Raw genomic sequence first — 110,975 nt, 5'->3', positions numbered from 1 at the left:
GTTGGTGGTGCCGGGAATGCCGAGCGGCACGCCGGCGACGATGATCACGCGCTGGCCCGCGCGGACGAAGCCATCGCGGAACGCAATCTGGCCGGCGCGGCCCACCATGTCGTCCTGGTCGCGCGCGTCCTCCGCCACGACGCAATGCACGCCCCACACCACCGCGAGGCGGCGCCCCGCCGTGATGTTCGGCGTGATCGCCACGATCGGCGGCTTGGGCCGCTCGCGTGCGACCCGCACGGCGGTCGAGCCCGATGAGGTCCAGCAGATCAAAGCGGGCAGGTCCAGGGTTTCCGCCATCACGCGCGCGGCGTCTGCGATGGCATCGCCGACGGTCGATTCGGGGTCCGGCCGCTGGGCCATGATCACCGAGCGGTAGGTCGGGTCGCGCTCGACCTCCTCGCCGATGCGGTTCATGGTCGAGACCGCCTCGACCGGGAATTTGCCGGCCGCCGATTCCGCCGACAGCATGATGGCGTCGGCGCCCTCATAGACGGCGGTGGCGACGTCCGAGACCTCGGCGCGGGTCGGCACCGGCGACTGAATCATCGATTCCAGCATCTGGGTCGCGATCACCACCGGCTTGCCGGCGCGGCGCGCCATCCGCGTCATCTGCTTCTGCAGGCTCGGCACGCGCTCGAGCGGCAGCTCGACGCCGAGGTCGCCGCGCGCCACCATCAGCGCATCCGATGCCTCGATGATGTCGGCGAGGCGGTCGATCGCCTGCGGCTTCTCGATCTTGGCCATGACCGCGGCGCGGCCGCGGATCATCCTCTTGGCCTCGAGCACGTCCTCGGCGCGCTGCACGAAGGACAGCGCGATCCAGTCGACGCCGGTGACGAGGGCCGCCTCGAGGTCGGCGCGGTCCTTCGGCGTCATCGCCGAGACCGGCAGGTCGGTGTCGGGCAGGCTGACGCCCTTGCGGTCGCTCATCTTGCCGCCGACCACGACGCGGGTCACCGCATGCTCTTTCGAGGTCTCCTCCGCGATCAGCCGCACCTTGCCGTCGTCGAGCAGCAGCGCATGGCCCGGCCGCAGTGCGGCCAGGATCTCCGGATGCGGGAGGTGGACGCGCGTGGCATCGCCGGGCGTCTTGTCGGAATCCAGCGTGAAGGTCTGCCCGTTCTGGAGCTGGACCGCGCCGTCGGCGAAGGCGCCCAGTCTCAGCTTCGGTCCCTGAAGATCGACCAGGATGCCGATCGGCCGGCCATAGCTGCTCTCGACGTTGCGGATCGTCGCCACCAGCTCCCGCATCTTGTCATGCGGGGTGTGGCTCATGTTGATGCGGAACAGGTCGGCGCCGGCCTCGAACAGGCGGCGGATCATCGCGAGGTCTGAAGAGGCGGGGCCCAGGGTCGCGAGAATCTTGATACGGCGAAGACGCCTCATGGCTTATTTCCAGACGGGGGCGGGGGCGCCGGCGGAAGGCCGGGCGCGGCGGGGGGCGTACCACCGGGCGGACTATTGGGCAAACCCGGAACGCCGCCCGGGCCCACCGGCCCGGGCAGGCCAGGTACGCGTTGCTGCGCCGGCTGTTCGTTGGCGTCGGTCAGCTGCACCGTCCAGGCCCGCTGCTCACCGGTGTCGACCTCGAAATAGCCGGTTCGGTCATAGCCGCGCGCCAGGCAGTCCTCGGTGCCGCGGATGGTGAACTCCTTGTCGCGCGAGCACATGAAGGCCTGGCCGGACCACTCGCCGCCGCGGTCATAATCGACGGCGTAGATGTAGTAGTAGCGAGCGACCAGCGTGCCTCGCAGCAGCGTCTCACAGGAACGCGACGAGATGTTCCACCAGCCCTCGGTGGTCCAGCCCTCGGCGTCCTTGTAGCCGAGCGCAATGCCAACCCGGCTCGAAGTGTTGTTGCAGAGGCGGAAATCGGCGGAGGCCGGTCTGGCCCAGAGGCACAGCAGGGCAACCATCAGCACCGGGACCAACCGGGCGAGCAGGCGAAGCGGGAAGCGGGGAGATTCGGCAATCATTGTCGCGGAAGCTATACCAGATCATTGACGATTTGGCGTAGGGCCGGGGAACTGCCCCATAGCCGGGCTGTGGCCCGTTTGCGCCGCGATATGGCAAAATCTGTGACAGGACCCACCTGATCCCGTAAGGGTGACCGCCATCGGGACGGGCCTTAGGGAAGACAGCCATGGCAATCGACGACAAAACCAGAACGGAGCTCGAGGCGGCCGCTTTCCGGCGCCTGGTCGAGCATTTGCGGAGCCGGACGGACGTCCAGAACATCGACCTGATGAATCTGGCCGGCTTCTGCCGCAACTGCCTCTCCAACTGGCTCAAGGATGCCGCGGACGCCCAGGGCGTGCCCCTGAGCAAGGACGAGAGCCGGGAGGCCATCTACGGCATGCCCTACGAGACCTGGAAGGCAAAGTACCAGGGCACGGCCACGCCCGAGCAGCTCGAGGCGATGAAGAAGGTCCATCCCAACGGGCACTGACGCCTCGTCCCGCCGCTCTGAGTCGCACCACACAACAGCTTTCTTCGCGTCGGCGCAGGAAGGTGTGGGCGCGCTGTGGACGAGCGCGATGCTTGCTTGAACGCTGGGAGCGCCGACCCTAAGGGTCTACCCAGCACGCGCGGTGAGGGATGCCGGCGTCACCTCGTTTTGCCAGTTCCATTGGGAGTACCAAGATGGCCACCTCCGCCGCCGTCCGCGACGACGAGCCCGCGACGAAATTTGCCAAGGACCAGCTCAAATCCATCATCGAGCGCATCGAGCGGCTGGAGGAAGAGAAGAAGGCGATCTCCGACGACATCCGCGACGTCTATGCCGAGAGCAAGGGCAACGGCTACGACGTCAAGGCGCTGCGCACCATCGTGCGCCTGCGCAAGCAGGACCCCAACGAGCGCGCGGAGGCCGAGACCATTCTCGAGACCTACATGCAGGCGCTGGGGATGCTCTGAGGCGTTTTGCCTAGAGGCGTTGCAGCGCACCAAGCTTGGGCGAAATCTCGTCATCTGCTAGAGTGCTCGGTGAAGGGACCGAGCGATGGATGTGCCGGGACCAGAGCGCAGGCTTGCCGCAGTTCTCGCCGCAGACATGGTCGGCTTCAGCCGACTGATGGAGGTCGACGAGGCCGGCACACTTGCGCGCCTCAAGACCCATCGGGTCGAACTCATCGATCCCGCTATTACCAAGAATCGCGGTCGTATCATCAAGACGACCGGCGACGGGTTGCTGGTCGAATTCCACAGCGTCGTCGATGCCGTGCTGTGTGCCGCTGAGGTTCAGCATCGCATGGCGCGGCGCAACGCGGATGTGCCGCCGCCGCGGTGGATACAATTCCGCATCGGCATCAATCTCGGCGATGTCATCGTCGATCAGAACGACATTTTCGGCGATGGCGTCAACGTCGCGGCGCGGCTGGAGACGCTCGCCGAGCCCGGAGGCATCTGCGTCTCCAGCGCGGTTCGCGACCAGCTCGGCGAGCGCCTCGATGGCGTCGCATTCGAAGACATCGGCGAGCAGAACGTCAAGAACATCGCGCGCGCCATCCGCGTCTACCGGATCCGATTGGAGGATGTGCCGGCAAGCACGCCAGCCGGTGCGACGGCCGCCGCAAAGCCGACTGGCAAGTCGAAGAAGCCTTCGATCGCCGTGCTGCCGTTCGCCAATATGAGCGGCGATCCGGAGCAGGAGTTCTTCGCCGACGGTCTCACCGAGGACATCATCACCGAGCTTTCACGCTTCCACGATCTGCTGGTGATCTCGCGCAACTCGACCTTCGTGTACAAGGGAAAGTCGGTCAAGGTACAGGATGTTGGCCGCGAATTCGGTGTCGACTACGTCATCGAGGGAAGCGTGCGAAAGGCCGGGGATCGCGTCCGCGTCACCGTGCAGCTGATCGATGCGGAGACGGATCGGCACATCTGGGCCGAGCGTTACGATGGCGAGCTCAAGGACATCTTCGCCATCCAGGACGAGATGACCCGGGCGATCGCCGCCACGTTGCCCGGCCGCGTCGAGGCGGCGACGCACGATCGCGCGAACCGCAAGCCGACGGACAACATGGCGGCCTACGAATGCGTGCTGGCCGCGAAGGTCTTGCATCATCGCTCCAATCGCGAAGACAATGCGCGGGCGCAACTTCTGCTCGACCGGGCGCTCGAACTCGACGCGAGCTATGCGCACGCGCATGCGTGGAAGGCGTGCGTTCTGGGCCAGACCTGGGTCTATAATTGGTGCGCGGATCGCGACGCCACCTTCCAGCAGGTGGCTTCAGAGCTGGAAACCGCGCTGGTTCTCGACGACAATGACGCCGACGTCCACCGCATCCTCGCGGCACTCAATCTGAATCGCGACGACCATGATAAGGCCACTTACCATCAGGAACGCGCGCTCGCGCTCAACCCGAATTATGACCTCGTAGTGGTGCAGCAGGGCGAACTGCTGACCTGGCTGGGAAGACCGGAGGAGGGGATCGACTGGATCAAGAAGGCGATGCGGCTCAACCCGTATCACCCGGAACGATTCTGGAGCCATCTCGGGCGCGCCTATTACTGTGCCGAGAAATACGCCGAAGCCGCCGAAGCCCTCTCGCGGATCTCACGCCCCGATCACACCCATCATGCGTTCCTCGCCGGGATCTTCGCGCAGATGGGCAATGCCGTGGCTGCCGGCGCGCACGCGGCCGAAGTTCTCAAGCGTGAGCCGGCATTTTCCGTCGCCAATCATCTTTCCACCCAGCATTATAAGCGGGAGGTCGATCGTCAGCGCTATGAGGCAGGCCTCCTCCGGGCAGGCCTGCCTCCCTGATCTGGCGCACGGCGGAGACCGATTGCCGATCCATCGAGAGTGAGACTGTGACCGAGCCGATATTGCGGCGCGAGGTGAGCCGCGCCTTCGATGCCTTTCCGGCGCCAATGCGCCGGCGGCTCCTTCAGGTGCGCGATCTGATCTTTGCGACCGCCGCGGCGCATGAGGAGGTCGGCCGGCTCAGCGAAACGCTGAAATGGGGCGAGCCCGCCTATCTGACCGAAGAGACAGGCAGCGGCTCAACGATCAGGCTCGGCCGCCTGAAGGATTCCGATCACGCCGCCATTCTGTTCAACTGCAAGACGACACTGGTCGACACCTTTCGCGAGCGCTTTCCAGATCAGTTCGAGTACCGGCAGACCAGGGCGTTGCTGCTGCCGGTTGCGGGCAAATTGCCGAAGCGGGAGCTCGCCGTCTGCTTGTCGCTGGCGCTGACCTATCATCTGGATCGGCGGGGCAAAAAAGCGCGATAAGGCGGACTTGTAGCCCTGGTGGAGCGCAGCGAAATCCGGGGTCTCGCGCAGCACGCGCCGCTTTCCCGGGTTGCGCTTCGCTCCATCCGGGCTACGAGATTGATTTCTTGAAAATAGTAAGGGCTATCAGCGCAGCGCGGCGGTGCGCACGACGAACGAGGTCGTCTCGAGCTTTGCGGTCGCGCTGCCGGAGAAATTGTCGCAGGACAGGCCCTGCATCGGGTCGTCGGAGAAGCCCATCGCGATCACGGCCTTCGGCTTGACGAAATAGCCGCGCAGCGCAGCCAAATCGAGTTCGCCCATCAGCGTCACCGACATGGCGCGGCTGGCGCTCGGCGATAGCATCAGGATCTTGAGCCAGACGCTCTCGCCCTTGGCTGCGGAGAGGCGGGTCGCGGTTGCGATCCTGCCGTCGATGCTCTTGCCGACCACCGTGTTGATCTCCGTCGCCTGAGCCACGCTGCGGGACGTCGCGGCGGGGCGGGCCGTGCGCGGGATCGGCGCGGAGGCGGCGACGACATTGGCGCGATCGACGGGGGAGGCCGCGGGCGCGTAAGCCAGGGCCTGGAAGGCTGCGTTGGACACGCTCGCGGTTGGTTGCGGATCGGTGGTGGCGGCGAGTGCCTGGCGAGCCTTCAGTGCTGCGACCTGCACTGGCGTGGCCTGCTGCGGCGCAGCCGGGACATCATCCCAGAAGCCGCGGGCATTGATGATGTCGGCCGGGGTCTCCGGCTTTCCGTCAACAGGCTTGCCAGTCGGCGGCTTGTCAGCCACGGGCCCGGCCTTCGGCTTGGGCGGCGCAACGATCTGCGCATCGGCCGAAGCAAGCTGGAGGGTTGCGCCGATCTGCGGCTTGGCGCGCGGCGTCGGCACCGGCTCGGCGGGCTTAGCGGCGGCTGCGATGACGGTCGGCACCGCCGGCTTCGCGGCCGGGGCGGGCGCGCCCTCGTCATCCTCGTCGCTGGCGGCTGGAGCTGCCGACTTGCCCTTGAACAAGGCGGCGAAGAAATTCGGTTTGCTGCCGGCATCGTCGCCGCTGCCGCGCCGCTCGATCTCGGCCTTGGCGAGCTCATAGCCCTTGAGCGGCGTGCCGTCGGTTGGCAGATGCACCGTCTTGCCGTCCGGGAACACGCGCGCGAGCTGGTCATGCGTCATGCGCGGCCAGTGCCGGATGCTGCCGGTGTCGAGGTGCACGAAAGGCGAGCCGGAGGTCGGGTAGAAGCCGACGCCGCCGCGCTGCAGGCGCAGGCCGGCGAAGCGGATCTGCTCCAGCGGCACGCCCGGGATGTAGAAGTCCATCGCATGTCCCAGCATGTGCTGGCTGAAGCGCGCCACACCGGATGAGCGGCGGCGGAGCATGGCGTTGGTGGCGGGAGAGCGATAGGAGGAGATGATCTGGATCGGCTGCTTGCCGTCGACGTCGCGATAGACTTCCCAGAGGATGTCGAAGAGGCGACGGTCCATCACCGTCTCCTCCTGGGTGCGCCAGTCGCGCAGGAAGTGGTTGAGCTGCTTCAGCGCCGCTTCGTCGTAGCGCCCGTCGCGCTTGAAGGTGACGGTGAGATCTTCGCCGGAATGGGTATGGTGGAAGGAGAGCGTCTTGGTCTCGTTCAGCGCGGCGGCATCATGAACCGAACCGGCGGCCGCAAGCAGCAATGCAGCCGCGAGGCCGATCCGGGATCCGGCCTTCACGCCCGCATGGGACAACGACAGCACAGCGAATTGGCGTGCGAAACCAGTCAGCACGTATGAGCCCACCCAGTCGACGAGCGTTCAAATGGACTCTCCCGCCAACCCCGTTAGCAGCGCGAAAGAGGATGAACGCTTTCTTAAAGCGAGAAGGTTAATTCGAGGTTGACCTTCCCGCCCCCAAACCAAGTCAGACTACGATCCTAAACGGTTGACTGTGGCAAAAAAACGCCCGCTGCCCGAACGCAGGTTGGAGAATGGTTAACGTTAAACGGCCCCATCCAGAGGACAGGGCCGCTGATTTCATTGCAGAATTCTTGTGAACCAGGCGCTGAGCCGGGCTCAGCGGGTAAACACCCGCTGCGGACGACGGCCGACTGGCGCTGGCGGTTGGGTCGAGGCCGGCGCTCCGAACAGCCGCTCGAAGAAGTTTGGTCCAGACGAGCCGAAGCCGCCGCCATTGTTGGCCACCGCGACCCCTGATGGCAGCGTCGTCGCCGGGCGGGAATAGCTCGGCTGAGAATGGGCCACGACGGCCTCGAGGTCCTTGCCGCGGTTGTTCTTCAGGATGTTGAGCATGGTCGCGTCGCGGCCGTAAACGTCCTTGCGGAATTGCAGCTTGCCGGCATCGTCCACGAACGCGGTCTGATAGGTGATGTTGACCGGGATCGGCGTCGGGAATTTCAGGTCGATCTCGCTCTTGCCATACATGCTGCGCACGCGCTCGGGCGTGTACTTCTCGCTCGGCATGGTGATGTTGAGCAGCACGGACGCGTATTGATCCGGATTCTGCACTCGCATGCAGCCATGGCTGAAGGCGCGGTCTTCCTTGGCGAACAGGTTCTTGTCCGGCGTGTCGTGCTGATAGACCAGGAACTTGTTCGGGAAGTTGAAGCGGATGCGGCCGAGCGCGTTGGCTTCACCCGGCGGCTGCGAGATGTGCACCGAGCCGTCGCGGTTCTGTTCGAGCTTGAGGCCCATGCGCTGGAGCACGGTCGGGTCCTGCTGAAGCGCCGGCAGATATTCGTTGTAGACGATCGACGGCGGCACGTTCCAGGTCGGGTTGACCGTGATGTACTTCATCGTCTCGGTCAGCAGCGGGGTGGCGTGCTGCCCCGGCTTGCCGGTGACGACGCGGGTGGTCCAGACCTGCTGGCCGTGCTGCATCACTTTCAGCGTGTAGTCGGGAATGTTGAGGATGACATAGGCATCGCCCAGTGAAGGCGCGCCGAGATCGCGCGGCAGCCAGCGCCAGCGCTCCATGTTCACCAGCACGGTGTCGATCTGCTTATCGCGCTTCGGGGTGTTGAGCGCCTTGACCGTCTTGTCGTCGAGAATGCCGGTCGGCTTCATCTCGGCGCCGCTCTGGAATTTGCGCACGGCGTCTGCGACCGCTGCGTCATAGCGGGTGTCGCTGGCGTTCTCGGTGATACCGAGCTTGGCGCGGAGCTGCGGCACGCGCGGATCTTCCACCACCACCTCAGCCTGCTTCTTGCCGGCCGGGGTGTATTTCAGCGAAGGGCCCTCGGCGATCTCGATCACCGGGCCATTGCCCTGGCCGCGCAGCTCGGCGAGCTTGGCCTTCAGCGCCTTGTAGAGCTTGTGCGGCGGGTTGTAGCTGTCGAGCGCCGCGGAGGCATCCGCCGCGGTCGTGACCTTGGTCAGCACCTCGCTCGGATCGACCGGATGCTCGGGATAGAGGATGTCGGCGCTGACTTGCGACCAGTGCATGCGGCCGCTCTGGGCATGGCGCGCATAGTCGAACATGCTGGCGGTGAGCTTGAGCTCGGCATCCGCCAGCGCATCGGGGGTGGTGGCGGCGGCGAAATCCGGCACCGGATAGTCGGCGGGATTGAGGCCGTCGGACGCCGCGTCCTTCAGCCGCGCGATCACGCCCTTGGCCGCGGCGGTCAGGGCGCCGCCTTGGGTCCAGACCGGCGCGAAATCGCGGGCGCCGTAAAACTTCTCGACCGCCGCGCGCTCGTTCTTGCGGTCGAAATAGCGCGAGGCCTTGGCGCCGATGACGTCCTTGAGCTTGTCCGCGACCGGCTGGTCGGCGGCGGGCACGTTGCTCGCTGCCTTCACGGGCTCAGCGGCGGGAGCCGCTGCGGCAGCAGGTGCCGTGGGAGCGGCCGGCGTGACGGTGGCGGTGTCAGCCTTGGCGGGCTCGGTCTTGGCAGGCTCGGTCTTGGCGGGCTCGGTCTTCGCCGTCTCGCTCTTCGGCGCTTCGGGCGCGGGCGTGGTGGCGACGTCGGACGGCTTGGTCTCGACCTTGTCCGGTGCCGGCGCGGCGTCCGCCTTAATCGACTCCCTCGCAGTTTCCTTGCTGGAGTCCTGCACTGTGGCGGTGGTGTCGAGCTTGATGTCGGCCGCAGTCGGAGGCGGGACGTTGGCCGGCTCGGGGCGCGGGATCGCAGCTTCGATCGCAAGCTCTGCTGCGCTGCTGCGCGCCTGATCCTGCGCCAGGGCCGAGCTGGCCGACACCGTGAGGAAGGTCGCCGCGACCGTCATCAAGACACGGTCAAAGCCCGCACGGTGGTTCAAACAGTCACGCATTGTGTCGCACCCCTCGGGTGAGCTGTCCCCTCGTGGAACAGCTTCGTTATCGCCTATTGGTGAGTTTCGGCTAAACCGCGCCGGCCTCTCGAAAGTTGCACACCTGCACGCAACGATTCCTACGCAGACGATATACAGGCCCCGATTTTGCAGCCAGCGCTACCGGGAACAACTCACGACAAACTGACTTCAACGGAGCCTCTTGGCAACGGATTGTGCGCTTCTGCCACGCGCTTTTCCCTCTGTCTGTCACTTCCAAGTCACGGTTCAAATCGCAGTCGAATTCTGTCGTCATGCGAACGGCTTACGGGCGTCTCGCGCCGTTGCGCGAACCGCCGTTCGCACTGGGCTCAGTGCGTCTCCTCACCGCTTTTGCCGCCATGTCCGGGAACCCCCGCCTCGTCGAGTTTGCGGTACAGCGTTGACCGGCCGATTTTGAGCCGGCGAGCCACTTCGGACATCTGGCCGCGATAGTGCGAGATCGCGAAGCGGATGATCTCGTTCTCCATGTCTTCCAGCGAGCGGACATCCCCCGTCGCGGTGAGCAGGGCGAGAGTTCCTACGGCGGGGAGCGGAGCGATTGGTATTTCACTACCTGAGACCACAGAAGGCATTGGGGGCTCGAGCATCAGCGGCGCGGTCGGAATATCCGTGATGGGATGCGCCTGGGAGGCGAGCAGGGGGAAATCGCCGAGGCCGAGCTGGTCGGCGTCGCTCATCACCACCGCGCGGTAGACCGCGTTCTCGAGCTGGCGGATGTTGCCGGGCCAGTCGAGCTGGGCAAGCTGAGCCACGGCCTCGCCGCTGATGCCGGTGATGGGGCGGTTCTCCTCGGCGGCAAAGCGCGCGATGAAATGTCTGAGCAGATGCGGGATATCCTCACGGCGGGCGCGCAGCGAAGGGATCGTCAGCGGCAGCACGTGCAGGCGATAGAACAGGTCTTCCCGGAAATGTCCCTGCTTCACCCGCTCCAGCAGCTTGCGATTGGTGGCCGAGATGATGCGGACGTCGACCTTGACCGGCTTGCGGCCGCCGACTGCCTCCACGGCTCCTTCCTGGAGCGCGCGCAGCAGCTTCACTTGCGCGGTCAGCGGCAGCTCACTGACTTCATCCAGAAACAGCGTGCCGCCATGGGCCTCGACAAACTTGCCCATGTGCCGCTCGGTGGCGCCGGTGAAGGCGCCCTTCTCGTGGCCGAACAGGATGGACTCGACGAGATTGTCGGGAATCGCGCCGCAATTGACCGCGACGAACGGCTTGGCCTTGCGCTCGCCGCTGCCATGGATAGCGCGCGCAAACATCTCCTTGCCCACGCCGGACTCGCCCTCGATCAGCACGGGGATCGCGGAGTTTGCCGCCTTCTGTGCGGCTCGCATCACGCCCGTCATGGCCTCCGAGCGCGTGATGATGTCCGAGAAGGTCAGCCGGCCTTCGCGGCTGTGACGGATACGCTGCAATTCGCCTTTGAGCGCCGACGTGTTGAGCGCGTTGCGCAAGGACACCTGGAGCCGCTCCACGCCGACCGGCTTGACGACGAAATCGGCCGCGCCCGCCCGCATCGCCGAGATCACGTTGTCGATGCCGCCATGGGCGGTCTGCACGATGACGGGGATGCTCAGGCCCGCTTCGCGGATCTTCGCCAATACGCCCATGCCGTCGAGGCCGGGCATCACGAGATCGAGGATGACGGCGTCGATGGCCGGTGCGTCGGGCGCGGTGAGGGCGGCGATTGCGGCGTCGCCGGAGTCCACGACGACCGTCTCGTAGCCGCATTTCTGCACCATGTTCTCGACCAGCCGGCGGGCTACAGCGTCGTCGTCGGCGATCAAAATACTGGCAGCCATGGTGTTCCCCGCACGCTACTACTATCTGTCTCGAATCGGGGCACTCTGGCCGAAGCCGATTAACGCACGCTTAAACCTTGATGCCCCCGCCCGCCGCCGCGATTGTTGAACACAGGTTTCCCACACAATGAATTCGCGCTCCAAGACCGCTCTCACGAAGACCGCTCTCACAAAGTCTGCCCTCCGCAAGCCCGCCACCAAGACCACCGCCGCCAAGACATCTGCCGCCAAGACATCTGCCGCTAAGACATCTGCCGCTAAGACATCTGCCGCCAAGACATCTGTCGCCAAGACATCTGCCGCCAAGACAAAACCCTCCAAGGCTGCGAGCAAGACCGGCAAGCTTCCGGAGTGGAACCTGGCCGATCTCTATTCCGGGATCGATGCGCCGGAAGTGGCGCGCGATCTCGAAACGTTGGACGCCGACTGCGTTGCCTTCGAGACGGACTACAAGGGCAAGCTGGCGACAGGGACAGCAAACGAAAATGGCGGAAAATGGCTCGCCGAGGCGGTGCGACGCTATGAGGCGATCGACGATCTCGCCGGCCGTCTCGGTTCCTATGCCGGCCTCGTGCATGCCGGCGACAGCGTGGACCCTGCGATTTCAAAGTTTTACGGCGACGTGTCCGAGCGCCTGACGGCGGCGTCCACGCATCTGTTGTTCTTCGCGCTCGAGCTCAATCGGATCGATGACGATATTTTGAATCGCGCGATGCAGGCCACCGAGCTCGCGCACTATCGTCCCTGGATCGACGATCTGCGCAAGGAAAAGCCCTACCAGCTCGATGACAAGCTCGAGCAGCTCTTCCTGGAGAAGGCACAGACCGGCTATTCCGCCTTCAACCGGCTGTTCGATCAGACCATCTCGGGCCTGCGCTTCAAGGTCGGCTCCAAGGAGCTCGCGATCGAGCCGACGCTCAATCTGCTGCAGGACCGCGACGGCTTAAAGCGCAAGAGCGCGGCGGAGGCGCTGGCGAAAACCTTCAAGGCCAATGAACGCACCTTTGCGCTGATCACCAACACGCTGGCCAAGGACAAGGACATCTCCGACCGCTGGCGCGGTTTCAAGGACGTCGCGGATTCCCGCCATCTGAACAACCGCGTCGAGCGCGAGGTCGTCGACGCGCTGGTCGCCTCGGTGCGCGCAGCCTATCCAAAGCTGTCGCATCGCTATTACGCGCTCAAGGCGAAGTGGTTCGGCAAGAAGCGGCTGGCCTATTGGGACCGCAACGCGCCGCTGCCGTTCGCGGCGACCGACGTTATCGCCTGGCCGGAGGCGCGAAGCATGGTGCTGACGGCCTATCGCGGCTTCTCGTCTGAGATGGCCGATATCGCCGAGCGCTTCTTCACGGACCGCTGGATTGACGCGCCGGTGCGGCCGGGCAAGGTGCCGGGGGCGTTCTCGCATCCCACCACGCCGTCGGCACACCCCTACGTGCTGATGAACTACCAGGGCAAGCCGCGCGACGTGATGACGCTCGCCCACGAGCTCGGCCATGGCGTCCATCAGGTGCTGGCGGCAAAGAACGGCGCGCTGATGGCGCCGACGCCACTGACGCTGGCCGAAACTGCGAGCGTGTTCGGCGAGATGCTCACCTTCAAGCGTCTCCTTGCCCAGACCAGGAACGCAAAGCAGCGACAGGCGCTGCTCGCCGGCAAGGTCGAGGACATGATCAACACCGTGGTGCGGCAGATCGCGTTCTATTCCTTCGAGCGTGCGGTCCACACCGAGCGCAAGAACGGCGAGCTCACCGCGACCCGGCTCGGCGAGATCTGGCTGTCGGTGCAGGGGGAGAGCCTCGGTCCGGCGATCGAGATCAAGGCGGGCTACGAGAACTACTGGATGTACATCCCACACTTCATCCACTCACCATTCTACGTCTACGCCTACGCCTTCGGCGACTGTCTCGTGAACTCGCTTTATGCGGTCCACGAGAACGCGGCCGAAGGCTTTGCGGAGCGCTATCTCGACATGCTCGCCGCCGGCGGCACCAAGCACTATTCCGAGCTGCTGCGCCCGTTCGGGTTGGACGCCAAGGACCCCAAGTTCTGGGATGGCGGTCTCTCGGTCATCGCCGGCATGATCGACGAGCTGGAGGCAATGGGCTGAGGAGAGGGTGCCCGAATTCAGGGCAGGGGCGGCGCCGGGTATCCGTTGAACCGCGGTTCAGCAAAGGCAAGCGAGCGCTTTGGATCCGCGATAATCGGGATTCCAAATGAGCCTATTTGCTGGAAAACCGCCCCTCCGTGCCGTTGCCCTGTCCGACGGTTTAAGGTATCCCAGCCGAAGAATTCGACTTTCGACTGGGGACATCCATGGCAGATCATAGCGAAGTTGCGTACAGCACCGCCGACGGCAACGACTACGTTTCGCACGAGCAGACCTATGAGGGCTTCATCAAGCTGGTGAAGTACGGCACGGCTTCGGTCGCGCTCATCGTGATCCTGATGGCGATCTTCCTCACCTGACCCGTCTTCGGCAGCTGCACACGCCAACGGCAGCTGCTGCTCAGAAAACTTGCATACAAACCGGTCCCAGAACCGGTATCGAACGCCGCGGGAGTAACGCTTAGTTTGCGCGTGCGCTGTCCCGCGCCGCCGGAGGAGCTATGAAGATCGCCGTTGCCAAGGAAATCGATCCGCTCGAGCCGCGGGTCGCTGCTTCGCCCGATACGGTGAAGAAGTTCAAGGCGCTGGGCGCCGAGGTTGCTGTCGAGCCGGGTGCCGGTATCAAGTCGGGCCTGCCGGATTCCGAGTTCACCGCCGCCGGTGCCACCGTCAGCGCCGATGCGCTCAAGGACGCGGATATCATCATCAAGGTGAAACGCCCGGAGGCGTCCGAGCTTTCGCAGTACAAGCGCGGCGCGCTCGTCATCGCCATCATGGATCCCTATGGCAACGAGGCTGCGCTGAGGGCTATGGCCGATGCCGGCGTTGCTGCCTTCGCGATGGAATTGATGCCGCGCATCACCCGCGCGCAGGTGATGGACGTGCTGTCCTCGCAGGCCAACCTTGCGGGCTACCGCGCCGTGATCGAGGGCGCCGAGGCGTTCGGCCGCGCCTTCCCGATGATGATGACCGCGGCCGGCACCGTGCCCGCGGCGAAGGTGTTCGTGATGGGCGTCGGCGTCGCCGGCCTCCAGGCGATCGCGACCGCGCGCCGCCTCGGCGCGGTGGTCACCGCAACCGACGTCCGGCCCGCGACCAAGGAGCAGGTGGAATCGCTCGGTGCGAAATTCCTCGCCGTCGAGGACGAGGAGTTCAAGAACGCGCAGACGGCCGGCGGCTACGCCAAGGAAATGTCCAGGGAATACCAGGCCAAGCAGGCCGCGCTCACCGCCGAGCACATCAAGAAGCAGGACATCGTGATCACCACCGCGCTGATCCCGGGCCGCCCGGCGCCGAAGCTCGTCAGTGCCGACATGGTCAGGTCGATGAAGCCGGGCTCGGTGCTGGTCGATCTCGCCGTCGAGCGCGGCGGCAATGTCGAAGGCGCCAAGGCCGGCGAGGTCGTCGATCTCGATGGCATCAAGATCGTCGGCTACACCAACGTCGCCGGCCGCGTCGCGGCCTCGGCTTCCAGCCTCTATGCCCGCAATCTGTTCTCCTTCATCGAGACCATGGTCGACAAGAAGGAGAAGCAGCTCGCCGTGAACTGGGACGACGAGCTCGTCAAGGCGACCGCGCTGACGAAAGACGGTGCCGTGATCCACCCGAACTTCCAGCCGAAGGTTTAAGGAGACCCGTCATGGAGCATGTTGCACAGGTCGTCGATCCCTTCATCTTCCGGCTGTCGATCTTCGTCCTCGCCGTCTTCGTCGGCTATTTCGTGGTGTGGTCGGTGACGCCGGCGCTGCACACGCCGCTGATGAGCGTGACCAACGCGATCTCCTCGGTGATTGTGGTCGGCGCGCTGCTCGCGGTCGGCGTCGGCATGGTTTCGAGCGGCTCGGGCTGGGCGCGCGGCTTCGGCTTCGTCGCGCTCATCTTCGCCTGCGTGAACATTTTTGGCGGCTTCCTTGTCACCCAGCGCATGCTGGCGATGTACAAGAAGAAGTCGAAGTAAGCGGCCACCTCGGGCTGAAGGGATCAATGGGGACCTGAGATGAGCGCCAATCTCTCTGCATTCTTGTATCTCGTGGCGGGGGTGCTGTTCATCCTGTCGCTGCGCGGGCTGTCGAGCCCGGCATCGTCGCGCCAGGGCAATCTGTTCGGCATGATCGGCATGGCGATCGCGGTCGCCACCACGCTGGCCAATCATCCGCCGGCGGATGGCCTCGCCTGGGTGCTGGTCATCCTCGCTGTCGCGATCGGCGGGGGCATCGGCGCGGTGATCGCGCGGCGCGTGCCGATGACCTCGATGCCGGAGCTGGTCGCCGCCTTCCACTCGCTGGTCGGCATGGCCGCGGTGCTGGTCGCGGCGGGAGCATATTATGCGCCCGAAGCCTTCGACATCGGTACGCCCGGGCACATCCACACCCAGAGCCTGGTCGAGATGTCGCTCGGCGTCGCCATCGGCGCGCTGACCTTCACCGGCTCGGTGATCGCCTTCCTGAAGCTGTCTGCCCGCATGAGCGGTGCGCCGATCATCCTGCCGGCGCGGCACCTCATCAACATCGCGCTCGCGATTGCGCTCGTCGTGTGCATCGTCGGCCTCGTGATGACCGGCAGCCCGGTGTTCTTCTGGCTGAACGTCATCCTGGCACTCTTGCTCGGCGTGCTCATGATCATCCCGATCGGCGGCGCCGACATGCCGGTCGTGATCTCGATGCTGAACTCCTACTCCGGCTGGGCCGCGGCCGGCATCGGCTTCACGCTCGGCAACTCCGCGCTGATCATCACCGGCGCGCTGGTCGGCTCGTCGGGCGCGATCCTGTCCTACATCATGTGCCACGCGATGAACCGGTCGTTCATCTCGGTCATCCTCGGCGGCTTCGGCGGCGAGACCGCTGCCGCCGGCGGCGGTACGGGCGAGCAGAAGCCGGCCAAGCTCGGTTCGGCGGACGACGCCGCCTTCATCATGAAGAACGCCTCCAAGGTCATCATCGTGCCCGGCTACGGCATGGCGGTGGCGCAGGCTCAGCACGCGCTGCGCGAAATGGCCGATATCTTGAAGAAGGAAGGCGTCGAGGTGAAATACGCCATTCACCCGGTCGCCGGCCGCATGCCGGGCCACATGAACGTGCTGCTCGCCGAAGCCAACGTGCCCTATGACGAGGTGTTCGAGCTCGAGGACATCAACTCCGAGTTCGCGCAGGCCGACATTGCCTTCGTGATCGGCGCCAACGATGTCACCAATCCGGCTGCCGAAGAGGATAAGTCCTCTCCGATCTACGGCATGCCGGTGCTCCAGGTCTGGAAGGCCGGTACTGTGATGTTCATCAAGCGCTCGCTGGCCTCCGGCTATGCCGGCATCGACAACCCGCTATTCTATCGCGACAACACCATGATGCTGCTCGGCGACGCCAAGAAGGTCACCGAGAACATCGTCAAGGCGATGTAATCGCGGAAGGGACCGTCCCATCCGGGGCGGCCCAAAGCCATGCGCGAGCGGCGCGTCAAATGGCGCTGCCCACAAGGTGGCGTGCAGCTGCCTTGCTGCGGAGCCGTCGCAAGCCCTGGTCTCAACCCGAGGGCGGGCCGTGCAATGATGACCATCGTCAAGTGGATCGCCATTGTGCTCGTGACCGTCTATTGCGCCTGTCTCCTCGTGCTGTATGTCCGCCAGCGCGAGATGCTGTTTCCGATCCCGCCCGTCGGCCGCACCGCTCCCGATGCCGCCGGCCTTCCCGAGGCGGAAGAGCATGTCCTGACCACGTCGGACGGTGAGAGAGTCATCCTCTGGCACGTGCCCGCCAAGCCCGGCCATTCCGTGATCCTGTACTTCCCGGGTAATGGCGATTTTCTCGCCGGCCGCATCAGCCGTTTCAAGGCGATGACCGCCGACGGCACCGGCCTCGTTGCCCTGTCCTATCGCGGCTATGCGGGCTCGAGCGGGATGCCGAGCGAGCAGGGGCTGCTGTACGACGCTGCGGCCGCTTACGCCTTCACCGCTGCGCGCTATGCAGCGGAACGAATCGTCGCGTGGGGCTTCTCTCTGGGGACGGGCGTGGCGGTTGCCATCGCCTCGGAACATCGCGTTGGAAAGCTCATCCTGGAGGCGCCTTATACATCGACCGTCGACGTTGCGGCTTCGTCGTTCTGGTTCGTGCCGGTCCGCCTTCTGATGCGCGATCCGTTCCATTCGGACCGGCGCATGGCGCGCGTCACGGTGCCGCTGCTTGTCATGCATGGCACTAACGACCTTGCCATTTCGATCATCTTCGGAGAGCGTCTGTTCGCACTCGCCCATGAGCCCAAGCGGTTCGTTCGCATGGTGGGCGGCGGGCACGACAATCTCGATCAATATGGCGCGATCGAAACGGCGAGAGGGTTCATTGGCGGCTGACAGCTTGGTGCAACGTTGCGTTCTCGTACTCGCTGTCTTCTGCTTGACGCTTCTGCCGCAGAATGCGCTGGCGGCGACGGGGCTCGATGGTGCGGCGATGCGCTGGCCCTATGCGCTGCCCTTTGCCGGCTTGCTGCTGTCGATCGCCTTGGGGCCGCTGCTTTTTGCGAAATTCTGGCACCATCATTACGGCAAGATCGCCGCGGCTTGGGCGCTGCTGGCGCTCGCCTCGCTCGTCTTCTTTGCCGGCGGCATGGCGACGCTGGCGGCGCTCGTTCACGCCATGCTCGCCGAATATCTCGGCTTCATCGTGCTGCTGTTCTCGCTCTACGTCGTGGCCGGTGGCATCCTCATCACAGGGGACATCAAGGCGACGCCGGCGAGCAATTTGGGCATTCTTGCACTCGGCACGTTCGGGGCGAGCGTCGTCGGCACCACGGGTGCCGCGATGATTCTGATTCGCCCCTTGCTCCGCGCCAACCGGCTGCGGCGCCACAACACCCACGTCGTCATCTTGTTCATCATCCTCGTTGCCAATGTCGGCGGCGCGCTGAGCCCGCTTGGCGATCCCCCGCTCTTCGTCGGCTTCCTGCACGGCGTCGACTTCTTCTGGACCACGCGGACCATCTGGTTGCAGACCGTGATCGTGGCCGGGCTGCTGCTCGCGATCTTCGTCGCTGTCGACGTCTGGCGCTTCCGGAGCGAGCCGCCGCTCGATGACACCGGCCCGGCACAGCCGGTCCGCGTCCGCGGGCTGGTCAATTTGCTGCTGATCGCGGCCATCGTCGCCAGCCTGCTCGCATCGGCGCTCTGGAAGCCGGCCATCGCCTTCGACATTCTTGGCACCAAGCTGGAGCTGGAGGATGTCGTCCGCAATCTGGTGCTGCTGGTGATCGCGGCGCTCTCGGTGTGGCTGACGCCCGACGAGCACAGGCAAGCCAACGGCTTCACCTGGGAGCCGATCCGCGAGGTCGCCAAGCTGTTCGCAGGGATCTTCGTCGCCATCATCCCGGTCATTGCCATGCTCAATGCCGGCCATGACGGTGCGTTCGCCTGGCTGCTGTCGGCCGTGACGGAGCCGAACGGCGCACCACGCGAGGCCGCCTATTTCTGGTTCACCGGCCTGATGTCCGCGTTCCTCGACAATGCGCCGACATATCTGTTGTTCTTCGAGCTCGCCGGTGGCGACCCGCGGGTGCTGATGCATGAGCTCTCGGGCACGCTCGCGTCGATCTCCATGGGGGCGGTCTACATGGGTGCGCTCACCTATATCGGCAACGCGCCTAACTTCATGGTGAGCAGCATTGCCAGCGAGAATGGCGTCGAGATGCCGAGCTTCTTCGGCTATCTCCTGCGCGCGGGCGCCGTGCTGGTCCCGCTGTTCCTGCTGCTGACGTTCCTGCCGGTCGCCCCGATCCTGCAGTGGCATTGAATCTCGCGCCTGATTTGATACTGCTCATTCAAGCAACTGGAAGCGGTGGATGAGCGCATATAGTCCGATGCCCCGGTCGGCCTGGATCTTCCCCGCGCTCGCCGTGCTGTTGTTCGCAGCCGTCAGCGCGACCGGTTATGTGTTCACGCTGTCGTTTGGCGGGCTTCTCTTCGCCATCGTCCTTCTGGTTATCCTGTTCGGCACGGTGTTCGCCGCTGTTCATCATGCCGAAGTGATCGCGGAGCGGGTCGGCGAACCCTATGGCACGCTGGTGCTGACGCTCTCGGTGACCATCATCGAGGTGGTGCTGATCACCACGATCATGCTGGGCGACAAGCCTGCGCCGGAACTGGCCCGCGACACCGTGTTCGCCGTGGTCATGATCGTCTGCAACGGCCTCGTCGGCCTCTGCATTTTGATCGGCGGCCTGCGCTATCGCGAGCAGGGTTTTCAGCTCTCCGGCGCCAACGTCTATCTCAGCGTGCTGTTCGCGCTCGCGACCATCACGTTGATCCTGCCGAACTACACCATCACCACACCTGGCCCGGTCTATTCCTCGGTCCAGCTCGGCTTCGTCGATGTCGTCACACTCGCGCTGTATGGGGTCTTTCTCTACACCCAGATCGTCCTGCACAAGGATTACTTCGTTCATGAACGGCCGGAGGGCGAGGGCGGGGAGGGGCACCTGTCGGCCGGGATGCTCGCGCTCACCGTGGCGCTGCTCCTGGTCTCGCTGCTGGCAGTCGTGCTGCTGGCCAAGAAATTCTCGCTGGTGGTTGATGCGGTCGGCGCCAGGATCGGCGCGCCGCCGGCCTTCGCCGGCCTTCTGGTCGCGCTGCTGATCCTGATGCCCGAGGGTGTCGCGGCCATTGCGGCGGCCCGCAAGAACGACCTCCAGAAGAGCATCAATCTCGCGCTCGGCTCGTCGCTGGCGACCATCGGCCTGACCATCCCCGCCGTCGGCGTCGCCACCTACGCGCTCGACAAGGAGCTCGAACTCGGCCTCAGCGCCCAGGGCAGCGTGCTTTTGCTGCTGACCTTCTTCCTGAGCATGCTGACCTTCGGCACGGGCAGGACCAATGTCCTGTTCGGCCTGGTCCATATGGTGGTATTTGCCGTCTACGTGTTCATGGTTTTCGTGCCGTAGAAGGAACTCCAGATGCTTGCCGCCAGGTCCGAGGTTCAGGTCGACAACGAAGAGGTCCGGGTCACGGAATGGCGCCTTCCGCCTGGCAGCGCGACCGGCCATCACACCCACGGCATGGACTATGTGATCGTGCCCGTGCTCGCCGGCGAGATGACCATCGTGGCGCCCAATGGCGAACGGTCCAAGGCGCAACTCGCCGCCGGAAAATCCTACTTCCGCAAGGCGGGCGTCCAACATGACGTACTTAACGAAACCTCAACTGAGATCGTGTTCGTTGAAGTCGAGCTAAAACGTTGAGTTGGCGCGACCGTTTGCCATCGATCCGTCGCAGTTGATCCCTCACAATGCCCTAAAGTTCCCGCATCAGATCGCGCGGGGAGTGGTCGGAATGCTGAAATACCTCGCAAAAATTTCGATGGATATTTTCCCCTCGGTGCTCGCGACGATCATCGGGGCCTACATCGTTAATCATTACATCAACGCCAAGCCGACGGCCGACACTCCAGCCGCCGCGGTCGCGCCTGCCAAGACCGGCAGTGACAAGCCCACCGATACCGCCAACCTTCCTGCCCCCGGCGTCAAAGCCAAGGGCATCTCCGAGAAGAACGTCACGGACAAGGCGGCGGCCGAGAAGCCTGCCGATCATCAGGCGCCTGTCGAGACCAAGGCCGCAGACGTGGCTCCCGCCGAAATCAGCCCGCGCGGCCGTCCGCGCGACAAGGCCGCGGCCAAGTCCGCTCCGGCTGCCTCTGCTCCCGTGGTTGAGGCCAATTCGGCCGCGACCGCGGCTTCTCCAGCCGCCACCCCCGACGCCAACGATCTCGCGCGTGCCGCGATCGAGCGCCTGCGCAAGTCGCCTGAGGGCAAGGCTGCTGAGGCCAGATCTTCCGAAACCAGGCCCGCCGAGGTTCGCTCGTCGGAGACCAAGCAAGCCGAGCGGCCGGCAGAGCCCGTGGTGCGGGAAGCCACCCGCACGCCGGAGGCTCCGCGGGTCGTCAGCATGGAGCCGGCCCCGGTTCGTCCGCTGCCGCCCCCGATCACTGTATCGACGCCCTCATCTGAGGCCTATGGCAATGGTGGCTCCAATCCGCCCTACACGGCCTCGGTCAGCAACGACGATCCGAATCGGGTGAGGCCGCCGGCTGACATTCCCGTGCCGGTCATCGCGCCACCGCTCGATCTGCGTGCCGACGCTGGCGCCTCCATGCCGCGGCCGAAGAAGACCAATGTCGCCGACGAGATGCTGTCGGGCATGAAGTCGATGTTCAACGCGGTTCTGCCGAAGAGCGCTACCCCCGACTGAGCTGCGCTCCGCGTTGCGCCAAACCGTCAGCCGCCGACGCGGGCGAGGCCGCTGCGGGCGGCGTCATCGCGTGGACGCAGCGCGACCGCCTTGGTGTAGGACGCCGCCGCCTTGGCTCTGTCGCCCAGCCGCTCATAGGCCTGTCCACGCGTGGTCCAGACCTGGGCGTTGTGCGGATCGGCCTCGGAGGCTTCATCGAGATCGGCTGCGGCCTCCTTGTTCTTGCCGAGCGCAAGATAGCTGTTGGCGCGACCGAGCAGCGGCTCGGCCTTTTGCGGGTTGAGCCCGCTCGCAGCGCTGAAATCGGCGATCGCGAAGTCGTGCTGGTTCTTGCCCTGGTAGATCAGCGCGCGGCCATAAAGCGCCTGCGCATTGTAGGGGTCGAGCCCGACCGCGCGATTGAACTCGTCGAGCGCTGCCGCGGTCTCGCCTGACTTCGCCAGCGACTGGGCCTTTGCGGTGTGGGCCTGAGCTTCGGCGATGTTGCCGGCGCTCACCGCGCTCTCGGTGGGCGCGGCCGTCTTGGGTGCTTCTTGCGGCTTGTCCTTCTCGGGGAGTAGCGATCCGAGATCGAATGAGCAGCCGCAGAGCGCAATCCCCATCACGGCCAGCGCGAACGGCTGCCGCCAGATCTGGCGTAGCCGCGGCAAGCCACGCTCGGGGAAGGGAGAGGCCATCCACGGTTCGCTCGCGCTAGAGCATGCTCCGGAAGTCTGAAGCGGTTTTCCGAAGAGATCATGCTCGAACAAAACCAAAGCGCGATGATAATTCGTCCCAGTCTCATTCGCGCTTTAGCGCCGCATCGGTAGTGCCCGTCCCGGAAAGGCACCGCTCACAAACAATGACGCGGGCCAAGGGCCCGCGTCATCGAAAACTGAGGTCTTACAGGTTCGGCAAATCAGCGCGGGCCGCGCGGGCCTGCACCGGCGCCGCCACGAGCGCCGCGATCACCGCCCGGGCCGGCGCCGAACACCGGCTTCGGCTTCATCGGCAGCAGGCCTTCGCGCTGCAGCTTCTTGCGGGCCAGCTTGCGCGCACGGCGCACGGCTTCGGCCTTTTCGCGGGCCTTCTTCTCGGAGGGCTTCTCGTAATGACCGCGGAGCTTCATCTCGCGGAAAATTCCCTCGCGCTGCATCTTCTTCTTCAGCGCCTTGAGGGCTTGATCAACATTGTTATCGCGAACGAGAACCTGCACGCGGCATCCTCTTCAGGTGGATCGGATTTGAATTCTGGTAAGTCAAAGGGGATGGCAAAAGCCCGGCGCCCTTAACCTTGAGCGCGGGGATGTATCAGACAAAACCAGAGATGTCCACCGGCCAAGCGGGTTTTCGGGCCAAGTTCGGCCATTAAATGCGGCGAAAATACCTCCATGCGGCCCCGATTTTGGAGATTTGGCGCCATTTGGGGGGCCGTGACCGGGGCTTTGTTCCGGCCTCTTTGAAATGAGGGGACTGTCCATGGACATGAAAAAATACGCCGCCGAGGCCATCGGCACCTTCTGGCTCACTTTCGCAGGCTGCGGGAGCGCGGTCATCGCCGCCGGCTTCCCCCAGGTCGGCATCGGCCTGGTCGGTGTCTCCCTCGCGTTCGGCCTGAGCGTCGTCACCATGGCTTATGCGATCGGCCACATCTCGGGCTGCCATCTCAACCCGGCTGTCACGGTCGGTCTCGCCGCCGGTGGCCGCTTTCCGGCAGGTCAGATCCTGCCCTACGTGATCGCCCAGGTGGCGGGTGCGATCGTCGCCGCGTGGCTGCTGTACGTCATCGCGAGCGGAGCGCCCGGATTCGATGTCGGCAAGGGCTTCGCCTCCAACGGCTATGATGCGCATTCGCCCGGCCAGTACAGCATGATCGCGTGCTTCCTCACCGAGGCGGTGATGACCATGATGTTCCTGTTCATCATCATGGGTGCCACCCACGGCCGCGCGCCGGCGGGTTTCGCACCGCTCGCGATCGGGCTCGCGCTGGTGATGATCCATCTCGTCAGCATTCCCGTCACCAACACGTCGGTGAACCCGGCGCGCAGCACCGGCCCGGCACTGTTCGTCGGCGGCTGGGCGCTGTCGCAACTCTGGCTGTTCTGGGTTGCACCGCTGATCGGCGGCGCTCTGGGTGGGGTGATCTATCGCTGGCTCAGCGAGGAGCCTACCGGCGTCGTCGCGGGCGTGAAGACCGCGTGATCGCAAAGAGCGGGATCGCAGGTCGAAGCTGCGGTCCCGTTAATTGCCGATGGTGGGGCGCACTTCGGTGACGTGGCCCATCTTGCGGCCGGGACGCGGCGCCCCCTTGCCGTAGATGTGGACGGTGGCGCCCGGCACGGTGAGCCACTTCTCGTAATCGTTGATCTCGTCCCCAATCAGGTTGGTCATGGTGACGACCTCGCCATGGCGCACCGGCTTGCCGAGCGGCCAGCCGGCGATCGCGCGGATGTGCTGCTCGAATTGCGAGACCGAAGCGCCGTCGAGCGTCCAGTGTCCGGAATTGTGCACGCGCGGGGCGATCTCGTTGACCAGTACCTTCGGTCCGGTGCCATTGGCGAGCACGAACATCTCGACGGCGAGCACGCCGACATAATCGAGCGCGTTTGCGATCTTGGTCGCGACGCTGCGCGCTTCATCGGCGAGAGCGTCCGGGATCGGTGCCGGTGCGCGGGAGATTTTCAGAATGTGGTCGCGGTGTTCGTTCTCGGTGACGTCGAAGCACTCGACCTGGCCTGTGGCCGAGCGTGCAGCGATCACGGAGATCTCGCGCTCGAACGGCACGAAGGCCTCCAGGATCGCCGATTTGGTGCCGAGACTGGTCCACACCTTGGCGATGTCGTCGCCCTCGCGGATGATGGCCTGGCCCTTGCCGTCATAGCCGAAGCGGCGGGTTTTCACCACGGCCGGGAGGCCGATCCTCAGGATCGCCTCGCGTAGCGAGGAGACGGAGGTGACGTCGGCATAGGCCGCAGTGCCGATGCCGAGCTTCGTCACGAAATCCTTCTCGGCGAGCCGGTCCTGGGTGGTCTCGAGGATCCTGCGATTGGGCAGCACCGGGCGGCGCGCGTCCAGCACCATCGCGGCGGCGGCCGGCACGTTCTCGAATTCGTAGGTGATGACATCGACGTCGCTCGCGAACAGCTCGAGCGCTTCGACATCGGCGTATTCGGCGCAGGTCGCGTTCAGCACGACGTCGAAGGCCGGCGAATCCGGATCGGGCGAGAACACCTGACAGCGCAGGCCGAGCCGGGCCGCGGCCATGGCCAGCATCCGGCCCAATTGTCCGCCGCCGAGGATTCCGATGGTGTCACCGGGCTTCAGCTTCACGTGCCTGGTGTCGGTCACGCCTTGTCCTCCGGGCGCTCGGCGACCGCCTCAGTTTGAGCCTTGCGCCAGGCGGCGAGGCGATCGGACAAGGCCGGGTCGGACAATGCCAGCACGGCGGCTGCCAGCAGCGCGGCGTTGATCGCGCCAGCCTTGCCGATGGCGAGGGTGCCGACCGGGATGCCCGCTGGCATCTGGACGATCGAATAGAGCGAATCGACGCCCTTCAGCGTCTTGGATTCGACGGGAACGCCGAATACCGGGAGTTCCGTCAGCGCCGCCGCCATGCCGGGCAGATGTGCGGCGCCACCGGCGCCGGCGATGATGACCTTGTAACCCGCGGCCTTGGCGCCCTTGGCGAAAGCAAACAGCCGGTCGGGAGTGCGGTGGGCCGAGACGACGCGGCTGTCGGCGGCAATGCCGAGCGCGTCAAGCGTGTCGGCGGCATGCCGCATCGTGTCCCAGTCCGACTGACTTCCCATGATGATGGCGATCGGCGCGGTCATGACATCAAATGTGCCCGGAAAAACAGAAAGATAGGCCAGATTAAAGGTTCCGGCCGGCGGCTCGCAAGGCGGTGGCAAGGAGAAGGGAATCCACTATCCTGTCTTGGTGAATCCCCGCAAGCCTTCATTGAGCAGGATGCCCATGAAGAAACCAAAAAGGGCTAGCGCCGCGAAGGCCAAAGAGGGCCGGAAGACCAGCGCCGGCCGATCCAATGCCGCCCCCAAACGGCCGACCAAGCGTCGGGCGAAGCCGTCGCGGCGCGCCGCGTTGGATGATGACGGAGCCAGAGACAACGTCAGGGCGACGATCCGGGGCTTGCGGGCCAAGCTCAAGGAAGCGCAGCGCCGGGTCGCGGAGCTGGAAGCTGCGGCCGACACCGATTTCCTGCTCGAAATTCACAACCGGCGCGGCTTCGAGCGCGAGCTCGCGCGCGCCATCGCCTATATGAAGCGCTACCGCGCCAGCGGGGCGCTGATCGTGCTCGACGTCGACCGGCTGAAGCCGATCAACGATTCCTTCGGCCATGCCGCCGGCGACGAGGTGCTCAAGGCGATTGTCGCCACGCTGACGCGACAGGTGCGCGCCTCCGACGTGGTCGGCCGGCTCGGGGGCGACGAGTTCGCGCTGCTGCTCTGGAATCTCAGCGAGACCGATGCCAAGGCGAAGGCCACGGCCTTGGAGCAGGCGATCGACGAATTGTCCTTCGTCTTCCGCGGGCAGCACGTGACCGCAGGCGCCTCTGCCGGCGTCGCGTTGCTCGGTCCCCACTCCGACGCAGGCCGCGCCCTGGAGGAGGCCGATGCCGCCATGTACGTCCGCAAGGCGCACCGCCGGCACGAGCCGCGGATCAGGCTGGCCAGCGGCGAGCGCTAGAGGGTCGCAAGATCTTCGGGCACGTTGCCGAATTTGCGCAGCAGCGTCGCGTCACCGAACTCGCCGGTCATGGGATCGCCGCTGCGGCTGAACGCGATCGCGCCGACATGGCCGGCGCCGCGCGCGAGAATCTCTGCGCGTCGTAGCGCCGCCGTCGAGGACTGACACTCCTCCGCGGCGCCCGCGACCGGCGAGCCGTCGGCATCGATCAAGAAGGGCATTGCAACGTAGTAGGTCACATCTGACATGGCGTTGCTCCAATGATGAACTCAGGCGGCGCTGCTCTTGCTCCGCGAGGTTTCCGGAATGCAGCCGGCCGAAATCGCCGCCTGCAATTCCTCCAGCTCGGCTTCCAGATATTCGTTGGCCATGATCAGCGCCTTGATGGTGCTGCGCAGATTGCCGTCGCACATCGCGATCGCCTGATCGCAGGCCTGTTCATAATGGCTGTTGTCGAGAAGAGGCGTTGCCGACATCTGAGTTGTCCTTGTGCCTTGTCTTTGCATTTTCCTGGGGCCGCTGGGATCCTTCGAATGTTCCTATTTTGTTCTTTTTGAGTCAAGTGGATTCAGCTGCGGCGAGCGCCGCGAAAGACCGGCTCAGGCTCAGGCGATGATGTCGGGGGTAATCTGGTCTTCGATGAACGCGATGCGGTCGCGCAACAACAGCTTGCGCTTCTTGAGCCGCTGTAACCGCAATAGGTCGGGCGCGGGCGATTGATGCAACGCATCGATCGCCGCATCGAGATCTCGGTGTTCCTGCTGCAACCGGGTGAGCTCGGCTTCGAGCTCACGCTCATCTTCATTGGTCATGTCTGCGGTGGCCGAAAACCGATAGGCGTGAAATCTGGGCTGTGGATGCCCTGTGGAAATTATCGTCCTTGCGCGGCGTGATCGCAAGCGATCTGCGACCCTCGCTCGCCGATCTCCCGCAACATATTTCTGCGAGGAGCTGTGGCCTTGCGCAGCTGCATTGATATCATGGATTTTTCCCGCGTGGTTCCCTTGGTCACGCTTCCTTACATATGAACTTTCAAAAATGACGGCGCGACAACGGATACCCATCGACAGGACGAATCGGTGATGTAGACTTGGCTGTCCGGATCGAATCCTGAGGTTCAACCCTACCGAGGAGGTTTCGAATGACAATTCAGGCACATCTTGTTGAATTGGAACGGAAGCACAAACTTCTCGAAAACGAATTGCACGAAGCTCTTGTGCACCTTTCAACAGACGACCTGCAAATTGTTGAGTTGAAGCGCCGGAAGTTGATGGTCAAGGACCAGATCGAGCGTCTGAAGCAAGGCGACACGCTCCACTAGTAACCCCGTAACACCGCAGAGTTGATCACATCCTTCGCAGGGGTGAGAGCATTCGTGCTCATCCCTGCTGCAGGGTGCACGCCGTGCAAGATCTTTGCACGGCGCTGGTCTTTGTTTGGACGCGTTGCCCTGACGCGAACTGGTATCCACTTCGCACGAAGACGCTCTAGATGCCTGCGAGCTCGGCGACGTGATCGGCGATCGCGAGCGACGACGTCAATCCCGGCGATTCGATGCCGAACAGATTGATCAACCCTGCGACGCCATGATCGTGCGGGCCTTGCATCAAAAAATCCTGCGTGGCCACGGCCGGCGGCACGATCTTCGGGCGGATGCCCGAATAGCTCGGCATCAGCGCGCCATCGGGCAGTGTCGGCCAGTATTTGCGGATCGCCGGGTAGAAGCGCTCGGCGCGTGAAGGATCGACCTCGTAATTGATCGTTTCGATCCACTCGACGTCAGGCCCGAAGCGGGCCTGCCCTGCCATATCCAGCGTCAGGTGCACGCCCAATCCGCCGGGTTCGGGCACCGGATAGATCAGGCGCGAGAACGGCGCCTTGGCGTTGCAGCTGAAGTAGTTTCCCTTGGCGAGGTAGGCCGGCGGAATCCGGTCCAGCGGCATGCCGTCGATGTTGCGCGCCACATTCGTCGCCGAGAGGCCGGCAGCGTTGACGAGAAGGTCGCATTGCAGAGTCATCGGTGCCTCGCCGCCGGCATCGATCTCGATGACACCGGCCGCCGCCTTGGCGCGGATCAGCGGGGTGTGAAACGCGAAGGCGGCGCCGGCGTCCTCGGCCTCGCCGCGCAGCGAGAGCATGTAGGCGTGGCTGTCGATGATGCCGGTTGACGGCGACAGCAGCGCAGCGTCGCAGGCGAGCGCCGGCTCCAGCGCGCGTGCGGCCTCGCCCGAAAGCAGCTGCATGTCGAGCACGCCGTTGGCTTCGGCATGCGCCTTGATCGATTGCAGCTTCTCGGTCTCCTTCGGGCTGGTCGCGACGATCAGCTTGCCGCAATTCTTGTGAGGGATGCCGCGGTCGGCGCAGTAGCGGTAGAGCGCGTGCTTGCCGGCAACGCACATGCGCGCCATCCAGCTTCCGGCGCGGTAGTAGATGCCGGCATGGATCACCTCGCTGTTGCGCGAGGAGGTGATGGTCCCAATGGCCTCGGCTTCCTCGAGCACGATCACCTCGCGCCCGGTCTGCGCGAGCTTTCGGGCCACCGCGAGACCGATCACGCCGGCTCCGATGACGACGCAGTCGACCCTATCCATGGTTGCGCAGGATGTCCGCTGGAAGCGCCGGTGGCGTCAGGCCTGGAAGCGGCTGCGCAGGGGAATTTTCCGTTAAGAAAGCATTTATCATGTCAGGGCAATTGCCGTATTTCGCGTCACATTTTTCTATTGTGGGTACAAGCGTTTACCCGATCCAAACCCGCGAGGCCAGACAATCCACGTTGAAATCGCGGGTGGCTGATGGCTGAGAAGAACTGGCACGTGGGCAGCACGCTTCCGATTGCTGTGCAGGCCGTCATGTGCCTAGCCGGCGCGGCCGCGCCTGTGCGCGCCTTTGCGGCTTCGGACGGGTTCACCGTTCCGGGCGATCTCACCAAGCTTGATCCCAACGTGATCTGGGAAGCCCTGATCGCGGGCATCGTCATCTGCGCGTTCCTCGGCGCGATCGCGCTGTGGATCCATTCCTCGCTGCGTCAGACCCGGCGTTTGCAGTTGCGGCGCAATGCCTTCATCTCGTCCGCCCTGAACAATCTCAACCAGGGCGTGGTGATGACGGATGCGCAGCGGCGCATCATCTTCTGCAACGACCGCTATCTCGATATTTACGGCCTGACCCGCTCCGACCTTTGGACCGGCATGACCGCCCATGATATCCTCGAGCTGAGGCGCAAGCGGGGCGTCCTCGGCGGCGTCTCTGACAACGAGTTCTACGAGAAGGCGGCAAGCCCTAATGGTCTGATCACCGAGCTGCCCGACGGGCGGGCCATCCTGGTGAAATATTTCGTGCTGCCCAATGGCGGCTCGGTTGCGACGCATCTGGACGTCAGCGAGCAGCGCAGGCTGTCACGGCAGCTCGCCTCGACCAAGCAGTTCCTGGAGACGGTGCTGGACAACGTGCCGGCCTGCGTCGCGGCGAAGAACATCGAGGACGGCCGCTACATTTTCGCCAACAGCGCCTGCGAGCGGTTCTGGGGGTTCTCGCGGGATCATGTCGTCGGCAAGAATGCGCGCGAGTTGTTTGCGCCGGTCTCGGCAGCCACGATCGAGGCGACCGACCGGGCGGCGCTCAATTCGCCGGACGGCGAGTTCCGCAACGAATTCGAGCTCGAGCGGGGCGAAGAACGGCGCATGGTCGCTTCGATCCGGATCGTGGTCCGCAACGAGAGCGACAAGCCCGAATTCCTGCTCATCGTGTTCGAGGACATCACCGACCGCCGCTCGCTGTCGAAGGAGCTGGAGAGCACCAAGAAGTTCCTCGAGCTCGTGGTCGACAATATTCCGGTCGCGCTGATCGTGGAGCAGGTCAAGGACGGGCGCTATCTGCTCGCCAACCGCAGCGCGGAGACGATCCTCAACCGTAGGCGCGAGGAAGCCACCGGCCTGACCGCCTCCGACATCTTCAACGCCAAGGAAGCGAAGCTGATCATTGCGCGCGACGAGGCCGCGATCAAGAAACGCGGGATGATCACCGAGGAGCATCCGATCTCCACCAAGGACGGTCTGCGGCTGTTCCTGACCCGCCGCGCCACCGTGCTCAGCGACGCCGGCGAACCGCAATATCTGATCAAGACCCACGAGGACGTCACGGATCGCCGACAGACCGAGTCGCGCATGGCACACATGGCCTATCACGACGGTCTCACCGATCTGCCGAACCGCGCCGCCTTCCTGCAGGCGCTGACTCAGATGATCGAGGCCTGCGAAGGCACCGGCGAGGAGTTCGCCGTGCTCTGCGTCGACCTCGACGGGCTCAAGGAGGTCAACGACGTCTTCGGCCATGCGCTCGGCGACAAGCTCCTGATCGAGGTGGCCCAGCGGCTCCAGGACTCCGCCCGCGGCGGCGTGGTGGCGCGCCTGTCCGGCGACGAGTTCGGTCTCATCATCGACGGCAAGCAGCCGCAAGCGGGGCTCGCGCTGGCGCAGCAGATCGGCGAAGCCGTCGCCGAGGAGTTCCAGATCGATGGCCGGCCGGTCCGTGCCGGCGTCACCACCGGCATGTCGATCTTCCCGCACAACGGCACGGATGGCGCCTCGCTGCTCGCCAACGCCGGCGCCGCGCTGTTCCGCGCCAAGCAGAAGTCGCGCGGCACGATCAGCCTCTACCAGCCGGAGATGGACCAGCAGATCCGCAATCGCCGCGTGCTGCACCAGGATCTTTCGATGGCGATCAAGAACGGCGAGCTCTCGCTCGCCTTCCAGCCGCAGGGGGCCGCCCGCCACAGCGTCGCCGAGAGCGAGATCATCGGCTTCGAGGCGCTGGCGCGCTGGCAGCATCCGGTCCGCGGTCAGGTCTCGCCGGCCGAATTCATCCCGATCGCTGAGGAGAGCGGCCTGATCGTCGAGATGGGCGAGTGGATCCTGCGCGAGGCCTGTCGCGAGGCGGCGTCCTGGCCGAAGCCGCTGCAGGTCGCGGTCAATTTGTCGCCGGCGCAGTTCATGCATGGTGACGTGGTTGGCCTCGTCCATTCGATCCTGATCGAGACGGGCCTTGCACCGGGCCGGCTCGAACTCGAGATCACCGAGGGTGTGCTGATCGAGGATTTCGATCGGGGCCTCGCGCTGCTGCGCCGACTCAAGGCGCTCGGCGTGCGCATCTCCATGGACGATTTCGGCAGCGGTTACTCCTCGCTGAGCTACCTCCAGGCGTTCCCGTTCGACAAGATCAAGATCGACCGCGCCTTCATCATCAATCTCGGCCGCAACCCCCAATCAGCGGCGATCGTGCGTGCCGTGATCGACCTCGGCCACGGCCTCGAAATGTCGATCATCGCCGAGGGCGTCGAGACGGTGGAGCAACTCGCCTTCCTCGCCAAGGAGGGCTGCGACGGCGTGCAGGGCTATCTGCTCGGCAAGCCGCTGCCGATCGGGAAATATGCCGATCTCGTCGGCCGTGCCGAGGTCATGGAGCTCGCGCTCAAGACCGGCTAGTGATGCTGAGCGCTACCAACGCTCCCATTCGACGGCCTCATGGCGGACTACGATCTTGCGATCATCGGCGGCGGCCTGAACGGTGTCAGCCTCGCGCGCGATGCGGCCGGCCGCGGCCTGCGCGTGATTCTGTTCGAGCAGGGTGATCTCGCCGGCGCCGCGTCGTCGGCGACACCGCGGCTGATCCATGGCGATCTCGCGGTGCTGGAGCGCCGTGGCTTCTGGCGGGTGCGCCGAGCGCTCGCCGAGCGCCGGATCTGGCTCGCCATCGCGCCGCACCTGGTCCGGCCGATGCGCTTCGTGATTCCGGCCCATGCGGACGAGCGTCCACCGTGGCTGCTGCGCGCTGGCCTGTTCCTCTATGACAGCCTCGCCAGCCGGAACGGCCTGCCCGGATCGACGACCCTCGACATCACGCATCATCCGGTGGGCAACGCGCTGAAACGTCCGTTCGGCACGGCGTTCGAATATTCGGACTGCGTGGTCGACGATTCCCGTCTTGTCGTGCTCACGGCCCTGGATGCCGCCGAGCGTGGTGCTGTGATCCGGACCGGGGCGCGCTGCGTCCGTGCCGACCGAACCGAGATCTGGCGCCTCGCGGTGGTCGATCGCGGACACCGCCGTACCGTCACGGCGCGGGCGCTGGCCAACGCGACCGGCGGCTGGACCTCGATGGTCGCGGAGACCGTGCTGCGGCAGCCGCAGCCGGTGATGGCGGCCACTCAGATGAGCCAGATCATCGTGCCCAGGCTGTTCGATTCTGAAAACGTCTACGTCTTCCAGAACAATGATGGACAGCTGATCTTCGCCCGGCCCTTCGAGCGCGATTTCACGCTGATCGGCACGGTCACGCACGCCTTCACGGGCGATCCCGCCATCGTTGCGATGCGAGGAGCCGACATCAGCTATCTCTGCGAGGCCGTCAGCCGCTATTTCCGCGAGCGCGTCGCCCCGATCGACGTGGTCCGCACGGTGTCGGGCGTCAACCTGACGCTGGCGTCCGCGCGCGGCCGCGACGAGACGACGCTGTTCCACGCGCGCCGGGGCAAGGCGCCGCTGCTCACGATCTTCGGCGGCGACGTCACCACCTCGCGCTTGCGCGCGGAGTGGGCGGTGACGAAGCTGACCCCGTTCTATCCGATGTCGCCGCCCTGGACCGCGGGTGCGGCGTTGCCCGGCGGAGATTTCGCCTGGGATCGTTTTGACACCGAGGTCGACCTTGCGCGCGACCGCTGGCGCTTTCTGCCGGAGTCGGAAGCCCAGCGCCTGGTTGCGGCCTACGGCTCGGGATTGTCGGCCGTGCTCGGCGAAGCAAGGACACGCGAAGAGCTTGGTCCGGCTTTCGGTCCCCGACTGACCGGCGCCGAGGTGCGCTATCTCGTGACCCGCGAATGGGCGCGTTTTCCGGATGACGTTCTGTGGCGCCGTTCCAAGCTGGGCCTGACAATGCCTGCGGCGGACTGTGAGGCGCTGGCGGCGTTCATGGCGGATTTGACTTAGGCGGGACCTCGCGCACCCGGCATCCCTCCGGGATCGCGAGCCCCCTGGCGGATGGCATATGCGGCAATTGCCGTTCTCTCGTCATCCGACAGGATGACAGGAGGCGCTGCATCGGTACCGGCAAGCTGGAGTACGATGCGGGCAATATCGTCCTGCGCGTCTGCGGGCAGACCGCGTGCGATCTCCAGGGCCTGATCCGGCAACTTGGTCATGTCCTGATCATACGCCCTTTGACGCGCGTCGCATGAAGGCCAATTTCCGGTCATCCGCCCTGAACCGGTTGAGCTAAACACGATCGACCGCTAGCGTGCGGCGGAATCGGGGTTGGCAGGGATCATGGCGGAAGAGCTGCCCGGAAGGGATGTTCAAGCGGATGTGACTGGCGGAGATGCGCTTCCCGCGGCGGGCCAGCCGTTGCTGCGCATCGAGGGCGTGGCCAAGCGCTTTGGAACGTTCCGGGCCGTGGACGGCGTGTCGCTCGACATCAAGTCCGGCGAGTTCTTCGCGCTGCTGGGGCCGAGCGGCTGCGGCAAGACCACGCTGCTGCGCATGCTGGCGGGCTTCGAGGCGCCGGACGAGGGACACATCCTGCTCGGCGGCAAGGATATCGCGCAGGCGCTACCCCACGAGCGTCCGATCAACATGATGTTCCAGAACTATGCGCTGTTTCCGCATCTGTCGGTGCGCGACAACATCGCCTTCGGCCTCAAGCGTGCCGGCATGGCGCGCGCCGAGATCGCCACCCGCGTCGCGGAAATGGTCGCTCTGGTGAAGCTCGAGGGCCTGGAGAAACGCAAGCCGGACCAGCTCTCCGGCGGCCAGCGCCAGCGCGTGGCGCTCGCCCGCGCGCTGGCGCGCCGGCCGCAACTCCTGCTGCTCGACGAGCCGCTTGCGGCCCTCGACAAGAAGCTGCGCGAGAGCACGCAAGGTGAGCTGATGGAGCTGCAGCGCCGGCTCGGCATGACCTTCATCATCGTTACCCACGACCAGGAAGAAGCGATGACGATGGCGAGCCGGATCGGCGTGATGAAGGCCGGCAAGCTCGCGCAGGTGGCTAGTCCTCGCGAGCTCTACGAGGCACCACGCTCGCGCTGGATCGCCGAGTTCGTCGGCGACATCAATCTGTTCGACGGTGAGACAAAATTGCGCGACGGTCATCGTCTGGTCATCGGCACGCGTGATGCGGGTGCGCTGGTGGTCGCCGAGCCGCGCGAACCGCTCGGCACGGGAAAATTCGCGGTCGCGATCCGCCCCGAGAAGGTCAAGCTGTCGCGTCGCGCCCCAGTGAGCGAGGTAGGCCGTGAGACGGCGATCAACCTGCTGGACGGCGTCATCGCCGACATCTGCTATCTCGGCGGCACCACCACCTACAAGGTGAAGCTCGATTCCGGCGGGATGCTGCAGGCTTCGGTCGTCAACAGCGCGCGCCTCGACGTCGATGCCTACAGCCTCAACCAGCATGTCGTCGCCTGGTTCACGCCCGACGATTGCGTGGTGCTGGCGTCATGAGCTCCCGCCGCATCTTCGCGCGGCCGGCGCGCTTCGCTGCGATCGCACCCTATGTCTGGATGGCGCTGTTCTTCCTGGTGCCGTTCGCCTTCGTCCTCAAGATCAGCCTGTCGCAGACCGCGATCGCGCAGCCGCCCTATGAGCCCGTGTTCGACCTGACGGCGGGATGGGAAGCGCTCAAGGCCGCCTTAGCCGCGCTGTCGATCGACAATTTCAGGCTGCTCGGTTCCGACGACATCTATGTCTTTGCTTATGTCCGCAGCCTCACCGTCGCCGTGACCGCGACTGCACTGTTGCTGCTGTTCGGCTATCCCATCGCCTATGGCATGGCGCGATTGCCAAAACGCTGGCAGGCGGTGGCGATGGTGCTGGTGATCGTGCCGTTCTGGACCTCGTTCCTGATCCGCATCTATGCCTGGATCAACATCCTCCAGCATGATGGCCTGCTCAACCAGATCCTGCTGGCGCTGCATCTGGTCAGCCAGCCCGTAGTGTGGCTCTCCACCGACACCGCGATGTATATCGGCATCGTCTATTCCTATCTGCCGTTCATGATCCTGCCGCTCTACGCCACGCTCGCCAAGATGGAGCCGGCGCTGGAGGAGGCGGCCTCCGATCTCGGCGCGCCGCCCTGGCAGGTGTTCTGGCTCGTCACCTTTCCGCTGTCGCTGCCCGGCGTCGGGGCCGGCGTGCTGCTGTGCTTCATCCCGATCGTCGGCGAGTTCGTGATCCCTGATCTCCTGGCCGGCTCCAATGCGCTGATGATCGGCCAGACCCTGTGGCTCGAATTCTTCACCAACAAGGACTGGCCGGTCGCCTCCGCCGCGGCCATCGTGCTGCTGGTTGTGCTGCTGCTGCCGCTGCTGCTGTACGAGCGGCTGCAGAAGCGGCAGCTGGAACAGGGGCGCTGAGACGATGCGCAGGGTTTCGCGCCTATCCCGCTTCAACATCGCGTCGCTGGCGCTGGGCCTGGCGTTTCTCTATTTGCCGATTCTCATCCTCGTTCTCTATTCCTTCAACGCCTCCCGGCTGGTGACGGTGTGGGGCGGGTGGTCGCTGCGCTGGTACCGCGAGTTCTTCAACGACCACGCCATGATCGAGGCGGCCTGGATGAGCCTGCGGGTCGCGGTCTCCTCCGCGACGATCGCCACGCTGCTCGGCACGCTCGCGGCGGTGGCGCTGTCGCGCGGTGAACGCTTCCGCGGCCGCACGCTGTTTTCCGGCATGCTCTATGCGCCGCTGGTGATGCCGGAGGTGATCACCGGATTGTCGCTGCTCTTGCTGTTCGTCGCGCTGAACGCCGAGCGCGGCTTCTGGACGGTGACGATCGCCCACACCACGCTGACGATGTGCTTTGTCGCGGTGGTTGTGCAGTCCCGACTCGGCTCGCTCGATCGTTCGTTGGAGGAGGCCGCGATGGACCTCGGCTGCGACCCGGTTCGGGCGTTTATGGCCGTCACCCTGCCGCTGATCGCGCCTGCGATCGTCGCAGGCTGGATGCTCGCCTTCACGCTCTCGCTGGACGATCTCGTCATCGCGAGCTTCACCACCGGCCCCGGCTCGGCGACGCTGCCGATCCGCATCTATTCGGAGGTGCGGCTCGGTGTGAAGCCTGAGATCAACGCGATCTGCACGCTGGTGATCGCCCTGATCGCGGTCGTCATCGTCATTGCCTCGCTCGCCTCGAAGCTGTCGAGCTCGCAGGGCGAGAGCGCGGCACCGCTTTAGAGCAGGATGAGTTTTTGCTTGAAACGATGCGAGCCCAGAAGGCAGATCACCTCTCCCGAAGGGAGAGGTCGGATCGCATCAAAGATGCGATCCGGGTGAGGGCTTGAGGTCTCGCTGATCGCTGCGGCCCCTCACCCGGATTGCTCAGGCGCGCAATTGCGCGCCGAAGCAATCCGACCTCTCCCCGTCGGGGAGAGGTGAACCGAAGCCGCCTCGATACGCACTCAGGACTTCACCGCACCCGCCGTGAGCCCGCCCACCATGTAGCGGCGGAAGGCGTAGTAGACCGCGGCCGGCGGCAGCGCGTAGATGAAGCCGGTCGTCATCAACAGCTCCCACGGCGAGTCGTCCGCGGCGAGGAAGTTGCCGAGCGCGACGGGGAGCGTGATCTCGCGATCGTTCGAGAGCAGCAGGAACGCGTAGAGATATTCGTTCCAGGCCAGCAGCACCGCATAGGTGCCGATCGCGACCAGCGAGGGCATCATCAGCGGCAGATAGACCAGTCGGAAGATCTGCAGCGTCGTGGCACCGTCCATCACCGCGGCCTCGTCCAGCTCCACCGGCAGCTTGTCGGAGGCCTGCTTGAGCACCCAGATCGCGTAAGGCGAGGCGATCGTCACCATGGCCAGGATCAGCGACCAGTGATTGTTGAGCAGGCCGTAATTGCCCATGGTGCGATACATCGGCACCGCGAGGAACGCCGCCGGGATGAAGTAGGTGAAGAGCGCGAGGTTCAGCACCATGCGTCCGCCCGGCACCTTCAGCCGAGAGATCGAGAACGCCGCGGCCGTGGCGATGAACAGCGTCAGCACGCCGACGGATGCCGCGATCAGCGTCGAATTCCAGAACTGGACGTAGAAGTCGCGCAGGAAATAGTGCTGCTGCTTGAACACGATCTCGAAGTTGTGCAGCGTCGGATGGTCCGGCCACAGCTTGCCCGAGAACGCGTCCTCCTTCGGGGAGATCGCGAACAGGAACATGTGATAGATCGGAATCATCGTCCACAGGAAGACGGGAATGCCGATCAGCAGCAGCCGCGCTTCCGTCGCGACGTCACGGAGAGAGGGAAGCTTCATCGCGACAACCGTTTCATCATGAAGTACACGAGCGGCAGGACGAACGGCATCGCGCAGACGATGGAGGCCATCGCGAGCGAGAGCTGGTCGAGCCGGAGATAGCGGATGCCGAGCGTCGACAGCACGTGCGTGAGGTCGGCCGGGCCACCGCCGGTGAGCAGGTAGACGCTGTTGAAATCGCCCAGCGTCCAGATCATCGAGAGCAGCGTGCAGGTCACGTACAGCGTCTGCATCGACGGCCAGGTGATGTAGCGGAACTTCTGCCACCAGCTGGCGCCGTCCACTTCGGCGGCCTCGAACAGATCGTGCGAGATCGCAAGGCGTCCGGTGATCAGGATCAACGTCCAGAACGGCAGCGATTTCCAGATGTGCACGGCGATCGCCATGCTCAGCGCCACGGTCGGATCGTTCAGCCAGTTCGGGCCGTCATCGCCGGTGAGAGAGAAGATGAAATGGTTGATCATGCCCCACTCGGGATTGAGCATGAAGCGCACCGACAAAATGGTGGGGATCGACGGCACCGCCCAGGGCAGGATGAAGATCACCGAGAGCCATTTGATCCAGGTGCGCTGCTGCGCGAAGAAGCCGGACAAGAACAGCGCGATCAGCATCTTGATGTTGATGCCGATGACCAGGAAGATCAGCGTGTTGACCGCGGCGCGCGCGAAGATCGGATCGTTGTAGAGCGCGACGTAGTTTTCCGGCGCGCGTGCCAGCCACAAGCCGTAGCCGACGGGATAGACGACGAAGGCCAGGAAAACGAGCAGATAGGGCGCGAGCAGGATGATGCCCCAGACCTGCGCCGGGCTCAGCCGCGACGACAGGGGCGGGCCGGGAATTGCCTGATCGCCAGAGAGCGTGATTGCCATTCTTTTCGGACTCTTCAAAGAGAAGCCGGCCGCGAAACGCGGCCGGTATTGTTCTTATACCTCTCCCTGCAACGCGGGGAGAGGGGCCGATGACTAACCTGCAACCTGCTTGATGCGGGCGATCAGTTCGTCGACAGCCTTGTCGACCGGAACCTTCTCGCTGACGACGCGGTTCATCGCCTTCGCCCACACGTTCTCGTTGTTGAGAATCGTGAACTTCCAGTTCTTGGTGAAGTCGAACGCCGCGGTGCCGCCCTTGAACTGCGTGTAGACGGCCTTGCGGTGCTTGTCAGCCTGCCAGAACGGGCTTTCCTGGCTTTCCTTCGTCACCGGGAACCAGCGGCCGAGCGCACCCTCGATATAGGGACGGACGTTCTCTTCCTGGAGCAGGAAGCTGATGAACTGCTTGGCCTCGGCTTTGTTCTTGGCCGCGGTGAAGATCAGACCGGTCTTGACGTCGGAGCGGTACTTGATGGTCGAACCATCCGGCGCCTTCGGGAAGGACGCCGTGATGATGTCCTGCTCATAAGCCTTCTTGCCGGCCTCGCGCTGTTCCGGCGTGAGGTTCTGATTCTGGGAATCTTCATACCATTTCGCAGCGATCGAGATCGTGAAGTTGTGGGTCATCACGATCGTCTTGTTGTGGAAGGCGACGTTGTTGTCGGGATCCTTCCAGGTGGTCGAGGACGGCGGGGTGCAGCCCTTGATGTAGGTGTCGGTATAGTCCTTCATCGCCTTGATCAGGCCGTCGCGGACCTTGGGATCATCGACCAGCAGCTTGCCGTCGTCGTCGACCAGCTTGACGTGGTAGGCATCCATGAAGGTGTAGAAGGACTGGAAGGCGTCGGTGGATTCCACGCCCATCGGCTGGCCCACGGCGTAGATGCGCTGGCCGGTGGCCTTGCGGATCGCCGGCTGCACCTTGTCGCACCAGAACGTCCAATAACCCGTCCAGTCGTTCGGGATATCGCTCTGCTTGAAGCCGGCCTTCTCCAGCATGTCGTTCCAGATCTGGACGTGCATGCTCTGCTGCTTCAGCGGGAAGCCATAATAGGCCTTCTTCTTGGTGACATCATTGTAGAGGATCGACGCATCGAGCGTGTTCTGCACGAACCGGTCTTTGATCGGCTCCATGATGTCCGTGAGGTCCTCGAGCTTGCCCTCATAGGCCCACTTGCCCTGCGCCTGCACGTCATAGGAATCGGAATAAGCCACATCGGGAACGGTGCCGGCATCGAGCGCTGCGACCGTCTTCGGGATCATGTCCTGGATCGCGTATTGCGACAATTCGACCTTGATGCCGGTCTTGGCTTCGAATTTCTTGATCGTCTCCAGCAGCGCGTCGTCTTCGGAACGATAGAAGCCCTTGCCCCACCAGACCGTGATCGTCTTCTGCTGCGCAAAGGCGGGTGCAGTGGCGGCAAACAGCCCAACCGCAGCGACCGCCAATGATACTGCGCCAATAACCTTGGATTTCACGTTTTTCTCCCTCAAACGGCCGGTGTTTTAACCGGTCGTATAAAACACTAGCGCATGGCCGTCCTCCGATCTAGCGACTTCTTGTCAGACCAATGTCTTGGGGGTGGAGGGGCTGTGGCGAATTCGCGCATTGATCCAAAGCTCGCATCAATGCATGCCAATCAATTCGCCTCGTGGCCTTGTCATCGTTTCCCTTTGAGGCCGGTCAAAGCGGCATTCGGGCTCGTGTCAGCGGATCGGGATCGTGGCCTGCCTTGTCCGCTCGTCCGGGAAGGCGAGCGCCATGCCTCGAGCAGCATCTTGAGAAATTGGCTGGCATGAGGAGATAGTGTCGCCCCATGCCTGCGCACGATTCCGATCGTCCGCGACACCTCCGGCTCGACCAACCGAACCGTGTGAATGATGGGGTGGCCGGCCGCCGGCGTCGCGAGCCTCGGCAGCACGGCGATGCCAAGTCCCGCTTCGACCAGGCCGAGCGAACCGGAGAGGTGGGCGACTTCATAGGACCAGTTCAGCTGCAGGCCATGTCGCGCCAGCGCATTGTCGATCAGCGCGCGATTGCCGCTGTTGCGACCGACCGTGATGACCCGGTGCGACACGATTTCCGACCAGCTGACCTGTTTGCGCGACGCCAGCGGATGGTCATGGCGGCAGGCCAGGACGAAAGGATCCTCGACCAGTTTCTCGAATTCGATTTCCGCATGCGAAGCGCCGATGAAGTTGATGCCGAAATCGGCTTCTCCGCGTGCGACCGCTTCCAATCCCTCGTTGGCACCGATGTCCAGAATCCGGATGCGAATGCGCGGATACGCTTCGGCAAATCGGCCGATCGCACGCGGCAGGAAGTAGAACACCGCCGTCGGCACCGCAGCCACCGAGACGAGGCCTGAACTTCGCGCGCCGATATCGTGGATGGCGAGCACCGAGGTCTCGAACTCGTCGATGAGGCGGCGCACCTTCGGCAGGAAGTCGCGGCCGGTCATGGTGAGATTGACGTGGCGCGTCGACCGTTCGAGCAATGGCGCACCGAGGCCTTCTTCCAGTTTCTGAATGCGTCGGCTCAGCGCCGGCTGCGACAGGTTCAGCGCCCTCGCGGTGCGGACGAAGCTTCCCGTCTCCGCCACGGTGATGAACGCCTTGAGGTCGAGCAGTTCTGCGTTCATCGCGGCAGCCTCCAATTATATCGATAACCGGAATAATACCTCAGATATTTGCATTTCACAAAAGAGTTCTGCCGGAGGATGCTCTGGCTCGCGCGAAGATGTCGCCGAACGGAAGAGCTCCATGAACGATCAGATTGCCATTCCCTGTGTGGTCATGCGTGGGGGAACCTCACGCGGGCCGTTTTTCCTGGCCCGTGATCTTCCGGCCGACCCCAAACTGCGCGACGCGGTCCTGCTGTCCGTGATGGGAGGAGGACACGATCTTGGAATCGATGGGATCGGCGGCGGCAATGCCGTCATCAACAAGGTCGCGATCGTCGGACCGGCAACGGTGGCCGGCGCCGATGTCGATTACCTGTTTGCCCAGGTGCGGGTTCGAGAGGGGATCGTCGATACCTCGCCGAATTGCGGGAACATGCTGGCGGCTGTGGGGCCGTTCGCAATTGAAGCCGGACTGGTCGCCGCCGCGGCAGATCGCACCCATGTGCGCATCCACAACGTCAATACCGGCAAGTTGATTGACGCGACCGTTCCGACACCCGCAGGACGCGTGACCTACGACGGCGAGGCGCGGATCGACGGTGTTCCGGGGACGGCCGCGCCGATCGAACTGTCGTTCCCCAATGCGGCCGGTGCACGCACTGGCCGCCTGCTGCCGACGGGACGTCCGGCCGACCGCATCGAAGGGATCGATGTGACCTGCCTCGACGCGGCGATGCCCGTCATGTTGGTCCGCGCGGCGGATCTGGGATGGACCGGCAGTGAGGCGCCCTCTGACTTCATCGACGGCCGCTTTCGCGCGCGTCTCGAAGACTTGCGCATCGAGGCGGGGCGCCGGATGGGCTTTCCGGATCCCGCAACGATGGTGATCCCGAAACCGGTTCTGATTGCGCCCGCGAGGGAGGCGACGTTGAACGTCAGGTACTTCATGCCGCATGACTGTCACAACGCGCTGGCGGTGACCGGCGCCGTCGCGATCGCGACGGCGTGCGTCACGCCTGGAACGATCGCGGCAGAGATGGTCGGACCACTGGCGCCGCCGGTGCCGATCACGCTTGCCCATCCTTCCGGCCAGCTCGTGGTCAGGCTGGAGCCCGGCCCGGTTGCACGGGTGCTGCGAACAGCTCGGCGAATCTTTGAGGGCCACGTCTTTGCCCGTCGATCGCACGTGACTCATTCGGTGCTGGCGGCCTGAAGCCCGCCGCCTCCGAAACCATCAAGAACAATCAGAGCCATGGGAGAAACGAGAATGCAAAAGGAAGCACCGGTTGGGCATCCGAGCACCGAGGCGGGAAAGCCATTCTACCGGATTCTCTATGTCCAGGTGCTGATCGGCCTCATGCTGGGTGTCCTCACGGGCCATTTCTGGCCTGAATTTGGCGCCGCGCTGAAGCCCTTTGGCGACGGCTTCGTCAAGCTCGTCAAGATGATGATCGCGCCGATCGTGTTCTGCACCATCGTCAGCGGCATCAACAGCATCAGCGATTCCCGCGAGGTCGGCCGCACGTTGGTGAAATCCATGGCGCTGTTCTACCTGCTGACCGGGCTCGCTTTGCTGGCCGGGCTGATCGCAGTGTCCCTGATCCAACCGGGCGCCGGCATGCATGTTGCGGTCAATACGCTGGACCCATCGGTGGCCGCGAAATTCACCAAGCAGGCCGGTGCGACCGGATTAGCGGACTTCATGCTGCACATCATTCCGCATTCGTTCTTTGGAGCGTTCGCCGATGGTGAGGTGCTGCCGGTCCTGCTGATCTCCATCCTGATCGCCTTTGGCCTCAGCCGTGCCGGCGATGGGGGTGTCGTGGTGACGAAGGCAGTCGCCTCGTTCTCACAGGTGCTGTTTGTGTCTTTCGGCTTCATCATGAAGCTCGCCCCGCTCGGCGCCTTCGGCGCCATGGCGTTCACGGTGGGCCGCTACGGCATCCGTTCGATCGGCTCGCTCGGACTGCTGATCCTGACCTTCTATATCGCTTGCTCCGTCTTCGTGGTGGTCGTGCTGGGTGCGCTGGCGCGGCTGAACGGCTTCAGCCTGTGGAAGACGATCCGCTACTTCAAGGAAGAGCTGCTGATCGTGCTCGGCACGTCGTCGTCGGAGCCGGCGCTGCCTGGCGCGCTGCGCAAGCTGGAGCAGCTTGGATGCCGGAAAGGCGTGTCGGGGCTCGTGTTGCCGATGGGCTATTCCTTCAATTTGGACGGCAGCGCCATTTATCTCACCCTGGCGTCCATCTTCATCGCGCAAGCCTGTGACATTCACCTGTCGTGGGGACAGATCGCAGCAATGCTCGGACTGATGCTGCTGACGTCCAAAGGGGCGGCCGGCGTCACCGGCAGCGGCTTCGTCGCGCTTGTCGCCACCCTCTCTGTCATGCCGGATCTGCCCGTGACCGGCGTGGCGCTGCTCGTCGGCATCGACCGCTTCATGTCGGAGGCGCGGGCGCTGACCAGCATGATCAGCAACTGTGTCGCATCCATCACCATTTCGCTGTGGGAGGACGCCTGTGATCGCGAGGTGTTGGCCCGTGAGCTGGGACAGGGCAGCACTCTCACGCCCGCGGCAGGAACGAAGACCGGCGAGGCAACGGCGGTGCGGGAGGATAAAAGCTGGATCGCGACCACGCAATCGGCCGCTTGACGGCACGTTGCGATCGAGCCGCTCGCAATGTCCAATCAAGCAATCGAGCCCGTGGCGCTGAAGTGCCGAATCCGACAGTGCGCGTTAGTTGGACTTGGCGCTCTCTTTGGCGTTCTCCGCCGTCGGCGATTCCGCCGGTGCGGGACGCTTTCCGGTGCCGGTGATGCGCTCGATTGCGGAGCGCACGGCGTCACCCCCCTTGCGGTCCTTCAGCATGTCGAGCAGCGGCGCGGAGGCCGGCGAGCGGCGGATCAGGCTTTCCGGATCCGGGAAGATCAGCGGATCGTCCCAGGGGCCCTGCACCACGAAGGGCAGTTCGAACCCCGACGCGCCGTTGAGGCTCGCCACGCCCTTCATGTCGTATTCGCGTGCCGGCACCGAGGCGGTGCCGGTGAGCGTGATCTTCGTCGCCGGCCCCTCGACGCGGATGTCCTCGGCGGTGGCGATCCCGTCGGAGAATTTCACGGCGATGGTGAGATTGTCGTAGGGCGTCGAGCCGCTGCGGAAATTGCCGCCGCCCGACAGCGGCCGCCGCTCCAGCCGCTTCAGGAGCTGCTCGGCGTTGAAGCCCGAGATCGCACCGTCATGCCCGGTCACGCTGGCGCTTCCGTCGAGTGACTGCACGAGACCGAACGGGCTCGATCCGGAGGCGAGCAGCGAGACGTTGATGTTGCCGCGGCCTGACAGCTTGTTGAGACCGAACAGTTCGGTGGCGCAGGCCTGGAGATCGACGTCGGTGAACTGGAATTGCGCCTTGATGTCGGCGACGGTGTCGGACCGCGCGATACCGAACGAGCCCTTTGCGATCCCGCCATAGACCTGCGCCTCGCCGACGGAGAGCGCCAGCGTGCCGTTGCGCAAATTGGCGCCGATCGCGGTGCGGCCGAGCTTCGTCGGCCCGACCGTCAGCCTTGCAGCCGACAGGCGCATGTCGAGGTCGGTGGTCGACAATCCATTGAGATCGAACAGCTGCCTGTTCCAGTCGCGCGCGCCGCTCGCGAGCAGGCGGAACGTCGAGATATAGGGCGTGAAGTCGAGCGCGTCGGCGGCGAGCGTCGCCTGCAGCGTCTGCCGGCCGTTGTTGGCGTAGGTCATGACGCCCTCGGCGGCATTGCCGTCGAGCTCGACATTGACATTGGTGAGCGCGATCGAGGCGCCGACGACGTTGGCGCGCGCCTTCAGCGCGAAGCGGCCGAAGCCGCCGCTGCCGGGCTGCGGCTGCCCGGTCCAGCGCAGCGCGTTGCGCAAGGACGGGCTGTCGACCGTGAGCGTGCCTTCCATCATCGGGCTGGTGCGATTGGCGACGCTGCCGTCGAAGGCGAGCTTGACCGGCGCGCTGGCGATTCGCGCCTTCAGGCCGGACCGGTCGCCGGAGAGGGCGGCAACGAAATCGGAGAAGCTGATCGAGCCGTCGACGCGCTCGCCGCGCCAGTCGAACTGTCCGGTCGCAGCAAAGGAGCGCGAGATCGAAGGCCAGGCCAGCGACAGGTCGATGTCCTCGAGCTTCTCGGTGGCATGCGTGGCGGGGTCCTCGTAGTCGAGCACGCCGTCCTGGATGCGGATTTCGGAGAACGAGACCTGGTTCTCCGCCCCGGGCTTCATGGTGCGTGCGATGGTCTGGATGAAGGGCGTCCAGTTGCTTTCGCCGTCCGGTTTGAGGCTGACATGGATGCGTGGCCGCAGGAGCATCAGGTCGGCGATCTCGAATCGTTGCAGCAGCAGCGGCAGCAGCCGCAAATTCGCGGTGAGCACCTCGACCTGGAGCGCGGGAGCGCTGGTGCCGCCGCCCTTGAGGCCGACGTCGTGGAAGGAGATGTAGCTCGCCGGCAGCACCGAGATGTCGATGCTGCCCGCGACGCTGAGCTCGAGCCCGGTGACGTCGCGGATCTGCGCTTCGACCGCCCTGCGCAGCGCGTCGCGGTTGATGAGCCAGGAGGTCGCGATCAGGGCGATCAGCGCGACGCCGAGCAGCGCCGCGATCGGCGTCCCGAGGCGCTTCATTCCTTGGGCCATGGTCAATGGCATGTCCTGATCGGGTTGGTCGTTGGAGCCAGAAGGGCGGGCCGGGAAACCTGCGCGCCCACGCCCAACCCCCGCAACTTGATGGGTTTTCTTGACGCTTTCAAGGCCGCGGCACGGTTATGCCCACGGCGTGGGCAGCTTCTATCACCCAGCGGCGGAGCGGAGAACCCCGTATCATTGACGGCTTCGGACGATTTCGCCTAATAATCGCCGCCAATAAGGCGCGACGCCTGCAAGCCGAAGGTTCAGTCGAGGTTTTTTGCATGAATAAGGTCTATCCCGACGCCAAGTCGGCGCTGTCAGGCATTCTAAAAGACAACATGATGATCATGTCGGGCGGCTTCGGCCTCTGCGGCATCGCCGAGGAGCTGTCGGACGCGATCCGGGAGTCCGGCGTCAAGGGCCTGACGGTGGTCTCCAACAATGCCGGCGTCGACGGCATCGGCCTCAGCCGCCTTCTCGAAACCCGCCAGATCAAGAAGATGATCTCGTCCTATGTCGGCGAGAACAAGCTGTTCGCCCAGCAATTCCTCGCCGGCGAGCTGGAGCTCGAATTCAACCCGCAGGGCACGCTGGCCGAGCGCATCCGCGCCGGCGGCGCCGGCATCCCGGCCTTCTACACCAAGACCGGCGTCGGCACGCTGATCGCCGAAGGCAAGGAAGTGAAGGAGTTCGACGGCGAGAAATATCTGATGGAGCGCGGTCTGTTCGCCGACCTCGCCATCGTGCACGCCTGGAAGGGCGACACCGCCGGCAACCTCATCTACCGCAAGACCGCGCGCAATTTTAACCCGATGATGGCGACCGCCGCCAAGATCACTGTGGCCGAGGTCGAGCATCTGGTTCCGGCCGGTGAACTCAATCCCGACCACATCCATACGCCCGGCATCTTCGTGAAGCGCATCGTCGAGGTCGGTACGGCCAAGAAGCGCATCGAATTCCGCAACACCCGCCCGCGCCCCAGCGCATGATCCGGAAAAGTGGAAGCCGCTTTTCCGATCAGATCATGCGCCACTAAAGAATCGACAGGAGACCAAGATGGCCTGGACCCGTGAACAGATGGCTGCGCGCGCCGCGAAGGAATTGCGTGACGGTTACTACGTCAATCTCGGCATCGGCATCCCGACGCTGGTCTCGAACTACATCCCTGACGGCATGGACGTCTCCTTGCAGAGCGAGAACGGCATGCTCGGCATGGGCCCGTTCCCCTATGAGGGCGAGGAAGACGCCGATCTCATCAATGCCGGCAAGCAGACCGTGAGCGAGCTGCCCTCGACGTCCTATTTCTCCAGCGCGGATTCCTTCGGCATGATCCGCGGCGGCCACATGGATCTCTCGATCCTCGGCGCCATGCAGGTGGCTCAGAACGGCGATCTCGCCAACTGGATGATCCCGGGCAAGATGGTCAAAGGCATGGGCGGCGCGATGGATCTCGTCGCCGGCGTCAAGCGCGTCGTCGTGGTGATGGAGCATTCGGCCAAGGATGGTCCGAAGCTGCTGAAGAAGTGCAACTTGCCGCTGACCGGCGAACGCGTGGTCGACATGGTCGTCACGGATCTTGCCGTCTTCACCATCGACAAGCACGGCGACGGCGGCATGGCGCTGATCGAACTTGCCGACGGCGTCTCGCTCGACGAGGTCAAGGCCAAGACCGAAGCCGAATTCCGCATCGCGCTGAAGAACACCTGAGGCTTCAGAACACCTGAGGCTTCGCGAAGGGGGCGCGCATGACGATACGGTCTGCGCGTCCCGAAGAGATTCAGGGGCGGCGCTGATCAATGCGGCTCTGCGGGTCAACGTCGGAAGCATCCTTCATCTGAAAAGGTTTCGATGACGGGTGCAGTGTGCGCCTATCACGGCAAGAGTGTTTGCGCTGCGACAAGTTTTTGCCGGATTCACGCTGGGGCGCCGTCGCCACGATGGGCGTGCCGGCGCCGGCTCGCTGAACTCAAGCTGCAGTCGCCGAGGGCGGCACGGTGAGAGGCCGCACGCCCTTGCGCCAGTCGGTGATGGTGCAGCCGAACCGGCCGCGGAACCAGCGCGCCATGGCGCTCTGCGCGGAGAAGCCAAGCTGCACCGCGATGTCGGTCAGCGGCCGGCCGGGGTCGTCGATCAGCCGGGTCACGAGATCGGCGCGTTGCGCATCCAGGATGGCCGAGAAGCTGGTGCCCGATGCGGCGAGGCGGCGGTGGATGGTGCGGCGGGTGCAGGCAAGATGCTCGGCGACGCGCTCGACCGTGCAGTCGCCGCCGGCGAGCAGGAGGCGTACGACCTCGTCGACCTTCTGCTCCCAGCTTGCGGGCCGTGTTTCGATCGCCTCGATCCGCTTGCGTAGGTAATTCGCGATCAGCGGATGCGCGCTAGGGATCCGGCGTCCCAGATCGTGCGCCGACAACAGGATCGCGTCATGCTTCGCGTTGAAGATCACGCGGCAGCCGAAGAATTCGCGGTAGCGCTTGCGGTCGTGCGGCGGTGGATAATGCAGGTGCACCTCCTGCGGCCGCCAGTCGTGACCGAACAGCGACTGGATGATGCGGTGGACGCTGCCGAGCGCCATGTCGATCGACTGGCGCGAGGCGCTCGGGTGCCGGCCACGCAGATGCATCGCGACGGTCACGGTCTGCTTGCCGCGCGCAACGTCCAGTCGCATGCCATCGTGATGGATATGGATGAAGCGCGAGAACGCATCGATGGCCTCACCGACGGTCGCTTGTTCGCGCACGATCAGGCTGACCGCGCCGAAATTGATCAGGCCGCCGCGCTCGGCGAGACGCAAGCCGAAATCTTCGGAGCCGGACGCCTCCGCCGACAATTCGAGCAGACGGCGCAGGGCGGCGACGGCAATGGGCGTGTCGGGCTTGTCGAGGCAGGCTGGCGGCAGCCTCGCCTTGCGCATCATCTGCATGGGGTCGAGACCGACTGACCGGGCAACCTCCGGATAATAACTCAGGCTTGAGCTGCGAATGAGGTCGGTCATGCGAACCGTTCCTGCCAGCCATTCCCAAGGATGTCCCGAAATGTAAAATTTCTGTCCCGGTCAGTCAAATCCAGGAACGGGACGGAACATACATAGGGGAGACCGAAGCACGGGCGTGAATGCCGTGTTGACGACGGCGCGGCAGGGCGATGGAGCCGGCTACCGTCTCGGGCCATTTGACCAGGACATTGCTGGATCGGGATCGTGCCGGGAAACATGCTTTCCAAGGGTGAGATATTCGTCGTCGACACCGACGCTGCCTCCCGCGAACAACTTTCGACCGCGCTCCAACAGAACGCCTATGAGGTGATCTGTTTCGCCGACGGTGCGTCTCTCTTGTCTGCAGCAAAGGCGCGGATGCCGGCCTGCGTGCTGCTGGAGCTGCCGTCCGATCACTCTGGCCTCGAGGTGCTCAAGCGGCTGCGCGGCGAGAACTGCATGGCGCCGGTACTGGTGACCTCCGCGAACGGCAGCATTGCCATGGCGGTCGACGCCATCAAGAGCGGCGCGGCCGACTTCATCGAAAAGCCGTTCCGCACCCACGACGTCGTCGGCCGGATTGATGCCGCCATCGATGAGTTCGCCCAGCCCGCAGCGATCCGGCAATGCTGGCTGCCCGGTTGCGAGCCCCTGACCGAGCGCGAAGGCGACGTGCTCGAGCATCTCGCCGTTGGTCTCACCAACAAGGAGATCGCCCGGCGGATGCATCTGAGCGCCCGGACGGTCGAAGGTTATCGCGCCAGCATCCTGAAGAAGGCCGGCGCCCGCAACGTGACCGATCTGCTCCGGCGCATCTTCGGCCAGGGCGCGCCGACCCAGGCCTAAAGGGACTTCAAAGCGTTCAGCGGCCATGGTGCCGCCGCGTCGGCGCCCCGCGGAAACCCCAATCGAACCGGTTCCTTCCCTGCCGCGTCCAACCACGATGGCGAGGCATTTCATCGCGCGCGTCCGGCTGGCGGCGCGGCGATAGGCAGGAGGGACTTCATGCGCATCACCGCAAGAGACTTGGCAACCACGGGCCTGGTCCTGGTGACCACGGCCATTGCGTCGCCGTCATGGGCGGCCAACGTGGACGCCACGTCGACGATCGAGACGGTCACCGTCTATCCGGACGGCGCCACCGTCACCCGTGTCATTTCGTTGGACCTCGCCTCCGGTGATTCGACGCTGGTCGCCAAGGACTTTCCGCTCTCGCTCGATCCGTCTTCCCTCCGCGTTGAGGGCGAGGCGGGCGCCAAGCTCACCATCGGCGCGATCGATGCGCGGCCGCCGAAGGCCGCACCGCCCGCGAACCTCTCCGGGCTGGACAAGCGCATCGAAGCACTGAGGGATCAACGGGCCGACCTGCAGGGTGCGATCGACTCGGCCAACGCGCGGCGCAAGTTTGCGCAGCACTTTGCCGAAGCCTCGCCGGCCGGCCTCGGCGAGAAGGGCGAGGCGCGCCCGATTACCGAATGGCGCGCGGCCTTTGCGGCGGTTGCCGAGGAGATCGCGACCGCGGACACCGCAATTCGCGATGCCACGCGAAAACAGCGCGAGATCGATCGCCAGATCGCCGAATTGGAAGCCGAGCGCTCGGCCAAGCCGCCCAGCATGCTGGAGGTGCGGATCGACGTGGCATCGGCCGCCGCGACCAAGGCGATGCTGCGCGTGACCTACACCGTGCGCAACGCGCGCTGGGTGCCGCTCTACGATGCCCGGCTCGACACCGGCGCTAGGGATCGCAAGCCGCAACTCGAACTCGTCCGTCGCGCCGAGGTCACGCAGTCGACCGGCGAGGACTGGTCGAACGTGACGCTCGGCGTCTCCACCGTGCGTCTCGGCCGCGGCGGCAGCGCGCCGGAGCTGAGCTCGCTGGTGGCGCAATATCCGCAAGTGCCGAAGCCGCTGGCGCTCGGCACGGCCTCGGATCTGGCGCGGCCTGCACCGATGACGCGTCAGGCGCAATCACCGGCCATGGCCAAGATCGCAGAAGCGGCCGAGCCGCGCGAGCGCGCCGACGAGCAGCAGGCCGTCGCCGAGATCGGCGACTTTCAGGCCACCTTCAAAATTCCCGGCCGCGTCAGCCTCGGCGCTGCCGAGGGCGCCAAGAGCTTGCGTATCGCTTCGGTGAATGTGCCCGCCGATCTCGCCGTACGCGCGGCGCCGGTGATCGATCCCACCGCCTTCCTCGAAGCCAGCTTCAAGCAGACGGACGACACGACGCTTCTGCCCGGCAAGGTCGCGATCTATCGCGACGGCGTCTTCGTCGGCCGTGGCAAGATCACGGCGTCCGCCAAGGACGACATCGTGCGGCTCGGCTTCGGCGCCGACGACAAGGTGAGAATCGAGCGCACGGTGCTCAAGCGCAACGAGGGCTCGGCCGGCTTGCTCGTGACGACGTCGAAGACCGACGAGCGCGCGTTCAAGACCACGATCCGCAACGGTCACGACTTCCCGATCAAGGTCGCGATCGAGGACCAGTTGCCGGTCAGCGAGAACGAGGACATCATCGTCGAGATGCTGCCCTCGAGCACGCAGCCGACCGCAACCAACATCCGCGACAAGCGCGGCGTGCTGGAATGGTCGTTCGACGCCAAGCCCGGCGAAGTCAAGGACATCAACTTCGCCTGGCGCGTCCGCTGGCCGAAGGACCAGAGCATGGTGATCGTGCCGGCGGGGTAGATTGCCAGCCGCGAACGAAGTGCGCTCCCTCTCCCGCTTGCGGGAGAGGACTGGGGTGAGGGCTCTCGGGGAGAGGGAGAGAGCTTTACTTCGCCTTCAGGAAATCCGCGACCTCGAGCAGCACGAACTCGTTGTCGTCGGCCTTGTTGGGATCGCGGCTGGAGGAGAACGGCAGGTTATTGTCGTTGCCGACAATGATGTGCGTGTCGTCGACGCGATCGACGTTCTCGATGGTGAAGAACGGGAAGGTGTAGACGCCGTCGTTGAGCGGCTTCCTCGCCTTCTTGTCGGGATCCCTGATCTTCATCAGGTCGATATAGCCGATCTTGCGCACGGGCTTGCCGACATTGGAGTCGGTGAGCTCGATCTTGTAGATGCGCTTGAACTTGGCAAGATCCGGGAAGCAATTCTCGCCGCGCGTACCCTGCGGGCACGCCTTGTCGGCGGTGCCTTCGCCGTTGTCGCGCTCGATGACGAGGCCGGAGGCCTGATCGATCATGTTGAAGTCGCCGATGGCGTTGCCGTTCTGCTCGAACACGTACTGCCAGTAGCGGCCGGTGAATTTCTCCGCGGCGACGTCGAATTCGAGGATCCGCGAGGCTTCCTTGCCGTCGACCTTCTCCCAGTCCTTCTTCTCCGCATCCCACAGCGGTCCTTCGAGCAAGCCGTAGATGAACTTGCCGTCCTTCGACGAGGCGAAGCCCTCAAAACCCTTGGAGCGGCGGAGATTGACGTTGGTGTAGGTTGCGCCGGGTGCGCCGGGCGTCGCGACGGCCCAGTTGTCCGGCGAGCGCACCGGCTTGCCGTCGGCGAGGGTCTCGAAAACCCCGAGGATCTTGCCCGATTTATCGGCCTTCAGGACGTAGGGGCCGAACTCGTCGCCGATCCAGAAAGTGTCGCCGATGATCTGGAAACCCTCGGTATCGAAATCGGAGCCGGTGAGATAGCGCTTCTCGGTGTCCTCATGGACGATGCGGAACGGCACCTTCTTGTCGGGATCATGCAGGAAGATGGTCTCCAGCCGCTCGATCTTGCCGTTCGCCCAATCCATCTTGTGGCGGTTGAGGTACAGCATCGAATCCGGCGAGTTGGCGCGCGCACCCATACCGTTATCGGTGATGACCCAGAAGCTGCCGTCGGGCATGGTCTTGATGCCGGAATGGCCCTGGAGTGGCTGGCTCTTGAACGGCAACGACACGCCGGTCGGTCGCTCATAGGACTTGCCCATGACAGTGCCAAGCGCGTCGACCCGCTTGCCAGTGGTGTATTTGCCGGAGGTCTTGAGATCGGTGGGGGCATCGGCCGGAGCATCGATGAAGGTGGCGGCCGGCATCACCACGTGGCCGGCGAGCTTGGCCGGGAATTCGCCCTCGCTCTGCGCGAGCGCGGTGCTTACGGTGAGAATGATCGTTGCGACGGAGCTGAGAAAAGTCGCGCGCATGTGCGTCTCCTGTTGGCGGACGCACGCCTTATGCGGATCGCATGTTGCAGTATTGTGAAGCCGGGCCAAAGGCCGCAGCCCTCTTCGCCTCTCCCCACGACAACGGGGAGAGGCAGGGCGAGCGAGCGAGGCTACTCCTTCACCGCGCCGGTCAGCGACGACACGTAATAGTCCACGAACAACGAGTAGAAGATCGCAACCGGCAGCGAGCCGAGCAGTGATCCCGCCATCAGCGCGCCCCATTGGTAGACGTCGCCGGTGACGAGCTCGGTCAAGATCGCGACCGGTACGGTCTTGTTGGCGCCGCTCTGGATGAAGGCGAGTGCGTAGATGAACTCGTTCCAGGACAGCGTGAAGGAGAAGATGCCGGCCGAGATCAGCCCGGGCACCGCAAGCGGCAGCGTGATCCGGCGCAGGATCTGCAGCCGCGTGGCGCCGTCCACCAGCGCACACTCCTCGAGCTCATAAGGGATCGACTTGAAATAGCCGATCAGGAGCCAAGTGCAGAACGGCACCAGGAAGGTCGGATAGACCAGGATCAGGGCCAGCGGCGAATCGAACAGGCCGAACTGCACCACCACGGTGGCGAGCGGAATGAACAGGATCGACGGCGGCACGAGATAGGCGAGATAGATGCCGAGGCCGACATAAGGACTGCTGCGGAAACGCAGGCGTTCGATGGCGTAGGCCGCCAGCGTGCTCGCGATCAGCGACAGCGTGGTCGCCCCGATCGCGACCAGCATCGTCGTCCACAGCCAATGCGGATAAGCGGTGTTGAACAGCAGGTGCTTGATGTGCGCCAGCGTCGGCGAGGAAATCCAGAACGGATTGTGCTCCTTGTAATTCATCAACTCCGCGTTCGGCTTGAACGAGGTGATCGCCATCCAGTAGAACGGGAACAGCAGGATCAGCACGAAGCAGCCGAGCGGCAGATAGATCATCATCAGCCGCCGCAGCCCGGAATCCCAGGCCATCGTGTCGGGCGCTGCCTTCGCGTCGGCGACAGCGGCTTGCGCGACAGTATCAGTCATTGCTCTCTCCCTGCTGCCACTTGCGGCGGGCCAGGCCGAAATAGGAGAACAGCGTCGCGAACACCAGGAACGGGATCATCGACACCGCGATCGCGGCACCTTCACCGAGCTCGCCGCCGGCGATGCCGCGCTGGAACGCCAGCGTCGCCAGCAGGTGAGTCGAGTTGCCGGGCCCGCCACGGGTGATGGCGTAGACCAGCTGGAAGTCGGTGAATGTGAAGATGATCGAGAAAGTCATGACGATGGCGAGGATCGGCATCATCATCGGAAAGGTGATGTAGCGGAATCGCTGCCAGGCGCTGGCGCCGTCGAGCATCGCAGCCTCGTAGAGCGAGGGCGAGATGGTCTGCAGCCCCGCCAGCAGCGAGATCGCGACGAAGGGAATGCCGCGCCAGATATTGGCGGCGATCAGCGAGAAGCGCGCCGGCCAGGGCGAGCCGAGGAAGTCGATGTTGTCGCTGCGCCAATGCAGCACGTCGACCAGCAGGTAGGAGATGATCGAGAATTGCGGATCGTAGATCCACCAGAACGCCAGCGCCGACAGCACGGTCGGTACGATCCACGGCAGCAGGATGATCGCGCGCAGCACGCTCTTGAACGGAAAATGGTTGTTGAGCAGCAGCGCGAGCCAGAAGCCGAGTGCGAATTTCCCGAACGTCGCGATGGCCGTGTAGACCACGCTGTAGAACACCGCGTTCCACCACAGGGAATCGGTGAGCAGATACTGGAAGTTCTCGAGTCCGACGTAGCTGCCACGCTGGCCGATCGTGGTGTCGGTGAAGGCGAGCCAGATACCGAGGCCGAGTGGATAGGTGAGGAAGACCGTAAGCAGCCCGATCGCAGGTGCCAGACACATCATGATCAGGAACGGCTTGTAGTCGAACAATCGCACCAGCCAGTTCGGTTGCCGCTGGGCCAGCGCGGGAGAGGGGAGGGTGGTCACGGACATCAGCTTTTTGTCCTGTCGTTGAACGTCATCCCACCGCCATTGCGAGGAGCGAAGCGACGAAGCAAATCCAGACTGTCTCCGCGGACGCGCTCCGGATTGCTTCGCTTCGCTCGCAATGACGATCGCTCAGCTGCCTAACGGTTTTGCCGCCGGAAGTACCGCTTGCAGCGCTGCTCGGCTTCCGCGGCCGCGGCCTCTGGCGTGGCCGCGCCGGTCGCGACCGACGAGAACATCTGAATCAGCACGTAGTCTGCGCTGACCGCCCCCGTCGCCGTCGAGATCGGGCCCTTGTAGCCGTCGTAATAGGTGCTGTTCATCGTGTCCTTGAACAGCTTCACTTTGGGATCCTGCGACCAAACGGCGGCCTCGGCATAGGCCGCGAGCGGCTGGGCCCAGTAGCCGGAATTGGCATTGAGCCACGGCTCGTACTGGTCCTTTTCCAGCATGTATTGCAGGAAGGCCTTGGCGGCGTTGGGGTACTGGCTGTGCTTGAACACCATCGCGTTCAGGGTCAGGCCCGCCATCGGCGAGACCTTGGCCAGGCCCTTCGGCAGCAGCTGATGTTCGCTGTCCTCGGCGATCGCCTTGGTGGCAGGATCGTTCTTCAATGAGAAGTACAGCGACACGCCGTTGGCGGTCAGGGAAATCTCCTGCGAGGAGTAGGCGCGGTTGTTGCTGACGTCGTTCCACGACGTCGTGCCGGCGATGAAGGTCGGGTACAACTGCTTGACCCAGTTCAGCGCGGCGATCGTCTCCTTGCTGTTGATGGTGAGGTTGCCCTCTTCGTCGAGCAGGGCGGCATTGTGTGACCACAGCGCCCAGTTCGCAAAACCGTTGCCGTCACCCTTGGCGTTGCCGAGCGCGAAACCGGCCGGCTTGCCGGCCTTGTGCAGCTTTTGGCACAGGTCGACGATTCCGGCATGGTCTTCCGGCACCTTGTCGAAGCCGACCGATTGCAGGACCGACTTGCGGTAGATCAGGGGCCCCGCGGTGGCGCCGAACGGCAGCCCGATCCAGGTCTCGCTCTTGTTCTTCTTGCCGTAGCGTTGCGCCAGCGGCAGCCAGCCGCCATACTTCTTGCCGACATAGTCCGCGACGTCGGTCAGCTCGATCAGCTTGTCGATATAGATGTGCGGCGCATCGGAGAAGCCGATGATGATGTCAGGACCGGCGCCGGAATTGGCGGTCACCGCGGTCTGCTGGTTGATGTCTTCCCAGCCGACGAAGTCGACCTTCACCTCAACGCCGGTCTCCTTGGTGAACTTCGCTGCATTCGCGCGGAATACATCCTCATCCGCCTGGACGAAACGTACGGGCCGCAGCATGCGTAAGGATGCGCCCTTCTCGATCGGCAGCTTGGGCGCCGGAACGTCGGCGGCCTTGATCGTTGATGGTGGTGTTTGCGCTGCAGCACCGGTGGCCGCGAGCGTTGCAGCGGACAGGCCCAGCGCCAAGGCATCACGACGTGTGATGTCGTTCCTCATCAGTACCTCCCTATGATGTTCCCTTCCCGGCGTTGATCGCCGGTGAAGGGCCGTTTCGGTCGTCGGCGCGTTTTACGCCGGCCCGTCTAGCTGTTCGGTCCGCGGTCCATGCTGACGGGCTGCCAGCGGCGGAGTGCGGTGTTCTGCAGCACCGACGGATTGACGCAGCTTACCGGCCACATGCCCTGAAGCACCAGTGACAATTCGTAGCCCACCCGGCGCTTGCGCGCTTCGTCAAACCGTGCCGAGGCCGAGGCGACGTGGGCTGTCAGCGTCACGTTCTCCATGCCGAGCAGGGGATTGTTGTGCGAGGGGGGCTCCTTCTCCAGCACGTCGAGGGCGGCATGCGCGATCCAGCCCTCTTGCAGCGCCTTGATCAGGCTCTCCTCGTCCACGGTGGCACCGCGCCCGGTGTTGATGAAGATCGAGCCCTTCTTCATCTGCCGGAAGTGCTTTTCGGTCAGCATGTGATGCACCTCGGGCCTCGCCGGCGCGTGCATCGAGACGAAGTCGGATTGCGACAGCACCTCGTTCAGCGTCGCCGGCATCACGCCGTGGTCGTACATCAGCGTTTCCTGGATGAAGGGATCATAGGCCATCATGCGCAGGCCGAACGGCGCGGCGCGTTTCGCAACCGCACGCGCCACGCGGCCGAACGAGATGAAGCCGAGCGTCTGGCCCATCAGCCGCGGGATCTTGAGCAGTGCCGGCCGGCCCTCGGCCCAGCGGCCGTCGCGCACCATGCGGTCCTGCTCGACCAGGCGGCGGAAGCCCGCGAGCAGCAGCATCATGGCGTGGTCGGCGACCTCCTCGATGAAGGTGTCGGGGATGTTGGTGACGGGAATTCCGCGGGCGGTGGCGGCCTTGACGTCGACACTGTCGACACCGACCGAGCCGAGCGTGATGACCTTGCAGCTCTCCAGCGCGTCGATGATCGATTTGGTGATCGGGATGCCCTTGGCATAGATGGCGTCGGCATTCTTGGCGGCGGCGATGAACCCGGCCTCGTCGGCCGGCGCCTCGACGATCTCGGCATCGATCGGATCGAGTGCCTCGCGCTCATAGGAATAATCGCTGCCCGCAACGGTGAAGCTCGCACCCTTCGGCGTCACCACCCTGTATTTCGGCATGTCCTGCTCCCGATTTGGTTTCTTGTTGTGACCCGCCTTCGTGGCGGGCCTTTGCGTCTTTTACGCGAAATCGCGGCCGGTGCGTACAATTCGCGGTTGTCGTGAGCGAGGTATATTTCCGATTTTCCGCGCGCGGTCCGGGCTTCTACGGAGGCACGTAAGTAACTTGCTAAGGGCTCGGCCACTAAAAATTGATTCGATTATGATCGATCTGGTCGCGTGTCCGTGTCCCACTTTTGCCGGAGCTAACCTGTGAAGTTGAGCAATCTGAAGATCGCCCCCAAGCTGGGCATTCTTGTCGGCGTCACCTTGTTCGGCCTTTGCGCCTCCGGTGTTCTCGCCGGCTATCTGATGAAGCGCGAGATGGTGAATGCGCGCGTCGACCAGACCAAGGCAATCGTCGAGCTGGCCCGCAACTACGCCGCGACGCTGATGAAGCGGGTCAATGCCGGCGAGATGACCAAGGATGCCGCGCTCGCGGACCTGCGCCGCTACGGCAACGCGATGACTTACGACAAGGGGTCCGGCTATCTGTTCGGCACCACCTATGACGGCATCACGCAGCTCGCGCCGGATCCGAAGCAGATCGGCCAGAACCGCATGGACGTGGAAACGAATGGCCGCAAGCTGTCCCGCGAGATCATGGACGGCGTCAAGGCCAACGGCGAACTCCTGCTCTTCTATGAGTATGTGAAACCCGGACAGCCAAAGCCGATCCGCAAGCTCGGTTACGCGGTCGCCATCCCCGGCTTCGACATGTATCTGGGCACGGGTGCCTATCTCGATGACATCGACGAGAAGATGGGGCCGGCCTACTGGCTGCTCGGCCTTGCCATGCTCGGCATCGTCATCGTTGCCGGCAGCGTCGCCTGGATGATCGGACGCAGCATCAGCCGTCCGCTGGCGCTGCTCGGCATGCGCATGAAGGATCTCGCCGAGGGCAAGCTCGAAGGCGACATCCCCGGTGTCGGTCGCGGCGATGAGGTCGGTGAGATGGCTTCGACCGTACAGATCTTCAAGGACAATGCAGTCCGCATCCGCGAGATCGAGCGAGCCGAGGCCGATGCCAAGGAGCGCGCCGCGGCGGAACGTCGCAGCGCGATGGAGGACATCGCCAACGACTTCGAACGCAGCGTCAACGGCATCGTCCGCTCGGTCTCCTCGGCCGCGGCGGGCATGCAGACGACGGCGCAATCGATGACTGCCACTGCCAGCGACGCCTCCTCGCGTGCGGCAACGGTCGGCGCTGCCTCGCAAAAGGCTTCCGGCAATGTCGGGACGGTCGCGGCGGCCGCCGAAGAGCTGTCGAGCTCGGTTGCGGAAATCTCCCGCCAGGTCACGCGCTCGACCGAAGTGGCGAGCCGTGCCGTCAATGACGCCGAGCGTACCAACGCCACCGTTCAGGTGCTCTCCTCCGGCGCCGAGAAGATCGGCGAGGTCGTCAAGCTGATCCACTCGATCGCGGCGCAGACCAACCTGCTCGCGCTCAACGCTACCATCGAGGCCGCCCGAGCCGGCGAGTCCGGCCGCGGCTTCGCCGTGGTCGCCTCCGAGGTCAAGGCGCTCGCCAATCAGACCGCGAAGGCGACCGAGGAGATTTCCGCCCAGGTCGCTGCGATGCAGACCTCGACCAGCGACGCGGTCGCGGCCATCTCCGGCATCACCCAGACGATCGCCGAGATGAGCGAGATCACGGCCGGCATTTCCGCATCGATCGAGCAGCAGGGCGAGGCGACCCGCGAGATCGCGCGCAACATCCAGTCGGTCGCGGCCGGTTCGAGCGAAATCAACGCCCATATTGGCAGTGTCACCTCGGCCGCGGAAGCGACCGGCAGTGCCGCCACCGACGTGCTCTCCAATGCCCGCGAACTGGACAACCAATCCGGCGCGCTGCGCACCGCCGTCGACAACTTCCTCGCCAAGGTGCGCGCGGCGTAGTTTTCGCGCGTGCACCGACGCTTCGATCTGCTCCGCCGTCTGCCCGGGACAAGCCCGGCCATGACGGAGAATGCGGAGGTCTCGTGCTCCGGACGCAGCGCAGCGCTCCTTCAGCGATGCGCTGCTGAGCCGGGGGCATGCGGCGGTCGGGGTCCCGGCTCTGCGATGCATCGCGGACGCGCTGCATCTTGTCCGGAACACGGGGACTGATCCTACTGCTTTTCGATCTTCGCGTTGGTGATCAGCTTCTCCCACAGCACGAGCTGCTCATTGACGAAGGTGCCGAGCTCCTCCGGCGTGCCGGAGAAGGCGTCCATGCCGAGTGTGGCGAGCTGCGCCTTGATTTCCGGCTTCTCGACGATCTTGCGGATCTCGGTGTTGAGCCGCGTCACGATCTCCTTCGGCATGCCGGCGGGGCCGAAATAGCCCTGCCAGGACGAGATGTCGAAATCCGGCACGCCCGCCTCCTGCATCGAGGGCAGGTGTGGCACCAGCGGCGAGCGCTCCTTGGTGGTGACGGCGAGCGCGCGCAGGGCGTTGCCGTTGACATGGGGCAGGCCGGTCAGGATGTCCACGAACATCATCGAGACGCGGCCGCCAATGACGTCGTTGAGCGCCGGCGGCGAGCTCTTGTAGGGCACGTGCAAGAGGTCGAGCCCGGCATTGTGCGCGAAGGTCGCACCCGACACGATCGCCGACGACGAGCCCGAGGCGTAGCTCAGCTTCCCGGGATTGGCCTTGCCATAAGCGATGAGCTCGGCGACGGACTTGGCCGGCACTTCCGGATTGATGACCAGCATAAAGGGCAGATCGCCGGTACGGGCGATCGGGGTAAAATCCTTGACCGGATCGTAAGTGAGACTCTTGAGCAGATAGGGGTTGGCCGAATGCGTGGTGTTGGTCGTCACCAGCAGCGTGTATCCGTCGGGGGCGGCTTTCGCGACGTAGGTCGCGGCGAGCATGCCGTTGGCACCCGCCTTGTTCTCGATGACGATGCCGACGCCGAGCGCCTGCGACAGATGCTGCGAGATCAGGCGCGTCGTGGTGTCGGTGCCGCTGCCGGCCGCGAACGGCAAGACCAGCGTGATGTTGCGGCTGGGATAAGTGTCGGCCTGAGCCGTGGAAGCTGCGGCGAGGCAAAGTGCGGCCGCGCCGATGGTGCGCAGGTTTCGAATCAGCCCTGAAAGCATATGTGGTCGTTCCCTCTTTTTCGTTGGCGGGAAACTAGCGTCTGTTCGCTGAAATCGGAAGACGGGAGTTGCGTGCCCCGGGCGCACTGCAGCGCGCCGCTTTCGCGGCGTGATGCGCTGCCGAACCGGGGCCCACATTCGCGGCACACTGGATCCCGGCTCCGCGATGCAGCGCTTAGGCGCTGCATCTTGTCCGGACACGAGATCGCACGCGCCCGTCCGTCACACGGAATTACTTCGCCGCCGAGCCCTGGCGCGATGCGAGCACGACGCCGGCGAGCACCAGCGCATAGCCGATCAGGTGGAACGGCTGGAGCTTTTCGCCCAGCAGCAGGATCGCCATCGCCGAGCCGAACACCGGCACGAGATGGAAGAACGGCGAGGCGCGGTTCGGGCCGATCAGCGCCACGCCGCGATTGAAGAAGAGGTAGGCGAGGGTGGAGGGAAAGATCAGGATGTAGCCCAGCGTCGCCAGCGTCATCCCGTCGAAGTGCAGCACGCGGCCGCTCGCCGCCTCCCAGATCGCGGTGGGAAGCAGCATGGTCGCGCCGCAGCAGGTGGTGAAGGCCAGGAAGGAGAGCTGATGGATCTTCGGCCGCCGCGGGATGAAGGCGGAGTAGAGGCCGAACGCCACCAGCGAGGAGGCGAACATGATGTCGCCCCTGTTGAAGCTGATGCTCGCGAGCGCGGCGAGGTCGCCGCGCAGGATGATGATCAGCACGCCGGCCAGGGAGATTGCGATGCCGCCGAGCTGCGCTCCGGTCAGCCGCACGCCGAACAGCACCAGCGACCACAGTGCCACGAACAGCGGCCCTGCCGATTGGATCAGCAGCGCGTTCAGCGCCTCTGTGTATTGCATCGCCCAGTACGAGATCGCATTGTTGAAGGCAAAGCCGACCAGCGACAGGAACAGCATCAAGGGCAGGCTCTTGCGCAAGGCAGGCCAGTCGCGCTTCAGATGCGGCCAGGCGAACGGCAACAGGATCAGGAACACGCCGAACCAGCGGATCGTGGTCATCGTCAGCGGCGGCACATGCGCGCCGACATGGCGGGCGAGCACGATGTTGCCGGCCCAGAACAGCGAGCTCAGACTGAGCAGCAGATAAGGCTGGTTGTTGAGCCGGCTGGCCGGACTGGCGGTCGGTGTTGCGGGCGAAGCGATCGTCATGGGCGTTGCATGCAAGCTTGCGCCGGATCGCCGAGATGACACAAGTCACAGGGCCGCAATGCTACAATGCGCGCATGAGCTGAGGAGGTGCCGTTGGCGGTTAATATGTTGAACATCGAGGGCCTGGAGAAGCTCGAACCGAATGCGCCGGTGGTGATGCTGAACCTGATGCGCTTCCACGCGCGCTCGCGCGACGGCGATGGGTCCGGATGGGACGCGTATCTGCGCTACAGCGCGATCACGGTGCCGATGATCAGGGCGCGCGGCGGCACTCTGCTTTGGACCGGTGAAGCGAAGGCGGTCGCGCTCGGCCCGCATCAGGGTAACCAGTGGGACTTCGTCGCGCTGGTCTATTACCCGTCCGTCGCGGCCTTTCTCGACATGATGACGTCGGAAGCCTACGAGCGTGAAGCCGATCCCCATCGCGTCAACGCCTGCGCCGAGCACGTCATCATCGCGACAAGCGAAGCGTACAGCAAGTTCAGGCCCAAATAGGCATACCTGTCACGCGGCGTGCACTTTTCCCCTCTCCCACAACAAGGGGAGAAGGAAGTGCAGAGCCGCGCTCCTGGTGGCGCCTACGCCGCCTGCTTCCTCGAGGCCGCGAACACGCCCGCCAGCACCAGCGCGAAGCCGATGAAGTGGAACGCCTGCGGGTGTTCGCCCAGAAATGCCATCGCCATGATCGAACCGAACACCGGCACGACGTGGAAGAACGGCGCGGCGCGATTGGCGCCGATCAGCCGCACGCCGCGATTGAAGCAGAGATAGGCGAGCGCCGAGGGGAAAACGGCGACGTAGAACAGGGTCAAGAGGTTCGGCCCGTCGAGCTTCATGACCGGACGCGCGGACAGTTCCCAGATCTCCAGCGGAACGAGACAGGCGGCGCCGCAGCCGAAGGTGAAGGCGAGGAACGAGAGGCCGTGCATCGGCGGCCGCTTCAGTGACAGCACCGAATAGAGCGCGAAGATCAGGAGCGCGAGGAGGAAGATCAGGTCGCCCTTGTTGAAGTCGATGCTCGACAGCGTGGTGAAATCGCCGTGCAGCAGGATGGTCAGCACGCCGCACATCGACAGCAGCACGCCGAAAGCCTGTGCCGCGGTGAGCCGGATGCCGAGGATGACCAGCGACCACAGCGCCACCAGCAGTGGCGCGGCCGACTGCAGCAGCAGCGTGTTGAGCGCCTGGGTATGCTCCAGCGCCCAATATTGCAGCGTGTTGAAGGCGCCGATGCCGGTGATCGAGAGGGTGACCATCAGGCCGAGCTTGCCGCGGATGGCCGGCCAGTCCTGCACGAGGTGCTTCCAGGCGAACGGCAGCACCAGCAGGAAGGCGAAGGACCAGCGCAGGAACGACAGCGTGACCGGCGGAATGTGGCCGGCGGCGAGCCGCCCGACGATGGCGTTGCCGGCCCAGCACAGCGCCGTGATGCTGAGCAGCAGATAAGGCTGGTTGGCGACCCAGCTGTGGCCGGATGTTTCCGCGCTCGTGGTCTGGCCGGTGGCGGACATTGTGATGATGCGGGCCCCGCGTGGAGTACGCCGAGCCCTCCGGCCCGGCGGGATCCGGGCCGGCTGATCACCCGGCAGCATCCAAAGACACGGAAAACGAGGTTGCATCAACGGGGGCGGACGCATCGCGACCATGCTGGCGGCGGAGGCGGCCTCTCAGGCTTTGGTCGAAGCCAGCGCGCCGGCTGCGAAGGTTTCTGGATTTTTCGGCGATATCAAAGGCTTGGAGCGCGCGCTGGGCCCGAAAAAAGCCCCGTTCTTGCTTGCCTAGAGGGGCCGCTTCCTTTATCCGGTTGGGCAGCCTCGCGTGCGACCGGCCTCGGCCGGGAATTGGGCTGGGCGCAGGCATGATCCCGGAAGAGTGGGTCCCGGTTTTCCGTTCGGATCATGCCACTTACAGAGAAATCTTCGAAGGATTACCCGCGCATGGCCAATGTTGTCGTCGTCGGCGCCCAGTGGGGCGACGAAGGAAAGGGCAAGATCGTCGACTGGTTGTCGGAGCAGGCGGATATCGTCGTGCGCTTCCAGGGCGGTCATAACGCCGGCCACACGCTGGTGATCAACGGCAAGACCTACAAGCTCGCGCTCCTGCCCTCCGGCGTCCTGCGCGAGGGCAAGCTGTCGGTGATCGGCAATGGCGTCGTGTTCGATCCTGCCGCGTTCCTCGACGAGGTCACCAAGCTCAGGGCCCAGGGCGTGGCGGTCTCTCCGGACAATTTGCGCATCGCCGAGAACGTCACGCTGATCCTGCCGCTGCACCGCGAGCTCGATGCGCACCGCGAATCCGCCAGCGCCGCGACCGCGATCGGCACCACCCGCCGCGGCATTGGCCCGGCCTATGAAGACAAGGTCGGCCGCCGCGCCATCCGCCTGATGGATCTCGCCGACCTCGATACGCTCCCGCACAAGATCGACCGGCTCCTGGCTCACCACAATGCACTGCGCCGTGGCCTCAATCTGCCGGAGTTCGACGGCAAGGAGATCCTGAAGGAGCTGACCGCGCTTGCGCCGCAGCTGCTGCCCTATGCCGAGACGGTGTGGCGGCTGCTCGACATCGAGAGGCGCGCCGGCAAACGCATGCTGTTCGAGGGCGCGCAAGGCGCGCTGCTCGATGTCGATCACGGCACCTATCCTTACGTCACCTCGTCCAACACGGTGGCGGCGCAGGCCGCGACCGGCGCCGGCCTCGGGCCTGGCGCGGTCGGCTACGTGCTCGGCCTGTGCAAGGCCTATACGACCCGCGTCGGCCAGGGCCCGTTCCCGACCGAGCAGGACAACGACATCGGCCGTAAGATCGGCGAGCGCGGCCGCGAGTTCGGAACCAATACCGGCCGTCCGCGCCGCTGCGGCTGGTTCGACGCCGTGCTGGTCCGCCAGGCGGTCCGGACCTGCGGCATCAATGGCCTCGCGCTGACCAAGCTCGACATCCTCGACGGCTTCGATTCGATCGAGGTCTGTACCGGCTACAAGCTCGACGGCAAGGAGATCGACCATTTCCCGGCCGGCGAGGGCGCGCAAAGCCGGGTCGAGCCGATCTACGAGACCATCGAGGGCTGGAAGGAGCCGACCGCCAGTGCGCGGTCCTGGGCCGACCTCCCGGCCCAGGCCATCAAATATGTCCGGCGGATCGAGGAATTGGTTGGGTGCCCGGTCGCGCTGCTTTCCACCAGCCCCGAACGCGAAGATACTATCCTGGTGCAAAATCCGTTTGAGGCTTAACGATATCTTACCGGGACGCGCGTATAGTTGAGTAGAAATGGCTGATTACTACCCGCTGATCGCCCGCGCTATTGCCGCCCTGGACCCCAACGCTCCCGGCGAAAGCCGTCGCGCGCTCTATGAACGGGCGCGCACGGCCCTGATCGCGCAGCTGCGCAGCGTGCAGCCGCCGCTTTCCGAATCCGAGATCACGCGCGAACGGCTGTCGCTGGAAGAGGCCGTCCGCAAGGTCGAATCGGAGGCCGCCCAGCGTGCCCGCGAGGCCTCGCGCCCAGGTGCGGCAGGTGGGGCAGGTGGGGCGGGGCGCCCTGGCGGCAGTGGCGATGCCTTCCGCCGCGCCAGCACCCGTGCCACCGAGGGCAACCCGGCTGCGGCTCCGCCGCGCACGCGTCCGGCCCCGACGCCGCCGCGGGCCGACCGCCCGTCCTTCAACGTCGATGATCAGGGGGAGGCCCCGCGTCCGCCGCGCGCTCCCCGTTTCGACGCGCCGCGCCAGGGAGGACCCGCCGCCCCGCCGCCGACGCCGGAGCCGCCGGCCGGGCGCGATCGCCAAGGTGCGCGCCGTCCGCCCGACGCGGGACCGCCACCGCCGCTGCCGCCGTCGCCCGGCGTGCGCGGCTTCCGCGACATCACGGCCGATGCCAATGATCTCGGCGGCGCTGCCGCGCAGGCCAGCCGCGCCGCGCGGCGCACCTATGCCAACGTGCCCTCGCCCTCGCCGGAATTCGACCGGCTGGAGCCGAGCCTGGAAAACCGCGCCGGCGAGTCCGAGGCGCCCTATTCCTACGACGAATCGATCGAGGAGGCCGAGCGCTACGCGCCGCCGTCGCCGCGTCCGCGTATCGCGCCCGACCGCGACGCCAAGAAGCGCGCCCGCACCCGCTCGGGCTTTCCGTTCAAGAGCGCGATCGCCGTCGGCATCGTGCTGATTCTGGTCGGGGCCGGCATTCTCTGGGGCAAGCAGCTGGTGCAGACCGCCACCAATCTGTTCAAGCCGTCGGCGACGCAGGTGGTGGAGGCGCCAAAGGATGCCTCGCAGCCGCAGAGCAAGCCAAAGATTCCCGATCGCGTCGGCCAGCCCAGCGACCAGCCGGTCGCACCGGTGGCGCAGAGGGCCGTGCTCTATGACGCGGATCCGTCCGACCCGAAGGGCAAGCAGTATGTCGGCTCGGTGGTGTGGCGGCTCGAGCCGATCAAGGCCTCCGGCAACCAGAAGGCCGACGTTGCCGTGCGCGCCGACATCGAGATCCCCGACCGCAAGTTCAAGATGACGATGTCGTTCCGCCGCAACACCGACTCCTCGCTGCCGGCGAGCCACACCGCGGAGCTGACCTTCATCCTGCCGCAGGATTTTCCCGGCGGCAGCGTCTCCAACGTGCCGGGCATCCTGATGAAGTCGAACGAGCAGGCGCGCGGCACGCCTCTCGCTGGCCTCGCGGTCAAGGTCACCGACGGCTTCTTCCTGGTCGGCCTCTCCAACGTCGACGCCGACCGCAGCCGCAACGTGCAGCTCCTGAAGGAGCGCTCCTGGTTCGACGTGCCCTTGGTCTACGCCGACCAGCGCCGCGCCATCATCGCCATCGAGAAGGGCGCCCCCGGCGAGCGCGCCTTCAACGACGCCTTCGCCCAGTGGGGCGACTGAACTCTTCACCTCTCACTACGGGAGAGGTGAAGCGAATCCTCTCGCGACGATCATTCAACCAAGGTTGAGCCGGCTACTGCGCCGCGGCTTCCCGCTTGCGCGCTGCTGCGGCGGCTGCGTGCTCGCGGTCCATCACGGCGCGGCAGCCGGGGCTGACATGGGCCTTGTTCCTGACCATGCAGGCGGTGATCCGCGGGATGTCGGGAATCTCGCTGGAGCACAGCCGCATGGCGTCAGCCGAGCACATCTGCTGGGCTTCCTGCGAGAAGGCGAGACTGGGTGATGTCTGGAGTGCGAAGGTGCTGGCGAGTGCGTACAGCGAAGCGATGGTCTGATAGCGTGTCATGAAGGATGGTCCCCGAGTTCCCCTGGGCTTGAGCCGCTTGGTTTTGGGGCGCCGCACGCGGCTTGATCTGCCGCACGTCACAGCCTTCACGCCGGGATATTGATCCCGCATGTGGTCGCTCGATTACTTGATGTTCGAATCGAAAGTGCTACGCCGCCCGAGCGAAGTATGCGCCATTGTCACGGACCTGCAATGGTCAGCGCAAAGGAATTCGCAATTGTTGCGCGCGAGTCACGTCGCGCGCGATCAGATCTGTTCCGCATCGATCCCGCCGAGAGCGGCGGCGTGTTCCTCGATGGCGGTGACGCCCTTGGCCGTGAGCTCGAACAGATCGCCGTCCTTCATCACGTAGCCCTCGGCGATAAGCTGCCCCACCATGCCCTGCCGGTCGTCGGCAAACGCAACGGATTGGCTGATGTCCCGCAGGATCGAGAGTTGTTCGTCGCGCAACATGGCTTCACACTCCGTTCGCGGGGGATGGGGCTCGGTCCTCACATGCCGTGGCTCTGAAAGACCTTGCTGCAAGCGCGCGACAATTTGGATCGGTTGGCTTGCAGGCAGCTCTGCACCGCGCCGTCATTGCCGAGATCCTTGCGGCAGAAGCGCGAGGCGTCCCGCGAGCAGGCCTTCTGCTCCTGCGGCGTGCCCATATGGTCTTGCGCAAGAGCGGGCACGTCGGACAGGCCGCTCAAGGCTGCCAGCGCGATCGTCGCCAGGAGAAGTTTGCGGGCCATCGGCCCCTCCAATCCGCCAGGGAAAATTCTGGTCCTGTCTGAACTCGTCGTCCTGCCACTTGTTCCCCTAGGCCGCGCCCGCGCCCCGGCTGTTCAAGGTTCCCGCGGCGCTGTTATAACGCTGGCGAAGTGTGAGGGTTGTTGGATGAAACGCTATCTGGTGTTTGCCCTGGTTGGCCCGTTCGTCGGCGGGTTCCTGCTGCTGCTGACGACGACCTACCAGTCCGGCTATTGGGCCCAGACCAGTCTCGGCGAGGTCGGCAAGCTGTTCGTCGTGTTTTTCAAGACCCTGCAATACAGCTATCTGTTCGGCTTCCTGCCCTCACTGATGATCGGCGCGGTCGACGACATCCTGATCCACATTCGCCGGATCGGCCCGGGTTTGCGGATGCTCCTGGTCGGCCTGTTCGCCTTCGCTCTGGCCTCGCTCACCTACAGCTCGCGCGGACCGGATTCGGGCGCGGTGCAGTTCATCCTGTATGGCCTCGTCGGGTTCGTGCCGGCGGTGATGTCGTCCTGGCTCGTGCATCGCTATATCGAGGAGCCGCGAGCGGCGGCGGCGTCGACCTGATGCGCCGCGTCAGGTCGCGGCAGCAACCTCCGCCGCGCTGGCGCGTTCACCGAAAGCCATGATCATGTCCGAGGACGACATCCTTGCTCCGCGCAAATCCCGTACGGGCAGCAGCTCGCGCGCGACCTTTTCTCGCCATGAGGCGCGCGGGCCGATCATCGACCAGGAGGGCCACGAGATCAGGCCGGAAAGCCTGGAGGAGGGGTTTCGCGAGTTTCGCTTCGAATTCGGGCAAGCGAGCCCGTTCGGCAATCTGACACGCGAGCAGCGGATCGCGCGTTTCGAGGCGATCGCAAAGCTGCTCGACGTCGCCTTCATCCTGCCCGGCACCAACATCCGCTACGGCATCGACGGGCTGATCGGACTGATCCCTGTCGTCGGCGACATCATCACCACCGCGATCTCGCTGTGGCTCGTGCGCGAGGCCCGCGCGCTGGGAGCGCCCTGGTACCTCACCGCGCGCATGCTCGGCAATGTCGCGGTCGACGGCGTGGTCGGCCTGGTCCCGTTCGCGGGCGATGCCTTCGATGTGATGTTCCGAGCCAACATGCGCAACGTCCGTCTCTTGCGCCGCTGTCTGGAGAAGCAGCCGCGGATGTAGCGTCTCTTTAGTTCCTCTGCCTTGCTCTCGTGTCCCGGACAAGGTGCGGCGCGTAAGCGCGGCGCCGCAGAGCCGGGACCCAGCAGCCACGGTGAATATCGATCCGTGGGCCCCGGCTCTGCAGCGCACCGCTGAAGGAGCGCTGCGGTGCGTCCGGGGCACGAGAGTCGTCGCCTCGCTTCCACAAGCGGGAGAGGGAGAACCCAAAACGCAAAAGGCGCGATGACCTCTCGGTCACCGCGCCTTTTGCGCACATCGAAGGTTTTTACGAAAGGCTTACGCCGCGTCGGCGTCAGTCTCCGCAGCCGGAGCCGGCTTGGGCCGACGGGGCAGCGGGAAGGCATCGCTCTCGTACAGCGAGCGAATGCCGTTCTGGTCGAAGCGCGCTTCCTCGACCTGGAGATAGGCGCCGTTCAACGAGTCCGTCGGCAACTGCTCCATCGCGAACTGCACGGCCTCGGCCGCAGTGCCGAACCGCCGATAGGTGAAGCCTGCACGCTTCTTCTTGCGGATCGCGGCGGGGAAGAGTTCGGCGGAGGTGTTGAAGTTGAACGGACGCATTGGACGCATGGTCAAAGACCTCGTGATCTTCTCTGGGGCTTTAAGCGCGTGGGGTTTGGGGAGGGCAGGGGCCGCAATCGAGCGGGCCCGCCGCATGTCATTTTCGCCCACTAATATAAGCCGATTTGACAGAAATGCGACCCCCGCGATGCGAGATGATGAATCCACGCATGGCAGCTCCGCAGCCGGAATAAATCGAGTAATATCAATGTGTTAAATGGTTTAAATCTTGCCAAGAAGCAGTAGCACGATCAGCACCACGAGAACGACCCCGCCGATGCCCATGCCGGAATGGCCGAGGCCATAGCCGTAGCCGCCGAACCGGCCGGACAGGCCGCCGACCAGATAGATGATCACCAGGATGATCAGGATGGTCCCAAGCGTCATGGCATCCTCCCTGGCAGTCGCCGAGATGCGATGATCGGCCGCACCGCCAGAGGAGAAAAGCACATCACGCCGCCGGGTTCCACGGGGGAACCCGGCGCGCGCGGCGTTTATTTCGGCTCCAGCTTCAGCGCCGCCGAGTTGATGCAGTAGCGCAGACCGGTCGGCCCGGGGCCGTCGGGAAAGACGTGGCCGAGATGACCGCTGCATTTGGAGCAGAGCACTTCGGTGCGGATCATGCCGTGACTCGTATCCCGTTCCTCGTCGATATGGCTCTCGACCGCGGGCTGGGTGAAGCTCGGCCAGCCACAACCGGAATCGAACTTGGCGTCGGATTCGAACAGCACATTGCCGCAGCCGGCGCAGACGTAGGTGCCGGCACGCTCTTCGTGCTCATATTCGCCGGAGAAGGGACGCTCGGTCGCCTTCTCGCGCAGCACGGCGTATTGCATCGGCGTCAATTCGCGCCGCCACTGCTCTTCGCTCTTGATGACCTTGTCGTCGGTGGTTTTCGTCTTGGTGTCGGGCATGGGTTTCCCGTTTTCTGGTGATCTCGCGATCAGTTGGTGGCCTTGCTGGCATTCACCAGCGTCGGCTTCTCAATGTAATTGTCCGCGAACAGCTTTTTCAGGTTCTCGACCTTCGGGATGTCGTTGTAGGCGATATAGGGCTGGTTCGGGTGCAGCGTCAGATAGTCCTGGTGGTAAGCCTCCGCCGGATAGAATGCCTCGAGCGCGCCGATCTTGGTCACGATCGGCTTGTTGAAGACCTTCGCACTGTTGAGCTGCGCGATATAGGCCTCCGCCACCTTCTTCTGCTCGTCGGAAGTGGTGAAGATCGCGGAGCGATATTGCGGGCCGACGTCAGGGCCCTGGCGATTGAGCTGGGTCGGGTCGTGCACCACCGAGAAGTAGATCTGGAGGATCTTGCCGTAGGAGATCTTCTTCGGGTCGTACTTGATCTCGACCGACTCGGCGTGGCCGGTGCGGCCGCTCGAGACCGTCTGGTAATCGGCGGTCGCCTTGGTGCCGCCGGCATAGCCGGAGACGGCGTTGACGACGCCTGCGGTGTGCTGGAAGACGCCTTGCACGCCCCAGAAGCAGCCGCCGGCGAGCACGGCGGTCTGGATGCCGCTCGCGGGCGCCGCGTCCACGGCGGGGGCGGGGATCACGACCGCATCCTCCGCGGCCCGGGACGGCATGGTGAAAGCCAGCGTCAGGGCGGTGGTTGCGGCGAGCAGGGAGGCGAGTGCGGTTCGGCGCATGGCAATCCTCTTTCGGAAGGGCTGACAGTCTAGGGCGGTCGCGACCGGGCGAACAGTCTGCCCGGGGATGTTTTCGCATCATTCGAGATACGGCCACCGCCGGTGATTGTTACGGCGGCGTGGACACGAGGCCGTGAAGACCGGCGCCTGGACCAATCGCGCCCGCGCGCGAACGCTGATGAAGGATTTCGACGGTGCAATCGCGGATTTCGCCGAGGCCGAGAAGATCGATCCGTCCGCGCCGCAGATCGCCGGCAACCGCTGAGTCACCTACGGCATGATGCGTAAATTCGACCAGGCCCTCGCAGCGGTTCTAAACTACGATGCTCAGCCTTTTCGCCGCCCGCGTGATCCCCGTGTACAGCCACCGCGCCCTGGACTCCTGAAACGCAAAGCTCTCATCGAACAGCACGACGTCGTCCCATTGCGAGCCCTGCGATTTGTGCACGGTCAGCACGTAGCCGTAGTCGAACTCGTCGTAGGGCTTGCGCTGCTCCCAGGCGATCTGCTCGATGCCGCCCTCGAAGCAATCGGCGCGCACCGAGACTTTCGTCACCTTGTGGCCGAAATCCTCGTCCGGCGACAGCCGCATGGAGAGGATGCGCGACTTCGAGCGCGAGGTGTTGCGCGACTTGACGCGCCACAGGCCGCCGTTGAACAGGCCTTTCTTGCGGTTGTTGCGCAGGCACACCAGCTTGTCGCCCGCGACTGGAAACTGGTCCTCGATGTTCTGGCGCTGGCGGACCCGCATGTTGTAGGCGCGTCGGGTGTTGTTGCGGCCGACCAGGATCTGGTCGGCGCCCATGACGCGGTCGGGGTCGAGCTCCTTGCGCGAGACGACCTCGCTCTCGCCATAGCGGCCGATGTCGAGCTCGCGTCCCTCGCGCACGTCCATCGACATCCGCACGATCGGATCGTCCTGAGCCTGGCGGTGCACCTCGGTCAGCATCGCGTCGGGCTCCGAATTGGTGAAGAAGCCGCCGCCCTGGATCGGCGGCAGCTGCGCGGGATCGCCCAGCACCAGGAGGGGACAGTCGAACGACATCAGGTCGCGCCCCAGTTCGGCGTCGACCATCGAGCATTCGTCGATTACGATCAGCTTCGCCTTGGAGGCCGGCGCGTCGTCCCACAGCTCGAAGCTCGGCTGCTCCTCGCCGGATTCCCGGGCACGGTAGATCAGCGAGTGGATGGTGGAGGCGCCGTCGCAGCCCTTGTTGCGCATGACGAGCGCCGCCTTGCCGGTGAACGCGGCGAACTTCACCTCGCCATCGACGCCATCGGCGATGTGCCGCGCCAGCGTGGTCTTGCCGGTGCCGGCGAAGCCGAACAGGCGGAAGATCGGCGGCGTGCCGCCCCGGCCCGGCTTGGCCTTGAGCCAGTCGCCGACGGCCTTCAGAGCGGCATCCTGATGCGGGGTGAAAGTGGCCATGTCTGTCTTGATGAAGGGCGAAAGGCGGCGATTCGCAATCCTCAAAACTAACCATTCGTCGCGCCGGTTCAAGCGCAGGGCAGGCCGTTTCTCTGCGGTCCATCCTTCGAGACGCCCGCCTCTGGCGGGCCCTCCTGCGCGTCGTCCGGATGCATCAAGCACACGCCCTCAGGGAAAGCTCTGAACAACTCGGCCACGCGGCGTCACGGTGCCGGAATGTCAGTGCTCCAGCACGCGGCGGCCCGACAGCCAACAGGGAGAGTGCTGCTATGCCAGGCTCGGAATCGTTCTCCCGCGCGGCGAAATTGCAACGGCGTGGACAGCGCCGCCTCGCCTATTAAGATGACCTCAACGACAAGAATGCGGGAGAGCGACGCCATGAAGTTCGGCATCTTCTACGAGCTGCAATTGCCACGGCCCTGGGTGGCCGGCGACGAGCTCGCCCTCTACCAGAACGCGCTGTCGCAGATGGAGCTCGCCGACAAGCTCAGTTACGACCATGCCTGGGTGGTCGAGCATCACTTCCTCGAGGAATATTCGCATTCGCCTTCGCCGGAATCCTTCCTCGCCGCGGCGAGCCAGCGCACGCAGAAGATCAGGCTCGGCCACGGCATTCTCCAGCTCACCACCAATCACCCGGCGCGCGTCGCCGAGCGCGTTGCGGTGCTGGATCTGCTCAGCAACGGCCGCTGCGAGTTCGGCATGGGCGAGAGCGCATCCATTACCGAGCTCGAGCCGTTCGGCCGCGACATGGAGACCAAGAAGGAGGTGTTCGAGGAGGCGGTCGCCGCGATCTTTCCGATGTTCAAGGATGCCGGCAGCGAGCATCACGGCAAGTATTTCGACATCCCGTTGCGTAACGTCGTGCCGAAGCCGGTGCAGAAGCCGCACCCGCCGCTCTGGATGGCCTGCTCGCAGCTGCCGACCATCGAGCGCGCCGGCCGCCACGGCTTCGGCGCGCTCGGCTTCCAGTTCGTCAGCGCCGATGCCGCGCATGCCTGGGTGCACGCCTATTACAACGCGATGACCAAGCGGCTGCACAAGCTCGCCGACTACGAGATCAATCCGAACATGGCGCTGGTCTCGTTCTTCATGTGCGCCAAGACGGACGAGGAGGCGCGCGCCCGCGCCGAGGGTGCCACCTTCTTCCAGTTCGCACTGCGCTTCTACGGCGCCGCGCAGAACCGCCAGCGTCCCGCGCCCTACACCGTCAACATGTGGGACGAGTACAACAAGTGGAAGCGCGACAACCCCGAGGCGCAGGAGGCGGCGCTGCGCGGCGGCCTGATCGGCTCGCCGGAGACCATCCGCAGGAAGCTGAAGCGCTTCCAGTCGTCGCATATCGACCAGGTGATCCTGCTCAACCAGGCCGGCAAGAACAGGCACGAGCACATCTGCGAATCGCTCGAGCTGTTCGGCCGCGAGGTGATGCCCGAGTTCCAGAACGATCCGGCGCAAGCGGCCTGGAAGCAAGGCGTGATGAGCGGCGAGATCAAGCTGGAAGAGATCGACACCCGGGCTTTTACGGATCGATACGGCAAGCTCGCGATCAATGTCGCCCCGGTGAACGCCGCGGCGGGCTAGGCTGTCCGTTAAGTCATGTTGCTGACGCAATCTCTGTCTTAGTCGGTGACAACTTAAAACACTGCGTGGGAACCGCCCTGGTTCGCACACCGGTTCCATAGCCAAGGGGTTGGCGCGAATCCGCAAAACATCGGCGCAAGCATCATGAACGCATTCGCGTTCGCTTGCCCGCGTTTTGCGGGGCCGGGAACCGGACGACGAAAAATCACAGGAGTTATGATGACGTTCCGCTCGAGCGCCGCACTTTGCGGCGCCCTGGTTGCGCTTGCCGTGTCTGTTACCGTTGCTAGATGTGAAACGCGTGGGGTCCACTCAAACGCCGTCGCCGATGCCGCCTCCAGGGATGCGGTCGTCGGCGCTGCATCCATGTACAATCCATTCAAGCCGGGCAAGGAGGAGGGCGGACCGCGCACAGCCTCCGGCGAGCGTTATGATCCCTCTGCCTGGACGGCTGCGATCAAGACGAGCCTGCGAAAGAAATTTGGTGGGGTCCAATTTGGCGCGAGGCCGAAATATGCCCTCGTCGAGGCCGCAGGCAAGAAGGTGATCGTCAAGATCAATGACGTGGGTCCACTCAGGCCCGGCCGCATCATCGACTTCAACGAGCGCACGATGCGCCATTTCGATCCGAGCCTTGAGCGCGGAGTCATCAAGGACGTGAGAGTCAGCCCGCTCTCAGGGGGCGATTGGCCTTTGGGGCCGGTGGGCTGAACGTCGCACGCGGTCGAATGACAAGCCGAACTCGTCGCTTGAACTGCTCAGATGACGATCGGGGGGCTGAAAGGTCTCTGCCTTCCGCCGAAATCACCTTGCTGCTATCCTCCCGCAAAACAAGATCTTGCGGAGGAAACGATGCAATCTCAGGCGGTGCCCGCAAATCCGGTACCTGGCGATGTCACGTCCGCGGTGCTCGCCATCGGCCGGCCCGATTTCCCAAAAGTCCTGATCGACACGCTGCGCCGGCAGGCAGAGGTCGGTCACTGCATGGTGTTCGCGCTGAGCCGGGCCGGTGCCGCGCGCTGCCTGCTCGATGCCGGCAACATCCCGATCGGTGGCGATCTCGGGGCGGCCTATGCCGGCCAGTTCCACGAATCCGATCCCAACCGCGATGCATTGTTCGAAGCCGAGGGCAGCGCGCCGATCATGCTGCCTCAGTTCGCGCCGCGCATGTACGGCGCGCGTTACCGCAAGATCTTCTTCCAGGATTCCGGCATCGTCGACAAATGCGCGACCGCGATCTGGACCGGCGACACCTGCTTCTACGTCAATTTCTACCGCATCGCCGCGCAGGGACGTTTCAGTGCCACGCAGCGTGAGCGGCTTGAGGCCATCGCGCCGGCGATCGCGGCAAGCGTCGCCCGCCATTTTCAGGAGGCGGCAACGCCGGATCAGTCTCTCGCCGCACTGTTCGCGACCCGCCCGCCGCTCTCCGCTCTCACGCCGCGCGAGCAGGACGTCTGCCGCCGCATCCTGGCAGGCTTCAGCTCCGAGGCGATCTCGCAAGCGCTCCGCATCAGCCTGCATTCGACGCTGACCTACCGCAAGCGCGCCTATGAGCGGCTCGGTATCTCCTCGCAGAACGAGCTGTTCGCAATCGTGCTGCGGCTGCTCTCGGCGCCTCACGGCCTCAACTGAGTTGCCGAACTAGTTCGGCGTTAACCATCTCTGACGGTTCCGGCTTGGGCGATATCGCTTCGAAGTTTCTTAAATTTTGCTGGGTACCTCTTCCAGGCATGGTGACCTGGGGAAAGACATGAGCAAGCGGGCCAAACGCAGAAAGGCAGAGGCCCTCGCAATACCCATGGCCGCGAGAGTCGCAATCGGCGCCGTCGCTGTCGCCGCATTGGGGTACGGTCTGCTGTATCGCCCGGCGAGCGTGCAACCGGTCCGCAAGCCGTCCGCACAGGAAGCCAAGGCATCGTCAACTCCGGTTTACGTGGCACCTCCAGTTCATGCATCCGTGCCGGCTCCGGCACCGATTCCGGCCGCGGCGCCGCTGGTCGAACCACCAAAAGCCGACGCTGACGTTCCCGGAGCATTGGTTCGGCAGGTGGTCGACTACGCCAGTCACCAGGCGCCGGGCACCGTGATCATCGACACCGGAAACACGTTCCTCTATTTCGTCCTGAACGACAGGCAGGCGATGCGCTATGGCATCGGCGTCGGCCGCGAAGGTTTCACATGGTCCGGTGAGCAAACCGTGGCCCGTAAAGCCGAATGGCCGGATTGGCATCCGCCTGCGGAGATGGTCTCGCGTCAGCCTTATCTGCCGCGGTTCATGGCAGGCGGTCCCGGCAATCCGCTCGGCGCGCGCGCGATGTATCTGGGCGAGACCGAATATAGAATTCATGGCACCAACAAGCCCGATACGATCGGCAAGCGGGTTTCGTCCGGCTGTATCCGGTTGACCAACGAGGACGTCGTGGATCTCTATGAGCGGGTGAAGGTCGGAGCGAAAGTGATCGTGCTTCCGGCAAATGCTGCCCGCAGGCCGTCCCAGGGAGCGCCGGCCGACGCCGCCTCCCGATCGCCCGACCCGGCGTCGTCCAACCGGACCTCGGCAGCCAACGCGCAGATGCTGTCACCTGAACCGAAGATCGCCGAGGCCCGGTAACTCGGTCCTCCGTCTACGCGTAGGAGAGCGAAGGTAATCGCGACCGTAGCGAGCACGTCGACACGTACAGCGCTCGCGAAACGGTAAGCCGCGACTGGCGGGCTCACCCTGATCGCCTGGAATCGTTGGAGCTTCAACGCAGGCCCGGCAACGCGTCCCGATGTGCGGCGTGGCTCACTATTGACGACAGCGGGAAGCCGAATGTCAGGCCGGCGCGAATTTCGTTCACTGGATGATGGTTCGTCAGTGCGTGACGGACGGCGATGTCGAAACTGAGATTGTCGCGAACCCGGTAGATCAAGCCGACCAGTCCCGATAGCGTCTCCGCCTTTCCGAACTCGTTTTCGTAGAAGACCTCGGCGACGGGCCGGACCGTCCAGGTCGACGGACCTTCGAGGATCGCACCGACGAAGACGTCGGCATGATGGTTTCGGGTCAGCACCGTCTCGACGTTCAAATGGATCGTTCCCCACTCCGAGCGTTGCGAGACGATGCCGGCCAGGCTGGCACCGACGCCCGAATTGCCGGTGCTGTCGGGAAGCAGGACACCGAACTCCGTCGCAATGCTCGGCCCCGTCTTGTCCTGGAGGCTGCCGGGAACCACGACGTGCTTTAGGAATGCGCCCGCAGCCGTGAGGTTCGTTGCTCCAGGCGGCGAGAGCGGCGTCTGGCCGATCCCTTCGAGCACGGCCTCCCAATCCGCGGTCAGTCCATAGTTGATGACCGTGCCCGGCGCGATCAGGCTCGCCCCGCTCTCATCGCGCAGGCGTCCGGCAGGCTGCAGCTCGATTTCGACTTCGCCCTTCGCCGCGACCGCGGCATCGGTGCCGTCGAATGGACGATAGGCCAGTACGGGCCGGGACCATGCCACGAAGCACAACGCCGCGATGCAGCCCTTCACAAGCTCTTGCGGAATGCTCGCACAATGACGACGTCGCTTGGACATGGCGACCTCCCACCCGCATACGTCAAGGTCTTGGTCTCAATATCCATATCGCCGCTGGCCCGGCGAGGCTCTCTCGGACGGCCACGATCAGCCGATCCATCTCCGGAACGAACAGCGACGTCCGCGCTCCGGCGACGGTCGGAACGCGAGCCATTTGTCGATACGTGGCGCCATTTGCCTCGAAGACGTCGACAAAGCCCTGGCCGCAACTGACATAGATGCGCTTGCGCCTGGCATCGACAAAGAGATCGTCGACGTCCCTGCATGTCTCGACGGTCGCGACGGACTTGCCGCCGCTCAACTCGAGGACTCCGAGTTCGGGCGGTTCGCGGAACGCGATAAGAAGCGCATTTCGCTCGCGGTCGATCGCCATCGCATAGTTTCCGCTCTTCTCCACGGGCCAGTTGGCGAGCTGCCTGCCGGATTTTCCATCCACCACGGCCACGGCGTGAGCGCCGGGAAGGTTGATGAAAATTCGATTCGTGTCGGGATCGAGCTGAAAGCTCTCGGGGTGAGCCTTTAGCGGCGAGCTCCGGACCTTGCTGCGGGTCACCGGATCGATGTAGCCCAAAGAGCCCTTGCCGTAGCCGACAATCACGACCCGCGCGGCGACGTCGATGCGGATGTTGTCGGCATCTCTTCCGAGTTCGATTTGCCCCGCCGCCCTGTAGTCGTTGCCGTCAAACAGCTTGACCGTACCGTCCTTGGCGTTGGCAACGAAGACAGTGTCGGTCGTTGGCTCATAGCCGACGCCTTGCGGCTCCTTCAATCCGGAGATCGTGTGAATCACGCTGCGATTGGCGAGATCGACGATACCGACGCTGTCGTTGCCAAGCTCAGCTATGAACAGACGTTGACGCTTCAGATCGACCGCCATGTGATCGATCCGGCCCCGCACGTGGCCGAGCAATATTTTGGCTTCCAACTGCAAGGGCCCGCCGTCTTGCGATTCAGCGCCTGCCGGAACGCCGGCGAGCAAGACGCTGGCCAATGTCGCGACCAGTATCTTGAGCGATACGGAGGCGATGCCTTTGATCCTGAGACGAGCTTGCGTGACCCACACCGTGCGGCCGCGTCCGTTGTCCTCGGTGGCGATGTCGCTGCATCGGTGCCACGCCGCTCCTTCGCTCAGCGCCGGTGCAGCTGCCGTGCCGACCAATCGAGACGGTTTGTCGGGCGAAATGGAGGTGTATGCTGAAGACATGCGGCGCCCTCGGTGACTAAGGACGCGATACTTGGGCATGTCGCCTCGCGGGGAGATCGCAGATCCCCGAGCCCGGAATAGAACCCCTGATCAGGAGGCTGTCAACCCGCTCGAGCTCGACAGATCGCGCCGGAAACGTCACCAAGATTTCCCTGGTTCCAACCGCTCCTGCGATGCGACCCGAGTTGCGGTCCAGCACTCGAAATCCCGACCCGTCGTCTTGAAAGATCCAGACGTTCTCCCGTAGAGTGTTCCCAAGGGGGAAAGCAGACCCCCCTAGAGACTTCGGTCCAAGCTCTGCGCAGCACGCACCACGTGGAGCTCGCGCATGGACACCGAACATCGTTCCCCTCTCCGACATTCCGTAGCCATTCTCTCGCGGGGCGATGCTTCCGCCCGACGGGACGCGACCGCGCAGAACAGCCGCTTCGTGCAGGTCTTCGACGCGCTCGCTGCCTTCGGCATCGATGCGCGCCCTGTGATCTACGATGAAAGTTTCGCCGAGGAGGTCCGCGAACAGCTGCTCGCGGTCGACGGCGTGCTCGTCTGGGTCAACCCAATCCAGGACGGCCGAACCCGCGCCGGTCTTGACGCCTTGCTGCGCGACGTCGCCGCGCGCGGCGTGTGGGTCAGCGCTCATCCGGACGTCATCCTCAAGATGGGCACCAAGGAGGTGCTCTATCGTACCCGCTCGATGGGCTGGGGAAGCGACACGGCGCTGTATCAAACCGTCGAGGCGATGCGCGACGAACTGCCTGAGCGGCTCGTCACCGGTCCACGTGTGATCAAGCGCAGCCGGGGCAATGGCGGCCAGGGCGTTTGGAAGGTCGAGAAGCTGCCGACTTCTGCCATGCTGAGGGTGCTGGACGCGACCAAGGACGCATCCGAGGAATTGACGCTTGACGAGTTTCTCCGCCGCTGCGCCGAGTACTTCGAAAACGGCAGCGTGGTCGATCAACCATACCTGCCTCGCTTGGGCGAAGGTGTCGTGCGCTGCTATATGGCAGGCGATCGCTGCGCCGGTTTCGGCCACCACAAAGTCAAAGCCCTGGTCGACTCGCCCGCCGCGCGTTCAGAGGCTGGACCGCGGCTGTACACATCCAACGCAGACCCGCGCTTCCAGCGGTTGCGTCGGTTGATGGAAGACGAGTGGACGCCGCAGCTCACCTCGTCGCTCGATGTTGCGCGAGGTGACCTGCCCATGATCTGGGACGCCGACTTCATGCTTGGCCCGGTGCAGAGGGACGGGAGCGACAGCTACGTGCTGGGCGAGATCAACGTCAGCTCCGTGTATCCTTACCCGGACGAGGCGCCGGCGGAGATCGCCAGGCGGGTTGCCGACCGGCTACGGGACAAGCTTTGACACATGCTGACGGTCGACGCGCTCAAGCGCTTGCACATCTGCGTCTCATTCGACTTGCATGACGGGGAATGCATCGCCCTGCAAGGACCGTCCGGCGCCGGGAAGACTCTGCTGCTTCGCTCCATCGCAGATCTCGATCCAAACGAAGGAACAGTCAAACTGGACGGAACGCTGAAGGAGGCCATGCCCGCCCCCGTCTGGCGGAAACGAGTGACCTACCTCGCTGCGGAGCCAGGCTGGTGGTCGGATACGGTGCGAGGGCACTTCAACGACTGGAATGATGCATTGCCGCTGGTCGAACGATTGGGATTGCCGCCCGGTTGCGGATCTTGGTCGATCCAGCGACTTTCCACCGGAGAGAAACAGCGGCTGGCACTTGCGCGGGCCCTGATGCTGCGATCGCGGGTTCTTCTCCTGGACGAGCCGACTTCGGCACTCGACGCGGCCTCGACCGCGATCGTGGAATCCTTGATCGCTGAACGTATTTCGAATGGAACGAGCGTCATTTGGAGCACGCACGACAACGCCCAAGCCCGTCGCGTCGGGTCCAGGGTCCTGGTGATGAGTGCCGTCGGCGTGCTCGGGGAAGATCGGTCGTGACTTACATTCAATTGGCCTACGGTGATTTGATCGTGCCCGCGCTCCTCGTCGTCATGGACGGCGCCCTCTCGATTGTTTTGCGCCTCAAGCTTGAAAGACAACTGGCCATCGCAGCCCTGCGGATGGTGCTCCAGCTCGTCCTCGTTGGTTACGTACTGACGTTCCTGTTTGCCGCGGTTTCGCCGCTTTGGACTGCCCTCACGGCCTTCATCATGGTTCTCTTCGCCTCACGGGAAATCGTCGCGAGGCAGAAGCGGCGCCTGCCAGGCATTTTGAGCTACGGCCTGGGCGCGGGATGCACACTGCTCGCAGCCGGTACGGTTACGATCTTTGCGCTGTTGACGGAGCTGCGGCCGGATCCCTGGTATCATCCGCGCTATGCGCTACCCCTGTTGGGAATGATCCTTGGCAACACCATGACCGGGATAAGCTTGGGCTTGGATGTGCTGACAAATGGCTTGGTGCGTGAGAGAGCCGCGGTAGAAGCCTGTCTTGCGCTGGGGGGCACCCGGTACCAGGCCGTGCTGCCAGTCATACGGGACGCCCTAAGAAGCGGTTTCATGCCAATCATTAACAGCATGGCGGCGATCGGCCTTGTTTCCTTGCCGGGGATGATGACTGGCCAGATCCTTGCGGGCGTCGAACCGGTCGATGCAGCAAAATATCAACTGCTGATCATGTTCCTGATCGCCGGTGGGACCGGGCTGGGAACGCTGGCCGCCGTCTTGGGGGGCGCACATCTGCTGACCGACCATCGACATCGATTACGTCTCGAACGAATTGCGGCCGAAAGCTCAGTTTAATTGTTTCTCCTTTGGTTGCGATCGATGCAGGCTCGTCCCGAAGCCGCCCGTCCCAATCGCTGGGGACAGACGGCGGCCCCCTAAGGCGCTAGCCTCGGCATTGAGGAGACAACAAGGGAGCGAAGCTTGAGCACGGCGCCGCGCATCGAGATCGACCCCGCCGCATTCTGGGCAGATCCCTATCCGATGCTCGCCAGGATGCGGAAGGAGGCGCCGATCGCGTTCGTGCCGCAGCTCGGCTCGACGCTGCTGACGAGCCGCGACGACATCTCGATCTCCGAGAAGCAGATCGACGTGTTCTCCTCGCACCAGCCGGCCGGTCTGATGAACCGGCTGATGGGCCACAACATGATGCGCAAGGACGGCGAGGCGCACCAGGTCGAGCGCCGTGCGATGTTTCCGACGGTGTCGCCGAAGACGGTGAAGGCGCACTGGACTGCGCAGTTCCAGGCCCATGCCGATCGCATCCTCGACGCCATCGTGCCGGGGCGGATCGATTTCATGCGCGACTTCGCGCTGCCGTTTTCCGGCGAATGCCTGAAGTCGATCACCGGCCTCACCAATATCGGCTTTGAGGACATGGATGCGTGGTCGCAGGGCATGATCGAGGGCATCGCCAATTACGCCGGCGATCCCGCGGTCGAGGCACGCTGTCACGCCGCGACAGCGGGCATCGATGCCGCGATCGACGACATCCTGCCGGTAATGCGCAAGCATCCCGACCAGAGCATTTTGGGCGTGCTGCTCGCCTCGGGCATGCCGATGGAGAGCGTGCGCGCCAATGTCAAGCTCGCGATATCGGGCGGCCAGAACGAGCCGCGCAAGGCGATCGCCGGCACGGTATGGGCGCTGCTCACCCATCCCGAGCAGCTCGATCTGGTCCTGCGCAGTGAAGTGTCCTGGCTGCAGGCCTTCGAGGAATATGCCCGCTGGATCTCGCCGATCGGCATGTCGCCCCGTCGCATTGCCAAGCCCTGGACCATTCGCGATGTGTCGTTCGAGCTCGACGAGCGCGTGTTCCTGATGTTCGGCTCCGCCAACCGCGACGAGAAGCATTTTGACCGCGCCGATCAGTTCGACGTGCGTCGCGACACCACCAAGAGCGTCGCCTTCGGCGCCGGCCCGCATTTCTGCGCCGGCGCCTTCGCCTCGCGCGCGATGATCGCCGACGTCGCGCTGCCGACATTGTTCGCGCGTGCAAAGCGCATCGAGATTGCCGACGACGAGCCGGTGCGAATCGGCGGCTGGGCGTTCAGGGGGCTGCAGAATCTGCCGGTGATGTGGTTGCATTAGGCCGGTGGTGCTTGTGGCACGTGACCCGTCACACGTTCGGTGTCATCGCCCGGCTTGACCGGCGATCCAGTACTTCGAGGCAGTCGTGGCTGAATCGATGGGCCGCGGCGTACTGGATTCCCCAGTGCGCAATTGCGCACAAGGCAGGAAATGACAGCGAGGTGGGAGGGGCCTTGCGTCACTCCAGCCCCAGTCCGCGATAATGCCATTCTGCTCCTAACGAACTTCGGATAATGCGTAAGTTGTTGTTTTCGCACGCCCCGTCTACGGTGCATGGGGTTGTTTTGCGACTTTTTATTCTCCGGTCGTCTGGGCTCGGACGGAATCCGAGCGGCTCTCACATTCGCGTGCGGAAAAATTCCGTCTGAATCCTCGCGACCGCTTGAAAGATTAATCATGCGGTCCGCCGCACACGCAGTGCTCGCATCGCTATTTTTCCGCGAGTCTCGACACGTCCGATAAGGCGCACCATCATTCCCGAACGCAGACGAATGACGGCCGCGTGCGGCCGGGAGTGTGGAATGCAGCGTCGGGACTTTCTGAAACTGTCGATTGGAACAGCGGCCGCCGCTGTCTTCGCGTCACCCGCCATCGCGCAAGGCGCGGTGAAGGAAATTCGTATCGGCTATCAGAAGACCGGCGTGCTGGTCATCACGCGCCAGCAGGCCGCGCTGGAAAAACATTTCTCGCCGCAAGGCATCGAGGTGAAATGGATCGAGTTCTCCTCCGGTCCCCCGATGATGGAGGCGATGAACGTCGGCAGCGTGGATTTCGGCGCGGTGGGCGATTCCCCGCCGGTGTTCGCCCAGGCCGCGGGCGCCGCGATCGTCTATGCCGCCGGCCAGCCCATCACCAACGGCCAGGGCATCCTGGTGCCCAAGGAATCGCCGATTCGCGACATCGCCGACCTCAAGGGCAAGCGCATCGGCTTCACCAAGGGCTCCAGCGCCCACAACGTCGTGGTGCAGACGCTGGAGAAGGCCGGTCTCACCTATGCCGACATCACACCGGTCTACCTGACGCCGCCGGATGCCGGCCCCGCCTTCGCCAATGGCAGCATCGAGGCCTGGGCGATCTGGGATCCCTATTTCGCGATCGGCGAGACCAAGCAGAACGGCCGCATCCTGATCAATGCGCGTGAGGTCACCAAGACCAATTCCTTCTACATCGCCAATCGCGAGTTCGCGAAGAATCACGGCGCGATCTTGCAGCAGATCGTCGATGTGACCACCGCGGCCGGCAAGTGGGCCGAACAGCATCGCGACGAAGTCGCCAAATCGCTCGCGGCGATCACCGGCGTCCCGCTGGATATCCAGACCGTCGCCGCCAATCGCGCGAACTTCGTGGTCGGCCCCGTCACCGACGACATCATCGCGACCCAGCAGGGTGTCGCCGACCGCTTCCACAAGCTCGGCCTGATCCCTAAGCCGATCGTGATCCGAGACATCGTCTGGCGCAACCCGGCGGCCTGATCGTGCCGGCCGATCTTCCCATCCAAAGAGGTCTGAACATGAAGCGTATCGTCCAACGCGTGATCGCAGCCATCGTGCTGTCGATCGGCATCGTCGCGGCCGCTGTCGGCACCTCCTACGGTCAGGACAAGGTGGTCCGCATCGGCTACCAGAAATACGGCAAGCTGGTGCTGCTCAAGAGCAAGGGCACGCTGGAGCCGAAGCTCGAGGCCTTCGGCTACAAGGTGGTGTGGACCGAATTCCCGTCGGGTCCGCCGCTGCTCGAAGCGCTCAATGTCGGCGCGATCGATCTCGGCAACACCGGCGAAGCCCCGCCGATCTTCGCGCAGGCCGCCGGCGCGCCGATCCAGTATGTCGCCTATGAGCCGCCGGCGCCGAAGGGCGAGGCGATCCTGGTGCCGAAGGACAGCCCGCTGAAGTCGGTCACTGATCTCAAGGGCAAGAAGGTCGCGCTCAACAAGGGCTCCAACGTCCATTATCTGCTGGTCAAGGCGCTGGAGAAGGCCGGCGTCAAATACTCGGAGATCGAGCCGGTATTCCTCGCGCCGGCCGACGCCCGTGCCGCCTTCGAGCGCGGCGCTGTCGATGCCTGGGTGATCTGGGATCCGTTCCAGGCGGCGGCGGAAGCGGCCACCGGCGCGCGCACGCTGGCCGACGGCACCGGCACCGTTGCCAACTACCAGTTCTACTTCTCCTCCAAGAAATTCCTAGAAGCCAACCCGAAGATCGTCGAGGCCGTGTTAGCCGAGCTCAGCACGGTCGACGATTGGGCCAAGGGCGACATCCATGCGGTGGCCGAGCAGCTCGCGCCGTCGATCGGTCTTTCGGTCCCCGTGGTCGAGGTGGCGCTGAAGCGGCAGGCCTACGGCATCAAGCCGATCACCGACGCTGTCATCGCCGACCAACAGCAGGTTGCCGACGCATTCTTCGCGCTGGGCTTGATTCCCAAATCCATCAGGATTTCCGACGTGGCTCGGAAGTCAGGTTCGTGAGCACAGTCATGAGTAAGCAAGCAAGCGCCAACATCCTCTGGTTCCTGCCGACGCACGGTGACGGCCGCTATCTCGGCACCGGCATCGGCGGGCGCGAGGTCAACTTCAACTATCTGCGCCAGATCGCGCAGGCCGCGGACCAGCTCGGCTATTTCGGCGTGCTGCTGCCGACGGGGCGGTCCTGCGAGGATTCCTGGATCGTCGCTTCCTCAGTCGCGCCGTTCACCGAGCGCCTGCGCTATCTCGTGGCCGTGCGCCCCGGCCTGCAGTCACCGAGTGTCGCGGCGCGCATGACCGCGACGCTCGACCGTGTCACCAATGGCCGGCTTCTCGTCAACGTGGTCACGGGCGGCGATCCCGTCGAGAACAAAGGCGACGGCATCTTCCTCGCTCACGACGAGCGTTACGAGGTCACCCGCGAGTTCCTGGGCGTCTACAGCGACCTGCTTGCCGGCAAGACCGTGAACGTCGAAGGCAAGCACATCCATGTCGAAGGCGGCAAGTTGCTGTTCCCGCCGGTGCAGTCGCCGCGGCCGCCGCTCTATTTCGGCGGCTCGTCCGATGCGGGCATCGACGTCGCGGTCGACACCGTCGACAAATATCTCACCTGGGGCGAGCCGCCGGCGCTGGTCGCCGAGAAGATCGCGAAGGTGAGGGAGGTCGCGGCCGCGCGTGGCCGCAAGCTGTCATTCGGCATCCGCCTTCATGTGATTGTCCGCGAGACCAATGAGGAGGCTTGGCGCGCCGCCAACGAATTGATCAAGCACATGAGCGACGACACCATCGCGCTGGCGCAGAAGAACTTTGCCCGCATGGACTCGGTCGGTCAGCAGCGCATGGCGCAGCTTCATGGCGGCAAGCGCGACAAGCTCGAGATCGCCCCGAACCTGTGGGCCGGTGTCGGCCTCGTGCGCGGCGGCGCCGGCACGGCGCTGGTCGGAGACGCCCAGACGGTGGCGGCGCGCATTAGGGAGTATCAGGACCTCGGCATCGATACCTTCATCATGTCGGGCTACCCGCATTTGGAGGAAGCCTATCGCTTCGCCGAGCTGGTGTTTCCGCTGCTCGCGCTGGATCAGCCCGGCAACGTGACCAGGCTGCATTTCAACGGCGGCCCCTTCGGCGAGACCGTCGGCAGCGATTTCCGTCCGCAGCATCGGGTGTCGCAATCATGAGCCTCATCGACAGCATCTCGCTTCCCCGCAGCATCCGCCTGCCGCGCGTGGACGGCCTGATCCAGTGGATCCTGCCGCTCGCCGTCATCGCGATCTGGCAAATCGCCTGCGTCACCGGCTTCGTGCCGACGCGCGTGCTGCCTGCGCCGAGCGACGTCGCGCTGGCCGGCTGGAAGCTGCTGCTCTCCGGCGAGCTCGTCCGCAACATCTGGGTCTCGTTCTGGCGCGCCTCGGTCGGCTTTTTGATCGGCGGCAGCATCGGCTTCGCCTTCGGCCTCGCCAACGGCCTGTCGCAGCTCTCGGCCAAGCTCACTGACACCACGCTGCAGATGGTGCGCAACGTGCCGCATCTGGCGCTGATCCCGCTGGTCATCCTGTGGTTCGGCATCGACGAGAGCGCCAAGCTCTTCCTGGTGGCGCTGGGCGTGTTCTTCCCGATCTACCTCAACACGCTGCACGGCATCCGCACCGTCGATCCGCAGCTGATCGAGATGGGTCGCATCTACGGCATGACCGATGGCGAACTGTTCCGCCGCGTCATCTTCCCGGGCGCGCTGCCCTCGATCTTCGTCGGCATCCGCTTCGCGCTCGGCATCATGTGGCTGACGCTGATCGTCGCGGAAACGATCGCGGCCTCGTCAGGCCTCGGCTACATGGCGATTCAGGCGCGCGAGTTCATGCTGATCGACGTCGTCGTGCTCTCGATCCTGATCTACGCCCTGCTCGGCAAGCTCGCCGACAGCGCCTCCCGCCTGCTGGAGCGGGCGACGCTCGCCTGGCACCCCGCCTTCCAGAAACGTTGAGCAGAAACACTGGGACTCACATGCAGACAGCGCTTCGCACCTCCCTTTCCGAGACCGAGCTCGCCAGCCGCTCCAATTTCGCGCCACATGCCCGCGTGGTGCGCGAAGAGCGCCCTGTTCACACCAGCGGCCTGCCGCTCAGCATCCGGGGCTTGCGCAAATCCTTCGGCGATAACGAGGTGCTGCGCGGCATTGATCTTCACATTCCCGCTGGCCAGTTCGTCGCGATCGTCGGCAAGAGCGGCTGCGGCAAGAGCACCCTGCTGCGCCTCATCGCTGGTCTGGAAAAAATCGATGCCGGGAGCATCAGCTTCGGCCAGGACATCCAGCCCGAAGACATCCGCGTGATGTTCCAGGAGCCGCGGCTGCTCCCCTGGGCGCGCGTGCTGGCCAATGTCGAGGTCGGCCTCGGCCGCGACCGTGCGTCGAAGGATGCGCATGCCCGCGCCGAGAAGGCGCTGACCGAGGTCGGCCTCGCCGACAAGCGCGACCAGTGGCCTTCGCTGCTCTCGGGCGGCCAGAAGCAGCGCGTCGCGCTTGCGCGCGCGCTGGTGTCCCGCCCGCGCGTGCTCGCCTTCGACGAGCCGCTCGGCGCCCTGGACGCGCTGACCCGGATCTCGATGCAGCGCCTCCTGGAGCGGGTCTGGCGCGACCAGGGCTTTACCGCGATCCTGGTGACCCACGACGTCTCCGAGGCGGTGGCGCTGGCGGACCGGGTGCTGGTGATCGAGGACGGCCGCATCGCCCACGATGTCGTGGTTAATGCAGGCAGGCCGCGCCAGCGTGGTTCGGCCGAGCTGGCCGGCCTCGAAGGCTCGATTCTGAGCCACCTTTTGTCGGCGGACGATCGTACCTAAATAGAGGGAACCCCATTTCGGGGAGCAATGCCATGAATGTAGTGCCCCGCGATCTCATGACTGAAATCCCCGTTTCGCCCGCCGATTTCCGCGGCGCCATGCGCCACCTCACCGGCGGCGTCAGCATCATCACCGCGGGGCGGGGCAAGGATATCACCGGCATGACCGTGACCTCGGTGACGTCACTGTCGGTCGAGCCGCCGACGCTGCTGGTCAGCATCAATCGCGACGCCTCGTCCTTCCCGCTGATTAAGCGGCATGGTGCCTTCGGCGTGAACATCCTCAATGCCGACCAGCTCGATGTTGCCGAGCGCTTTGCCGGCAAGGGTGGGTTCAAGGGTGCCGATCGATTCGCGGGCAGTCAGTGGGTGACGGCGGTCTCGGGTGTCCCGCTCCTGGTCGGCGCGCTCTCGGCCTTCGATTGCGAAGTCGAGGAGATCGTCGAACGCCATTCGCACGGCATCGTCATCGGACAGGTCAGGAACATCAGGAGCTCGGCTCGCACCGCTGCACTGGCCTATTGGCACGGCCAATATGTGGCGGTCGATCAGGACGAAGATGCGGCCAGGCTCGCAGATGTCAGCCTTCCCGCACGCAGCCGGCGCGGCATTTGATCGCCGCGGGCTGTCGGCGCAGAGGCTGGCCTTTTCCCTGACACCGCTCTAGAAGCGCCCAGAGCCTTCCGCATCGGGACGGCAATGGAGCGGGACAATGAAGCGCGTGGCGACCTGGTTCTTCTACGCCATTGGTGCGCTCGCGATCGTCTATCTCGCGCTCTACGCTTACACGATGTTCTCGGGCCAGCCGATCGTGCCGGGCGATCCCATTCACATCTTCCGCAAGCCCGACGCGCCGAGTTATTCGTGAGGTGACCGCGCGCGGCGAATGTGGCGCGCGGCTCTCTCGACCGTCACGCCCGGATCAAGCCGGGCATGACGAGCGAGCGCGCAACGGCTACCCCCGCAAAATCGCCAGTGCCAGCGCCTGCGCACGCGGGACGATGCTGTCGATATCTAGATATTCCTCCGGCGTGTGCGCGAGCCCGCCGACCGGGCCGAGGCCGCAGATGGTCGGCGTGCCGACTGCGGCGGTGAAGCCGGAATCGGCGCAGCCGCCGGAGAACTCGCCCTGCAGCGTGGTGAGGCCGACCTGTCTTGCCGCGGCCTGGTAGTTCTCGAACAGCGCCTTCGACTCCGCGCTCTGCACCACCGGCACGAACTCGCCCTTGATGGTGAGCGTCGCGCTCGTGCCCGGCACGTACGACGTCGCGGCGATGTTTTCGATCGCGGCCATCACGGTCGCCCGATCTGCCGGATCGACGTAGCGCAGGTCGATCTGGCCCTCGGCGTAAGGCGCCGTCGTGTTGACGGACTGACCGCCCGAGACGAGGCCGACATTGAGCGTGATGCCCTTGTCCAGATTGGTCAGCGCGTGGATCTGTACGATCTTGTGCGCGAGCTCGCCGATCGCGCTGACGCCGGCAGCGAAGTTCGCGCCGGAATGCGCGGCCTTGCCGGTGATGGCGAGATGCATGAAGATGCCGCCTTTACGTCCTGTGACCACATTCCCGGTGGGACGGCCAGGCTCGGAATTGAACACGGCGCGCGCGGCGCGTCCCTCGCGTTCGATCACGGGCCGGGAGGAAGGCGAGCCGATCTCCTCGTCCGAGGTGATCAGCACCTTGATCGGATGCGGTGCGCCGCCGAATTTGTGGAAGGCTGTTGCGACGAACACGTTCATGACGAGGCCGGACTTCATGTCGGCGACACCAGGTCCATAGGCGCGGCCATCTCGGATCGTGAACGGACGCCGTCCAGCCTCGCCCTTGCCGAACACGGTGTCGCGATGTCCCATCAACAGCACCGGCTTCTCGTTGCTGCCGTGCTTGGCCACCTCGGCATGGATCGCATCGCCGAAGCTGTCGTTTTCCTCGCGCCGAAAAGGAATGCCATGCTCGGCAAAATGCCGCTCGAATCGTGCCCCGACCGCATCGACGCCTTCCTTGTCGTAGGACCCGGAATCGATGTTCACGACGTCGCGCAGCAGGTCGATCATGGCCTGCTTCTGCGACGCCAGCCATTGCGTGATTTGAGCTTCAGACATGTGGTCCCTCGCGTGGTTGTCGAGCGGGGTTATAGGGCCTGGCGCACGCCTGACATAGTCGCCGGATGCGGTGCGGCCATGTGTTCAGCTCCCGTAGATGGGGTAACGGGCCGACCAACCAGGCCGCCCGCTCCCCCATCTACGAGACCTTCCCGGTGGACGCACGAAACAAAATGCCCGGGACCAGCCCGGGCATTCGTATCCTCTCGACGATCGTAGCCGGTCACGCCCCCACCATCGGCATCCGCGGATACTCACCCGGCGTTCCCGCAGGGGGGATCGGGATGCCGCCGTCGGCGTATTCGTTGAGCTTGTTGCGTAGCGTGCGGATCGAGATGCCGAGGATGTTGGCGGCATGGGTGCGGTTGCCGAGGCAGTGCTTCAGCGTCTCCAAGATCAAGTCGCGTTCGACGTCGGCAACGGTGCGGCCCACGAGCGCGCGCGTCACCTGCTCGGCGGCCATGGTCGCATGCGCCACGGCCGGAGGCGTCCTGGCGAGATCGAGGCGGTCGCCGTCCGGAGTGATGATCGCGTCGGGTCCGATCTCGTCGCCCTGCGCCATCAGCACGGCGCGGTGCATGGTGTTTTCGAGCTCGCGGACGTTGCCCTGCCAGCGGTTGGTGGAGAGCACGCGGCGGGCTTCCGCCGAGATCGGGCGCAGCGGCACGCCGTTGGCGTCGGCGTATTTCTTCACGAAATGCTGGGCGAGCTCCAGGATGTCGGCCGGTCGCTCGCGCAGCGGCGGGATCTTCAAATTGACCACGTTGAGGCGGAACAGCAGGTCTTCGCGGAACGTGCCTTCGCGCACGGCCTCCGCCAGGTTGCGGTTCGAGGTCGCGACGATGCGGATGTCGACCGGCACCGGCTTGGTGCCACCGACGCGATCGATCACGCGCTCCTGGATGGCGCGCAGCAGTTTCGATTGCAGGCGGACGTCCATCTCCGAGATTTCGTCGAGCAGCAGCGTGCCGCCGGTCGCTTCCTCGAACTTGCCGATACGACGCGCGACCGCGCCGGTGAAGGCGCCCTTCTCGTGGCCGAACAGCTCGGACTCCAGGAGATGCTCGGGGATCGCGGCGCAGTTGATCGAGATGAAGGGCCGCTTGGCGCGGGCCGAGCGGGAGTGAACGTAGCGGGCCAGCACTTCCTTGCCCGTGCCGGATTCGCCGGTGATCATCACCGAGGCGTCGGAGCCCGCGATCTGCTGGGCGAGCTTGATCACCTTTGCCATCGCTTCGTCACGATAGACCAGCTCGCGGGAATCGTTGGCGACGGCAGCCAGCACCGCGGCAATCAGCTCCGGATCCGGCGGCAAAGGGATGTATTCCTTGGCCCCCGCGTGGATCGCGGCGACGGCGGCGCGGGCGTCGTTGGTGATGCCGCAGGCGACGATCGGAGCGTGGATGTGCTCGGCCTCGAGCCGCAGCGCGAGGTCGCGGATGTCGAGCGCGACATCGACGAGCAGGAGGTCGGCGCCCTTGCCGCCACGCAGCACGCGCATCGCCTGCTCGTGATCTTCGGCATGGGTCACGGTGGCGCCGTTCTCCATCGCGATCTTGGTGGCGGTGGTGAGCTGGCCCTTCAATGTGCCAACGATGAGAAGCCGCATGTCAGTCTCCTGTCCGTCTGTCCGCGCTGCCGCGCGTCATGTCCTTGTGTGTTAGCCGCGTTCGGCCTTGATGATTTCCGTCATGGTTACGCCGAGCTTGTCCTCGACCAGGACGACTTCGCCGCGGGCGACCAGCTTGTTGTTGACGTAGATGTCGATGGCTTCGCCGACGCGGCGGTCCAGCTCGAGCACGGTGCCCGGTCCGAGCTTCAGGAGCTCGCCGACGTCCATCTTGGAGCGGCCGAGCACGGCCGAGACCTGCACGGGAACGTCGAACACCGCTTCGAGGTCGGCGGCCGCGCGCGCCGCATATTCGTCCTCGTTGTAGCCGATGTCGGTGCCGGCAGGCGGCATCGGCCCATTGAGATCGGGCAGCGGGACCTGTCCGTCAGTGTCGCTCATGGTTTAGCTCCCCCTGCGGGACGCGATATAGCGTCCGACCATTTCATCGATCTTGGCCGCGATGGCGCCGCGCTCCAGCACGACGCCGCCATCGGCCCATTCGATCCGGCAGTCGCCGGTGGCAATGTCCGGCTCGGCCAGGATCACCAGCCGGCCCTCGAAGCCGCTCTGCTTGGCGAGCCGCTCGATCTTCTCGCGTGCGCTGTCGTAGAGCGAATCGTTGATGCGGACGACGAGATGCGGCGTCGCGACCAGATGCGAGAAGCAGTCCTTGACCAGCGCGATGACCTCGCCGAGCGGCTCGGCCGCGATGAGATCGGCGCACAGCTTGCGCGCCACCGCGACGGCGACCTCGACCGCCTCGGTCTCCATCTTGGTCTCGATGCTGCCGATGCCCGAGGCGACGCCCCGAATTGAGATGTTGATTTCTTCCATGGCGAGTGCGACGCGGCGGTCGCTCTCGGCCTTGGCTTCGCGCTGGCCGGCGGCAAAGCCGTCCTGATAGGCGCGCGCCTCGGCTTCCGCGACCTTCTGGGCGATCTCGGCTGCGGTCGCGGCTTTCTCGTGCGTCGACCGCTCGGGGGCCGCGAAGTCGGTGTCGAACAAGAATTTTGCCGGAGCGGCCATCAGTACACCAGCTCGTCGTCGGCGCGGTTCTTGGTCAGCATGATCTCGCCCTTGGCGGCGAGGTCCTTGGCGAGGTTGACCAGCAGCGCCTGGGCCTCGTCGACGTCGCGAAGTCGGACCGGGCCCATCGCCGCCATGTCGTCCTGGAGCATCTTGGCCGCGCGCGAGGACATGTTGCCGAAGAAGAAGTTGCGGACGTCCTCGTTCGCGCTCTTGAGCGCGACGCCGAGCTTGTCCTTGTCGACGTTGCGCATCAGGGTCTGGGCGGAGCCGGAATCGAGCTTCACGAGGTCGTCGAAGGTGAACATCAGCGCCTTGATGCGCTCGGCGGATTCGCGGTTGTCCTCTTCCAGCGAGGTGATGAAGCGGGTCTCGGTCTGGCGGTCGAAGTTGTTGAAGATCTCCGCCATCACCTCGTGGGCGTCGCGGCGGCGGGTCTGCGACAGGTTGGACATGAATTCGGTCCGCAGCGTTTTTTCCACGCTCTCGATCACCTCCTTCTGCACCGCTTCCATCTTCAGCATGCGGTTGACGACGTCGAGCGCGAGCTCCTCGGGCAGGATGGCGAGCACCCGGGCGGCATGCTCCGGCTTCAGCTTCGACAGCACCACCGCGATGGTCTGCGGGTATTCGTTCTTGAGATAGTTGGCGAGAACCTCCTCCTGCACGTTGGAGAGCTTCTCCCACATGTTACGCCCCGCGGGACCGCGGATCTCGTCCATGATGCCGTTGACGCGCTCCGGCGGCAGGTATTGCTGGAGCAGGCGCTCGGTGGCGTCGAAATTGCCCATCAGCGCGCCCGAAGCCGACATGCGCGAGACGAATTCGAGCAGCATGTCCTCGACGGTGTCGACCTCGACCGTGCCGAGCGTCGACATCTCCAGCGAGAGCTGGCGCACCTCGTCGTCGTCGAGCAGCGACCAGATCTTGCCGCCATATTGCTCGCCGAGCGCCAGCATCAGGATCGCGGCGCGCTTCGGCCCGGTCAGACCTTCGGTCTTGGCGCCGCCCGCGCGGTTGCCGGCGCGCTGACCGAGCGTTGAGATCACGCTGGTGATGTCGTTGGAGTTGGCGTTTTGCAAAGAGGCGGCCATGTCAGATCACTTCTTGATTCGCTTGGCTGTTACTTGGCTGGCTCGGTCAGCCACTGGCGGATGATGGCGACGGTTTCGTTGGGGTTGCGCTCGGCGAGTTCGCCGACGCGATGAACGGACTGGGCGTGGACCTGGCCCTGGATGGTGGCGACGTCGATGGCGCTGGCGGCGCCGCTCGGCAGCAGCGGCTGGCCAGCTGCCGGTGCTGCCTCTTCCGAGGCGGCTGGGCCCGTCAGCACGCCGGAGATGGCGGCGGCGACCTCGTCGGAGGCCAGGATGCGCTTGACCAGCGGGCGGATCACCAGGAACAGGACGACGAGGCCGAGCAGCATCATCACGCCGAGCTCGACGAAGTACATGACATCGTCCTTCGTGAACTGCAGCATGCCGAGGAAGCCTGAGGGTTCACCGATCGGGGCGGTGGAGGGGGCGTCGGCGAAGCGCAGGTTGACAACCTCGACCTGGTCGCCGCGCTTCTGGTCGAAGCCGATCGCCGAGCGCACCAGCGCAGCGATGCGGTCGAGCTGCTCCTTGGTGCGGTCCTGATAGGCCAGCTCGCCCTTGTCGTTCTTGGTGTAGATGCCGTCGACCAGCACCGCGACCGAGATGCGGTTGACCCGGCCGGCCTCGGTCACCTCGGTCTTGGTGGTGCGGGAGATCTCGTAATTGTTGGTCTCCTCGGTCTTCTTGCTCTGGTCCTTGGCCGCGACGCCGTTGTTCTGCTGGTTGCCGGGCAGCTCGTTGTTCACGGTGACCTGGCCGTTGTTGTCGGCCGTCATGCTCTGCTCTTCGCGGGTCTGGCTCGAGCGCAGCACGCGGCCTTCGGGGTCGAACTTGTCCGAGGTCTGGGTGATCTTGTTGAAGTCGAAATCGGCGGAGAGCTGCACCCGGGCGCGGCCCGAGCCGACCACGGAGGAGACGATGTCCTCGACCTGCTTGCGCATCCGCTTTTCGAAGGCGATGCGGCGCTCGTCGCCGACCGCCTGTTCCGGATCGGTCGCCGCGCCATCGGCGAGCAGCTGGCCGGCCTCATCGACGATCGAGACCCGCTGCGGCTTCAGTCCGTTGACGGCGGAGGCGACGAGGTGGCGGATGGCGCGGATCTGCTGGGCTTCCAGCGAGCCGCGGACGCGCACCACGATCGAGGCCGACGGCTCCGGCGCCTCGCGCGCAAACAGAGGGCGCTCGGGCAGCACCAGATGGACGCGGGCGGCCGGGATGCGGTCGATGGCGCGGATGGTGCGGGCGAGTTCGCCTTCCAGCGCGCGCAGGTGATTGATGTTCTGGACGAAAGAGGTGGTGCCGAGGGCGTCGGACTTGTCGAACACCTCGTAGCCGACACCGCCGCCCTTGGGCAGGCCGCCCTCGGCGAGCTTCATCCGCAGCCGGGTGACCTTGTCCTTGGGCACCATGATGATGGAGCCCTCATTGCGGATTTCGAACTGGATGCCCTGGCGTTCCAGGTCTTTGATGATGCTGGAGGAATCCTCGACGGACAGATCGGTGAACAGCGTCGTCATCTGCGGCGTGGTGACGCGCATGATGACGAAGGCAAAGAAGCCGATGAGCGCGGCAGTGACCGCGATCATCGCCCCGAACCGGGCGGCACCGATACTCTTCAGAAAGTCCGCAAGCCCTTGCAAGCAACCGCCCCACAGATTCGGCTGCTTTCACCGGAAAGGCCGACTGGGCAATTATTGCCTAGGTGATGGTTTCCATATGGTTAACGAAGATTAAGAGGTCGGACAAAACTGCCTCATGAAAAAAATCGGCCTCGCAGGGCGAGGCCGATTTTCGTCGAAAGCCGCAGATTTCCGGATCGCTTACTGGCGATATTGCTGGATGCGGGTGGTGCGAAGACCCGCCAGACCGTGCTGGTCGATGGAAAACTGCCAGGAGAGGAATTCGTCGACCGTCAGGGTATAACGGCTGCAGGCCTCCTCGAGGGAGAGAAGTCCGCCACGGACAGCGGCGACGACTTCGGCCTTGCGGCGGATGACCCAGCGTTTGGTGCCGGGTGCAGGCAGATCCGCGATCGTCAACGGACTGCCGTCCGGCCCGATGACGTATTTTACCCTCGGGCGATGGGGTTCTGTCATGGCGTACTCACAAACTCTCAACCACTGAACTCACGCCGTAACCCTACGCCTCGCGGCTTAAAAATCCGCTAAGCCTAAGGCTTCAATACAATTCTCGTTGAAACTTGCGGGAACGCGGCCGGCCCGGCGCGCTGAAAGGCCGGCCGGGCAATGCAGAAGGTAAATACTTTACTAACGCCGAACGGCTTTTGCGGGCTCGGCGCGAGCCCGGAACTCTGATCCACCTCTCCCGGAGGGCCGGAGGGAGAGGTCGGATCGCATCCGAAGATGCGATCCGGGTGAGGGGTTACGCTCTCACCGGACGCTGCGGCTCCTCACCCGGACTGCTGCGCAATCCGACCTCTCCCCGTCGGGGAGAGGTGTTACGAGCCTCAATTGCTGCTCGCGATGATGCTCTTGACCTGGCTCAGCGTGTAGCTGGCGCCGTCGATGGTGAGCAGCGGCGGCGACTGGGTCAGGTCGACCGACGACACCACGCCCTGCACCTGCGCGGCGATGCCGACATTGTCGTTCGCAATGTCCTTGCCCGTGGCCGAGATCGTGTACTTGCCGTCGGGCCATTGCGTGCCGTCATTGCCCATGCCGTTCCAGGTGAAGGGGATGTCGGTGCCGGCGGCGGCAGTGTATTTGCCGGTGAACACGGTCTGGCCGCTGGAATTGGCGATGGTGATCTCGACAGTGGAGTCGGTGGGCACGTTGAGATGCCAGGTCGCCGACGAGTTCTTCATCGTCGCGGTCGAGCCGTCGACCAGGGCGGTCTTGCCGACGAAGCCCAGCGCCTGGGTCGCCTGCGTGGTCTGCTGCAGGGTGACGAGCTGCGACAGCGAATCGTTGGTCTTGAGTTGCTGCTCGACGCCGGCGAACTGCACCAGCTGTTGGGTGAACTGGTTGGTGTCGAGCGGATCGAGCGGGTTCTGGTTCTGCAGCTGCGTCGTCAGCAGCGTCAGGAAGGTCTGGAAATTGCCGGCGAGCGTCGACCCCGTGGTCGAGCTCATCGACGAACTCGACGAGGATTTCGGGATGTCGGTCGTCCCGGAGACGGGCGTCGGGGCGGTGGCGGCATTCGTGGTGGTCATTGTCGAATACTCCTCACACTCTGATGTCGACGCCGCCGCTCGATCCGAGCATGCGGCCATAGCCGCGCCCGACGGGCGCCGCGGGAACGCTGTCGTCCTCGCTGATGATCAGCCGGCGGGCATTGCCATTGTCGTTGTTTTGGCCGGACTGCTGTCCCGATGAATTCTGGTCGCGCAGACTGAAGGACAGCCCGTTGTTGCCGGTCTTGAAGCCGGCATCGTCGAGCGCGCGCTGCAATTGCGGCGCATCCTGACGCAGCATTTGCAGCGTCTCCGGCTTCTCCACGGTGAGGTGCGAGGTAACCTGGCCGTTGCGGTCGACATTGATGCGCACGTCGATGCGGCCGAGCTCGGCCGGGTCGAGGCTGATATCAAACCGGGATTTGCCGGCGCGAATGGCGGCTGCGATCTCGATCGGCACGCCGCTGATCGGCACGGCGGTGTGGGTCGCCGCGGTCGCGGTGAGCGTCGCGGTCGATGCCGTGGCAGCCGAGGTCGTGTTGGTCAGCGGCGCCTGTACGGCGGAAGCGGCTTGTGCGCTGGTGTCCGTCGGGGCGGCAGCGGCTTGCGTGCCCGCATGCGCGGGCGCGGCCGGCGCGCCTTGTGTCGGATCGGCGGGACCTGCCTTCGCGTCGGTCGCTCCGCCATCTGCCTGTGGCTTGACGCCTTGGGCATGCGAGGCGGTCACGGTCGCTGTTGCCGGAGCCTGCGTCGTCGCGGCGTTCGCCTTGCCGGCGTCCTGGCCGATATTCGAGACGTCGGTCTGAGCCTGCGCGGTGGCGGCGGCCTTGAACGAGGTTTTTGGCGTGCCCTGGCTGACGACGGCGATCAGCCCGCCATTGGCCTTGGCATCGGTCGCGGCGGCCTCGCTCGTGCCGGTCGCGATCTCGCCGAGCGCCGTCGTGGTGCCGGCATCGACCTCGGCGCCTGCAGTCTTGGTACCTGCAGCCTTGGCACCTGCAGCCTTGGCGCTCTTGTCGCCGGCGGTGGCGGTATCGGTCTTGGTGCCGGCGATCTGCGCCGCAGTGGAGGCACTGGCGGCTAGACCTGCCGCGGCGATCGTCAACGGTGAGGCGGCGGCATCGCCGGCCTGGCTCGCAGCCGCATTCGGATCGACTGGGACGACCGGCGCGGCAACGACGACGCTGGGATCGGGCAGGGCAGTCTGCGCCGCATCGGCCGCCACGGCGGCAGCCGCATCGGCCGCGGCGGTGAGGGCGTCGGTGCCCTCGGTCTTGTCGGCCTTCTCGTCGGATTTGTCCGCCGGTTTGGCGTCCGATGTCTCGGACTTGTTCTTGATCTTGCCGGCGTCCTTGCCCGCGTCCTTGGCCGGATCGCTGGTCGCATCGCTCTTGTCATTCTTCGCCGGCGCGGGCGTATCGGTATCGTCGCTCGCCTTGCTCTGCGCAGGCTGGTCCGTGGACGAGGTGTCGCGTGAACTCCGGTCGGATGCAGTCGAGGATGACGCGGAATCGCTCCGGCGCGGCGCGCTGTCCTGCGCCTGCGCATTGTTGCTGATCGCCTGGGTGTTGCTGTCGACCAGCGAGCCGAAGGAGTCTGTCGCGGACGCGTCCTTCGGCGCCTGTGAGCGGGCAGGTTTTTGCTGCGCGTTTTGGACTTGCGCGCTTGCCACGACATCTGACGTACGACCAACCACAGGCAACCCCTTGGAAGCAACTTCGGACAAGTGGTAGCAAGGAGCGGGCCAGCGTCTCTTCGCGTCAGTTTATCTAGCAAAATCAACATTTTGACGATTTGCGGCGGCAGCCGGGCAGCGCTCTGCGGCCCCGCCATTTCTGCCGCCTCGGCAAGAATTGCCCAAAGCCGGCTGCCCGCGTGATTGCTTCACCGGAATGCCGCCTATATTAAAGAGGTTACTCTCAACCGCTTTCGACTTGGGCAGTCGTGCTCTTCGGGAACTAAAGTTCCGGGGGATTGCCGATGTCCCGCGAGAAGGCACAGCAATCGCGGATCGCGCTACGCCGCCGTCACAACGCTTTAGGGCCCATGCTCAATAGTCTGGATCTCGAAGGCCGTCCCGAGGACACAAGAGTCGTCGTCGCCATGTCGGGCGGTGTCGATTCCTCGACGACGGCTGCGCTGCTGAAGGCTGAGGGCTACGACGTCGTCGGCATAACGCTGCAGCTTTACGACCATGGCGCGGCTACCCACCGCAAGGGCGCCTGCTGCGCCGGCCAGGACATCCACGACGCCCGTGACGTCGCCGCCAAGCTCGGCATTCCCCATTACGTGCTCGATTACGAGGACCGCTTCCGCGAGTCCGTCATCGACAATTTCGCCGACTCCTATGCTCTTGGCGAGACGCCGGTGCCCTGCATCGAGTGCAACCGCAGCGTCAAATTCCGCGACCTCCTGAAGACCGCGCGCGAGCTTGGCGCCCAGGCGCTCGCCACCGGCCATTACGTCGCCTCGCGCCGTCAGCGCGACGGCTCGCGCGCGCTGGTTTGCGCGGCAGACAGCGACCGCGACCAGAGCTATTTCCTGTTCGCGACCACGCAGGAGCAGCTCGACTTCCTGCGTTTTCCGCTCGGCGACATGACCAAGCCCGAGACGCGCGAGCTCGCGCGACGCTTTGGGCTCGCGGTCGCCGACAAGCACGACAGCCAGGACATCTGCTTCGTGCCGACGGGCCGTTACACCGACATCATCACGCGCCTGCGCCCGAATGCGATGGATCCCGGCGACATCGTCGATCTCGATGGACGCGTGCTCGGTCAGCATCACGGCATCGCCAATTTCACCGTCGGCCAGCGCCGCGGCCTTGGCATCGCCTCCGGCTCGCCGTTGTTCGTGGTGCGGCTGGATGCAGCGCACCGCCGCGTCGTCGTCGGCCCGCGCGATGCGCTGAAGATGCACCGCATCAGCTTGCGCGACGTCAATTGGATCGGCGGCGGCGACATCGACCGCGCCATCGGCGGCGGCCTCGAAATGTTCGTACGCGTGCGCTCGACCCGCAGCCCCCAGGCAGCGTGGCTGCGCGGCGGCAATGGCCATTACGAGGTCGAGCTCGTTGCCGGCGAGGAAGGCGTCTCGCCGGGACAGGCCTGCGTGTTCTACGACGCACCTGGCGGCCAGGCCCGCGTGCTCGGCGGCGGCTTTATCCAGAGCGCCGCGGCGAAGGTCACGAACGATGCAGCGAGGCCACTGGTGGAAGCAGTCCGCGGCTGAGGGATGACGAAATCTAGCGCAACTGATTGGGCTGGGTTTACCTCTCCCCGACGGGGAGAGGTCGGATTGCGCCTGGCGATGCGAAGCATCGTCCCGTGCAATCCGGGTGAGGGGCCGCAGCTGTCATTCAGACCGCAACCCCTCACCCGGATCGCATCGTCGATGCGATCCGACCTCTCCCTCCGGGAGAGGTAAAGAAGGGCAGGGGGCATGGCAGCAGACATCTCGCGGGCCGGGGTCGAGAGGGCCTATGGCCGCTGGGCACCGGTCTATGATCTCGTGTTCGGCAAGGTGTTCGACGCCGGCCGGCAGTCGACCATTGCGGAAGCCGACCGCATCGGCGGCCGCATCCTCGACGTCGGCGTCGGCACCGGGCTGTCGCTATCGGACTACGCGCGCACCACGAAGATCTGCGGCGTCGACATCTCCGAGCCGATGCTGCGCAAGGCGCAGGCGCGCGTGCGCGCGCTGCGCCTCTCCAATGTCGAAGTGCTCTCGGTGATGGATGCGAAGAACCTCGCCTTCCCCGACAACGCCTTCGACGCGGTGGTCGCGCAATATGTCATCACCGCCGTGCCCGATCCCGAAGGCACGCTCGACGAGTTCGTGCGCGTGCTCAAGCGCGGCGGCGAGCTGATCCTCGTCAACCACATCGGCGCCGAAGACGGCCCTCGAAAATTGTTCGAGCTCGCCTTTGCCCCCATTGCCCGCCGCCTCGGCTGGCGCCCGGAATTCCCGTGGGCCCGCCTCGAGGGCTGGGCCGCCAAGCACGGCGGCATCACCCTCACCGAGCGCCGCCCCATGCCGCCGATGGGCCACTTCTCGCTGATCCGCTACCGCAAATCGTAATGTTCTGGGAGCGGAACAGCCCGCCCACCGCGCGCGTTTTTCTCTCATGCGCACGACATCAAACATCATTCTGGTCGGCCTCCTGATCGCCGCTTCAGGCGCTGCGATCGCGCAGGCCCCGCCCGCCCCGGCGACGCCGCAGCAACAGACCGCGCCGCCATCCCCGCAACATGCGACGGGTTGCACCCCGCAGGACCGTCCGAATCGCCAGTCCGACGGCACCACCACCGGCCAGTCCCGGGAACCGCTCGGAGACAAGCTGGCCAAATCGGAGGGCGTGCTTTGCCCGCCCTCCGGCATCGACCCCGAGATGCACGCCCCGGCCCCCGACACCGGCGCCAATACCCCGGTGATCCCGCCCCCCGGCAGCCCCGGTGGCGACCCCAATGTGAGACCGAAATAGGGGTCTCGTCCTTTGCCTCTCCCCGCGCGCGGGGAGAGGCCGAAATCCTGCACAGATTTCGGGTGAGGGGACTCAGCGCGAGTCTGAAGCCTGAAACAAGCGAATTCGATCGCTAAATCAGCCGGCCTCGCCGGCTACTTTGCTTGACAGCCCGCCGCCCCCTTCCTTATATGCCGCGCGTTCGCGAGATCGGCCTTATTCGCCGCCGCGATCCCTGTGGCGGGGTAGCTCAGCTGGTTAGAGCACGGGAATCATAATCCTGGGGTCGGGGGTTCGAGTCCCTCCCCCGCTACCACCTTTCCCCACACTCCTTTGACTTGGTTGGGATAGGCCTTTTCCCCAAGCAGGGCATTTAGCCGGCCTGCTATCTCCACGGCTACACCACCGGGCCGGGCTTTATCGCGGAACACAGTGACTGTGTCGACCAGGTCTCTGATGGCTTCGGCGGCCTCTCCGTCGCCCGCACTAACACCTTTTGCTAGCGCTTCTTCAAGCCGGCCGAGCTGCTCCTCGTATCGTTTGAGGATGGCCGGATGCAGCGCGACTTCCTTCGGGGCGAGCGGTTCACTCTGCAACTCCTCAGATATCCGCCTTCGTTGGGCATCTAAGGCCGTCGATCGCGGCCCGAGAACGGATGGATCGCCATGTCCTTTTGCGATCGCATCCACCAGTCGTTCGATTTCCCGGTTTAGTTCCCCAAGCTGCTGCTCTAGGCGGTGCCGTTTTGCATTGGATGAAGCCGTGAGGCGCTTCCGCTCCTCGAGATACGTGCGTACGTATTCCGAAATAACCTTCGGCGCGCGCAATTCGGCCTTTAACCCACTGAGAACCGCACGCTCGACTGTGTCCAAATAGAAAGTCTTGCCATCAGGACATGTGCCGCTCTCTGTCGATGCCGAGCAGCGAATACGCACGCGCCCCGATTTGTCGCGCCCATTCGTTGCCATACCCGAGCCGCATGAACCGCAACGGAGTAAGCCAGATAGCATCCGACGGGCCCGACGTTGATGGCTGGGGTGGCCGTGGCTGCGCTCCCCTTTGCGTTGCTGGGCAGCAGTGAATAGTTCTGGATTGACAATCGCAAGATGCGGCACTTCAGCAACCTGCCAGTCACTCTTCGGATTAGGTCGTGACAGGCGCTTTCCCGAGTCGGGATCTTTCACCATCCTGACCTTATTCCAGATGAGGCGTCCTACATAAAGCTCGTTCTGCAGAATTCCGGCGCCGCGCTCAACGTTGCCATTGATAGTTGAAGCATTCCATGCGCGCCCTCGCGGAGGTGATACCCTTTCCTTGTTGAGATCGTGTGCGATCTCGCGAGGCGTTCGACCGTCCACGTATTCCTGAAAGATGCGCCGGATCACTTGTGCCTCGGCCTCGAGGACGACCCGTTCGCCGCTTTTTCCCGCGACAGCGGCGTATCCGTATGTCAGGCCACCTCCCGCCAAACCTTGCTTGACCCGCCCTGCTTGGCCACGACGCACTTTGTGAGCGTTGTCCTCGCGATAGAGTTGCCCGACCAGGCCGCGAAGGCCGACCAGCACCGTGTTAACGACGCCTTCGTGAACCGCCCGGATCTCGATCCCGAGAAATGACAGCCGCTTATGAATGCCAGCGAGATCTTCCATGTCGCGAGAGAGGCGATCGAGCGCTTCGACGATCACCACGTCAAAGGATTTCTCCCGCGCTTGGTCCAACATCCGCAAAAGGCCTTCGCGGCCCATGACAGACCCACCTGAACGAGCCCGATCTTCATGGGTACTGATAACAGTCAAGCATTCGCGCTCGGCATAGCTCTGACAAAGTGAAAGCTGATCCTCAATCGATCTCTCGTTCTGTAGATCGGTTGAGAATCGAGCATAGATCGTCGCCCTTTTCCTTATCGCTTCCATCGGTGAGCTGTCTTTCATGATCTTCCCTCGCGGCCACACGCGCAAGTACTCGCGCGAGACGTAAGATCGCCTTGTCTGGATTCGTATGCAACGAAAAGTTGCGATTGACATCCCGCACGATCGAACCTTTAAGCCATCGCGCAGCTCAACCAGGTGCACGCACCTGCGCTGGGGCCAGTGGACAAGACGTTGGGGGAGCTGATCATTTCGAGCATCCTGCTCGGATGAAAACTAAGTGCAACGGGCCCTGTGAGCTCGTCGTGCAATCGGATGCCCAGGCGAAGAAAAAGAGAGGAGCCAATGGCTTTGCTTGTGCGGAATTGATACCGCTGGGAAGGTGCGCACCCTCTCCATCTAGCGCATACCTGAGTGGAAACTCCGGGCCTCGCCAGAGCTCTAGGTCTTTAGTCCCGGCATTTGCTGGAGCAGGTTGAGTTTGAATCGCTCTGGCTGGGACGTCCAGCTTTTGCAGATGTATTCGTAGGGTGTGAAGCCGGTCTTCAGCCGCCGCGCGTAGGTGAGCTTCGAGCTGATCGTGTAGATCGTAATGGTAGCGTTGGACGGTCGCTTACTTGATCGTGCGGTTCATGCGCTCGACCTGACCATTGGTCCAAGGACGCCTGATCTTGGTCTGCTGATGTTCGATCCCGTTTTCCTGGTGTCGAATAAGCGGCGCGACGTATTCGGGTTCGAATGGCCAATCCTGGGCCTTTCGTTTTGCAAATTGCTGCGCAGCTCTGTCAGCTTTCGGTAAGCTAGCCTCGATAAAAGATTCGTTGGGTTTAACGGGGCGTGGCAGAGACAGCGCATGAGCTGAAGGACCACCGTGTGCCGAGTCACGCTTCCGTTAAGCTCATTGCACTGCGGCAAAATAGTGCCTAATGATGCCCCCCACCGAAAGGCGCCGAGCCGCGTTCGCACCGCTTCCAACTCACGAATTACTTCTCGTTCTCTCGATTTTGCTCTTTTTGCGAGCTGATAAGCTCTCGATCAGCTTCTTGCCACCGGTTGAAGCTGAGTTTGGAGCAACTAGCTGGGTTGGAGGGACAGCGCTGCCCCTGTGTATGCGTGCGGGACAAGCGCTGGGTCAAGTTCTGCTAAGTTCAACTGGCAGTGCGGGCGGGGTAGGGACAGCGTCTGCTCCAGCGCAACCAAGCGACGCCGAGTCGCGTCCGCACTGCTTCCGAAATCACCAGCAACACCCAGGAAGAAAAGGGCGCATTGCCTGGCTGAATTCCGTCCGCTGTTGTCTTGATGCAATTGTCTCCGCCAAGGAGATGACCTCCCCCATTCTTCGGTACTTCCTGTCGCGTTTTTGAGGTCTCGGATAATCTTTCCAACGGACTGCTTCTATCGCGCTCAGTCTGGATTTACTCCGCCAACATCCTTGCGTCTCTAATGTGTGTTTGGCCTATCATTCTTGTTCATGCAAGGCGCACGTGTCTGGACATGCTGGTGTCTCCAATTTCTTCAAGGCAAAGACCCAGCTTAGAGAGTCGCCGATGAGGACGGGACCAACCGATTTTGGTAGGTGCCCTTCTTTACTTCTCGAAGATAAAACTTGGTAGCCCTTGAGAATTTGAGCCACTTGGGAGCAAAGAGGAATTTTTGAACGCGACCCTGTTCACTTCGCTGGCCCAGGCCAGGGTCGAACTCGGACATTGGCGGGCCGACCACAACGATACGCGACCCCTCGCAGCTCGGATGGAAAACACACCATCCGAGTTCGCCGTCACCTGCAATCCGCGACGGGATCTGGCGCTGCGCTATGCCGATGGCTCCACACGGAATATCGTGGGGCCGAGAACTTTGTGTCCTGCAACATCACGACTTGCGCAATGGCGATCAGCGAACCAATTCGACAAACGTTGGTATAGTGCTTTTCATCTCAAGCTATATCACCCATTTACCTTTGTAGAGTTGAGCAGGCGTCAGATCGCTTGTACTTTCGATGTCGAACCTGGATCATTCGGTCTGCGAGTCAGTGCAACCTGAACTGATGCATTGCTATGAGCGCTTGATCAGGTGTCGGACCTTTGGCCGATAGCACGCAAGAAGACAGGGGCTTGATACAAAGTGCCCACCATCGAGATCGCGATCTGCCATATCAGAGCAACGGAATAGCATTCACTCGAGCGACGAAGATGGAAGCGAAGGATAAGGCGTCCGCGCTCGCGAGCCCTTAGAGTAGCGAACAGCACGTCCCTCATACGGGGGCTCTAGCACAGCCCCCGCATTGGTCATCATTGCCGCTTTACGAGTTGCGGCGAATTTGCCTCCCCCTTTTGAAATGCGAATCGAGATGGCATTTACCGAGCTTTTCATCAAACGTCCGGTATTGTCTATCATCGTCAGTTGCCTGATCTTACTGATCGGCTTTCGCGCGGCCGCCGTCCTGCCGATCCGGCAATATCCCAAGCTATCTAATACGGTCGTCAATATCACGACTTCCTATCCTGGGGCCTCTGCCGACATGATCCAGGGGTTCATCACCACTCCGCTAGAGCAGGCAGTCGCTTCCGCCGAGGGCGTCGACTACATTAGTTCCTCATCGGTGCTCGGTACCTCCACGATCCAAGTCTACATCAAGCTCAATTTCGATCCCAACGAAGCGCTCACCGAGGTGCTCTCGAAGGTCAACTCAGTCAAATACCTAATCCCGAAGGAATCAAACGATCCGGTCGTCAGTAAGTCGACCGGTCAGGCCACCGCTGTCATGTATATCGCCTTTTCCAGCGAGGAACTGGCGGCCAGCGCGATCTCCGACTACCTCTCGCGCGTTGTGCAACCTGTTATGTCAACCGTCGACGGCGTCGCAGCGGCAGACATCCTGGGCGGCCAGAGTTTTGCGATGCGGCTATGGCTCGATAGCGCGAAAATGGCAGGGCACGGCGTGTCGCCGGCTGAAGTTTCGGCTGCAATCGCCGCTAACAACTTCCAGGCCGCGGCGGGCCAGACCAAGGGTCATTTCACTATCTCCGATGTCACTGCAAACACGGATCTGCGGAGTGTGGATGACTTCAAGCGCATGATCGTCAAATCCAATGACGGTGGCTTTGTGCGCATGGAGGACATTGCGGTAGTCGAGCTTGCCGCGCAGACTACAGACACTAGCGTCGCGATGAACGGCGAGCACGCGGTCTTTGTCGGCGTTCGAGCAAGCCCGCAAGGCAATCCGCTAAACATAGCGCGAGGCGTTCGGGCGCTGTTTCCAGAAATGGAGCGCAATCTGCCGCCGTCACTGAAGATGAAAGTGGCCTATGACTCCACCAAATTCATTCAATCGTCGCTCGATGAAGTGGAGAAGACGCTCATCGAGGCCATCGTGATCGTGGTGGTGGTAATCTTCCTGTTCCTGGCCTCGCTGCGGTCTGTCATCATTCCTGTGGTCACTATTCCGTTCTCGCTCGTTGGTGTCTGCAGCATGATGCTGGCGCTGGGGTTTTCATTCAATCTCCTAACTTTTCTTGCAATGGTTCTCGCAATCGGTCTCGTGGTTGATGACGCGATCGTTGTGGTGGAGAACATTCATCGCCATTTAGAAGACGGTGCGCCGCCTCTACAGGCTGCTATAAGGGGCGCGCGCGAGATCGTCGGCCCCGTTGTCTCCATGACGATTACCTTAGCCGCCGTATATGCCCCAATTGGGTTTCTCGGTGGCCTCACTGGTGCGCTGTTCCGCGAGTTCGCATTTACGCTAGCGGGAGCGGTGATCGTGTCGGGCGTGATCGCTTTGACGCTGTCGCCGATGATGTGCTCGGTCTTTCTCAGGCGCGCTGAGGGGGGGCGGTTTGCAAGCATTGTGAACCGCGGGTTCAGCACCATGACACGATGGTACGGTGGCAAGCTTGACCGCTCGCTCGACTATCGTCCGATTACCGGCCTGTTTGCGCTGACCATGCTGGGCCTCGTCGCCTTTCTCTATATGAATACTTCCAAGGAGCTCGCACCTGAGGAGGATCAAGGTATCGTATTCGCTGTAACCAAGGCGCCGAAATACGCCAATATCGACTACCTCGACTATTACGGCACCAAGCTCGAACACGCGTTGCAGAAATTTCCAGAGACTGATTTAAGTTTTGTGCTCAATGGCGTTGGCGGCCAGCAGAGTGGCATGGCCGGCATGTTGCTCAAGTCATGGGACGAGCGCAAGCGATCATCGATCGTGCTAAAGTCCCTTGTCCAGGCCGAGCTGTCCAAAATCGAAGGCATCAACGCGTTTGCCTTTAGCTTGCCGCCACTTCCGGGCGGTTCGGATGGCTTACCAGTGCAGATGGTGATCAATTCGACGCTCGACTTCCAATCCGTCTACGAGCAGATGTCGAAGCTGAAGGAAGCCGCGCGGAAGAGCGGTCTGTTCGTGGTGAGCGACTCCGACCTCGAATTCAACCAGCCGGTGGTACGAATCAAGGTTGATCGATCCAAGGCCAACGAGCTTGGCATCACCATGCAGACCATCGGAAACGCGCTCGCCACCTTACTTGGCGGAAACTACGTCAACCGCTTCAATTTGCAGGGCCGCTCCTATCAGGTGATCCCGCAGGTGCCACGCGAGGAACGCTTGGTGCCGCAAGCAATCGGGAGCTATTATGTGAAAACTGCGGCGGGGTCGATGCTCCCGCTGTCGACAGTAGTCTCCATCGAGACTGCGGTCGATCCGAACGCGCTCACCCACTACAACCAGCTCAACTGCGCGACCTTTCAGGCCGTGCCGATGCCCGGCGTCACGATCGGTCAGGCTGTGGACTTCCTCGAAGCGGAGGCGAAGAAACTGCCCGCAGGTTTCAGCCACGATTTCCTCGCCGAGGCGCGCCAATATGTGCACGAGGGCAACCAACTGGCCATTGCCTTTGCATTTGCACTCATAATCATATTCTTGGTGCTTGCGGCACAGTTCGAAAGTCTGCGCGATCCCCTCATCATCCTAATCAGCGTGCCGATGGCAATCGTCGGCGCCTTGATTCCGCCATTCTTTGGCTGGGCGACGATGAACATCTACACCCAGGTGGGACTGTTGACACTGGTCGGGTTGATTTCCAAGCACGGCATCCTAATGGTTGAGTTCGCCAATGAGCTGCAGCTCAGGGAGAGACTTGACCGTCGCTCGGCTATTGAGATGGCGGCGCGCGTCCGACTGCGTCCAATCTTGATGACAACTGCGGCGATGGTCGCGGGCTTCATACCCTTGATGACCGCAACGGGAGCTGGCGCGGCGAGTCGCTTCTCGATCGGACTCGTGCTCGTCGCGGGCATGTCCGTGGGTACGCTGTTCACGCTCTTCGTGCTGCCGGCGGTCTATGTCGCGATCGCGTCCGATCATCGTGCCGATGCGAGCTCCGGCCGCGCGAAGTTTGGCACCGAGCTCAACCCCACCGGCGCTGCTGATGCCCAGATGGCCAAGCAATGATGATAAAATCAATCCAGGTTGGCTCAGTGTAGCGAGCGAAGCAGCCTGCGGTGCGCTCCCTACGCATTGAGATCGTCACGCCCGTGCTGCCGAGCTTGGCGATCATCAGTTGCCCGGTTGAGACACGTCCGGTGATCCGCGGCTGCTCCGCTAAGGTGAATTGCACGGGACTTCACGGCAGCGGAACGCAAAAGCGCGACCTCGCCGATGAGAAGAGAATTCATGGTCTCCTGAAAGAATGGCGTTGCCTCTTGTGTCAAGGGCTTTTGAGGGACAACTAATTGCTTCCGCCCGACCGCGTTGCATTGCTATCTGAAAAAAGATACCGCTGGTTTGAACCGCCTTAGGATTGATTGAGTTCAATTCTCTGGACGAACGGATCGAGAACGGTCGTCGTCAGGAGCCCTCTATACATGACCGACGCAGGTCATCATTGAAGTTTTCGTCAACGTCCCCCTCGTCAATCTGAAGGCCATGCCGGCGGCTTGGAGACGAGTGCCACCTTGCTTTTCTTGCCAGGCCTTGCGCAGCAGGCGCGGTGCGGGGAACAGCAAACAAGGAATATTCGAATATCAAAATTGTTTTGGCTGACATTGACAGCCTGCGTACGATGGCGGTCGACTTAGTGAGTCAACGCGATTACTCGCGATGAGAGCTGCCGATTTTGCAGAAGCTGTCAGAAAACCTACGACGGGTTTCATGCCAAGTACATTTGTGGCGCGGGCGCCGTGGCCTTCCAGGGTTTGTAGGCTTTGCGACAAAGCCATCCTGAGCGTTGCGCCTCCGTTGTCGCAGACCAGCGAGAACTGTCATCACCCCTCGCATGGCTAATCCATCCGGGAAGGGACAGCCGAAACACCGTATCTACGGGCTCGATGATTGCCGCCTAGTTGGCACTCGCCCAGTCACGTAGTCCAGTTTGCGACGGCATTGCATTTGCAGGGATAGAGAATGTCAACTCGAGGCATTGTCGATAGCCGTTTGCAGGCGGCGCACGCAGGATGAGGAGCGTCGCGCTCGCATGCCCGTTCTCTCAGGAGAGCCCGTGATACTGTCTGCTAATTGGTATGCGGGCCTGCTTGGGACACGGCTCGCATTCTTTGTTGCCGGGTTCGGCCTCGCGGCCTGGGCGCCTTTGGTGCCACTCGCCAAGCAGCGGCTCGCGGTGGATGACCGCATGCTTGGTCATCTACTGCTCTGTCTCGGAACGGGATCCGTTATCGCAATGGTTTTGACCAGCGTGTCGAGTGCGCGGTACGGCAGCAAGCCCATTATCCTCGCGGGTGGACTTGGACTCGCGATAATGCTGCCGTGCCTTGCAATTGCCGACACACCTGTCAGGCTCGGTGCTACGCTGTTTGCTTTCGGCGGTTCACTCGGTTCGATCGATGTAGCCATGAACATTCATGCGATTGAATTGGAGCGCGCCACGGGGCGTCCATTGATGTCTGGCTTCCACGCCCACTACAGCATTGGGGAATTCACCGGCTCTGCCGCCGCGACCTCGTTCCTGTCGCTGCAGCTTGGCCCGTCTTTTTCGACGTTGGTCTGTTCCGCGTTAATGACGATCGCGATTGTATCAGCCTGGCCGGGGTTGCTCGCGACGGGTTCGGGACAGAAGGACCCATTATTTATCTTACCCCATCGCAGTGTGTTGCTAATAGCTGTGCTCGCGGCTATCACCTTTCTTGTCGAAGGTGCAATCCTCGATTGGAGCGCTTTGCTTCTCGTTGAACGAGATCTTGTCGCGGAGGCGCACGGGGGCGTTGGTTGTATGCTCTTCTCAATCGCAATGGCCGTAGGACGTCTCAGCGGAGATGCCGTGGTGGCACGAATCGGCGACCGTGCCACATTGATGCTGGGGACTCTGCCTATCGTGACAGGCTTCTTGGCTGTGATGGCCGCGCCATTTGCCTTAATCGGTATGGCGGGGTTCCTGCTTATTGGATTAGGTATATCAAATGTCGTACCCGTAC

General features: G+C 64.0%; 103 protein-coding genes, 1 tRNA gene and 3 pseudogenes (2 of these 107 cut by a window edge). 58 read left to right on the top strand and 49 right to left on the bottom strand.

The window, feature by feature from the left end:
• Both pyk and BRAD3257_RS35055 read right to left on the bottom strand, forming a co-directional pair.
• Window positions 1-1,389, bottom strand: the 5' portion of a protein-coding gene (pyk, locus tag BRAD3257_RS35060) for a pyruvate kinase (protein ID WP_122405618.1). Its footprint begins 48 nt before the window's first position; the window shows 1,389 of its 1,437 coding nt (coding positions 1-1,389); the start codon lies at window positions 1,387-1,389; the stop codon falls past the left edge of the window.
• Entirely contained in the window at window positions 1,386-1,979 is a 594-nt protein-coding gene (locus tag BRAD3257_RS35055) for a DUF1036 domain-containing protein (RefSeq protein ID WP_122405617.1), read from the bottom strand. Before BRAD3257_RS35055 ends, pyk begins: the two co-directional genes overlap by 4 nt.
• Before the next feature lie 167 nt (window positions 1,980-2,146).
• On the opposite strand from BRAD3257_RS35055, the gene BRAD3257_RS35050 reads away from it, so the two are divergent.
• The 4 genes from BRAD3257_RS35050 to BRAD3257_RS35035 all read left to right on the top strand — a co-directional run bounded on the left by BRAD3257_RS35050 (window position 2,147) and on the right by BRAD3257_RS35035 (window position 5,244).
• A complete protein-coding gene (locus BRAD3257_RS35050) occupies window positions 2,147-2,452 on the top strand; it encodes a DUF1244 domain-containing protein (protein ID WP_122405616.1) in 306 nt (101 codons plus the stop codon).
• 194 nt (window positions 2,453-2,646) lie between these two features.
• The gene (locus BRAD3257_RS35045; protein ID WP_018641571.1) at window positions 2,647-2,919 is read left to right on the top strand and encodes a DUF2312 domain-containing protein; all 273 of its coding nucleotides are present in this window, start codon (window positions 2,647-2,649) and stop codon (window positions 2,917-2,919) included.
• 85 nt (window positions 2,920-3,004) lie between these two features.
• Complete coding sequence (locus BRAD3257_RS35040; RefSeq protein ID WP_122405615.1) at window positions 3,005-4,771, top strand: adenylate/guanylate cyclase domain-containing protein; 1,767 nt, start codon at window positions 3,005-3,007, stop codon at window positions 4,769-4,771.
• A gap of 47 nt (window positions 4,772-4,818) precedes the next feature.
• A complete protein-coding gene (locus BRAD3257_RS35035) occupies window positions 4,819-5,244 on the top strand; it encodes a DUF1801 domain-containing protein (protein ID WP_122405614.1) in 426 nt (141 codons plus the stop codon).
• Between the two features lie 126 nt (window positions 5,245-5,370).
• Here BRAD3257_RS35035 and BRAD3257_RS35030 read toward each other — a convergent pair whose 3' ends face one another.
• The 3 genes from BRAD3257_RS35030 to BRAD3257_RS35020 form a co-directional block, all read right to left on the bottom strand.
• Window positions 5,371-6,990: a peptidoglycan L,D-endopeptidase MepK gene (locus BRAD3257_RS35030; protein ID WP_244607823.1), complete on the bottom strand. Its 1,620-nt coding sequence runs from the start codon at window positions 6,988-6,990 to the stop codon at window positions 5,371-5,373.
• A 285-nt stretch (window positions 6,991-7,275) separates the two neighbouring features.
• Entirely contained in the window at window positions 7,276-9,489 is a 2,214-nt protein-coding gene (locus BRAD3257_RS35025; protein ID WP_122405612.1) for a L,D-transpeptidase family protein, read from the bottom strand.
• Between the two features lie 350 nt (window positions 9,490-9,839).
• Window positions 9,840-11,333: a sigma-54-dependent transcriptional regulator gene (locus tag BRAD3257_RS35020; RefSeq protein ID WP_122405611.1), complete on the bottom strand. Its 1,494-nt coding sequence runs from the start codon at window positions 11,331-11,333 to the stop codon at window positions 9,840-9,842.
• 127 nt (window positions 11,334-11,460) lie between these two features.
• Here BRAD3257_RS35020 and BRAD3257_RS35015 point away from each other — a divergent pair, with 127 nt between their 5' ends.
• From BRAD3257_RS35015 to BRAD3257_RS34970, 10 genes are all read left to right on the top strand, one after another.
• The gene (locus BRAD3257_RS35015; protein WP_122405610.1) at window positions 11,461-13,443 is read left to right on the top strand and encodes a M3 family oligoendopeptidase; all 1,983 of its coding nucleotides are present in this window, start codon (window positions 11,461-11,463) and stop codon (window positions 13,441-13,443) included.
• 206 nt (window positions 13,444-13,649) lie between these two features.
• Window positions 13,650-13,802, top strand: coding sequence for an aa3-type cytochrome c oxidase subunit IV (locus BRAD3257_RS35010; protein ID WP_122405609.1), 153 nt, complete (start codon window positions 13,650-13,652; stop codon window positions 13,800-13,802).
• Window positions 13,803-13,942: 140 nt separating this feature from the next.
• Window positions 13,943-15,070 carry a Re/Si-specific NAD(P)(+) transhydrogenase subunit alpha gene (locus tag BRAD3257_RS35005; protein WP_122405608.1) on the top strand — a complete coding sequence of 376 codons (1,128 nt, stop codon included), beginning with the start codon at window positions 13,943-13,945 and terminating at the stop codon, window positions 15,068-15,070.
• A gap of 11 nt (window positions 15,071-15,081) precedes the next feature.
• Window positions 15,082-15,399: a proton-translocating transhydrogenase family protein gene (locus BRAD3257_RS35000; RefSeq protein WP_091888212.1), complete on the top strand. Its 318-nt coding sequence runs from the start codon at window positions 15,082-15,084 to the stop codon at window positions 15,397-15,399.
• A gap of 39 nt (window positions 15,400-15,438) precedes the next feature.
• Entirely contained in the window at window positions 15,439-16,836 is a 1,398-nt protein-coding gene (locus tag BRAD3257_RS34995) for an NAD(P)(+) transhydrogenase (Re/Si-specific) subunit beta (RefSeq protein WP_122405607.1), read from the top strand.
• 147 nt (window positions 16,837-16,983) lie between these two features.
• A complete protein-coding gene (locus BRAD3257_RS34990) occupies window positions 16,984-17,781 on the top strand; it encodes an alpha/beta hydrolase (protein WP_122405606.1) in 798 nt (265 codons plus the stop codon).
• A 97-nt stretch (window positions 17,782-17,878) separates the two neighbouring features.
• Window positions 17,879-19,213: a sodium:proton antiporter gene (locus BRAD3257_RS34985; RefSeq protein WP_244608055.1), complete on the top strand. Its 1,335-nt coding sequence runs from the start codon at window positions 17,879-17,881 to the stop codon at window positions 19,211-19,213.
• A gap of 49 nt (window positions 19,214-19,262) precedes the next feature.
• Window positions 19,263-20,360, top strand: coding sequence for a calcium:cation antiporter (locus BRAD3257_RS34980; protein WP_122405604.1), 1,098 nt, complete (start codon window positions 19,263-19,265; stop codon window positions 20,358-20,360).
• 12 nt (window positions 20,361-20,372) lie between these two features.
• A complete protein-coding gene (locus BRAD3257_RS34975) occupies window positions 20,373-20,657 on the top strand; it encodes a cupin domain-containing protein (protein ID WP_122405603.1) in 285 nt (94 codons plus the stop codon).
• A gap of 91 nt (window positions 20,658-20,748) precedes the next feature.
• On the top strand, window positions 20,749-21,663 hold the full coding sequence (locus BRAD3257_RS34970; RefSeq protein ID WP_122406927.1) for a hypothetical protein: 915 nt from the start codon (window positions 20,749-20,751) through the stop codon (window positions 21,661-21,663).
• 26 nt (window positions 21,664-21,689) lie between these two features.
• Here the strand turns inward: BRAD3257_RS34970 and BRAD3257_RS34965 are convergent, their stop codons facing one another.
• Both BRAD3257_RS34965 and rpsU read right to left on the bottom strand, forming a co-directional pair.
• Entirely contained in the window at window positions 21,690-22,340 is a 651-nt protein-coding gene (locus tag BRAD3257_RS34965) for a tetratricopeptide repeat protein (protein WP_122405602.1), read from the bottom strand.
• A 221-nt stretch (window positions 22,341-22,561) separates the two neighbouring features.
• On the bottom strand, window positions 22,562-22,858 hold the full coding sequence (gene rpsU, locus BRAD3257_RS34960; protein ID WP_027573137.1) for a 30S ribosomal protein S21: 297 nt from the start codon (window positions 22,856-22,858) through the stop codon (window positions 22,562-22,564).
• A gap of 262 nt (window positions 22,859-23,120) precedes the next feature.
• Here rpsU and aqpZ point away from each other — a divergent pair, with 262 nt between their 5' ends.
• Entirely contained in the window at window positions 23,121-23,843 is a 723-nt protein-coding gene (aqpZ, locus tag BRAD3257_RS34955; RefSeq protein WP_122405601.1) for an aquaporin Z, read from the top strand.
• A gap of 39 nt (window positions 23,844-23,882) precedes the next feature.
• Here the strand turns inward: aqpZ and BRAD3257_RS34950 are convergent, their stop codons facing one another.
• Both BRAD3257_RS34950 and purE read right to left on the bottom strand, forming a co-directional pair.
• Window positions 23,883-24,989, bottom strand: coding sequence for a 5-(carboxyamino)imidazole ribonucleotide synthase (locus tag BRAD3257_RS34950; protein ID WP_122405600.1), 1,107 nt, complete (start codon window positions 24,987-24,989; stop codon window positions 23,883-23,885).
• Window positions 24,986-25,474 (bottom strand): 5-(carboxyamino)imidazole ribonucleotide mutase, encoded by a 489-nt coding sequence (purE, locus tag BRAD3257_RS34945; RefSeq protein ID WP_122405599.1) that lies wholly within the window; start codon window positions 25,472-25,474, stop codon window positions 24,986-24,988. Before purE ends, BRAD3257_RS34950 begins: the two co-directional genes overlap by 4 nt.
• Window positions 25,475-25,616: 142 nt before the next feature.
• Here purE and BRAD3257_RS34940 point away from each other — a divergent pair, with 142 nt between their 5' ends.
• Window positions 25,617-26,348 (top strand): GGDEF domain-containing protein, encoded by a 732-nt coding sequence (locus BRAD3257_RS34940; RefSeq protein WP_162500444.1) that lies wholly within the window; start codon window positions 25,617-25,619, stop codon window positions 26,346-26,348.
• Here BRAD3257_RS34940 and BRAD3257_RS34935 read toward each other — a convergent pair.
• The 3 genes from BRAD3257_RS34935 to BRAD3257_RS34925 form a co-directional block, all read right to left on the bottom strand.
• Window positions 26,345-26,596 carry a hypothetical protein gene (locus tag BRAD3257_RS34935; RefSeq protein ID WP_122405597.1) on the bottom strand — a complete coding sequence of 84 codons (252 nt, stop codon included), beginning with the start codon at window positions 26,594-26,596 and terminating at the stop codon, window positions 26,345-26,347. The two genes, BRAD3257_RS34940 and BRAD3257_RS34935, sit on opposite strands and share 4 nt — an antisense overlap.
• Window positions 26,597-26,617: 21 nt before the next feature.
• The gene (locus BRAD3257_RS34930) at window positions 26,618-26,824 is read right to left on the bottom strand and encodes a hypothetical protein (protein ID WP_122405596.1); all 207 of its coding nucleotides are present in this window, start codon (window positions 26,822-26,824) and stop codon (window positions 26,618-26,620) included.
• Between the two features lie 129 nt (window positions 26,825-26,953).
• Window positions 26,954-27,160, bottom strand: a complete 207-nt coding sequence (locus tag BRAD3257_RS34925; RefSeq protein ID WP_008546179.1) for a YdcH family protein — start codon at window positions 27,158-27,160, stop codon at window positions 26,954-26,956.
• 329 nt (window positions 27,161-27,489) lie between these two features.
• Between BRAD3257_RS34925 and BRAD3257_RS34920 the strand changes: the two genes are divergently transcribed.
• Window positions 27,490-27,669 carry a YdcH family protein gene (locus BRAD3257_RS34920; RefSeq protein WP_025034152.1) on the top strand — a complete coding sequence of 60 codons (180 nt, stop codon included), beginning with the start codon at window positions 27,490-27,492 and terminating at the stop codon, window positions 27,667-27,669.
• Between the two features lie 166 nt (window positions 27,670-27,835).
• Here the strand turns inward: BRAD3257_RS34920 and BRAD3257_RS34915 are convergent, their stop codons facing one another.
• A complete protein-coding gene (locus tag BRAD3257_RS34915) occupies window positions 27,836-28,939 on the bottom strand; it encodes an NAD(P)/FAD-dependent oxidoreductase (protein WP_122405595.1) in 1,104 nt (367 codons plus the stop codon).
• A 201-nt stretch (window positions 28,940-29,140) separates the two neighbouring features.
• On the opposite strand from BRAD3257_RS34915, the gene BRAD3257_RS34910 reads away from it, so the two are divergent.
• Both BRAD3257_RS34910 and BRAD3257_RS34905 read left to right on the top strand, forming a co-directional pair.
• On the top strand, window positions 29,141-31,828 hold the full coding sequence (locus BRAD3257_RS34910; RefSeq protein ID WP_122405594.1) for a sensor domain-containing protein: 2,688 nt from the start codon (window positions 29,141-29,143) through the stop codon (window positions 31,826-31,828).
• Between the two features lie 39 nt (window positions 31,829-31,867).
• Window positions 31,868-33,328 carry a glycerol-3-phosphate dehydrogenase gene (locus BRAD3257_RS34905; protein WP_122405593.1) on the top strand — a complete coding sequence of 487 codons (1,461 nt, stop codon included), beginning with the start codon at window positions 31,868-31,870 and terminating at the stop codon, window positions 33,326-33,328.
• Here the strand turns inward: BRAD3257_RS34905 and BRAD3257_RS34900 are convergent.
• Window positions 33,325-33,540: a hypothetical protein gene (locus BRAD3257_RS34900; protein WP_122405592.1), complete on the bottom strand. Its 216-nt coding sequence runs from the start codon at window positions 33,538-33,540 to the stop codon at window positions 33,325-33,327. The two genes, BRAD3257_RS34905 and BRAD3257_RS34900, sit on opposite strands and share 4 nt — an antisense overlap.
• A 124-nt stretch (window positions 33,541-33,664) precedes the next feature.
• On the opposite strand from BRAD3257_RS34900, the gene BRAD3257_RS34895 reads away from it, so the two are divergent.
• From BRAD3257_RS34895 to BRAD3257_RS34885, 3 genes are read left to right on the top strand one after another with little or no spacing between them, the layout of a single operon-like run.
• A complete protein-coding gene (locus tag BRAD3257_RS34895) occupies window positions 33,665-34,837 on the top strand; it encodes an ABC transporter ATP-binding protein (protein ID WP_122405591.1) in 1,173 nt (390 codons plus the stop codon).
• Window positions 34,834-35,748, top strand: a complete 915-nt coding sequence (locus BRAD3257_RS34890) for an ABC transporter permease (protein ID WP_122405590.1) — start codon at window positions 34,834-34,836, stop codon at window positions 35,746-35,748. The genes BRAD3257_RS34895 and BRAD3257_RS34890 overlap by 4 nt, the downstream gene beginning before the upstream one ends.
• A 4-nt stretch (window positions 35,749-35,752) precedes the next feature.
• The gene (locus BRAD3257_RS34885) at window positions 35,753-36,565 is read left to right on the top strand and encodes an ABC transporter permease (protein ID WP_122405589.1); all 813 of its coding nucleotides are present in this window, start codon (window positions 35,753-35,755) and stop codon (window positions 36,563-36,565) included.
• A gap of 224 nt (window positions 36,566-36,789) precedes the next feature.
• Here BRAD3257_RS34885 and BRAD3257_RS34880 read toward each other — a convergent pair whose 3' ends face one another.
• The 4 genes from BRAD3257_RS34880 to BRAD3257_RS34865 all read right to left on the bottom strand — a co-directional run bounded on the left by BRAD3257_RS34880 (window position 36,790) and on the right by BRAD3257_RS34865 (window position 41,152).
• Window positions 36,790-37,641, bottom strand: coding sequence for a carbohydrate ABC transporter permease (locus BRAD3257_RS34880; protein ID WP_122405588.1), 852 nt, complete (start codon window positions 37,639-37,641; stop codon window positions 36,790-36,792).
• Window positions 37,638-38,510, bottom strand: a complete 873-nt coding sequence (locus BRAD3257_RS34875; RefSeq protein WP_122405587.1) for a carbohydrate ABC transporter permease — start codon at window positions 38,508-38,510, stop codon at window positions 37,638-37,640. The genes BRAD3257_RS34880 and BRAD3257_RS34875 overlap by 4 nt, the downstream gene beginning before the upstream one ends.
• Window positions 38,511-38,603: 93 nt before the next feature.
• Window positions 38,604-39,989, bottom strand: a complete 1,386-nt coding sequence (locus BRAD3257_RS34870; protein WP_122405586.1) for an ABC transporter substrate-binding protein — start codon at window positions 39,987-39,989, stop codon at window positions 38,604-38,606.
• A gap of 182 nt (window positions 39,990-40,171) precedes the next feature.
• Window positions 40,172-41,152, bottom strand: coding sequence for a LysR family transcriptional regulator (locus tag BRAD3257_RS34865; RefSeq protein ID WP_122406926.1), 981 nt, complete (start codon window positions 41,150-41,152; stop codon window positions 40,172-40,174).
• 121 nt (window positions 41,153-41,273) lie between these two features.
• On the opposite strand from BRAD3257_RS34865, the gene BRAD3257_RS34860 reads away from it, so the two are divergent.
• Together BRAD3257_RS34860 and dctA are read left to right on the top strand one after the other, a co-directional pair.
• Window positions 41,274-42,347, top strand: coding sequence for a 4-oxalomesaconate tautomerase (locus tag BRAD3257_RS34860; protein ID WP_122405585.1), 1,074 nt, complete (start codon window positions 41,274-41,276; stop codon window positions 42,345-42,347).
• Window positions 42,348-42,401: 54 nt separating this feature from the next.
• Complete coding sequence (dctA, locus tag BRAD3257_RS34855; RefSeq protein ID WP_122405584.1) at window positions 42,402-43,787, top strand: C4-dicarboxylate transporter DctA; 1,386 nt, start codon at window positions 42,402-42,404, stop codon at window positions 43,785-43,787.
• 84 nt (window positions 43,788-43,871) lie between these two features.
• On the opposite strand, the gene BRAD3257_RS34850 is transcribed toward dctA, so the two are convergent.
• On the bottom strand, window positions 43,872-45,800 hold the full coding sequence (locus tag BRAD3257_RS34850) for an AsmA family protein (protein ID WP_162500646.1): 1,929 nt from the start codon (window positions 45,798-45,800) through the stop codon (window positions 43,872-43,874).
• A gap of 272 nt (window positions 45,801-46,072) precedes the next feature.
• Between BRAD3257_RS34850 and BRAD3257_RS34845 the strand changes: the two genes are divergently transcribed.
• Both BRAD3257_RS34845 and BRAD3257_RS34840 read left to right on the top strand, forming a co-directional pair.
• The gene (locus BRAD3257_RS34845) at window positions 46,073-46,780 is read left to right on the top strand and encodes a CoA transferase subunit A (protein ID WP_122405582.1); all 708 of its coding nucleotides are present in this window, start codon (window positions 46,073-46,075) and stop codon (window positions 46,778-46,780) included.
• A gap of 67 nt (window positions 46,781-46,847) precedes the next feature.
• A complete protein-coding gene (locus BRAD3257_RS34840) occupies window positions 46,848-47,498 on the top strand; it encodes a CoA transferase subunit B (RefSeq protein WP_122405581.1) in 651 nt (216 codons plus the stop codon).
• 259 nt (window positions 47,499-47,757) lie between these two features.
• Here BRAD3257_RS34840 and BRAD3257_RS34835 read toward each other — a convergent pair whose 3' ends face one another.
• Window positions 47,758-48,786 carry an AraC family transcriptional regulator gene (locus tag BRAD3257_RS34835; RefSeq protein ID WP_122405580.1) on the bottom strand — a complete coding sequence of 343 codons (1,029 nt, stop codon included), beginning with the start codon at window positions 48,784-48,786 and terminating at the stop codon, window positions 47,758-47,760.
• A 216-nt stretch (window positions 48,787-49,002) separates the two neighbouring features.
• Between BRAD3257_RS34835 and BRAD3257_RS34830 the strand changes: the two genes are divergently transcribed.
• Together BRAD3257_RS34830 and BRAD3257_RS34825 are read left to right on the top strand one after the other, a co-directional pair.
• Window positions 49,003-49,611: a response regulator transcription factor gene (locus BRAD3257_RS34830; RefSeq protein ID WP_174221652.1), complete on the top strand. Its 609-nt coding sequence runs from the start codon at window positions 49,003-49,005 to the stop codon at window positions 49,609-49,611.
• Window positions 49,612-49,770: 159 nt separating this feature from the next.
• On the top strand, window positions 49,771-51,450 hold the full coding sequence (locus tag BRAD3257_RS34825; protein ID WP_122405578.1) for a mucoidy inhibitor MuiA family protein: 1,680 nt from the start codon (window positions 49,771-49,773) through the stop codon (window positions 51,448-51,450).
• A gap of 85 nt (window positions 51,451-51,535) precedes the next feature.
• On the opposite strand, the gene BRAD3257_RS34820 is transcribed toward BRAD3257_RS34825, so the two are convergent.
• The 5 genes from BRAD3257_RS34820 to BRAD3257_RS34800 form a co-directional block, all read right to left on the bottom strand.
• Entirely contained in the window at window positions 51,536-52,891 is a 1,356-nt protein-coding gene (locus BRAD3257_RS34820; RefSeq protein WP_122405577.1) for an esterase-like activity of phytase family protein, read from the bottom strand.
• Between the two features lie 131 nt (window positions 52,892-53,022).
• Window positions 53,023-53,922, bottom strand: a complete 900-nt coding sequence (locus BRAD3257_RS34815; protein WP_122405576.1) for a carbohydrate ABC transporter permease — start codon at window positions 53,920-53,922, stop codon at window positions 53,023-53,025.
• The gene (locus BRAD3257_RS34810) at window positions 53,915-54,871 is read right to left on the bottom strand and encodes a carbohydrate ABC transporter permease (RefSeq protein ID WP_122405575.1); all 957 of its coding nucleotides are present in this window, start codon (window positions 54,869-54,871) and stop codon (window positions 53,915-53,917) included. Before BRAD3257_RS34810 ends, BRAD3257_RS34815 begins: the two co-directional genes overlap by 8 nt.
• 134 nt (window positions 54,872-55,005) lie before the next feature.
• The gene (locus BRAD3257_RS34805; protein WP_122405574.1) at window positions 55,006-56,355 is read right to left on the bottom strand and encodes an ABC transporter substrate-binding protein; all 1,350 of its coding nucleotides are present in this window, start codon (window positions 56,353-56,355) and stop codon (window positions 55,006-55,008) included.
• Between the two features lie 86 nt (window positions 56,356-56,441).
• Window positions 56,442-57,485: a C-terminal binding protein gene (locus BRAD3257_RS34800; protein WP_122405573.1), complete on the bottom strand. Its 1,044-nt coding sequence runs from the start codon at window positions 57,483-57,485 to the stop codon at window positions 56,442-56,444.
• 252 nt (window positions 57,486-57,737) lie between these two features.
• Here BRAD3257_RS34800 and BRAD3257_RS34795 point away from each other — a divergent pair, with 252 nt between their 5' ends.
• Window positions 57,738-59,423: a methyl-accepting chemotaxis protein gene (locus BRAD3257_RS34795; RefSeq protein WP_122405572.1), complete on the top strand. Its 1,686-nt coding sequence runs from the start codon at window positions 57,738-57,740 to the stop codon at window positions 59,421-59,423.
• 212 nt (window positions 59,424-59,635) lie between these two features.
• Here BRAD3257_RS34795 and BRAD3257_RS34790 read toward each other — a convergent pair whose 3' ends face one another.
• Together BRAD3257_RS34790 and BRAD3257_RS34785 are read right to left on the bottom strand one after the other, a co-directional pair.
• Entirely contained in the window at window positions 59,636-60,613 is a 978-nt protein-coding gene (locus BRAD3257_RS34790; protein WP_122405571.1) for a Bug family tripartite tricarboxylate transporter substrate binding protein, read from the bottom strand.
• 232 nt (window positions 60,614-60,845) lie between these two features.
• Window positions 60,846-61,781: a DMT family transporter gene (locus BRAD3257_RS34785; RefSeq protein WP_162500443.1), complete on the bottom strand. Its 936-nt coding sequence runs from the start codon at window positions 61,779-61,781 to the stop codon at window positions 60,846-60,848.
• A gap of 105 nt (window positions 61,782-61,886) precedes the next feature.
• Between BRAD3257_RS34785 and BRAD3257_RS34780 the strand changes: the two genes are divergently transcribed.
• Entirely contained in the window at window positions 61,887-62,276 is a 390-nt protein-coding gene (locus BRAD3257_RS34780) for a DUF1330 domain-containing protein (protein WP_174221651.1), read from the top strand.
• 83 nt (window positions 62,277-62,359) lie between these two features.
• Here the strand turns inward: BRAD3257_RS34780 and BRAD3257_RS34775 are convergent, their stop codons facing one another.
• A complete protein-coding gene (locus BRAD3257_RS34775) occupies window positions 62,360-63,292 on the bottom strand; it encodes a DMT family transporter (RefSeq protein WP_122405568.1) in 933 nt (310 codons plus the stop codon).
• Window positions 63,293-63,425: 133 nt separating this feature from the next.
• On the opposite strand from BRAD3257_RS34775, the gene BRAD3257_RS39960 reads away from it, so the two are divergent.
• The 3 genes from BRAD3257_RS39960 to BRAD3257_RS34765 all read left to right on the top strand — a co-directional run bounded on the left by BRAD3257_RS39960 (window position 63,426) and on the right by BRAD3257_RS34765 (window position 66,653).
• Window positions 63,426-63,563, top strand: a complete 138-nt coding sequence (locus BRAD3257_RS39960; protein WP_160118923.1) for a hypothetical protein — start codon at window positions 63,426-63,428, stop codon at window positions 63,561-63,563.
• Window positions 63,564-63,718: 155 nt separating this feature from the next.
• Complete coding sequence (locus tag BRAD3257_RS34770; protein WP_122405567.1) at window positions 63,719-65,011, top strand: adenylosuccinate synthase; 1,293 nt, start codon at window positions 63,719-63,721, stop codon at window positions 65,009-65,011.
• Between the two features lie 37 nt (window positions 65,012-65,048).
• Window positions 65,049-66,653, top strand: a complete 1,605-nt coding sequence (locus tag BRAD3257_RS34765; RefSeq protein WP_122405566.1) for a hypothetical protein — start codon at window positions 65,049-65,051, stop codon at window positions 66,651-66,653.
• A gap of 73 nt (window positions 66,654-66,726) precedes the next feature.
• On the opposite strand, the gene BRAD3257_RS34760 is transcribed toward BRAD3257_RS34765, so the two are convergent.
• The 3 genes from BRAD3257_RS34760 to BRAD3257_RS34750 all read right to left on the bottom strand — a co-directional run bounded on the left by BRAD3257_RS34760 (window position 66,727) and on the right by BRAD3257_RS34750 (window position 67,733).
• Window positions 66,727-66,999 carry a hypothetical protein gene (locus BRAD3257_RS34760; protein WP_347338415.1) on the bottom strand — a complete coding sequence of 91 codons (273 nt, stop codon included), beginning with the start codon at window positions 66,997-66,999 and terminating at the stop codon, window positions 66,727-66,729.
• Between the two features lie 246 nt (window positions 67,000-67,245).
• A complete protein-coding gene (locus BRAD3257_RS34755) occupies window positions 67,246-67,452 on the bottom strand; it encodes a hypothetical protein (RefSeq protein ID WP_162500441.1) in 207 nt (68 codons plus the stop codon).
• A 38-nt stretch (window positions 67,453-67,490) separates the two neighbouring features.
• Complete coding sequence (locus BRAD3257_RS34750; protein ID WP_162500440.1) at window positions 67,491-67,733, bottom strand: cysteine rich repeat-containing protein; 243 nt, start codon at window positions 67,731-67,733, stop codon at window positions 67,491-67,493.
• Between the two features lie 145 nt (window positions 67,734-67,878).
• Between BRAD3257_RS34750 and BRAD3257_RS34745 the strand changes: the two genes are divergently transcribed.
• Together BRAD3257_RS34745 and BRAD3257_RS34740 are read left to right on the top strand one after the other, a co-directional pair.
• Window positions 67,879-68,304 carry a DUF5413 family protein gene (locus BRAD3257_RS34745; protein WP_122405563.1) on the top strand — a complete coding sequence of 142 codons (426 nt, stop codon included), beginning with the start codon at window positions 67,879-67,881 and terminating at the stop codon, window positions 68,302-68,304.
• A gap of 58 nt (window positions 68,305-68,362) precedes the next feature.
• Window positions 68,363-68,905 (top strand): DUF4112 domain-containing protein, encoded by a 543-nt coding sequence (locus tag BRAD3257_RS34740; protein ID WP_122405562.1) that lies wholly within the window; start codon window positions 68,363-68,365, stop codon window positions 68,903-68,905.
• Window positions 68,906-69,181: 276 nt separating this feature from the next.
• Here BRAD3257_RS34740 and BRAD3257_RS34735 read toward each other — a convergent pair whose 3' ends face one another.
• The 4 genes from BRAD3257_RS34735 to msrA all read right to left on the bottom strand — a co-directional run bounded on the left by BRAD3257_RS34735 (window position 69,182) and on the right by msrA (window position 71,114).
• Window positions 69,182-69,475: a hypothetical protein gene (locus BRAD3257_RS34735; protein WP_174221610.1), complete on the bottom strand. Its 294-nt coding sequence runs from the start codon at window positions 69,473-69,475 to the stop codon at window positions 69,182-69,184.
• 213 nt (window positions 69,476-69,688) lie between these two features.
• Window positions 69,689-69,853, bottom strand: a complete 165-nt coding sequence (locus BRAD3257_RS34730; protein ID WP_162500439.1) for a DUF3309 family protein — start codon at window positions 69,851-69,853, stop codon at window positions 69,689-69,691.
• A gap of 107 nt (window positions 69,854-69,960) precedes the next feature.
• A complete protein-coding gene (gene msrB / locus BRAD3257_RS34725; protein ID WP_122405559.1) occupies window positions 69,961-70,380 on the bottom strand; it encodes a peptide-methionine (R)-S-oxide reductase MsrB in 420 nt (139 codons plus the stop codon).
• A gap of 29 nt (window positions 70,381-70,409) precedes the next feature.
• A complete protein-coding gene (gene msrA / locus BRAD3257_RS34720) occupies window positions 70,410-71,114 on the bottom strand; it encodes a peptide-methionine (S)-S-oxide reductase MsrA (RefSeq protein WP_122405558.1) in 705 nt (234 codons plus the stop codon).
• Between the two features lie 148 nt (window positions 71,115-71,262).
• Here msrA and BRAD3257_RS40570 point away from each other — a divergent pair.
• Window positions 71,263-71,376, top strand: a pseudogene (locus BRAD3257_RS40570) (tetratricopeptide repeat protein); the annotation flags it as partial.
• 51 nt (window positions 71,377-71,427) lie between these two features.
• On the opposite strand, the gene BRAD3257_RS34715 reads toward BRAD3257_RS40570, so the two are convergent.
• Complete coding sequence (locus BRAD3257_RS34715; RefSeq protein ID WP_162500438.1) at window positions 71,428-72,543, bottom strand: ATP-dependent DNA helicase; 1,116 nt, start codon at window positions 72,541-72,543, stop codon at window positions 71,428-71,430.
• A gap of 378 nt (window positions 72,544-72,921) precedes the next feature.
• Between BRAD3257_RS34715 and BRAD3257_RS34710 the strand changes: the two genes are divergently transcribed.
• The 4 genes from BRAD3257_RS34710 to BRAD3257_RS34695 all read left to right on the top strand — a co-directional run bounded on the left by BRAD3257_RS34710 (window position 72,922) and on the right by BRAD3257_RS34695 (window position 76,741).
• On the top strand, window positions 72,922-74,127 hold the full coding sequence (locus BRAD3257_RS34710) for an LLM class flavin-dependent oxidoreductase (RefSeq protein ID WP_162500437.1): 1,206 nt from the start codon (window positions 72,922-72,924) through the stop codon (window positions 74,125-74,127).
• Window positions 74,128-74,343: 216 nt separating this feature from the next.
• Window positions 74,344-74,838 (top strand): septal ring lytic transglycosylase RlpA family protein, encoded by a 495-nt coding sequence (locus BRAD3257_RS34705; RefSeq protein WP_174221650.1) that lies wholly within the window; start codon window positions 74,344-74,346, stop codon window positions 74,836-74,838.
• Window positions 74,839-74,979: 141 nt separating this feature from the next.
• Window positions 74,980-75,762, top strand: a complete 783-nt coding sequence (locus BRAD3257_RS34700; protein WP_122405556.1) for a helix-turn-helix transcriptional regulator — start codon at window positions 74,980-74,982, stop codon at window positions 75,760-75,762.
• A 118-nt stretch (window positions 75,763-75,880) separates the two neighbouring features.
• On the top strand, window positions 75,881-76,741 hold the full coding sequence (locus BRAD3257_RS34695) for a L,D-transpeptidase (protein ID WP_162500436.1): 861 nt from the start codon (window positions 75,881-75,883) through the stop codon (window positions 76,739-76,741).
• 133 nt (window positions 76,742-76,874) lie between these two features.
• On the opposite strand, the gene BRAD3257_RS34690 is transcribed toward BRAD3257_RS34695, so the two are convergent.
• Window positions 76,875-77,687 carry a hypothetical protein gene (locus BRAD3257_RS34690; protein WP_244607821.1) on the bottom strand — a complete coding sequence of 271 codons (813 nt, stop codon included), beginning with the start codon at window positions 77,685-77,687 and terminating at the stop codon, window positions 76,875-76,877.
• Between the two features lie 22 nt (window positions 77,688-77,709).
• Window positions 77,710-78,891: a YncE family protein gene (locus tag BRAD3257_RS39545; protein ID WP_145987094.1), complete on the bottom strand. Its 1,182-nt coding sequence runs from the start codon at window positions 78,889-78,891 to the stop codon at window positions 77,710-77,712.
• A gap of 328 nt (window positions 78,892-79,219) precedes the next feature.
• Here BRAD3257_RS39545 and BRAD3257_RS34680 point away from each other — a divergent pair, with 328 nt between their 5' ends.
• The 11 genes from BRAD3257_RS34680 (at window position 79,220) to BRAD3257_RS40480 (ending at window position 89,116) form a co-directional block, all read left to right on the top strand.
• Window positions 79,220-80,254, top strand: a complete 1,035-nt coding sequence (locus BRAD3257_RS34680; protein ID WP_122405554.1) for a Cj0069 family protein — start codon at window positions 79,220-79,222, stop codon at window positions 80,252-80,254.
• A 3-nt stretch (window positions 80,255-80,257) separates the two neighbouring features.
• Window positions 80,258-80,854: an ABC transporter ATP-binding protein gene (locus BRAD3257_RS34675; RefSeq protein WP_122405553.1), complete on the top strand. Its 597-nt coding sequence runs from the start codon at window positions 80,258-80,260 to the stop codon at window positions 80,852-80,854.
• On the top strand, window positions 80,851-81,657 hold the full coding sequence (locus tag BRAD3257_RS34670) for an ABC transporter permease (protein ID WP_122405552.1): 807 nt from the start codon (window positions 80,851-80,853) through the stop codon (window positions 81,655-81,657). The genes BRAD3257_RS34675 and BRAD3257_RS34670 overlap by 4 nt, the downstream gene beginning before the upstream one ends.
• A 126-nt stretch (window positions 81,658-81,783) precedes the next feature.
• Window positions 81,784-82,950 (top strand): cytochrome P450, encoded by a 1,167-nt coding sequence (locus BRAD3257_RS34665; RefSeq protein WP_122405551.1) that lies wholly within the window; start codon window positions 81,784-81,786, stop codon window positions 82,948-82,950.
• 521 nt (window positions 82,951-83,471) lie between these two features.
• Window positions 83,472-84,422: a sulfonate ABC transporter substrate-binding protein gene (locus BRAD3257_RS34660; RefSeq protein ID WP_122405550.1), complete on the top strand. Its 951-nt coding sequence runs from the start codon at window positions 83,472-83,474 to the stop codon at window positions 84,420-84,422.
• A gap of 38 nt (window positions 84,423-84,460) precedes the next feature.
• Window positions 84,461-85,414, top strand: coding sequence for a sulfonate ABC transporter substrate-binding protein (locus BRAD3257_RS34655; RefSeq protein WP_122406922.1), 954 nt, complete (start codon window positions 84,461-84,463; stop codon window positions 85,412-85,414).
• An 8-nt stretch (window positions 85,415-85,422) separates the two neighbouring features.
• Window positions 85,423-86,589: an FMNH2-dependent alkanesulfonate monooxygenase gene (ssuD, locus tag BRAD3257_RS34650; RefSeq protein WP_122406921.1), complete on the top strand. Its 1,167-nt coding sequence runs from the start codon at window positions 85,423-85,425 to the stop codon at window positions 86,587-86,589.
• A complete protein-coding gene (locus tag BRAD3257_RS34645; RefSeq protein WP_122405549.1) occupies window positions 86,586-87,392 on the top strand; it encodes an ABC transporter permease subunit in 807 nt (268 codons plus the stop codon). Before ssuD ends, BRAD3257_RS34645 begins: the two co-directional genes overlap by 4 nt.
• A 20-nt stretch (window positions 87,393-87,412) precedes the next feature.
• Window positions 87,413-88,249, top strand: a complete 837-nt coding sequence (locus BRAD3257_RS34640) for an ATP-binding cassette domain-containing protein (protein WP_122405548.1) — start codon at window positions 87,413-87,415, stop codon at window positions 88,247-88,249.
• A 32-nt stretch (window positions 88,250-88,281) separates the two neighbouring features.
• Window positions 88,282-88,863, top strand: a complete 582-nt coding sequence (locus BRAD3257_RS34635) for a flavin reductase family protein (RefSeq protein ID WP_122405547.1) — start codon at window positions 88,282-88,284, stop codon at window positions 88,861-88,863.
• Between the two features lie 97 nt (window positions 88,864-88,960).
• Window positions 88,961-89,116 carry a hypothetical protein gene (locus BRAD3257_RS40480; protein WP_164937050.1) on the top strand — a complete coding sequence of 52 codons (156 nt, stop codon included), beginning with the start codon at window positions 88,961-88,963 and terminating at the stop codon, window positions 89,114-89,116.
• Between the two features lie 87 nt (window positions 89,117-89,203).
• Here the strand turns inward: BRAD3257_RS40480 and BRAD3257_RS34630 are convergent, their stop codons facing one another.
• The 9 genes from BRAD3257_RS34630 to BRAD3257_RS34590 form a co-directional block, all read right to left on the bottom strand.
• Window positions 89,204-90,352, bottom strand: coding sequence for a M20 family metallopeptidase (locus BRAD3257_RS34630; RefSeq protein ID WP_122405546.1), 1,149 nt, complete (start codon window positions 90,350-90,352; stop codon window positions 89,204-89,206).
• A gap of 223 nt (window positions 90,353-90,575) precedes the next feature.
• Complete coding sequence (gene flbD / locus BRAD3257_RS34625) at window positions 90,576-91,961, bottom strand: sigma-54-dependent transcriptional regulator FlbD (protein ID WP_122405545.1); 1,386 nt, start codon at window positions 91,959-91,961, stop codon at window positions 90,576-90,578.
• A 51-nt stretch (window positions 91,962-92,012) separates the two neighbouring features.
• The gene (gene fliN, locus BRAD3257_RS34620; protein ID WP_122405544.1) at window positions 92,013-92,363 is read right to left on the bottom strand and encodes a flagellar motor switch protein FliN; all 351 of its coding nucleotides are present in this window, start codon (window positions 92,361-92,363) and stop codon (window positions 92,013-92,015) included.
• A gap of 3 nt (window positions 92,364-92,366) precedes the next feature.
• Complete coding sequence (locus BRAD3257_RS34615) at window positions 92,367-92,990, bottom strand: FliH/SctL family protein (RefSeq protein ID WP_122405543.1); 624 nt, start codon at window positions 92,988-92,990, stop codon at window positions 92,367-92,369.
• Window positions 92,990-94,084, bottom strand: coding sequence for a flagellar motor switch protein FliG (fliG, locus tag BRAD3257_RS34610; RefSeq protein WP_122405542.1), 1,095 nt, complete (start codon window positions 94,082-94,084; stop codon window positions 92,990-92,992). Before fliG ends, BRAD3257_RS34615 begins: the two co-directional genes overlap by 1 nt.
• Before the next feature lie 29 nt (window positions 94,085-94,113).
• Entirely contained in the window at window positions 94,114-95,727 is a 1,614-nt protein-coding gene (fliF, locus tag BRAD3257_RS34605) for a flagellar basal-body MS-ring/collar protein FliF (RefSeq protein ID WP_122405541.1), read from the bottom strand.
• A gap of 180 nt (window positions 95,728-95,907) precedes the next feature.
• On the bottom strand, window positions 95,908-96,183 hold the full coding sequence (sciP, locus tag BRAD3257_RS34600) for a CtrA inhibitor SciP (protein WP_002714638.1): 276 nt from the start codon (window positions 96,181-96,183) through the stop codon (window positions 95,908-95,910).
• Between the two features lie 371 nt (window positions 96,184-96,554).
• The gene (locus BRAD3257_RS34595; RefSeq protein WP_122405540.1) at window positions 96,555-97,259 is read right to left on the bottom strand and encodes a flagellar hook assembly protein FlgD; all 705 of its coding nucleotides are present in this window, start codon (window positions 97,257-97,259) and stop codon (window positions 96,555-96,557) included.
• A gap of 13 nt (window positions 97,260-97,272) precedes the next feature.
• Window positions 97,273-98,916 (bottom strand): flagellar hook-length control protein FliK, encoded by a 1,644-nt coding sequence (locus BRAD3257_RS34590; RefSeq protein ID WP_122405539.1) that lies wholly within the window; start codon window positions 98,914-98,916, stop codon window positions 97,273-97,275.
• Between the two features lie 350 nt (window positions 98,917-99,266).
• Between BRAD3257_RS34590 and mnmA the strand changes: the two genes are divergently transcribed.
• The 4 genes from mnmA to BRAD3257_RS34570 all read left to right on the top strand — a co-directional run bounded on the left by mnmA (window position 99,267) and on the right by BRAD3257_RS34570 (window position 101,995).
• Window positions 99,267-100,448, top strand: coding sequence for a tRNA 2-thiouridine(34) synthase MnmA (gene mnmA / locus BRAD3257_RS34585; protein WP_122405538.1), 1,182 nt, complete (start codon window positions 99,267-99,269; stop codon window positions 100,446-100,448).
• A 210-nt stretch (window positions 100,449-100,658) separates the two neighbouring features.
• The gene (locus tag BRAD3257_RS34580) at window positions 100,659-101,297 is read left to right on the top strand and encodes a class I SAM-dependent methyltransferase (RefSeq protein ID WP_122405537.1); all 639 of its coding nucleotides are present in this window, start codon (window positions 100,659-100,661) and stop codon (window positions 101,295-101,297) included.
• Between the two features lie 46 nt (window positions 101,298-101,343).
• The gene (locus BRAD3257_RS34575) at window positions 101,344-101,700 is read left to right on the top strand and encodes a hypothetical protein (protein WP_122405536.1); all 357 of its coding nucleotides are present in this window, start codon (window positions 101,344-101,346) and stop codon (window positions 101,698-101,700) included.
• 218 nt (window positions 101,701-101,918) lie between these two features.
• Window positions 101,919-101,995: transfer RNA gene (locus BRAD3257_RS34570), tRNA-Met, on the top strand.
• Here the strand turns inward: BRAD3257_RS34570 and BRAD3257_RS34565 are convergent.
• Together BRAD3257_RS34565 and BRAD3257_RS34560 are read right to left on the bottom strand one after the other, a co-directional pair.
• On the bottom strand, window positions 101,952-103,592 hold the full coding sequence (locus BRAD3257_RS34565) for a recombinase family protein (protein ID WP_122406920.1): 1,641 nt from the start codon (window positions 103,590-103,592) through the stop codon (window positions 101,952-101,954). The two genes, BRAD3257_RS34570 and BRAD3257_RS34565, sit on opposite strands and share 44 nt — an antisense overlap.
• A 396-nt stretch (window positions 103,593-103,988) precedes the next feature.
• Window positions 103,989-104,247: pseudogene (locus tag BRAD3257_RS34560) on the bottom strand (integrase core domain-containing protein); the annotation flags it as partial.
• A 941-nt stretch (window positions 104,248-105,188) separates the two neighbouring features.
• Between BRAD3257_RS34560 and BRAD3257_RS41605 the strand changes: the two are divergent.
• The 3 genes and pseudogenes from BRAD3257_RS41605 to BRAD3257_RS34545 all read left to right on the top strand — a co-directional run.
• A pseudogene (locus tag BRAD3257_RS41605) lies at window positions 105,189-105,377 on the top strand (integrase core domain-containing protein); the annotation flags it as partial.
• 517 nt (window positions 105,378-105,894) lie between these two features.
• Window positions 105,895-108,999: an efflux RND transporter permease subunit gene (locus tag BRAD3257_RS34550; protein WP_122406919.1), complete on the top strand. Its 3,105-nt coding sequence runs from the start codon at window positions 105,895-105,897 to the stop codon at window positions 108,997-108,999.
• Between the two features lie 1,045 nt (window positions 109,000-110,044).
• Window positions 110,045-110,975 carry the 5' portion of an MFS transporter gene (locus BRAD3257_RS34545; protein ID WP_122406918.1) on the top strand. It continues 212 nt past the right edge of the window, so 931 of the gene's 1,143 nt are visible here — the first part of the coding sequence; it begins with the start codon at window positions 110,045-110,047; its stop codon lies beyond the right edge, outside the window.

The sequence above is a fragment of the Bradyrhizobium vignae genome, from assembly GCF_900324035.1.
GTDB lineage: Bacteria > Pseudomonadota > Alphaproteobacteria > Rhizobiales > Xanthobacteraceae > Bradyrhizobium > Bradyrhizobium vignae.
The sequence above is the reverse complement of the archived record's forward strand: the minus strand, read 5'-3'. Positions and strand labels throughout refer to the sequence as shown.

What these genes read in the sequence shown, in the direction of transcription:
- BRAD3257_RS35055 (WP_122405617.1), bottom strand. Translation starts at nt 1,979, where the DNA reads ATGATTGCCGAATCTCCCCGCTTCCCGCTTCGCCTGCTCGCCCGGTTG.
- BRAD3257_RS35050 (WP_122405616.1), top strand. Translation starts at nt 2,147, where the DNA reads ATGGCAATCGACGACAAAACCAGAACGGAGCTCGAGGCGGCCGCTTTC.
- BRAD3257_RS35045 (WP_018641571.1), top strand. Translation starts at nt 2,647, where the DNA reads ATGGCCACCTCCGCCGCCGTCCGCGACGACGAGCCCGCGACGAAATTT.
- BRAD3257_RS35040 (WP_122405615.1), top strand. Translation starts at nt 3,005, where the DNA reads ATGGATGTGCCGGGACCAGAGCGCAGGCTTGCCGCAGTTCTCGCCGCA.
- BRAD3257_RS35025 (WP_122405612.1), bottom strand. Translation starts at nt 9,489, where the DNA reads ATGCGTGACTGTTTGAACCACCGTGCGGGCTTTGACCGTGTCTTGATG.
- BRAD3257_RS35020 (WP_122405611.1), bottom strand. Translation starts at nt 11,333, where the DNA reads ATGGCTGCCAGTATTTTGATCGCCGACGACGACGCTGTAGCCCGCCGG.
- BRAD3257_RS35015 (WP_122405610.1), top strand. Translation starts at nt 11,461, where the DNA reads ATGAATTCGCGCTCCAAGACCGCTCTCACGAAGACCGCTCTCACAAAG.
- BRAD3257_RS35010 (WP_122405609.1), top strand. Translation starts at nt 13,650, where the DNA reads ATGGCAGATCATAGCGAAGTTGCGTACAGCACCGCCGACGGCAACGAC.
- BRAD3257_RS35005 (WP_122405608.1), top strand. Translation starts at nt 13,943, where the DNA reads ATGAAGATCGCCGTTGCCAAGGAAATCGATCCGCTCGAGCCGCGGGTC.
- BRAD3257_RS35000 (WP_091888212.1), top strand. Translation starts at nt 15,082, where the DNA reads ATGGAGCATGTTGCACAGGTCGTCGATCCCTTCATCTTCCGGCTGTCG.
- BRAD3257_RS34995 (WP_122405607.1), top strand. Translation starts at nt 15,439, where the DNA reads ATGAGCGCCAATCTCTCTGCATTCTTGTATCTCGTGGCGGGGGTGCTG.
- BRAD3257_RS34990 (WP_122405606.1), top strand. Translation starts at nt 16,984, where the DNA reads ATGACCATCGTCAAGTGGATCGCCATTGTGCTCGTGACCGTCTATTGC.
- BRAD3257_RS34985 (WP_244608055.1), top strand. Translation starts at nt 17,879, where the DNA reads ATGCGCTGGCCCTATGCGCTGCCCTTTGCCGGCTTGCTGCTGTCGATC.
- BRAD3257_RS34980 (WP_122405604.1), top strand. Translation starts at nt 19,263, where the DNA reads ATGAGCGCATATAGTCCGATGCCCCGGTCGGCCTGGATCTTCCCCGCG.
- BRAD3257_RS34975 (WP_122405603.1), top strand. Translation starts at nt 20,373, where the DNA reads ATGCTTGCCGCCAGGTCCGAGGTTCAGGTCGACAACGAAGAGGTCCGG.
- BRAD3257_RS34970 (WP_122406927.1), top strand. Translation starts at nt 20,749, where the DNA reads ATGCTGAAATACCTCGCAAAAATTTCGATGGATATTTTCCCCTCGGTG.
- BRAD3257_RS34965 (WP_122405602.1), bottom strand. Translation starts at nt 22,340, where the DNA reads ATGGCCTCTCCCTTCCCCGAGCGTGGCTTGCCGCGGCTACGCCAGATC.
- aqpZ (WP_122405601.1), top strand. Translation starts at nt 23,121, where the DNA reads ATGGACATGAAAAAATACGCCGCCGAGGCCATCGGCACCTTCTGGCTC.
- purE (WP_122405599.1), bottom strand. Translation starts at nt 25,474, where the DNA reads ATGACCGCGCCGATCGCCATCATCATGGGAAGTCAGTCGGACTGGGAC.
- BRAD3257_RS34940 (WP_162500444.1), top strand. Translation starts at nt 25,617, where the DNA reads ATGAAGAAACCAAAAAGGGCTAGCGCCGCGAAGGCCAAAGAGGGCCGG.
- BRAD3257_RS34935 (WP_122405597.1), bottom strand. Translation starts at nt 26,596, where the DNA reads ATGTCAGATGTGACCTACTACGTTGCAATGCCCTTCTTGATCGATGCC.
- BRAD3257_RS34930 (WP_122405596.1), bottom strand. Translation starts at nt 26,824, where the DNA reads ATGTCGGCAACGCCTCTTCTCGACAACAGCCATTATGAACAGGCCTGC.
- BRAD3257_RS34925 (WP_008546179.1), bottom strand. Translation starts at nt 27,160, where the DNA reads ATGACCAATGAAGATGAGCGTGAGCTCGAAGCCGAGCTCACCCGGTTG.
- BRAD3257_RS34920 (WP_025034152.1), top strand. Translation starts at nt 27,490, where the DNA reads ATGACAATTCAGGCACATCTTGTTGAATTGGAACGGAAGCACAAACTT.
- BRAD3257_RS34915 (WP_122405595.1), bottom strand. Translation starts at nt 28,939, where the DNA reads ATGGATAGGGTCGACTGCGTCGTCATCGGAGCCGGCGTGATCGGTCTC.
- BRAD3257_RS34910 (WP_122405594.1), top strand. Translation starts at nt 29,141, where the DNA reads ATGGCTGAGAAGAACTGGCACGTGGGCAGCACGCTTCCGATTGCTGTG.
- BRAD3257_RS34905 (WP_122405593.1), top strand. Translation starts at nt 31,868, where the DNA reads ATGGCGGACTACGATCTTGCGATCATCGGCGGCGGCCTGAACGGTGTC.
- BRAD3257_RS34900 (WP_122405592.1), bottom strand. Translation starts at nt 33,540, where the DNA reads ATGACCAAGTTGCCGGATCAGGCCCTGGAGATCGCACGCGGTCTGCCC.
- BRAD3257_RS34895 (WP_122405591.1), top strand. Translation starts at nt 33,665, where the DNA reads ATGGCGGAAGAGCTGCCCGGAAGGGATGTTCAAGCGGATGTGACTGGC.
- BRAD3257_RS34890 (WP_122405590.1), top strand. Translation starts at nt 34,834, where the DNA reads ATGAGCTCCCGCCGCATCTTCGCGCGGCCGGCGCGCTTCGCTGCGATC.
- BRAD3257_RS34885 (WP_122405589.1), top strand. Translation starts at nt 35,753, where the DNA reads ATGCGCAGGGTTTCGCGCCTATCCCGCTTCAACATCGCGTCGCTGGCG.
- BRAD3257_RS34880 (WP_122405588.1), bottom strand. Translation starts at nt 37,641, where the DNA reads ATGAAGCTTCCCTCTCTCCGTGACGTCGCGACGGAAGCGCGGCTGCTG.
- BRAD3257_RS34875 (WP_122405587.1), bottom strand. Translation starts at nt 38,510, where the DNA reads ATGGCAATCACGCTCTCTGGCGATCAGGCAATTCCCGGCCCGCCCCTG.
- BRAD3257_RS34865 (WP_122406926.1), bottom strand. Translation starts at nt 41,152, where the DNA reads ATGAACGCAGAACTGCTCGACCTCAAGGCGTTCATCACCGTGGCGGAG.
- BRAD3257_RS34860 (WP_122405585.1), top strand. Translation starts at nt 41,274, where the DNA reads ATGAACGATCAGATTGCCATTCCCTGTGTGGTCATGCGTGGGGGAACC.
- dctA (WP_122405584.1), top strand. Translation starts at nt 42,402, where the DNA reads ATGCAAAAGGAAGCACCGGTTGGGCATCCGAGCACCGAGGCGGGAAAG.
- BRAD3257_RS34850 (WP_162500646.1), bottom strand. Translation starts at nt 45,800, where the DNA reads ATGGCCCAAGGAATGAAGCGCCTCGGGACGCCGATCGCGGCGCTGCTC.
- BRAD3257_RS34845 (WP_122405582.1), top strand. Translation starts at nt 46,073, where the DNA reads ATGAATAAGGTCTATCCCGACGCCAAGTCGGCGCTGTCAGGCATTCTA.
- BRAD3257_RS34840 (WP_122405581.1), top strand. Translation starts at nt 46,848, where the DNA reads ATGGCCTGGACCCGTGAACAGATGGCTGCGCGCGCCGCGAAGGAATTG.
- BRAD3257_RS34835 (WP_122405580.1), bottom strand. Translation starts at nt 48,786, where the DNA reads ATGACCGACCTCATTCGCAGCTCAAGCCTGAGTTATTATCCGGAGGTT.
- BRAD3257_RS34830 (WP_174221652.1), top strand. Translation starts at nt 49,003, where the DNA reads ATGCTTTCCAAGGGTGAGATATTCGTCGTCGACACCGACGCTGCCTCC.
- BRAD3257_RS34825 (WP_122405578.1), top strand. Translation starts at nt 49,771, where the DNA reads ATGCGCATCACCGCAAGAGACTTGGCAACCACGGGCCTGGTCCTGGTG.
- BRAD3257_RS34820 (WP_122405577.1), bottom strand. Translation starts at nt 52,891, where the DNA reads ATGCGCGCGACTTTTCTCAGCTCCGTCGCAACGATCATTCTCACCGTA.
- BRAD3257_RS34815 (WP_122405576.1), bottom strand. Translation starts at nt 53,922, where the DNA reads ATGACTGATACTGTCGCGCAAGCCGCTGTCGCCGACGCGAAGGCAGCG.
- BRAD3257_RS34810 (WP_122405575.1), bottom strand. Translation starts at nt 54,871, where the DNA reads ATGTCCGTGACCACCCTCCCCTCTCCCGCGCTGGCCCAGCGGCAACCG.
- BRAD3257_RS34805 (WP_122405574.1), bottom strand. Translation starts at nt 56,355, where the DNA reads ATGAGGAACGACATCACACGTCGTGATGCCTTGGCGCTGGGCCTGTCC.
- BRAD3257_RS34800 (WP_122405573.1), bottom strand. Translation starts at nt 57,485, where the DNA reads ATGCCGAAATACAGGGTGGTGACGCCGAAGGGTGCGAGCTTCACCGTT.
- BRAD3257_RS34790 (WP_122405571.1), bottom strand. Translation starts at nt 60,613, where the DNA reads ATGCTTTCAGGGCTGATTCGAAACCTGCGCACCATCGGCGCGGCCGCA.
- BRAD3257_RS34785 (WP_162500443.1), bottom strand. Translation starts at nt 61,781, where the DNA reads ATGACGATCGCTTCGCCCGCAACACCGACCGCCAGTCCGGCCAGCCGG.
- BRAD3257_RS34780 (WP_174221651.1), top strand. Translation starts at nt 61,887, where the DNA reads ATGTTGAACATCGAGGGCCTGGAGAAGCTCGAACCGAATGCGCCGGTG.
- BRAD3257_RS34775 (WP_122405568.1), bottom strand. Translation starts at nt 63,292, where the DNA reads ATGTCCGCCACCGGCCAGACCACGAGCGCGGAAACATCCGGCCACAGC.
- BRAD3257_RS39960 (WP_160118923.1), top strand. Translation starts at nt 63,426, where the DNA reads ATGCTGGCGGCGGAGGCGGCCTCTCAGGCTTTGGTCGAAGCCAGCGCG.
- BRAD3257_RS34770 (WP_122405567.1), top strand. Translation starts at nt 63,719, where the DNA reads ATGGCCAATGTTGTCGTCGTCGGCGCCCAGTGGGGCGACGAAGGAAAG.
- BRAD3257_RS34765 (WP_122405566.1), top strand. Translation starts at nt 65,049, where the DNA reads ATGGCTGATTACTACCCGCTGATCGCCCGCGCTATTGCCGCCCTGGAC.
- BRAD3257_RS34760 (WP_347338415.1), bottom strand. Translation starts at nt 66,999, where the DNA reads ATGACACGCTATCAGACCATCGCTTCGCTGTACGCACTCGCCAGCACC.
- BRAD3257_RS34755 (WP_162500441.1), bottom strand. Translation starts at nt 67,452, where the DNA reads ATGTTGCGCGACGAACAACTCTCGATCCTGCGGGACATCAGCCAATCC.
- BRAD3257_RS34750 (WP_162500440.1), bottom strand. Translation starts at nt 67,733, where the DNA reads ATGGCCCGCAAACTTCTCCTGGCGACGATCGCGCTGGCAGCCTTGAGC.
- BRAD3257_RS34745 (WP_122405563.1), top strand. Translation starts at nt 67,879, where the DNA reads ATGAAACGCTATCTGGTGTTTGCCCTGGTTGGCCCGTTCGTCGGCGGG.
- BRAD3257_RS34740 (WP_122405562.1), top strand. Translation starts at nt 68,363, where the DNA reads ATGATCATGTCCGAGGACGACATCCTTGCTCCGCGCAAATCCCGTACG.
- BRAD3257_RS34735 (WP_174221610.1), bottom strand. Translation starts at nt 69,475, where the DNA reads ATGCGTCCAATGCGTCCGTTCAACTTCAACACCTCCGCCGAACTCTTC.
- BRAD3257_RS34730 (WP_162500439.1), bottom strand. Translation starts at nt 69,853, where the DNA reads ATGACGCTTGGGACCATCCTGATCATCCTGGTGATCATCTATCTGGTC.
- msrB (WP_122405559.1), bottom strand. Translation starts at nt 70,380, where the DNA reads ATGCCCGACACCAAGACGAAAACCACCGACGACAAGGTCATCAAGAGC.
- msrA (WP_122405558.1), bottom strand. Translation starts at nt 71,114, where the DNA reads ATGCGCCGAACCGCACTCGCCTCCCTGCTCGCCGCAACCACCGCCCTG.
- BRAD3257_RS34715 (WP_162500438.1), bottom strand. Translation starts at nt 72,543, where the DNA reads ATGGCCACTTTCACCCCGCATCAGGATGCCGCTCTGAAGGCCGTCGGC.
- BRAD3257_RS34710 (WP_162500437.1), top strand. Translation starts at nt 72,922, where the DNA reads ATGAAGTTCGGCATCTTCTACGAGCTGCAATTGCCACGGCCCTGGGTG.
- BRAD3257_RS34705 (WP_174221650.1), top strand. Translation starts at nt 74,344, where the DNA reads ATGATGACGTTCCGCTCGAGCGCCGCACTTTGCGGCGCCCTGGTTGCG.
- BRAD3257_RS34700 (WP_122405556.1), top strand. Translation starts at nt 74,980, where the DNA reads ATGCAATCTCAGGCGGTGCCCGCAAATCCGGTACCTGGCGATGTCACG.
- BRAD3257_RS34695 (WP_162500436.1), top strand. Translation starts at nt 75,881, where the DNA reads ATGAGCAAGCGGGCCAAACGCAGAAAGGCAGAGGCCCTCGCAATACCC.
- BRAD3257_RS34690 (WP_244607821.1), bottom strand. Translation starts at nt 77,687, where the DNA reads ATGTCCAAGCGACGTCGTCATTGTGCGAGCATTCCGCAAGAGCTTGTG.
- BRAD3257_RS39545 (WP_145987094.1), bottom strand. Translation starts at nt 78,891, where the DNA reads ATGTCTTCAGCATACACCTCCATTTCGCCCGACAAACCGTCTCGATTG.
- BRAD3257_RS34680 (WP_122405554.1), top strand. Translation starts at nt 79,220, where the DNA reads ATGGACACCGAACATCGTTCCCCTCTCCGACATTCCGTAGCCATTCTC.
- BRAD3257_RS34675 (WP_122405553.1), top strand. Translation starts at nt 80,258, where the DNA reads ATGCTGACGGTCGACGCGCTCAAGCGCTTGCACATCTGCGTCTCATTC.
- BRAD3257_RS34660 (WP_122405550.1), top strand. Translation starts at nt 83,472, where the DNA reads ATGCAGCGTCGGGACTTTCTGAAACTGTCGATTGGAACAGCGGCCGCC.
- BRAD3257_RS34655 (WP_122406922.1), top strand. Translation starts at nt 84,461, where the DNA reads ATGAAGCGTATCGTCCAACGCGTGATCGCAGCCATCGTGCTGTCGATC.
- ssuD (WP_122406921.1), top strand. Translation starts at nt 85,423, where the DNA reads ATGAGTAAGCAAGCAAGCGCCAACATCCTCTGGTTCCTGCCGACGCAC.
- BRAD3257_RS34645 (WP_122405549.1), top strand. Translation starts at nt 86,586, where the DNA reads ATGAGCCTCATCGACAGCATCTCGCTTCCCCGCAGCATCCGCCTGCCG.
- BRAD3257_RS34640 (WP_122405548.1), top strand. Translation starts at nt 87,413, where the DNA reads ATGCAGACAGCGCTTCGCACCTCCCTTTCCGAGACCGAGCTCGCCAGC.
- BRAD3257_RS34635 (WP_122405547.1), top strand. Translation starts at nt 88,282, where the DNA reads ATGAATGTAGTGCCCCGCGATCTCATGACTGAAATCCCCGTTTCGCCC.
- BRAD3257_RS40480 (WP_164937050.1), top strand. Translation starts at nt 88,961, where the DNA reads ATGAAGCGCGTGGCGACCTGGTTCTTCTACGCCATTGGTGCGCTCGCG.
- BRAD3257_RS34630 (WP_122405546.1), bottom strand. Translation starts at nt 90,352, where the DNA reads ATGTCTGAAGCTCAAATCACGCAATGGCTGGCGTCGCAGAAGCAGGCC.
- flbD (WP_122405545.1), bottom strand. Translation starts at nt 91,961, where the DNA reads ATGCGGCTTCTCATCGTTGGCACATTGAAGGGCCAGCTCACCACCGCC.
- fliN (WP_122405544.1), bottom strand. Translation starts at nt 92,363, where the DNA reads ATGAGCGACACTGACGGACAGGTCCCGCTGCCCGATCTCAATGGGCCG.
- BRAD3257_RS34615 (WP_122405543.1), bottom strand. Translation starts at nt 92,990, where the DNA reads ATGGCCGCTCCGGCAAAATTCTTGTTCGACACCGACTTCGCGGCCCCC.
- fliG (WP_122405542.1), bottom strand. Translation starts at nt 94,084, where the DNA reads ATGGCCGCCTCTTTGCAAAACGCCAACTCCAACGACATCACCAGCGTG.
- sciP (WP_002714638.1), bottom strand. Translation starts at nt 96,183, where the DNA reads ATGACAGAACCCCATCGCCCGAGGGTAAAATACGTCATCGGGCCGGAC.
- BRAD3257_RS34595 (WP_122405540.1), bottom strand. Translation starts at nt 97,259, where the DNA reads ATGACCACCACGAATGCCGCCACCGCCCCGACGCCCGTCTCCGGGACG.
- mnmA (WP_122405538.1), top strand. Translation starts at nt 99,267, where the DNA reads ATGCTCAATAGTCTGGATCTCGAAGGCCGTCCCGAGGACACAAGAGTC.
- BRAD3257_RS34580 (WP_122405537.1), top strand. Translation starts at nt 100,659, where the DNA reads ATGGCAGCAGACATCTCGCGGGCCGGGGTCGAGAGGGCCTATGGCCGC.
- BRAD3257_RS34575 (WP_122405536.1), top strand. Translation starts at nt 101,344, where the DNA reads ATGCGCACGACATCAAACATCATTCTGGTCGGCCTCCTGATCGCCGCT.
- BRAD3257_RS34565 (WP_122406920.1), bottom strand. Translation starts at nt 103,592, where the DNA reads ATGGAAGCGATAAGGAAAAGGGCGACGATCTATGCTCGATTCTCAACC.
- BRAD3257_RS34550 (WP_122406919.1), top strand. Translation starts at nt 105,895, where the DNA reads ATGGCATTTACCGAGCTTTTCATCAAACGTCCGGTATTGTCTATCATC.